We start from the raw sequence: 109,841 nt of genomic DNA on the forward strand, positions 1-109,841 counted from the left end.
GCTGAAGAGCGCGCGCTTCGCCGCGCTGCTGGATCGCTTCGCCCACGACGTCACGGTGGTCACCCAGCCCTGCCCGGGGCTGGTGGAGTGCGTCGAACAGGGCGCGCTGGCCGCGCCGGCGACCCGCGCGCTGCTGGCCTCCTACGTGCAGCCGCTGCTGGCGGCCGGCTGCGACACGCTGATCCTCGGCTGCACCCACTATCCGTTCCTCAAGCCGCTGCTGCGCGAGCTGGTGCCGGAAGGCGTCGAACTGATCGACACCGGCGCGGCGGTGGCGCGTCAGCTGGCGCGCCTGCTCGATGAGCGCGCGCTGCTGGCGGCAGGGCCGGCGCAGCCGGCGCGGTTCTGGTCCAGCGGCGACCCCGCCGCGCTGGCCCGGGTGTTGCCGGTGCTGTGGGGCGAGGCGGCCGGCGTGGCGGCGCTGCCCTGCTGAGCGGGTGCGTTTTTACCACCGCGACGGAGTTTCTATACTGACGGACAACCCCCGACCCCGACCGGGCCGGCCCATTCCCTTCAGTACAAGGAGTTCCGCGATGTCCAACGCACTGCGTACTGCCGCCCTGCTGGCCCTGACCCTGGGCGCCAGCGGCCCGGCCAGCGCCTGGGACGCCACCCTCGCCGCCGGGGTGACCCGCGAATCCACCGAAGTATTGCGCCTGGCGCTGCAGCAGGATTTCCAGCGCAGCTGGTGGCAGAGTTCCAGCGGCCGCCTGACCGGCTATTGGGACGCCGGCTACACCTACTGGTTCGGCGACAAGAGCGCCAGCAACCACAGCCTGTCGTTCGCCCCGGTGTTCGTCTACGAGTTCGCCGGCGAGCGGGTGAGGCCCTATGTCGAGGCGGGCATCGGCGTGGCGCTGTTCGAGAGCACCGAGCACGAGAGCCACGACCTGGGCTCGTCGTTCCAGTTCGAGGATCGCCTGGGCTTCGGCCTGCGCTTCGCCGGCCAGGAAATCGGCGTGCGCGCCATCCACTACTCCAACGCCGGAATCAAGCAGCCCAACGACGGCGCCGAGACCTACACCCTGCACTACCGCACGGCGTTCTGAGTCAGCCGCGCTGCCCTGCCTGCGCGCGGTACAGCGCGGCGAAGCCGTGCAGCACGGGGATCGCCAGCGCCCAGAGCGCCGCGAGCAGCAGCAGGGTCGGCAGTGTGCCCAGCGGCAGGCCGACTCCGGCCAGGCGCGCGCCGGCCCAGTAGGACAGCGGCCCGGCCACGGCGCCGAGCAGGCTGCCCAGCCACCAGGGCCGCGCGGTCCAGGCCAGGCAGTGGTTGAGGGTGGTGGCCAGCAGCGCCCACAGCAGCGCCAGCCAGGCCGGCACCAGCGGACTGTCGCCGGGGAAGTCGAACACCCCCATCTGCAGCAGGAAACTGTCCAGCGCGCTGCCGGCGATCAAGACGCTGGCCACCAGCTTGCCTTCCTCGGCCCAGCGCCCGATCCAGCGGAAATGCACCAGCAGCGCCAGTACCGGCACGGCCAGCAGCCAGGGCTGCTGCGCGGCGAACACGCAGGCGAACCAGCCGGTCTGGAACAGCAGGGCGTTGAGCAGCAGCTTGCGGTTCATGGTGTCGACCTTGCGAAGGGGCGCGGCATTGTCAGCGCCGCGCGGGTTCGGAGCCAGCCGTGCAGGGCGGCAAGGGGAATGCCTGCGGCATGCGGTGGGTCGCGCCGCAGGCGGCCGAGCCACCCTGCACAGGATCCAGGTTCAGGCGTTGCGTTGCAGCGGGCCGAGCAGCGGTGCCGGCCGCGCATCCGGGCGGGCCAGCAGCATCTGCACGGTGCCGATGGTCCGTTCGAGGAAGCCGCCCTCGCAGTAGCACAGGTAGAACTCCCAGAGCCGGAAGAAGGCGTCGTCGTAGCCGCGCTGCTCCAGCTCGACGCGGGCGTGGCGCAGGTTGTCGTGCCAGTGGCGCAGGGTGCGCGCGTAGTGGGCGCCGAAGTCCTCCAGGTGCAGCAGGTTCATGTCGGTGCCGGTGCTGAGGGTCTTGAGCATCGCCTCGATCGACGGTAGCGCGCCGCCGGGGAAGATGTAGCGCTGGATGAAATCGACGCTGTTGCAGGCCTGGCGGTAGCGCTGGTCGCGGATGGTGATGGCCTGCAGCAGCATCAGCCCCTCGGGCTTGAGCAGGCGCATGCACTGCTGGAAGTACTCGGGCAGGTAGCGGTGGCCGACCGCCTCGATCATCTCGATGGACACCAGCTTGTCGTACTGGCCCTTGAGGTCGCGGTAGTCCTGCAGCAGCAGGGTGACGCGGTTTTCCAGGCCCATCTCGACGATGCGCCGGGCGGTGTAGTCGTGCTGTTCGCGCGACAGGGTGGTGGTGGTCACCCGGCAGCCGTAGTGGCTGGCGGCGTACAGCGCCATGCTGCCCCAGCCGGTGCCGATCTCCAGCAGGTGGTCGGAGGGCTGCAGGTCGAGCTTCTGGCAGATGCGCTCCAGCTTGTTGAGCTGGGCGCGCTCCAGGGTGTCGTCCGGGGACAGGAACATCGCCGCCGAGTACATCATGGTCGGGTCGAGGAAGGCCTCGAACAGGTCGTTGCCCAGATCGTAGTGGGCGGCGATGTTGCGCCGCGAGCCCGCCCTGGAGTTGCGGTTGACCGCGTGCAGGGCGCGCAGGAAGGGGCGGCCGAGCAGCGCCAGGCCGCCCTCCAGGTCGTCGAGCACCTCGAGGTTGGCGACGAACACGCGGATCACCGCAGTCAGGTCCGGGCTGCTCCAGTGGCCGTGGATGTAGGCCTCGCCGGCGCCGACCGAGCCGTTGCTGGCGACCAGCCTCCAGGCGGCCGGATCGTGGATGTGGATCTCGCCGTGCAGCTCGGCGTGCGGGTCGCCGAAGCTCTGGCAGTCGTCGCCCTCGACCAGCAGCAGGCGGCCGCGGCGCAACTGGCCGAGCTGGCGCAGCACGGCGCGGCGCAGCAGGGTCGCGGCCAGGCCGAGCTTGCCGAGGCCGGCGAACAGGCGGGTACGGGAGGCGGTCAGGCTAGAGCTTTTCATCGCAGGACTCCTGGAGCCGGTGGGCGACGCGGGAGTGGCCGTCGGCCGCCCGGTGGGAGAAGAATGGCACGCGCTTGAGCGCCAGGCGCAGCGCCTGCCAGTAGATGCCCAGCACGGTCTTGGCGGTCATCCACGGGAAGGCGCGCAGGTGGCGATGCACGGCGGCGCGGTCGAGGGTCTGGCGCTGCAGCGTCAGGGTGGCGTCGAACAGCTTGCCCTCGACGTCGTGGTCTTCCATGTGCACGCCCAGGCGTTCGCCGGGGCGGCTGAAGTGCAGGTGGTATTCCAGATCGCGCGGCAGGAACGGCGAGACGTGGAACGACTTGGCCACGGCGAAGTGCTGGCTGCCGGCGCCGTCCGCCGGCAGCACATAGTGGTAGCGCTGGTGCCAGGGGGTGTTGCTGACTTCGCAGAGGATCGCCGCCAGGCGCTCCTCGGCATCGAAGCAGTAGAAGAAGCTCACCGGGTTGAAGCTCAGCCCCCAGCAGCGCGGCTGGGTGAGCAGGCAGATGCGCCCTTCGGGCGCGGCGCCCAGCGCCTCGGCAAGGCACCGGCGCACGGCCTCGGCGAGCGGCAGGCCCTGGCCGGTGAGGTGCGGCAGGTAGTCCTGCTCGCGGAACGACAGCGGCGCGAAGCGCCCGCGGCCGAGCAGCGGCGACAGCGCGAACAGCGCGTCCTGCTCGGCCAGGTCCAGGTACAGCAGGCCGATCCGGTAGCGGAACTCGTGGGCCTTCGGGCGCAGCCGGCGGTGGCGCACCCAGCCGCTGTAGAAGGCGCTGTTCACAGCGCCTCCCCGAACTCGGCGGCCACGCGCAGGGCGCTGACCACGCCGTCCTCGTGGAAGCCGTTGGCCCAGTAGGCGCCGCAGTAGTAGCTGTGCCGGGCGCCGAGCAGTTCGCGCCAGCGCGCCTGGGCGGCGATGCCGGTCAGGCTGTACTGCGGGTGGGCGTAGCGGAAGCGGCCGAGCACCTGCGCCGGGTCCACCGCGTCGTTCTGGTTGAGGCTGACGCAGAAGGTCCGCGAGGCGTCGATGCCCTGGAGGATGTTCATGTCGTAGGTGACCGCCGCCAGACGGTCGCCCGGCGCGCCGAGGCGGTAGTTCCAGCTCGCCCAGGCCAGCCGGCGCTGCGGCAGCAGGCGGGTGTCGGTGTGCAGCAGCACGTCGTTGTCGGCATAGGGCAGGGCACCGAGGATCTCGCGCTCGGCCGCACTCGGCTCGGCGAGCAGGGCCAGCGCCTGGTCGCTGTGGCAGGCGAAGACAATCTTGTCGAAGCGCTCGCGGCCCGCGGCGCTGTGCACCGTCACCCCGCCTTCGTCGCGCTCGACACGCTGTACCGGGCAGTTGAGGCGGATGGCCTCGGCGAAGGGCTCGGTGAGCGGCGCGATGTAGCTGCGCGAGCCGCCCTTGACCACCCGCCACTGCGGGCGGTCGTTGACCGACAGCAGGCCGTGGTTCTTGAAGAAGCGCACGAAGAATTCCAGCGGGAAGGCCAGCATGCCCTCCAGCGACATCGACCAGATCGCCGAGCCCATCGGCACGATGTAGTGGTCGATGAAGCGCCGGCCGTAGCCGCGGCTGGCGAGGTAGTCGCCGAGGGTCATGCCGGCCGGCAGGCGGCCGCTGGCCAGCTCGGCCAGCGCCTCGCGGTTGAAGCGCAGGATGTCGCGCAGCATGCCCCAGAAGGCCGGCGACAGCAGGTTGCGGCGCTGGGCGAACAGGCTGTTGAGGTTGTTGCCGTTGTACTCGATGCCGCTGGCCGGGTCGTGCACCGAGAAGCTCATCTCGGTGGGCTGCGAGGCGACGCCGAGACGCTCCAGCAGGCGGATGAAGTTCGGGTAGGTCCAGTCGTTGAACACGATGAACCCGGTGTCGATGGCGTGGTCGCGGCCGTCCACCGTCACGTCGACGGTGTGGGTGTGGCCGCCGATCCAGTCGCCGGCCTCGAACACGGTCAGTTGGTGCTGGCGAGCGAGCAGGTGGGCGGCGGTCAGGCCGGCGATGCCGGTGCCGACGATGGCGATTCTCATCGGGTGTCATCCTTGGAAGGGTTACGGCTCATGCGTTGGGTCACCGCCAGGCGCAGACGGCCGGGCAGGTGGGCGAGCAGCAGGAGCAGGGCGATGAACGGGCGCGGGAAGGCGATTTCCAGCGCGCGGCGGTCGAGGCCGTCGGCGATGCGGCGGGCGGCCTTGTCGGCCGGCCAGCGCATCGGCATGGCGAAGTCGTTGCGGCGGGTCAGCGGGGTGTCGACGAAGCCGGGGCTGATCACGCTGACCGCGATGCCCTCGGCGGCCAGATCGACGCGCAGCGATTCCAGCAGGTAGCGCAGCGCCGCCTTGGAGGCGCCGTAGGCCTCGGCGCGCGGCAGGGCGAGGAAGGTCGCCGCGCTGGCCACCCCGGCCAGCAGCGGCTGATCGCCCTTGCGCAGCAGCGGCAGCGCCGCCTCGACGCAGTGCGCGGCGGAGAACAGGTTGGCGCTGACCACCCGCTCGACCATCGCCGCCTCGAAGGCGCGCACCTCGACGTATTCGCAGGTGCCGGCGTTGAGGATCGCCACATCCAGCGCGCCCCATTCGGCGTCGATCCGCGCGGCGATGGCGGCCACCGCGTCCGGCTCGGTGAGATCGCCGGGGACCACCAGCACCTGCTGCGGCCAGCGCGCGGCCAGCGCGTCCAGCGGTTCGCGGCGCCGGGCGCTGAGGGCCAGGCGGTGGCCGCGAGCGAGCAGCTCCTCGGCCAGGGCGGCGCCGATGCCGCTGCTGGCGCCGGTGAGCCAGATGCGTTTGCCTGTATGGGTCGTGGTGTTCATGCCAGCCTCCTCTTCAGCCAGGCGATGACCCGGCCGAGTACCGGCAGGTGCTCGTAGAGCAGCGCGCCGGCGTCGAAATAGTCGCGGTGGCGATAGACCCGGCCGTCGCTCCACAACAGGTGCGAGCAGCCGGCCACCCGGATCGGCCGCCCGCCGGCCAGGCGCGGGTGGCGGTAGCTCATGGTCCAGCGCAGGTAGCCTTCGCCCTCCTTGTCGCCCTCGCGCACCGCGTCGAAGCCGTGGAAGTCGAAACGCAGCTCCTGCACGTTGGCGTACAGCTCGGCAAAGTAGCGCTGCATCGCCGCCAGGCCGCGGATCTCGTGCAGCGGGTCGACGAACAGCGCATCCGCGCTGTACAGCTCGCCGAGGCGGTCGAGGCTGTCCTTGTCGAGGGCGGCGAAGCGGCGGGCGAAGTCGCGGAGAAAGTCGCTCATGGCAGGCGCCTCAGGCCGGGGTCTGGTCCAGTGCCTTGAACGCCGCCAGCGCCCGCTCGCGCGAGCGGGCCAGGTCGACGATCGGGCGCGGGTAATCGGGGGCGCCGAACAGCCCGCCGAGGGCCGCCGGGTTGTGGATGTCGCGCTTGTTCAGGCCGGCCAGCTCGGGCACCCACTGGCGGATGAAGGCGCCGTCCGGATCGAACTTCTCCGACTGGGTCAGCGGGTTGAAGATGCGGAAGTAGGGCGCGGCGTCGGTGCCGGTGGAGGCGCTCCACTGCCAGCCGCCGTTGTTGGCGGCCAGATCGCCGTCGATCAGGTTCTGCATGAACCAGCGCTCGCCGTGGCGCCAGTCGATCAAGAGGTTCTTGGTCAGGAACATGGCGACGATCATGCGCAGGCGGTTGTGCATCCAGCCGGTGGCCGAGAGCTGGCGCATCGCCGCATCGACGATGGGAATGCCGGTGTTGCCCTGCTGCCAGGCGGCGAGGTCGGCCGGCGCCTCGCGCCAGGCCAGCGCCTCGGTCTCGGTGCGGAAGGCGCGGCCCATCGACACCCGCGGGTAACCGACCAGGATGTGCTTGTAGAACTCGCGCCAGAGCATCTCGTTGATCCAGCTGACCACCCCGGGATTGCCGCTGGCGAACTCGCCGGCGTTGATCGCCAGCGCCGCGTGCAGGCACTGGCGCGGCGACAGCACGCCGGCGACCAGATAGGCCGACAGCCGGCTGGTGCCGGGCTGGGCGGGGAAGTCGCGCTGGCCGTCGTACCACTCCAGGTGCTGGTCGGCGAAGGCGCTCAGGCGCCGGTGCGCCGCCGCCTCGCCGGCCGGCCACAGCTGGCGCAGCGCGTCGCCCGGCGCAGCGAAGCCGTCGACGGCCGCCGGCACGGGATCGCTGGCGATGGCGCACGGCGGCTGGATCGCCGGCAGCGGTTGAAGCGTCGGCAGATGCGCGGCCAGCTCGGCGTAGCAGCGCTTGCGGAACTGGCTGAACACCTGGAAGTAGCCGCCGCTCTTGGTCAGCAGGCTGCCGGGCTGGAACAGGATCTGGTCTAGGTGGCTGTGCCAGGCGATCCCGGCGCCCTGCAGGGCGGCCTGTACCGCCTGGTCGCGGCGCTGTTCGTGGACGCCGTATTCGGCGTTGACGTGGACGCTGCGCACGCCGTGCTCGCGGCACAGCTCCAGCAGCACGCCGGGGGCGTCGTCCCAGTGTTCGGCATGGCGCAGCAGCAGCGGGATGTTCAGCGCGGCGAGGGTCTTGCCCAGTTCGGCGAGGTTGCGCAGCCAGAAGTCCACCTTGGCCGGCGCATCGTCGTGCGCGCGCCACTGGCCGGGGGAGATCAGCCAGAGCGCCAGCAGCGAGCCGTCGCCTTGCGCGGCGGCGCGAGCCAGGGCGGTGTTGTCGTGGGCGCGCAGGTCGTTGCGCAGCCAGACCAGTCGGGTCATCGGGCAATCCTCAGGGAGCGGCGAGCAGCCCGCGCTGCTGCAGGAAGTGGTGGGCGTCGAGGGGCGAGTCGGCCAGCGTCAGGTGTTCGAAGGCGGCCAGTTCGTCGCGGTGGATCTGCACCGCCGGGCCGGCCAGCAGCAGCGGCACCGCGCAGGCGGCGTGCAGGCGCGGCAGCTGACGGCGCAACTGGGTGGCCTCCAGCGCCTGGCTGGAATACAGCAGCAGGGCGCGCGGCCGGACGCGCTCGACGGCGAGGTTCAGTTCGCCGGTCGGCAGGGTCCAGTCGAGCACCTCGACCGCGCACTGGCTGTCGCTGAGCAGCCAGGCGCACAGCCACAGGCCAGGCTCCATCGGCAGTTCGGAGAGGTTGGCGAGCAGCACCGGCGCGCCCTGTTGCTGGCGGTTGTTGTGGTAGACCCGCGCGCCGAGCTTGCTGCGCAGCCAGGAGCGGAAGAACACCCGCTCCAGGGCGGCGCCGAACTGGCCCTGCCAGCGCTGCTCCAGCTCGTCGAGCAGCGGCAGCAGCAGGTGGCGGCACAGGGTCTGCGGCGGGTAGAGGGCCAGGGCGCGGTTGTAGGCATCGTCCAGCGGCCGCTCGGCGAGGCCGGCGACGGCCTCCAGCAGTTCGCCGCGCAGCTGCTCCCAGGGGCCGTCGGCGCTACCGGCCGGCGGGCTGTCGTGGTCGAGCAGGGCGCGGATCTGGCCGACCGCTACGCCGCGGTTGAGCCAGGTGAGGATCGCCTGCACGCGCTCGACGTGGGCCTGGCCATAGAGGCGATGGCCCTTGGCGGTGCGCTGCGGGACGATCAGTCCGTAGCGGCGCTCCCAGGCGCGCAGGGTCACCGGGTTGACCCCGGTGCGGCGGGCCACCTCGCGGATCGGCAGCCAGCCTTCGGCGCGTTCCTCGGCGCTGAGCGGGGCGTCGTCGGCGGCGAGCAGTGGGGCGTCGTCGTGCATCGGCAGGTCTCCGCTCAGATGGCGTTGCGCAGGCTGAGGTCTTCGGGGTGCGGCTGCATATAGGCCTGCAGGGCGATGTAGTGGTGCGGGTGGCGGCGGAAGTGGTACTTGAGCAGGGTCAGCGGCACCACCAGCGGCACGGTGCCGCTGCGGTACTGCTCGATCAGCTGCTGGATCTCGCGGCGCTCCTCGCCGGGCAGGGCGCGGCGCAGGTAGCCGGACAGGTGCTGCAGCACGTTGGCGTGGGTGCCGCGGGTGGCGCAGCGCTTCAGCGCCGCCATCAGCGCGGCGAAGTAGCGCGGGCCGAACTCGGCCGGGTCGTGGTCGCCGATGCCGGCCAGCAGGCGGCCCAGCTCGCGGTACTTGAGCGGGTTGTGGGCCATCAGCAGGTACTTGTGCCGCGAGTGGAAGGCGATGATCGCCTTGCGGGTCAGGCCCTCGCGGCACAGGCGCTGCCAGTCGCCGTAGGCGTAGACGCGGCTGATGAAGTTCTCGCGCAGCACCGGGTCGTTGAGGCGGCCGTCTTCCTCGATCGGCAGCTCCGGGCGCAGGCGGGCGAAGGTGGCGGTGAAGATGCCGCTGCCGTGCTCGGCGGGGCGGCCGTTGTCCTGGTAGACCTTGACCCGCTCCATGCCGCAGGAGGGGGATTTCTGCATGACGATCAGGCCGCTGATGTCCCCCAGTTCGGCGGCCATCCGCGTGCCGTAGTCGGCCAGTGGCGCCGTGACGTCGCGCTCGCGGGTGACGGTGCCCACCGCGCGCGGCGCGGCGGGATCGCCGACCAGGCGGATCGGCTCGCGGGGAGTGCCCAGGCCGATGGCCACTTCCGGGCACAGCGGGCGGAAGTCGAAATGCCGGCCGAGCACCTGGCTGCACAGTTGCGACTGCTTGTGCCCGCCGTTGTAGCGCACCTCGTTGCCGAGCAGGCAGGCGCTGATGGCCAGGGTGAGGCGCGGAATCGGGGCGGTGGTCGGTGCGACGGTCATGGCGTGTACCCGAGGATAAAAGGTACAGGCTGCAGATCAGGCCTGCGGGGGAGGACACGCCTGAGGAGGTGGCTACTGCAGCCTGTACAGGAAACGGTTTCTGTACAACCCTGCTGCAATAGTAGACCTTGCGTTGTACAAGTCAAATACCTTGTACAAGATTTGTAGTATTTCGGCAGGGCCAGGGCGCCACCACGACGGCCGCTCTACTGCCAGCCCATCTTCCAGGTGGCCTCGTCGCGCAGCTCGCGCCAGTCGCAGCGCCGGCTGCGCCCGCTCAGCACCGCCTGCAGTTCGACTTCCAGCACCGTGCCTTCCTCGTCGCGGTACAGCTCGGTGACCAGGAAATGCTTCTCGCGGTTGCGCGGCTGGACGGCGGTCCATTTCGACAGGTGCAGCTTGGCGGGGTTGATGCGATGCATGGTGGCTGGTCGGCAGGGAGATGGGAGCGGACACCGGGCGGCTGTGCCGGGTGTCCGCCGGGTTCAGGCGGCGTGTTCGAGCAGGCGGCGGGCAGCTTCCTGGCCGCTCAGCCAGGCGCCCTCGACGCGACCGGACAGGCACCAGTCGCCGCAGACGTAGAGGCCCAGGTCGGCATCGGCCAGCGCGCCCCACTGGTGACCCTGCGCCGGACGGGCGTACAGCCAGCGGTGGGCGAGGGCGAAGTCGGCCTCCGGGACCGCGCAGCCGAGCAGTTCGGCGAAGGCGCAGCGCAGCTGCTCGATCACCGCCTCGCGGGGCAGGTCCAGGTGCTGGCGGCTCCAGGCGCTGCTGGCGTGCAGCACCCAGCTGTCCATGCCGACGGCGCGGCCGGGCTTGCTGCGGTTGCGCGCCAGCCAGTCGAGCGGGCTGTCCTGTACGAAACAGCCTTCCACCGGGGTGTCCAGTGCGCGGGCGAAGCTCAGCGCCACCGCCCACACCGGCTCCATGGTGGCGCTGGCCACGGCGCTGGCCAGCTTGGGCGCGGCGCTGAGCAGGGCGACGGCCTGGGGCGCCGGCACCGCGACCACCACCTTGCTGAACGGGCCGTGGCTCTGGCCGTCGGCGTCGACCAGGTGCCAGTGGCGCTCGCCGCGGAATACCTCGGTGATCCGGCAGGCGAAGGTCGCCGGCAGGTCGCCGAGCAGCTGGCGGGTCAGCGCGCTCATCCGCGGCACGCCGACGAAGCGCTGCTGGGTGTCCGGCGACAGGCTGAGCTGGCCGCCCTGGGACTGGTAGAGCGCCGGCTTCCATTCCGCCAGCCAGCCGTTTTCCTGCCATTGGCGCACCGCCTCGACGAAGTGGCGGTCGCGGGCGGTGAAATACTGGGCACCCAGATCGAGATCGCCGACGTCGCAGCGCTTGCTCGACATGCGCCCGCCACTGCCGCGGCTCTTGTCGAACAGCTGAACGTTGAGGCCCGCCGCCGCAAGGGCGTGGGCCGCCGACAGACCGGCCATGCCGCTGCCGATGATGGCGATGGGAGTGTTCATGACGTCACCTCGAATGCTGGGACTGCAGGCTAATCCTTGGACTCAAGTTGTACAAGTCTCTTGAGGTGTACAAATGTATCTGGTCCAATCCAGCCATGAACCCGGAATGCTCGCAGGCCTGCGGCCTGGCCGGTAATTCCAGTGTGGACCAGACTCAGGGCGGACGCCCATGGATCAATAAGGAGACACGGCGATGCGCATTTTGCTGACCGGCGGCACCGGCCTGATCGGCCGGGCCCTGTGCCGCCACTGGAAGTCGCAGGGGCACGAGCTGATCGTCTGGAGCCGGCGCCCCCAGGAAGTGCCCGGCCTGTGCAGCGGCGCGCGCGGCATCGACCGCCTGGAGGCGCTGAGCGGCGCCGAGCCGCCGGATGCGGTGGTCAACCTGGCCGGCGCGCCGATCGCCGACCGGCCGTGGACCAGCGCGCGGCGGCAGCTGCTGTGGAGCAGCCGCATCGAGCTGACCGAGCACCTGGTGGACTGGCTGGGCTCGCTGGCCCGCCCGCCGCGGGTGCTGCTGTCCGGCTCGGCGGTGGGCTGGTACGGCGACGGCGGCGAGCGCCTGCTCGACGAGGACAGCGCGGCCGGCAACGAGGACTTCGGCAGCCAGCTGTGCTTCGCCTGGGAAGAGGCCGCGCAGCGCGCCGAGGCGCTGGGCATCCGGGTGATCCGCCTGCGCACCGCGCCGGTGCTGGCTCCGGCCGGCGGCATGCTGGCGCGCCTGCGCCTGCCGTTCAGCCTGGGCCTGGGTGGCCGGCTGGGCAGCGGCCGGCAGTGGATGCCGTGGATCCATCTGGACGACGAGGTCGGGCTGATCGACTTCCTGCTGCAGCACGAGGACTGTGCCGGTCCTTATAATGCCTGCGCGCCGCAGACGGTGCGCAATGCCGAGTTCACCCGCGCGCTGGCCCGCGCCCTGCATCGCCCGGCCTGCCTGCCGGCGCCGGCCTGGGCGCTGCGCCTGGCGCTGGGCGAGATGTCCGGGCTGCTGCTCGGCGGCCAGCACCTGCAACCGCGCCGTGCCCTGGAGGCCGGCTACCGTTTTCGTTTCCCCGACCTGGATGCGGCGCTCGCCGATCTGCTGGGTCGCCCCGACTAAGGACACCGCATGACCGATCACGCTCTGCTGCTGGTCAACCTCGGCTCGCCGGCTTCCACCGAGGTGGCCGACGTGCGCCGCTACCTCAACCAGTTCCTCATGGACCCCTATGTGATCGATGTGCCCTGGCCGCTGCGCCGGCTGATCGTGTCGCTGATCCTGATCCGCCGCCCGGCGGCCTCGGCCGAGGCCTACCGTTCGATCTGGTGGGAGGAGGGCTCGCCGCTGGTGGTGCTCAGCCGGCGCCTGCAGGCGAAGGTCGCCGAGCAGTGGACGGACGGGCCGGTGGAGCTGGCGATGCGCTACGGCGAGCCGTCCATCGAGCGCAGCCTGCAGGGGCTGGCGCAGCGCGGCGTGCGTCGGGTCACCCTGGTGCCGCTGTACCCGCAGTTCGCCGACAGCACGGTGACCACGGTGATCGAGGAGGCCCGGCGGGTGATGCGCCAGCAGCGCCTGCCCTTCGCGCTGGACATCCTGCCGCCCTTCTACGAACAGCCCGAGTACCTGGCGGCGCTGGCGGAAAGCGCGCGGCCCTATCTGGAGCAGGGCTACGACCATCTGCTGCTCAGCTACCACGGCCTGCCCGAGCGCCACCTGCACAAGAGCGATCCGACCGGCAGCCACTGCCTGAAGGGCGCCGACTGCTGCCAGCGCGCCAGCGGGGCGATCCTCGACAGCTGCTACCGGGCGCAGTGCATGCGCACCAGCAGCGGCCTGGCGCACGCGCTGGAGCTGGATGCCGAACGCTGGTCGGTGTCCTTCCAGTCGCGGCTGGGGCGCGCCAAGTGGATCGAGCCCTACACCGACGCGACCATCGAGGCGCTGGCCGCGCGCGGAGTGAAGAAGCTCTTGGTGATGTGCCCGGCGTTCGTCGCCGACTGCATCGAGACCCTGGAGGAGATCGGCGACGAGGGCCGCGCGGCGTTCCGTGCCGCCGGCGGCGACGACCTGATCCTGGTGCCCTGCCTCAACGATCACCCGCAATGGGTGAGCGCGCTGATCAGTCTCTGTCGGCGACTGCCGCAGCCGGCCTGAGTGCTGCGGCCGGCGCACCGTGCGGCGCGGCCTCGCCGCGCCGTTCCAGCAGCGCGGCCATGTCCGGCGCGCTGAGCGGGCGGGAGAACAGGAAGCCCTGACCCACCGCGCAGCCGTGCCAGCGCAGGAAGTCGTGCTGGTCGGCGTTCTCGATGCCCTCGGCGATGCAGGTCATGCCCAGCGCCTCGGCCATGCCGATGATCGCCACCGCCAGGGCGGCGTGATCGTCGCAGCCGGGCAGGTCGCTGATGAAGGCGCGGTCGATCTTCAGGGTGTCGAGCTTGAAGTGCTTGAGGTAGCTGAGCGAGGAGTAGCCGGTGCCGAAGTCGTCCATCGCCAGGCGCACGCCCAGCTGCTTGAGGCGGTCGAGGGTGATGCGCACCTGCTCGCGGTTCTCCGCCAGCACGCTCTCGGTCAGCTCCAGCTCCAGGCGCTCGGCCGGCAGGCCGCTCTGCTCCAGCGCCGCCTGCACCTGGGCCGGCAGGTCGGCGTGGCGGAACTGCACGGCGGAGACGTTGACCGCCACGTTCAGCCCCGGCAGGCCCTGGTGTTCCCAGTCCATCACCTGGCGGCAGGACTCGAACAGCGCCCACTCGCCCAGGTGCAGGATCAGCCCGCTGTCCTCGGCGACGCCGATGAACTTGTCCGGCGACACCTGGCCGAGGATCGGGTTGTGCCAGCGCATCAGCGCCTCGCAGCCGACCAGCGCGCCGCTGGCTAGGTCGAACTGCGGCTGGTAATGCAGGGTCAGCTCGCTGCGCGACAGCGCCTGGCGCAGGCGGTTCTCCACCTCCAGGTGCTCGCGTACCCGGGCGTTCATCGCCGCGGTGAAGAACTGGTAGTTGTTTCGCCCCAGCGCCTTGGCGTGGTACATGGCGGCGTCGGCGTTCTTCAGCAGGGTCTCGGCGTCGCTGCCGTCGGAAGGGTAGAGGGCGATGCCGATGCTCAGGGTCACCGCCAGCTCGTGGCCGGCGATGTCGTACTGGCCGTTGGTGGCCTGCAGCAGCTTGTCGGCCACTTGGGCGGCCTGCTCGGCCTGCTGCAGGTGCTCGACCAGCACCACGAACTCGTCGCCGCCCAGGCGGCTGACCGTGTCGCTGGTGCGCACCGCACCGGCCAGCCGGCGCGAGACCTCGATCAGCAGGTTGTCGCCGATGGCGTGGCCGAGGGAGTCGTTGATGTTCTTGAAGCGGTCGAGGTCGATGAACAGCAGGGCCAGCTTGCTGTCCTCGCGCTGGGCGTTGAGGATCGCGCCGTCCAGGCGGCTGCGCAGCAGGGTGCGGTTGGGCAGCTGGGTCAGCGGGTCGGACTCGGCCCAGACCCGCAGGCGGTCGTTGCTGGCGGCGATGTCGGCGTGGTACTGGTCGAAGCGCCGGGTCAGCCAGCGCTTGATCAGCAGGGCGAAGGCCAGCGCCAGGGCGAGGGCCAGCACCAGTGCCGCGGCGGTGGTCAGCAGGCCGCTGCGCATGTTCTCCTCCAGGCGCTCCTGGCGCTTGGCCAGGCTGACATGCAGCTCGTCGAGGGACAGGCTGGTGACCAGCACCCAGTTCCAGTCCTCCTGATTGCTGACCATCGCCAGGCGCGGCTTGAGTTCGCTGTCGTTGCGCTCGTGCCAGTCGTAGCGGGTGAAGCCGCCGCCGGCGGCGCTGGCGTCGAGGATGGCGCGGATCACCGCCTGCTCGGCCGGCGGCAGCTCGCTGTAATGGCGGCCTTCGGCGGCGGGGTTGCTGGGCGAGAGCAGCACGCGGCCGTCGCGGTGGATCACCGCCACATAGCCGTCGAGGCCGATGCGCGTGGCGCGCAGCTGCTCCAGGGCCTGCTGCTGCAGTTCGCGCTCGATGGTGCTGAGGTATTCGCCGGTGCCGATCAGCCAGCCGAACGGCTCGAACAGGCGCACGTAGGCGATCTTGTCGGCCATCGCCTGCGGATTTTCCGGGGCGTACCAGCGGTAGCGGGAGAAGCCGCGGCCCTCGGGGTTGGCCACCGCGTCGAGCAGGCCGCGCATGATGTAGTGGCCGTTGTCGTCGCGGTTGTCGAGCAGCGAGCTGCCTTCGCGCTCGGGGGCGGTGGGCAGCAGCACGCAGTTGCCGGCCAGGTCGTCGATGAAGAAGTAGCCGCGGCCGTCGTAGAAGCGCAGCGGACGCAGGGTCTCGACGATCAACTGGCGGATTTCCTCCTCCGGACGCCGGCCCTGTTCGCGGGCGTGGATGGCGTGGGCGATCTGCAGGGCCTGGTCGACCTGCTGGCGGATGTCGCGCTTGAGCACCGCCTCGGTGCTGGCGCGGATCTGCTGCAGCTGGTCGTGGAGGGTGTCCAGCGACGACGCCAGGCGGGCCTGCTGCTCGCCGAGGATGGTCGCCTCCAGGGTGGCGCTTTCCTCGCGGTAGCTGTGGGTCTGGTGCAGGGTGAAGTAGGTGCCCAGCCCGAGGGTGAGGATCAGCACCAAGGCCAGCATGCCAAGGAACTGCAGGCGCAGCAGGGTCGTTTCGGTCATCGCCATCGGGTGTTCAGCCTTGTGCAGTGCTGCTGCATTCTGGAGAAGTCGAGTACAGGCCGGGGGTGGTGCTGGGGTGCGCGGCGGCTCTGGCGTCAGGGTCTTGACGGATCGCGGTGCCGCTGTCGGGGTCCTTGTAGCACATTTTGTTTTTCCCGACAGGGTTTCGTCAGAGCTTGCCGCCGATCAGCCGTAGCGCTTGTGGGCCTCGATGGCCAGACCGCTGCCGATGCTGCCGAAGCGGTTGCCTTCCACCGCGCGGGCGTTGGGCAGCAGGCCGGCCACGCACTGGCGCAGGGCGGGAATGCCGCTGGAGCCGCCGGTGAAGAACAGGCTGTCGACCTGTTCGGGACGCACGCCGGCATCCTCCAGCAATCGTCCGATGCTGGCATTGATGCGGGTCAGCGACGGGGCGATGGCGGCGTCGAACAGCGGGCGGTCGAGGTCGGCGCGCAGGCCCGGCTCGATCCGCGCGAAGTCGATGCTGTGCCGCTCGCCGTCGGTGAGGGCGATCTTGCTGTCCTCCACCTGGATCGCCAGCCAGTGGCCGGCGCGCTGCTCGATCAGGCGCAGCAGGCGGTCGATGCCGGTGGGGTCCTGGATGTCGTAGCGCATGCTCTGCAGGGCCAGTTTCGATTTCTGCGCATAGACCGCGTTGATGGTGTGCCAGGTGGCCAGGTTGATGTGGTGGCTGGTGGGCATCGGCGCCTCGCTCTTCATCAGGCTGCCGTGGCCGAACAGCGGCATCACTCCGGCCAGGCTGAGCAGGCGGTCGAAGTCGGTGCCGCCGATGTGGATGCCGCCAGTGGCGAGGATGTCGCTCTGGCGCTCGGCGCGCAGGCGGCGCTCAGGGGACAGGCGCACCAGCGAGAAGTCCGAGGTGCCGCCGCCGATGTCGACGATCAGCACCAGTTCCTCGCGGTCCAGGGTGGACTCGTAGTCGAAGGCCGCGGCGATCGGCTCGTACTGGAAGGAGATGTCCTTGAAGCCCAGCTCGCGGGCGACCTGGGCCAGGGTGTCGGCGGCCTCGCGGTCGGCGGCCGGGTCGTCGTCGACGAAGAACACCGGACGGCCCAGTACCGCCTGCTCGAAGTCGCGGCCGGCGGCGGCCTCGGCGCGCTGCTTCAGTTCGCCGAGGAACAGGCCGAGGATCTGGGTGAACGGTAGGGCGCTACCCAGCACGGTGGTGGCGCTGCCCAGCAGCGGCGAGCCGAGCAGGCTCTTCAGCGAGCGCATCAGGCGCCCCTCGTAGCCGTCGAGGTATTCGCCGAGGGCCTGGCGGCCGAAGGCCGGGCGCTGCTCCTCGAAGTTGAAGAACAGCACCGAGGGCAGGGTGTCCTTGCCGTCCTCCAGGGCGATCAGGTTGCCGGCTCCGGGGCGCAGCCAGCCGACGGTGGAGTTGGAGGTGCCGAAGTCGATGCCGCAGGCGCGGGCAGGCGAGGCGAGGGTCATGGGAGGCGGCTCCGGGAAAAACGGCCGCGCATTCTATGCGAGAGCGGCGCCGAATGGGCGCCGCTCGGTCGTTTTCAGCGGACAATCCCATGCACTGGGCCGGGTGCGCTGCGCGCCGCGGGCCGCCGCGGTTGTGCGGTGGCTGTGGCGCCTTCGTTTGGTCCGGACTCCGGCAGGCGCCGACAGCTAGGGAGGGGCCGCAGCCCCGCAGCAGGCGGGTCGATGGGGCGGAGTGCCCTACGGCTTGTCGCGGTGCTGCGCGGCCATGATCTCCTCCAGGCCCAGCCCGGTGAGGTCGTGGATGGTGCGCCACAGGTAGTAGAGGATGCCCAGCATCATCAGCATCGAGGGGATGGCGATCATCGGGTAGCTGAGCAGGTTCATCCGCGCCAGCTCGGCGTTGAACGCCTCGCTGCCGGCCGGGCTGGTGACCAGCCAGCGGGCGAGGACGTAGTTCATCGCCGCGGAGAAGAAGAAGGTGCCGCTCAGCCAGTAGGTGGCGCGCAGCAGGCGGCGCTCGAAGGCCGCGCGCTGGCCGCGGGCCTCCAGCTGCGCCTGGATGCGCGCCACGTCGAGCACCTTGTCGTTGTACAGCAGGCTGTGGATCAGCGGCTTGCGGGTGCGCGCGGAGAACAGCACGGCCAGGCCGATGATCCCCGGGATGGTCGCCTCCTTGATCGCCAGCCAGCGGCTGTCCAGCTGCAGCAGGCCGATGCCGCCGGTGAGCAGCACGCTGGCCAGGCCGAGCAGGGCGATGAAGTTGAACTTGCGGTAGCGCAGCAGCTCGAAGGCGCCCCAGCCCAGCGGGAAGGCCAGCGCCAGCAGCAGCGCGCCGTCGGCGCCGAGGCGCTCGGGGCTGCTCAGCTTCATCAGCACCGCCGAGGGCAGCAGGATGCTCACCGCCAGGTCGATCAGCGGGCGCGGCTTGTGGGTGGGGCGGGGCGAGTCGGTCATGCTCTGGGTCTTGTCCGTCGAGGGCCCGGCGATGGCGGGCGAGGTGGTCTGCGGGCCGGTCGATGATAAGGCATTCGCGCCGGCGCCCGCGCACGATGCCGGCGGCGCTCAGTCGCGGCGGGGCGGGGCGAGCGGCGCGGCGTCGGCGTCCAGGTCGCGCTTGCGGTGCCACTGGCACCACTCGAAGCCCAGCACCACCAGCAGCGACAGGGCGAACGGCAGCAGCAGGTAGAGGGCGCGGAACACGATCAGCGCGGCCAGCACGTCGACCGCCGGTACCCCCGGCAGCGCGGCCATGAAGGTCACTTCCAGCACGCCGAGCCCGCCGGGGGCGTGGGAGAGCAGGGCCAGGGAGAAGGAGGCGAGGAAGGCGCCGAGCACCACCACATAGCCCGGATTGTGTTCGGCCGGCAGGACGAAGTAGATGATCGCCGCGGCGCACAGCAGCTCCAGCGGGCCGGCCAGCAGCTGGCGGCCGACGATGCCCAGGCGCGGGTATTCCACATGCAGCTTGCCCAGCGTCCAGGGCTTGAAGCGGCGCCAGGAGCCGAGCACGTAGAGGCCGATCAGCAGTAGCAGCAGCGTGCCGCTGGCCACCGAAACCGCCGGCGGCAGCTTGAGCATCTGCTCGACCAGCGGCGGGTGGAGGATCAGCACGCAGCCGCTGGCCAGCAGGGTGCCGAGGCCGAAGGTGAAGGAGCAGAAGACGATCAGCAGGCCGATCTCGTGGGGCGTCAGGCCCTTGCTGCGGTAGGCGCGGTAGCGCACCACCGCGCCGGAGAACACCGAGGCGCCGATGTTGTGGGCCAGGGCGTAGGTGGTGAAGGAGCACAGGGTGATGAAGCGCCAGGGAATCCGCTTGCCCAGGTGGGCCAGGGCGATGTGGTCGTACCAGGCCAGGGCGCAGTAGGCGCCCAGGGTCGCCGCGCTGGCCAGCAGCCAGCTCTGTCCCGAGATGGCCCTCAGGCTGCCGGCCACCTCGTTGAGGGAGACGTTGTGCAGCTCGTGATAGAGCAGGAAGCAGGACAGCACCACGGCGCCAAGACCGATCAGCGTCCAGAGCAGATCGCTGAGTTTCAGCTTCGGTTTGGCGGCTTGGGTGGACAATGGCAATCCCTCACTGGCGGAGTGGTTCGGGCACGACAGCCGGTCCCGCGGCGGGGCTGGCGATGGGTCCGGTGGCAGAGTGCCGCCCGGGCAGGTTGCGCAGTATCCCGAAGGCGTCCCTGCGGCTCAACCCGCGCCGATGGCGTGCTGTGTTACCGGGGATGTAGCCGGCGGGGCGCGGCGGCGATCAACTAGCCTTTTGTCGGGTGCCGAAGATCTTGTCGCCGGCATCGCCCAGGCCGGGAACGATGTAGCCATGGGCATCGAGGCGCTCGTCGATGGCCGCGGTATAGATGCGCACGTCCGGGTGGGCCGCCTCGACCGCCCGGATGCCCTCGGGCGCGGCGACCAGCACCAGGGCGCGGATCTCCTTGCAGCCGGCCTGCTTGAGCAGGTCGATGGTGGCGATCAGCGAGCCGCCGGTGGCCAGCATCGGGTCGACGATCATCGCCAGGCGGCGGTCGATCTCCGGCACCAGCTTCTCCAGGTAGGTCTGCGCTTCGAGGGTTTCCTCGTTGCGCGCCAGGCCGATGACGCTGACCTTGGCGCTGGGGATCAGGCTGAGCACGCCGTCGAGCATGCCGATGCCGGCGCGCAGGATCGGCACCACGGTGATTTTCTTGCCGGCGATGCGCTCGACCGGCACCTTGCCGCACCAGCCCTCGATGCTCGTCTCCTCCAGCGGCAGGTCCTGGGTGGCCTCGTAGGTCAGCAGCGCACCCAGCTCCTGGGCCAGCTCGCGGAAATTCTTCGTGCTGATGTCGGCGCGGCGCATCAGGCCGAGCTTGTGGCGGATCAGCGGGTGGCGAATTTCATGCACGGGCATGGCGGCGGGTCTCCGGCGGGAATGGGGGAAGGTGGCATAGAGTAAAGCATCCGCCGGCCGCTGGCCGCACGCCCCGGCGGACGCCGCTGCGCTCGTCCCCCGGCTATGGCGGGATCGTCGGCCGCGCCCGTCCGCCGAGGCTTGCCGGACGGGCGGCGGATCAGTACCTTTGCGCCCCTTTGCCTGCCCGCACGGGCCCATCTTTCCGGAGACCTGCCATGTCCGTCGATCTCGCTCACATTCGCCAGGTGATGGCGGAAGCCGACTGCCTGTACACCGCCGAGGAACTGGACGCCGCCATCGCGCGGATGGCCGGGGAGATCAACCGCGACCTGGCCGAGCGCGATCCGCTGGTGTTCTGCGTGATGAACGGCGGGCTGATCTTCGCCGGCAAGCTGCTGCCGCTGCTCGACTTCCCGCTGGAGCAGTCCTACCTGCACGCCACCCGCTACCGCGGCGAGACCAGCGGCGGCGAGCTGTTCTGGAAGGCCAAGCCGGAGCTGTCGATGGTCGACCGCGACGTGCTGATCGTCGACGACATCTTCGACGAGGGCCACACCCTGGCGGCGATCGTCGACTACTGCAAGCACGCCGGCGCCCGCGCGGTGCACACCGCAGTGCTGATCGACAAGGAGCACGACCGCAAGGCGCGCCCGGACATGAACGCCGACTACGTCGGCCTGCCCTGCATCGACCGCTACATCTTCGGCTACGGCATGGACTACAAGGGCTACTGGCGCAACGCGCCGGGGATCTTTGCGGTCAAGGGCATGTAAACGCACTGCCGCGAATGCCCACTGCGCGGCGGGCAGGCTGATGGCGGGAGTCTCGGCGTCATGGATGACGCCGTGAAGCCCCCATGGATGGGTTCACGGCGCCTCCCGTCGTCAGTTTGCCCGTTGCGCTTGCAGCGGGGGGCGCGCAGCTTTCCTATACGGATTCGCTGGCGACCGTCGAGTCCGACTTCTCCTCAAGCCAGCGCATGGCCTTGCCGCGCGCCTGGTCGAGGTTCTGCACGTAGGCCAGCTGCTGGCTGTGCAGGTGGATGCCGGCGCGGCGCAGCTGCAGGCGCACCCGCGAGCTGGTGCCGCTGAGCACCAGGCCCACGCCGTGGCGGCGGAACTCGCGCAGCACGGTGTCCAGCGCCGCCAGCGCGGTCATGTCCAGCAGCGGCACCGCGCTCAGGTCGACGATCACCACCTTCAGCCCCGGGGTGAAGCGGCACAGGGTGTTCAGTGCCTTCTCCGCCGCGCCGAAGAACAGCGGGCCGCGGATCGCGTAGGCGGCGACCTGCTCGGGCAGGTCGTGCAGCGCCTGGTGGAAGTGCCGCGGCAGCGGCGCGGTATCGGTCAGCGCGCTCATCTGGCGGATGAACAGCCCGGCGGCCAGCAGCAGGCCGGCGCCGACCGCCAGCACCATGTCGAAGGCCACGGTCAGCACCAGGCAGGTGAGCAGCACCAGCACGTCGCTGCGCGGGGCGATGCGCAGGGTGTGCAGCACATGGGGCGCCTCGGCCATGTTCCACGCCACCATCAGCAGCAGCGCGGCCAGCGCGGCCATCGGCAGGTAGCTGAACAGCGGCGCGAGCAGCAGCATGGCGGCCAGCACCACGCCGGCGTGGATCACCGCTGCCAGCGGCGAGAAGGCCCCGGCGCGCACGCTGGCGGCGGTGCGGGCGATCGCCGCGGTGGCGGTGATGCCGCCGAACAGCGGGGCGATCAGGTTACCCAGGCCCTGGCCGATCAGCTCGCCGTTGGAGTCGTGCTTGCTGCCGCTCATGCCGTCGGCGACCACCGCGCAGAGCAGCGATTCGATGGCGCCGAGCATGGCGATGGCCATCGCCGGGGCGAGCAGCTCGCGGATCAGCGCCAGGCTCAGCGGCGCGGCGTCCGGCAGTTGCCAGGGCAGGGCGAAGCCCGGCAGGTACGGCGGGATGCCGGCGTGGACGACGCCGTCCACCGTATAACTGAAGCGCTCGCCGAGGGTCGCCACCGACAGGCCGCCGAATTCCAGCAGCAGGCCGAGCAGGGTGCCGACCGCCAGCGCCGCCAGGTGCCCCGGCACCTTGGGCACCAGGCGCGGCCAGGCGATCAGCACGCCGAGGGTGGCGGCGGCGACCAGCGCATCGCCGGCATGGGCGGTTGGCAGGGCCAGCGCCAGGTCGTACATCTGCTCGGGGAAGTGGGTGGCGCTGCTGGCGACGCTGAGGCCGAGGGCGTCCTTGAGCTGCAGGCCGGCGATGACGATGCCGATGCCGGCGGTGAAGCCGAGGGTCACCGGGTAGGGCACGAACTGGATCAGCCGCCCGGCGCGCAGCAGGCCGAGGGCGATCAGGATCAGCCCGGCGAGCATGCTGCACAGCAGCAGGCCGGACAGCCCGTGCTGCTGGACGATCGGCAGGAGGATCACCACGAAAGCTGCGGTGGGCCCGGAGACGTTGAAGCGCGAACCGCCGCTCAGGGCGATCAGCGGCGCGGCGACCAGCACGGTGTACAGGCCGTGCTGCGGTGGCGCGCCGACCGCGATGGCCAGCGCCATGGCCAGCGGGATGGCGATGATGCCGACGGTCAGGCCGGCGAGGATGTCGCCGCGCAGCGCCTGGCGCGTGTAGCCGGCCCGGCGCGTCTGGCGCCAGGCAGTGAACAGTGGAATGCGCGCGAGGCGGGACATGCTGGTACTCCGTTGGATTCCCCCAGAGACCGAGAGGGTAAGCCGTCGGTCGCCATTCGGCTATCGGACGGAGGTGGAACGGCCGCGTCGGGGATGGGCGGAGTGCCGCCCATCCCCGCGGCGCCTCAGCCCAGCCAGCCGCTCAGCGTCGCGGCGTTCCAGGCGGCGTAGCCGGCCAGGGCGAGGAAGCACAGCGCGGCGATGCGGTGGATCAGGGTCAGCGGCAGCTTGTCGGCGGAGAAGTGCCCGGCCAGCACCACCGGCACGTTGGCGATCAGCATGCCCAGGGTGGTACCGATCACCACCAGCCAGAAGTGCGGGTACTGGGCGGCCAGCATCACCGTGGCGATCTGCGTCTTGTCGCCCATCTCGGCGATGAAGAAGGCGATGGTGGTGGTGAGGAACGGCCCGTAGCGCTTGAAGTGCGAGGCCTCCTCGTCCTCGTCGATGTGGTCGGGGATCAGCGTCCAGGCGGCCACGGCGAGGAAGCAGGCGGCGAGGATCCAGCTCAGGGTGGCCTCGCTGAAGAACGAGGCGACCCACTTGCCGATGGCGCCGGCGGCGAAGTGGTTGGCGACGGTGGCGACCAGGATGCCCCAGATGATCGGCCAGGGCCGGCGGAAGCGGGCGGCGAGCAGCAGGGCGAGGAGTTGGGTCTTGTCGCCGATCTCGGCGAGGGCGACCAGGCCGGTGGGGACGAACAGGGATTGCAGGGCTTCCATCGAGGATTCCAGAGGGGCGGGACAATGACGGCATGACACGCACAGCCTGCCCGCCCCGGGTCGGCTTGTGAGTGTCATGAGTCTTGTCGAACCGCGGCGCCGGGCGGGCCGGTGCGGGTTGTGCGCGCCATGGTCTGCGGACCAAGTGTGTTGACGCGTACGCCACCGAATCGCTCGGCGGCAGACTACTCCCTCAGGACGGGGCGCATTGTGCCCAAGCAGGGCGGGGTGGGCAAGGCGTAGGGTGTGGAAGTCTGGCGTGTGGAAAACGACCGCAGGCCTTTTCCAGCGCTTGCACGATGGCTGGAAGTCGCGGAGCGGGTTTTCCAGCCTGTGGGCCGCGTTGCCGCAGGGTGGACAAGGCTGCGCCGCTGCCCACCCTGCAGCAGGTTAGGCGCGCCGCGCCGAGTACACCCGGAAGCCGTCGCGCTCGGCCAGCACCGTACAGGGGCCGAGGTGCTGCTCGATCAGCGGCGCGTAGCGCAGGAAGCTGTTGGCCACCAGGCGCAGCTCGCCGCCGGGGCGCAGGTGGCGGGCGGCATCGCGCAGCAGCTGCTCGGTGGCCTGGTAGTCGGTGTGCACGCCCTGGTGGAACGGCGGGTTGCTGACGATGGCGGCCAGATCGTGCGGCGCATCGGCGATGCCACGCCCGGCGATGACTTCGCCGGCCAGGCCGTTGGCCGCCAGGGTCAGGCGGCTGCTGGCCACCGCGAAGGCGTCGACGTCGAGCAGATGCAGCGCACTGTGCCGATAGTGGCGCTGCAGCGCGGCGCCGAGCACTCCGGCGCCGCAGCCGAAGTCGAGCACCGCGCCTTCGGGCAGACCGTCCAGATGCTCCAGCAGCAGGCGCGAGCCGACGTCCAGGCGGCCGTGGCTGAACACGCCGGGCAGGCTGACCACCTGCAGCTCGCCATCCGTCGTGGCCACCGGATAGCGGCGTGCGAGGGTTTCCAGCTCCGGCGCCGCCGGCACCTGCTCGACCGTCACCTGCCACAGCTGGCAGTGGCGCGCACTGTCCAGCTTGCGCGGGCGGCCGAAGGGCTGCAGCTGCTTGGCCGCGCGCTCGATGCCGGCGCGCTTCTCGCCGACCAGATACAGCGGCGCGCCGGGCAGGCGCGCGGCCAGGGCGGCGAGCAGGTAGTCGGTCAGCTCGCGCGACTTGGGCAGGAACAGCACGGCGGCGGCGAACGCCTGCGCCGGCACCTGGGTGCCGAACTGGCAGCGCCCCGGATGGCGCGCGGCGACGGCGCTGTGCTCGTCCCAGTGCCAGCTCCAGCCATGGGCCTCAGGCAGCTCGCCGAGCAGGCCATCGGCCGGCAGGCCGGCGAGCAGCACTTTGCCTGCGAACAGTTCGGCCTGACGCAACAGCACTTCGCTACGCGGATCCATGGGCAATCTCCGGAACAAAAGGCGGGCAGATTAGGCAAAGCACGGACGGCTGGCAAACCCATGGCGGCGTCGGGAGGGCAGCGGCCGCAGGCCCGCTCCATCCGTGGGGTGCTGCGCCGCACTTTCCCGCTGCCGGCGCGGCCGTGAAACGCCGGCGGCGTTCCGTCCTACGACACCACGCGCATCGGCTCGCCGTTGAAGAAGGCCGCGGCGTTCTCCGCCAGCTGGGCGACGATGCGCTGGCGCGCCTCGCGGCTGCCCCAGGCGCTGTGCGGGGTGACGATCAGGCGCGGCACGTCCGGGGCGAGTAGCGGATTACCGTCCCTGGGCGGCTCGACGCCGAGCACGTCGCAGGCCGCGCCGCCCAGATGCCCGGCGCGCAGGGCGTCGGCCAGCGCCTGTTCGTCGACCAGCCCGCCGCGCGCGGTGTTGACCAGGAAGGCGCCAGGCTTCATCAGGGCGATCTCGCGCGCGCCGATCAGGTGGCGGGTCTGCTCGGTCAGCGGGCAGTGCAGGGTCAGCGTATCGACCTGCGGCAGCAGCTGGTCCAGCGGCAGGCGGCCATCGTGAGCGGGGCGGCCGGGCAGCAGGCCGAGCAGCACGCGCATGCCGAAGGCGCGCGCCAGCTGCGCCACCGCGCTGCCCAGCTCGCCGTGGCCTAGCAGGCCGAGGGTCTTGCCCTCCAGCTCGACGATGGGGAAGTCGAGCAGGCAGAACTGGCTGGCCTGCTGCCAGCGCCCGGCGCGTACCGCGCGCTGGTAGTCGGGCAGCGAGGTGGCCAGGGCGAGCAGCAGCATCAGGGTGTGCTGGGCCACCGAGGGCGTGCCGTAGCCCTGGCAGTTGCACACGGTAACGCCGTGGGCGCGGGCGGCGGCCAGGTCGACGTTGTTGGTGCCGGTGGCGGAGATCAGCACCAGGCGCAGTTCGGGGCAGGCGGCGAAGGTGGCGGCGTCCAGCGTCACCTTGTTGCTGATCGCCACCTGCGCGCCGGCCAGCCGCTCGGCCACCTGCTCGGCGGCGGTGTGGGCGTGCAGCACCAGTTCGTCGAAGCTGGCGCGCAGCGGCGCCAGGTCGAGGTCGCCGAGGTCGAGGGAGGGATGGTCGAGGAAGACGGCGCGGATCATGGACGGCTCCAGCAGGCGTGGGGGAGGGCGCCGGAGCGCCGGCGCGTTATCATCGCGCAGGCTAGCGCAAAGCCCTGCGCCCGGTCAGCCCGCGGCCGGCGCGCCTCCTGCGGCCCGCTCGCGTCGCTGTCGTCGGTGCGCCGCGCGCCCGGCCCTTTCCCCTGCAAGGAGTCTGCATGTACTGGACGGAATTTCTCACCGTGGCGCTGATCCATCTGCTCGCCGTGGCCAGCCCCGGGCCGGATTTCGCCGTGGTGATCCGCGAGAGCGTCAGCCACGGCCGACGCGCGGGGATCTGCACCGCGCTCGGGGTGGGCTGCGGGATTTCCCTGCACGTCGCCTACTCGCTGCTGGGCATCGGCCTGATCGTCGCGCAGTCGCTGACCCTGTTCACCCTGCTCAAGTGGCTGGCGGCGGGCTACCTGCTGTACATCGGCGTGCGCGCCCTGCGTGCCCGGCCGGCCGATCCGGCGCTGCTCGAAGCGCTGGGCGACGGCGCGGCGCGCAGCGGCCGCGGCGCCTTCGCCAGCGGCTTCCTGACCAATGCGCTGAATCCCAAGGCCACGCTGTTCTTCCTCTCGCTGTTCTCGGTGGTGATCGACCCGCACACCCCGCGCGCGGTGCAGGCCGGCTACGGGCTCTACCTGGCCTGCGCCACCGCGGCGTTCTTCTGCCTGGTGGCGCTGCTGTTCAGCCAGGCGCGGGTGCGCGCCGGGTTCATGCGCATGGGCCACTGGTTCGACCGGGCGATGGGCGCGGTGCTGGTGGCGCTGGGGCTGCGTCTGGCGTTCGGCGAGCTGGCCTGAGGCGCGGCCTCGAACGTTTTGCCGCCGCCGCGTCGTGGAGTACAGTCGGGCGGCTCATTAAGGCACGGGCATCGCGGCGGCCTACTGCCAAGGTGCCATGGCGCACCCCCGTCAAAGACGGCCTAATGAGTGGGAAAAGCATAAGAACAAGCCGATGACGGCCACCGCTCCGGCGCTCAGCGCGGGCGGGCGCGGCGGCCGTGGCGAGCACCCAGCGAGGTTCCCCCATGTCGTTCGAGGTTTTGCGCTCCCTTCTGCCCCGCTTCCTGCAGGGCATCGTCGCCGCCCTGCTGGCCGGCGCGCTGGCGCAGGGCTGGCTGCCCCTGTGGCTGTGTCTGCCGCTGCTCCTGCTGCTGCCCTGGGCGCCCGCGCTGCTGCGCCGTGGCGAGCGCGGGGTGGATGTCCACCAGCTGGCCCGCGAGCTGTCCCATTCGGTCAGCCACAACGCGCTGTCGGCGGCCGGCGTGGCCTACTCGGTGCAGCACCTGGCACAGAAGCTGGAGTCGCAGGTCGACTCGGCGGCGCGCATCGTCAACAGCGCCGAGGTGATGATCGCCACCGAGGCGCAGACCTCGGCGCTCAGCCGCCAGGCGGTGGAAGCCGCGCTCGAGGCGCGGCAGAGCAGCGATGCCGGGCGCCGGGTGCTGGGCGACACCATCGGCCGCATGCACCAGCTGCGCCAGCGCGCCGGCGCCAGCCGCGAACTGATCGAGGCGCTGAGCCGGCGCAGCGAGGAAATCCAGCGGGTCACCGCGGTGATCGAGGAGATCGCCAGCCAGACCAACCTGCTGGCCCTCAACGCGGCCATCGAGGCGGCGCGCGCCGGCGAGCACGGCCGCGGCTTCGCGGTGGTCGCCGGCGAGGTGCGCAGCCTGGCCGGACGCACCACCGCGGCGACCGCCGAGGTCGGCCAGATGATCGGCGAGATCCAGCGCCAGACCGCCGAGGTGGTCGAGCAGATCCGCCAGCTGTCCGGCGAGCTGGTCACCGGGGTCGGCGAGGTGGAGCGCGCCGGCCAGCACCTGGACAGCATCGCCGCGCTGGCCGCCGGGGTCGAGGAGCAGATCAGCGAGATCGCCGCCGGCTCGGACAACAACCGCCGCCAGCTCGGCAGCCTGTTCGAGGCGGTCGAGCAGGTGCGCCACGACCTGACGGCCAGCGACGAGCAGACCCGGCGCCTGGAGAGCGAGGCGGTGAAGCTGGAGGAACTGACCGAGACGATCAGCGAACAGCTCGCCGGGGTGGCGCTGGACGACTACCACCAGCGCGTCTACGACCTCGCCCGCGAAGGCGCGCAGGCCATCGCCCGGCAGTTCGAGGCGGCGGTCAAGAGCGGGCGGCTCAGCCTCGACGATCTGTTCGACCGCAACTACCAGCCGATCCCCGGCACCTATCCGCAGAAGTACCGCACGCGCTTCGACAGCTTCACCGACGAGGTCCTGCCGCGCATCCAGGAGCCGCTGCTGACGCGCCACGAGGGGGTGGTGTTCGCCATCGCCTGCACCCCGGAAGGCTATGTGCCGACCCACAACCAGGCCTTCGCAAAGGCGCCCACCGGCGACCGCCAGCTGGACATGGTGCACAGCCGCAGCAAGCGGCTGTTCACCGACCGTACCGGCATCCGCTGCGGCAGCCACCAGCAGCCGCTGCTGATGCAGACCTACACCCGCGATACCGGCGAGCTGATGCACGACCTGTCGGTGCCGATCTACATCCACGGCCGCCACTGGGGCGGGCTGCGCCTGGGCTATCGCCCGGAGGGCAGCGTGGCGGCGCCGGCCGCGGTGGCCTGAGCCGGCGGGGCGCTACGCTCAGGCCTCGGCGGCCTGCTGCAGCGCCTGCAGGCGGGCGTCCTTGGCGGCCCAGAGCTGGTTGAGCCACTGCTGGAACTGCAGCCGGTAGGCCTCGTCGCCGGCGTAGTCGCGGCCGAGGAATTCCTCGGGAATCGTCCGCGCCTCGATCCGTACCTCGACCCGGCGCACCCGCCCGGCCAGCAGGTCGACGAAGCGCGGGCGACCGTCGGGGTAGTGCAGGGTGACGTCGACCAGCCCCCGCAGCTGCTCGCCCATGGCGTCGAGGGCGAAGGCCAGGCCGCCGGCGCGCGGGCGCAGCAGGTGGCGGTAGGGCGACTGCTGGTCGCGCTGCTTAGCGGCGCTGAAGCGGGTGCCCTCGACGAAGTTGAAGATCGCCACCGGCACGCCGCGCAGCCGAGCGCAGGCGCGCCGCGTGGTGGCCAGGTCTTCGCCGCGCTTCTCCGGGTGGCGCTCCAGGTAGGCGCGCGAGTGGCGCTGCATGAACGGGAAGTCCAGCGCCCAGCAGCACAGGCCGATCACCGGCAGCCAGATCAGCTCGCGCTTGAGGAAGAAGCGCAGCATCGGCAGGCGGCGGTTGAACACCCCCTGCAGGACGAGGATGTCCACCCAGCTCTGGTGGTTGCTGATCACCAGGCAGCTGTCGTCCGGGCCGCTGGCCAGCGGGCCCTCGACGCGGACCCGGCAGCGGCCCAGGTGACGCATCCACAGGCCGTTGCCGGCGATCCAGGCCGCGGCGATGCCGCCCATGGCCCGGCGCAGGCGGCGTTGCAGGGGCGCCGTGCGCAACAACGGCTTGAGCAGGGCGAGGGCCAGCAGCGGCCAGCACCACAGCAGGGTATTGAGCACCAGCAGCAGACCGGCCGGCAGGGCGCGCAGGAACAGCATCGTCGGACCTCTCGCAGGCGCCGCGGCGCAGGGCCGCGGCAGGCAGGGGCGGCGATGATACTGCAGGCCCCGCGGCGCGGGCAGTCGGCGGCGGCGAACCGTCGGATGGCGGGACGCCGCGCCCGGCGGGCGGAGCGTCGACGGCCATCCGTCCAGCTCCGGGTCGCTTTCGCCTCGGTGGCAACGTAAAATCAGCCTTCATTCCACGCACAAGGTGCAACACCATGCAGATTGCGGCCAACACGGCGGTATCCATCGACTACACCCTGACCAACGAGAACGGTGAGGTCATCGACAGCTCCGCCGGCGGCGCGCCGCTGGTCTACCTGCATGGCGCCGGCAACATCATCGTGGGTCTGGAGAAGGCGCTCGAAGGCAAGCAGGCCGGCGACGAGCTGGACGTGACCATCGAGCCGGAAGACGCCTACGGCGACTACAACGTCGAGCTGGTCGCGGTGCTCAACCGCGCCATGTTCGAGGGCGTCGACCAGCTCGAAGTAGGCATGCAGTTCCACGCCTCGGCGCCGGACGGCGGCATGCAGATCGTCACCATCCGCGACCTGGAAGGCGACGACGTGACCGTCGACGGCAACCACCCGCTGGCCGGCCAGCGCCTGAACTTCAAGGTCAAGGTGGTCAACGTGCGCGAGGCCCAGGCCGAAGAAATCGCCCATGGCCACATTCACGGCGAAGGCGGTCACCACCACTGATCCGGCGGCGTGCGTGCCCCGCGCGGGCCGGCACGCCTGCTAAGCTGGTGAGCGAGGGGTGCCCCGGCCACAGGCGGGGGCACCCCTCGGTACGTTCATTTTCCGAGTTGCATGGAGCCATGCGTCGATGAGTCTGTTTCACGAGCTGACCCTGAAGTCCCTGGATGGACAGGATCTGCCGCTTGCGCCGCTCAAGGGCAAGGTGGTGCTGGTGGTCAACGTCGCCTCCAAGTGCGGCCTGACCCCCCAGTACGCGGGGCTGGAGCATCTCTACCAGCAGTACCGCGAGCGCGGTTTCAGCGTGCTGGCCCTGCCCTGCAACCAGTTCGCCGCCCAGGAGCCGGGCAGCGAGGCGGAGATCCGCGAGTTCTGCAGCCTCAACTATGGCGTGAGCTTCCCGATCAGCGCCAAGGTCGAGGTCAACGGCCCCGGCCGTCATCCGCTGTATCTGCTGCTGGCCGGCGAGGGCGCCGAGTTTCCCGGCGAGATCACCTGGAACTTCGAGAAGTTCCTCGTCGGCCCCGACGGCCGCGTGCTGGAGCGCTTCTCGCCGCGTATCGCGCCGGAGGATGCGCCGCTGGTGCAGGCCATCGAGAAGGCCCTGGCCGCCCTGGCCTGAGCCTCCCCCTGCCGGGTCCGCCCGGCTTGCCTTCGCGGGCCGGGCCTCAGCGCCGCTCCTGCGCCAGCCGCGCCTGGCCTTCCTCGCGTACCCAGAACACCGTCGCTCCGGCCACCGCGGCCGGCATCAGCAGCACGTTGAGCCCCGGCACCAGCAGCGCGGCGTAGGTCGCGCCGCCGAAGCCCAGGCTCTGCCAGCGCTTCTCGCGCAGCCAGGCGAGCATGCCGTCCCAGCTCATCTTGTGGTTGTCGGCCGGGTAGTCGATGTACTGCACCGCCATCATCCAGGCGCCGAACAGCAGCCACAGCGGCGCGGCCAGCAGGTTCAGGCCGGGAATCAGCGACAGCGCCAGCAGGCCCAGCGCCCGCGGCAGGAAGTAGGCCAGCTTGCGCAGCTCGCGGCCCAGGGTGCGCGGAATCATCGCCAGCAGCTCGCTCCAGTGGAACGGCGGCGCGCTGTCGTGGCCGCGCACCACCGACTCGACTTTCTCGGCGAGAAAGCCGTTGAACGGCGCGGCGATCAGATTGGCCAGCAGGGTGAAGCTGAAGAACATGATCAGCAGCACCAGGGCGACGAACAGCGGCCACAGCAGGTATTCGAGAAAGCTCAGCCAGGCCGGCAGGCTGGGCATCAGGCTTTCGACCCAGCCGCCGAACTGCCGGGTGGCGAGGGCGATCAGGGCGACGAACAGCAGCAGGTTGATGAGCAGCGGCAGCAGCACGAACAGGCGCAGGCCGGGCCGCAGGATCAGGCGCAGGCCCTCGCCGAGGTGACCGGGGCCGGACAGCAGTGGGATAGGCATGGGGATCTCCATCGATGCGACGCCGCGCACCTTAGCATGGCGCGGCGCGGCTCACCGATGGCGGCGGATGGCCAGACCCGTCGCGGCACGCGCGACAGGTCCGCTCCGCGCGGAGGTGGTCTCAGGCCTTGCGCTGCAGCGGCGGCGCGGCGAAGCGCACGCCGGCCAGACCGCTCCGTTGCAGGGCGCGTATGTTGGCGTGGTCGCTGCCCTCGGGGCTGGCCAGCACGCTGCGGTAGTGCTCGCCGAAGCCCAGCAGGGTTTCCTCCAGGCTCAGGCCTTCGAGCAGGGCCAGGCCGAGCAGCTTGCAGGAGCCTTCGTTCTGCCCGGCGGCGCTCGCCACGCCGCCGTTGTCGAAGGGCTGCGGCTGGTAGTCGTAGTGGGCGGCGATGAACGCCAGGGTGTCGGCGAAGGGATGGTCGGGGCGGCGCAGGGCGGCGCGGAAGTCGTTCAGGGCGGTCATGACGGCTCGCAGGGCAGGGGCGGAAAGGAGGGCGCGATCATAAGAGTCGCGGCCGGGCGGAGCAACGCGCGCCGGCCGGGCCTGACAAACCGATCAGAGCGGTGCACCCCGGCGGGAGGCCCGCCCCTTGCTGTTCCCGGCGCCGACGCGCTCCCGCCGGCTGCGCGGTGTGCCCGGCCGCGGACGCGGCGGGCAGGAGAGGTCAGCGATGGCTGGCGAGGGTGATCGACACCGACTCGGCGAAACGCAGGGCGTGCGGCTTGTCCACTTCCACCTCGGCGTACTGCACGCTGGGGTGGGCCATGACCAGGTCGAGGATCTCCTGGGTCAGGCGTTCGAGCAGGGCGAAGCGGTTTTCCTCGACATGGCGGATGATCGCCTTGGTGATGGTGCGATAGTTCAGCGCCTGGTCGATATCGTTGCCCTGCACCGCTTCCTGCGCCGGGTAGAGGATGGTCAGGTTGATCAGCACGTCCTGCTTGTTGAGGATTTCCTCCTCCTTGATGCCGATGAAGGTGCGCAGGCGCAGGTCCTTGACGCGGATGCGCGCCATGCCGGGTTCCAGTCTGGGCATTTACTTGCTCCGTCCGATCAGCTGGAGGAATTCCTGGCGGGTGTTCACCGACTCGCGGAACGCGCCGAGCATCACCGAGGTGTTCATCACCGAGTTCTGCTTCTCCACCCCGCGCATCATCATGCACATGTGCTTGGCCTCGATCACCACGGCCACGCCGGCGGCGTCGGTGACGCTCTGGATCGCCTCGGCGATCTGCCGGGTGAGGTTCTCCTGGATCTGCAGGCGGCGGGCGAACATGTCGACGATGCGCGCCACCTTGGATAGGCCGAGCACCTTGCCGGTGGGGATGTAGGCGACGTGGGCCTTGCCGATGAACGGCAGCAGGTGGTGCTCGCACAGCGAGTACAGCTCGATGTTGCGGACGATCACCATCTCGTCGTTGTCGGAGGCGAACAGCGCGCCGTTGACGATCTCGTCCAGCGACTGCTCATAGCCGCGGCACAGGTACTGCATGGCCTTGGCGGCGCGCTTGGGCGTGTCGAGCAGGCCTTCGCGCTCGGGGTTCTCGCCGAGGCCGACCAGGATCTCGCGGTAGTTGTGGGTGATTTGCGACAGTTGATCGCTCATGTTCGATTCCTCAGGGCCGTTCACCGGACGTGACGGCCGCCGTTGACGCACAGGCTGGTGCCGGTGACGTAGGGGTTGTCCAGCAGGTAGCGCAGGCTCTGGTAGACGACGTCCGGGCCCGGCTCGATACCCAGGACCGACTTGGCCAGGGTCTTCTCGCGGTAGGCGACGTCGTCGTGGTCGTGGAACATCACCAGCGCCGGGGCGATGGCGTTGACCTTGATATGCGGCGCGAACTGCGCGGCGAACGACAGGGTCATGTTCTCCAGTCCGGCCTTGCTCGCGCAATAGGCGACGCGGTTGGCGCTGCCGCGGCGCACCACATCGTCGGTGATGTGCACGATGTCGGCCGGCGCCGAGCGCTCCAGCAGTTCGCGGCAGTGCAGGTTGATCAGGTAGGGGGCCAGCATGTGCACGCTGACCATCCGGGTGAAGGCCTCGGCCTCGCGGCCCGGCTCCTCGCGCAGCCAGTCCGAGGCGTTGTGGACGATGGCGCGCAGGCGCTCGGTGTGCTGCTTGAGGCGTCCGACGAAGTCGAGGATGCCCGCCTCGCCGGAGAAGTCGGCGGCCAGGGTCAGCGCGCCGCGCTCGCGCAGCTCGTCGAGCGCCGGGCGCTCGGTGCGGTAGCTGACGATCAGCGGCTGGCCGTCGTCGAGCAAGCGCCGGGCGCAGTGCAACCCGACCCGCTGGCTGGCGCCGGTAATCAGGATGGGGGCGGGGGACTGGCTCATGGGGCGCCTCGCTGGAAAGGGTGGGTTCAGCGGCAGTGCCGCCGGGTACCTGACAAGTGTTTGAACGGCACGCCGACTGAACCGTGGATAAAGTTATACCAGAGATAACTTTTGTACAACCATGCGTGTCGTGTGGTTAAGTGCGCGCCGCCAGTAAAATCGCTGCATGGCCCGCAGGGTAAGGGTTTCAGGCGGCGCGGCAGCGTCGGTCGGCAGGCTTGTGAAGCTGTACGATGCGAATTTTTTTGTACAGGAATGGCGGCAGGGACGCTTCAGGGTTTCTCGTCGCGGCGTGGCGGCAGGGCGCAGCCGTCCTGCCGGCAGCGCGCCGCGCCGTCCGGGTGCGGCAGCCAGTCCAGGTGCGGGCGCAGGCGGCAGAACAGCCGGTAGACCGGCTCCAGCGCGCGGCGCAGCCCGCACCAGCGCAGCAGCAGGGCCAGGCGTTCGAGGCCGGCGGCGCGCCAGCTCCAGTAGGTGGCGTCCAGGCCGCTGACCCAGCGTCCGTCGGCGAAGCGCGCATGCAGGCGCGCCTGCAGCGTGGCCCGGTCCGGCTCGCCGGCGGCGCTGGCGAAGTCGGGGGCGGCGATATCGACCAGCTGCAGACGCTGCGGCGAAGCGCGGCGGCGCAGCGCGACGATCTCGCGGGCGCACAGCGGGCAGTCGCCGTCGTAGTAGAGGGTCAGGGGCCAGGCAGGATGCTCGGACATGGCGGATTTCCTTGTACAGGGTTTGTACGATTTAAGCGCTCCGGGGCCTGGGTTACAATCGGCGCATCGATTTCGCCGCCAATGGCCCACCATGTCCGAATTTCCCCTTGCTGCGCCCGGTGCGCCCCAGCCCTCCCGGCAGGACGAGCTGTATCCGATTCGTGAGGTTTCCCGCCTGACCGGCGTCAATCCGGTCACCCTGCGAGCCTGGGAGCGACGCTACGGGCTGATCCAGCCGACCCGCACCGACAGCGGCCACCGGCTCTACTCGCTGGCCGACATCGAGGCGGTGCGCAGCATCCTGGCCTGGATCGAGCGCGGCGTGGCGGTCAGCAAGGTCGGCAAGATACTCGCGCGCAGCGCCGCCCCGGAGCCGCCCCGCGAGGCGCGCGAGACGCCGGCCTACGCCGATATCGCCGCCGGCGAATGGGGCGAGTGGCAGGCGCGCCTGCGCGCGGCGGTGGCGGCCTTCGACGACGGGCAGCTGGAGCGCCTGTACGGCCAAGTGTTCTCCACCTATCCGCTGGCGGTGGCCTTCCAGGATGTGCTGCTGCCGGTCTGGCAGGCCCTGCTGCTGCGCCAGGACGGTTTCGGCCAGACCAGCGAGTGGCTGTTCCTCGACAGCTTCCTGCGCGCGCGGGTGCTGCAGCGCCTGCTGCTGTGCCGCGGCCAGGGCGAGGCGCGGGTGCTGCTGGCGCCGCTGCCCGGTCACCGCCACGAGTTGGAGCTGCTGGTCTGTGGCCTGTTGCTGGCCGGCAGCGACCTGGCGGTCACCCCGCTGGGCCTCGGGCAGCCGTTCGACGAGCTGCCACTGATCTGCGAGAAGCGCCAGCCGCAGGCGCTGGTGCTGTTCTCCCACTGCCCGCCCGACGCCGAGTTGGGCCGCCAGCTCGGCCGGCTGAGTCTGGCGGTGGACTGCCCGCTGGCGCTGGCCGGCGAAGTCGCCGAGCTGGCCGGCGAAGGGCTGAGCGGCACGCCGGTGGCGAGCCTGGGCAGCGACGGGCAGCTGATGCCGCGCCGCCTGCGCCAGCTGCTGGCCGGACGTCTGGATACCTGAGTCGAGACGCAGGTTTTGCCGTCATGCTGTGGCGGCAGGGCTTGTCAGGGGTGGGATTATCTTGTACAAAAGCTGTACATGATTGCTGCGGCGTATAGCGAACCCTCTCCTCGCATCCGCCGAACCACCCCCTGCGCACTCCGGCAGCCGCCTCCCCTGAACCTTTGGCTGCCGGATTTTTTTGTCCGGCGTTTGCCCGGGCGGTCTGCGGCCATGCGCCGGTTCTGCGCTGCCGACCGCGACGACATATTCATGTCGGATGCTCTATGTATCCTGCAAACGTCTTAGGGATCGTTCTGTCCCTATCGCTATAATGCCCGCGTCATTTTCCGGTCATGCCCTGCTCGGCATTCTTCTGCGCTCCAGGCAATCTTCTGCAGGGGGCGTCGATATGTCTGCGCAGACTATATTCGGCAGCGAGGAATCTGGCGGCGCCGGCTTGGCATGTTTCCCGTTGTGTAATTCTCGGTATTTCATCCGCTGGAATATGCTGTGCTGGCGTCATATATGTATTGATGATGAATAAGGAGTTCACGTGGAATGGTTTAAACGACAGAAAATCGGCACCAAGCTGATCTGCGGTTTTATGCTGGTCGCGCTGATCGGTGCATTCATCGGCCTGCAGGGCATCCTCAAGGCGGCGCAGATGAACGAGCTGGCCACGCGGATGTATGAGCGCGAAGCCACCGGCATCCGCCACTCGGCGGAGTCGAACATCCAGTTCATGGCCGCCAACCGGGCGATCCGTAACGCCATCCTGGCCACCTCCAGCGCGGATCGGCAGCGTTTCCTCGCCGATCTGGACGAACGCCTGGCGCGGATGCAGCGCGAAATGGACCTGGCCGATGAAACCTTCTACTCCGACGCCGGCAAGGCGCTGGTGGCCGAGACCTACAAGGCGCAGGAAGAATATCGGCGTGTCGTCGCCGAGATCGTCCAGCGCCTGCAGCAGGAAGAGGTCAGTGCCCAGCGCGACTCGGTCGACTACCTGTTCCGCGTGGCGCGGCCCATCGCCGAGGAAGCCGACAACCTGATGAGCCAGCTGGTCGAGTTCAAGGCCAATAACGCGGCTCGCGCGGCCGAGCAGACCCAGTCCATCTATTCCGGCATCCGCCTGCTGCTGATCAGCCTGACCCTGGCCGGCGTGCTGGTCGGCGTGCTGATCGGCGTGCTCCTCACCCGCAGCCTGACCCGCCAGCTCGGCGGCGAGCCGGCCGAGGTGGCCGACCTGGCCAGCCGCATCGCCGCCGGCGACCTGACCGGCCGCCTCGACGCCGCGCAGGCCCGGCCGGGCAGCGTGATGTATGCGATGAACCAGATGCAGGCCGCGCTGAGCCGGGTGGTCGGTTCGGTGCGCGCCAGCAGCGACAGCATCGCCACAGGTTCCGCGCAGATCGCCTCCGGCAACGCCGACCTGTCCTCGCGCACCGAGCAGCAGGCCGCCTCCCTGGAGGAGACCGCGGCGAGCATGGAGGAGCTGACCTCCACGGTGAAGCAGAACGCCGACAACGCCCGCCAGGCCAGCGCGCTGGCCAACGACGCCTCGGCGACCGCCGACCATGGCCGCGAGGTGGTGCACCAGGTGGTCGACACCATGCAGGGCATCAACGACAGCTCGCAGCGCATCGCCAACATCATCAACGTGATCGACTCGATCGCCTTCCAGACCAACATCCTCGCCCTCAACGCCTCGGTGGAGGCGGCGCGCGCCGGCGAGCAGGGCCGCGGCTTCACCGTGGTGGCCAGCGAGGTGCGCAACCTGGCCAGCCGCAGCGCCGAGGCGGCGCGCGAGATCAAGACCCTGATCGAGGAGTCCGGGCGCCGCGTGCAGGACGGCACCAAGCTGGTCGAGCAGGCCGGCAAGACCATGGGCGATGTGGTCGGTGCGGTACGCCGGGTCACCGACATCATCGACGAGATCTCCGCCGCTTCCCAGGAGCAGAGCGAGGGCATCGGCCAGGTCAACACCGCCGTAGCGCAGATGGACCAGGTGACCCAGCAGAACGCCAGCCTGGTGCAGGAAGCCTCGGCCGCCTCGGCCTCGCTGGCCGAGCAGGCGCAGAAGCTGCAGGAAGCGGTGGCAGTGTTCCGTCTCAGCGACAGCCAGCCGACGCGTCCCGCGAGCGCGCCGCGCACTGTCGCCAGTCGCCCGCAGGCAGCGGCGGCCGCTGCCGCTCCAGCCCCGCGCCCGGCTCCTGCCCGCACAGCCAGCGTCGACGAGGGGGAGTGGGAAACCTTCTGAGTCGCCAAGTAGCAGTTGCCCCCCTCTCGCCCGGCGAGAGGGGGCCTGCTCCCGCCCGCCCGCGGCTGTCCGGTCGCAGGCACCCTGCTGCGTAGTTCGCGCGAACAGCCCTGATCCGTGGCTACGGCACGCCTCATACCTTTGATATCGGCAAGCACGAACAGCGGATTGCGTCCGTTAACTGGCGCTATTTATCGATTCGATTAACTTGTTAATCCATATGATGCCGGGCTTTCCGTGCCCGGAAATATGCAGTCGCTATTTCCGCAGTGCCGGGCATCGTCGTGCAGCGATTATTCCGTCGTGGATATATGCGGAATCCTGTGCGGCGAGACGTTGTGTCATTGATGTGTCTTTGTGCGGGAGTGCGCGTAGTGAAATGGTTTGAGCGACAAAAAATCGGCATCAAGCTTATTTGCAGTTTTCTGCTGGTTTCTTTTGTCGGTGCGGTGATCGGTATTCTCGGTATCGCCAAGACGGCGCAGATGAACGATCTGGCGACCCGGATGTACGAGGACGAGGCCGTGGGTCTGCGGCATGTCGCCGAGGTCAAGATCCAGTTCATGGCGGCGAACCAGGCGATCCGCAACGCCCTGCTGGCCGGCAGCGATGGCGAGCGGGAGCTGGCGCTGGTCGACCTGCGCGAGCGCAGCGACAAGGCCAAGGCGGCGCTGATGCAGGCCCGGCGGGTCTTCGTGACTGAGCGGGGGCGCGCCGATGCCGACGAGGCCCAACAGGCGCTGCAGGCTTTCGACGTGGTCGCGAACGAGGTGGTGCGCCGTCTGCGCGAGGACGATCCCGAGCGCGTGCAGAACGCCACCTACTATCTGGTCAGCGAAGGACGCCCGGCGGCCGATCATGCCGACACGCTGCTCGGCGGCATGATCGAGGCGAAGATGGCCAACACCGTGCGCATCGCCGAGCAGACCGAGAGCATCTATCTGGCCAACCGCCTGCTGCTGATCGTCCTGACCCTGGCCGGCGTGCTGGCCGGCGCGCTGATCGGCGTGCTCCTCACCCGCAACCTGACCCGCCAGCTCGGCGGCGAGCCGGTCGAGGTGGCCGACCTGGCCAGCCGCATCGCCGCCGGTGACCTGACCGGGCGCCTCGACGCCGCGCAGGCCCGGCCGGGCAGCGTGATGTATGCGATGAGCCAGATGCAGGCCGCGCTGAGCCGGGTGGTCGGTTCGGTGCGCGCCAGCAGCGACAGCATCGCCACCGGTTCCGCGCAGATCGCTTCCGGCAACGCCGACCTGTCCTCGCGCACCGAGCAGCAGGCCGCCTCCCTGGAGGAGACCGCGGCGAGCATGGAGGAGCTGACCTCCACGGTGAAGCAGAACGCCGACAACGCCCGCCAGGCCAGCGCGCTGGCCAACGACGCCTCCAGCACCGCCGACCATGGCCGCGAGGTGGTGCACCAGGTGGTCGACACCATGCAGGGCATCAACGACAGCTCGCAGCGCATCGCCAGCATCATCAACGTGATCGACTCGATCGCCTTCCAGACCAACATCCTCGCCCTGAACGCCTCGGTGGAAGCGGCGCGCGCCGGCGAGCAGGGCCGCGGCTTCACCGTGGTGGCCAGCGAGGTGCGCAACCTGGCCAGCCGCAGCGCCGAGGCGGCGCGCGAGATCAAGACCCTGATCGAGGAGTCCGGGCGCCGCGTGCAGGACGGCACCAAGCTGGTCGAGCAGGCCGGCAAGACCATGGGCGATGTGGTCGGCGCGGTACGCCGGGTCACCGACATCATCGACGAGATCTCCGCCGCTTCCCAGGAGCAGAGCGAGGGCATCGGCCAGGTCAACACCGCCGTGGCACAGATGGACCAGGTGACCCAGCAGAACGCCAGCCTGGTGCAGGAAGCCTCCGCCGCCTCGGCCTCGCTGGCCGAGCAGGCGCAGAAGCTGCAGGAAGCGGTGGCGGTGTTCCGCCTCAGCGACAATCAGCCGACGCGTACCGCGAGCGCGCCGCGCCGTGTGCAGACTGCAGCCGCTGTCGCCGCGCAGCCGGTGCGTCCCGCCGCGGCGCATGTCGCGGAGCAGGAGTGGGAAACCTTCTGAGTGCTGCCCTGCGCCGGCGTCTCCGGCGCATATGGCAAAACGCCCCGCAGTGTCGGGGCGTTTTGCGTTCGGCGCGGTGCGAGGCGGCCTTCAGCCCTGAGGCTTGGCCTTGAGCGCCGCCAGTTCGGCCTTGAGCGCGGCCAGCTCGGCTTCCAGCTCGACGACGCGCTGCTGCGCCTCGACCTGCTCGGTGACGTCCTTCTGGATGCCGATGTAGTAGGTCAGCTGGTCGGCCTCGTTGAACACCGGGGTGATCGACAGCTCGTTCCAGAACAGCGAACCGTCCTTGCGGTAGTTGCGGATCACCTGGCGGCACGGGCGATGCTCGTGGACCGCCTGACGGATCAGCTCCAGGCCGATCTGTTCGCGGTCGCCGGCCTGCAGGAAGCGGCAGTCCTGGTAGAGGATGTCGTCGGCGCCGTAGCCGGTCAGGCGCTCGAAGGCCGGATTGGCGTAGATGAGGATGTTGTCGTCGCCTTCCTGTTCGGCGACGACTATGCCGTCGTTGGAGGCGTCGACCACCAGTTGCAGCAGCTTGGCGTTGATCATCGGGACTGTCCTTGGGGTAATGTCGCGATTCTAATCCATTGCCGCAGGCTGTCCATGCCAGCGCCCGCCGTGCGGCGATGGGGCATAATGCGCGGCCCTGTCTGAGTGCCCGGGAGGGCCGCCATGCTCGAACTCGCCATTGTTTCCGGTACCGCCTTCGGCACCGCCGAGGAGGTCGCCCGCCATGCCGAGCAGTTCCTGCGCGATGCCGGCATCGAGGCCCGCCATCTGCCGCGAATCCACCTCGACGAGCTGCTGGCCCTCGATCCCCAGGCGCTGCTGGTGGTGACCTCGACCACCGGGATGGGCGAGGTGCCTGACAGCCTGCAGGAGCTGCTCGACGAGATCGAGGGTGCGCAGCCCGACTGGCGCGGCCGTCCGCTGGCGGTGATCGGCCTCGGCGACAGCGCCTACGGCGAGCAGTTCTGCGCCGCCGCCCTGCAGGCGCACATGCTGCTGCTGAGCCTGGGCATGCGCGATCTGCAGTCGCAGCTGCAGCTCGACGCCAGCGAGACGGTGACTCCGGCCGAGGACGCCGAACCCTGGCTGGCGCGCCTGGCGGGCAACTTGCTGCGCTGATCGGCGCGCAGGGCCGGGCGCGGCTTCTATACTCAAGGCACTAGAAGCGCCGCGCGGCCCGAGGTCGCGGGCGGCTCGTGCGCGGCGTCGCGGTGGGGCGCCGCCGCCGGCGAGCCGGCACAGGCGCCATGTCCCGACCAGCCAGGAGTCCGTCCATGTTCGCCATCATGGAAAACGCGCGTCTCGAAGAGCTGCATCTGGCCTGCGATCCGCACAGCGGACTGCGCGCCATCGTCGCCATCCACAACACCCGGCTGGGGCCCGCCCTCGGCGGCTGCCGCTACCTGGCCTATGCCGACGAGGACAGCGCGGTGCGCGACGCCGTGCGCCTGGCCCGCGGCATGAGCTACAAGGCGGCGCTGGCCGGCCTGGCCCTGGGCGGCGGCAAGGCGGTGATCATGCGCCCGCCGCACCTGGATAGCCGCGCCGCGCTGTTCGAGGCCTTCGGCCGCGCGGTGGAGAACCTCGGCGGGCGCTACATCACCGCCGTGGACAGCGGCACCTCCGGCCTCGACATGGACTGCATCGCCCGCCACACCCGCCACGTCACCAGCACCAGCGCCGGTGGCGACCCCTCGCCGCACACCGCCCTCGGCGTGCTGGCCGGGATTCGCGCCACGGCGCTGGCGCGGCTGGGCAGCGACTCCCTGGTCGGCCTGCGAGTCGCCATCCAGGGCCTCGGCCACGTCGGCTACGCCTTGGCCGAGCACCTCCGCGCGGCCGGCGCCGAGCTGCTGGTCAGCGACGTCGACGCCGGCCGCCTGCAACTGGCGGTCGAGCAGCTCGGCGCCCGTGCGGTCGAGCCCGAAGCCCTGCTCGGCAGCCCCTGCGACATCCTCACGCCCTGCGGGCTGGGCGGGGCGATCAACCCGCAGACGGTCGACCGGCTACGCTGCGCGGCGGTGGCCGGCGCCGCCAACAACCAGCTGGACAGCCCGGAGATGGGCGACGCGCTGGCCGAGCGCGGCATCCTCTACGCCCCCGACTATGTGATCAACTCCGGCGGGCTGATCTTCGTCGCCCTGCAGCACCAGGGCCACAGCGGCGCGGAAATCGCCGCCCATCTCGGGCGGATCGGCGCGCGACTGACGGAAATCTATGCCGAAGCCGAGGCCGAGCGACGCTCGCCGGCGCGGGTCGCCGACGATCTGGCCGAGCGGCTGATCTACGGCGGCTGAACAGCCATTCCAGACCTGCGCCGGCCCGTCCGGCGCCCACGCACCCCATGGTGCCAGGGAGGAAGCCATGCCCCATACCCGCATCGAAGTGCCCTACACCCGCTACCTCGACCCGGAGGGCCGTCCGCTCGGGCCGCTGCCGGACTGGGTCGAGGACGGCGAGCGGGTGGTCGGCCTGTACCGCGCCATGCTGCGCACCCGGTTGTTCGACCAGAAGGTGATCGCCCTGCAGCGCACCGGGCGGATCGGCACCTACGCTTCCAGCCTCGGCCAGGAAGCGGTGGGCACCGCCATCGGCAGCCTGCTGCGCGCCGAGGACGTGCTGCTGCCCTACTACCGCGACACCGCCTGCCAGCTGCTGCGCGGGGTGAGCATGGCGGAAATGCTCTTCTACTGGGGCGGCGACGAGCGCGGCAGCCAGTTCCGTGACCCGCGCGTGGCCGAGGACTTCCCGCTCTGCGTGCCGATCGCCACCCAGGCGCTGCATGCCTGCGGGGTGGCCAGCGCGTTCAAGATCCGCGGCGAGCACCGGGTAGCGCTGACCACCTGCGGCGACGGCGCGACCAGCAAGGGCGACTTCCTCGAAGCCCTCAACGTCGCCGGCGCCTGGCAGCTGCCGGTGGTCTTCGTGGTCAACAACAACCAGTGGGCCATCTCGGTGCCGCGGCGCATCCAGTGCGGTGCGCCGACCCTGGCGCAGAAGGCCTTCGGCGCCGGCTTCCCCGGCGAGCAGGTGGACGGCAACGACGTCATCGCGGTGGTCGAGCGCCTGCGCCACGCCCTCGACCAGGCCCGCCACGGCAAGGGGCCGACCCTGCTGGAGTGCATCACCTACCGATTGTGCGACCACACCACCGCCGACGACGCGACCCGCTACCGCAGCGCCGAGGAGGTCAACCAGGCCTGGCACGAGGAGCCGGTCAAGCGTCTGCAGAGCTATCTGGTTGGCCGCGGGCTGTGGGACGAGGCGCGCGAGCAGGCGCTGGTCGCCGAAAGCCAGGCCGAGCTGCAGGCGGCCATCGCCGCCTACGAGTCGAGCGCACCGCGCGAGCCGGCCAGCCTGTTCGAGCATGTCTACGCACGCTGGCCGCAGGCGCTGGCCGAGCAGCGCGAGCAGCTCGCCGAGCGCGCCGCGCGCCGGCAGGGAGGAAAGGACCATGAGTGAGCGCAAATACACCCTGGTCGAGGCGGTCAACCTGGCCCTGCACCGGGCCATGGCCGAGGACGACAACGTGCTGGTGCTCGGCGAGGACATCGGCGTCAATGGTGGCGTGTTCCGCGCCACCCTGGGGCTGCGCGAGCGCTTCGGCCTCAAGCGGGTGATCGACACGCCGCTGGCCGAGAACATGATCGCCGGGCTGGGCATCGGCATGGCCGCCCAGGGCCTGAAGCCGGTGCTGGAGATCCAGTTCCTCGGCTTCATCTACGCGGCCATGGAGCAACTGGTGTCCCACGCCGCGCGGCTGCGCAACCGCACCCAGGGCCGGCTGAGCTGCCCGCTGGTGCTGCGCTCGCCGATGGGCGCGGGAATTCGCGCCCCCGAGCACCACAGCGAGGCCACCGAGGCGCTGTTCGCGCACATTCCGGGCTTGCGGGTGGTGGTGCCCTCGTCGCCGGCGCGCGCCTACGGGCTGCTGCTGGCGGCCATCGACGATCCCGATCCGGTGATCTTCCTCGAACCGACCCGCCTGTACCGGATGAACCCGCAGCCGCTGGCCGACGACGGCCACCGCCTGCCGCTGGACAGCTGCTTCACCCTGCGCGAGGGCAGCGACCTGACCCTGGTCAGCTGGGGCGCCAGCGTCCACGAAACCCTGCAGGCGGCGAGCGCGCTGGCCGAGCGCGGGATCAGCGCCGAGGTGATCGACGTCGCCTGCCTCAAACCGCTGGACCTGGACACCCTGGAAGCCTCGGTGCGCAAGACCGGGCGCTGCGTGATCGTCCACGAGGCGCCGAAGAGCTGCGGGATCGGCGCGGAGATCGCCGCCAGCCTCTACGAGCGCGCCCTGCTCGACCTGCATGCGCCGATCCAGCGGGTCGCCGCGCCGGACATCCCGCCGCCGCTGTATCGCCTGGAGCCGTATTACCTGGCCGACGTCGGCGACATCCTCGCCGCCTGCGACGCGGTGCTGGAGTACGCCTGAGGGCGGCAATCGGTGGACAACGGCGCCGCCTTGTCCGCCACTGCACGATGGGGTGGAAAAGACCCGCGGTCGTTTTCCACCCCGGGCTTGAGTCCCCCGGACCGTTCGGCCCGGGGAGCAACGGGGGAACGGAATCATGAAACACTTCAAGCTGCCGGATCTCGGCGAAGGCCTGCAGGAAGCGGAAATCGTCCAGTGGCACGTCAAGGCCGGCGACAGCGTCAAGGCCGATCAGCTGCTGGTCTCGGTGGAAACTGCCAAGGCCATCGTCGACATTCCCGCACCCTACGATGGCGTGGTGGTGAAAACCTTCGGCGCCGAGGGCGACCTGCTCCACGTCGGCGAGCCGCTGCTGGCCTACGAGGGCGAGGGCGAGGACACCGGCACCGTGGTCGGCAAGCTGGAGGCCGGCGACAGCGCCGGTGGCGACAGCTTCTTCGTCGGCGCCGCGCCCTCGACCCGCGAACACCTGGCGCCGCGCGCCACCCCGGCGGTACGCCAGCTGGCGCAGCGTCTGGGCGTCGAGCTGGGCGCCCTGAGCGGCAGCGGCCCGGACGGGCTGATCACCCGCGCCGACATCGAGGCGGCGGCCGACAGCGCGCGCGACAGCTTCGGCGGCGAACGCCTGCGCGGCGTGCGCCGCAGCATGGCGCTGAACATGGCCCGCGCCCATGCCGAGGTGGTGCCGGTGGTGCTGGTCGAGGACGCCGACCTCAGCCGCTGGCCGCCGGCGCGCGAGCCGCTGGTGCGTCTGGCCCAGGCCATCGCCGCCGCCTGCGCCGCCGAGCCCGGCCTCAACGCCTGGTTCGACGGCAAGGCGCTGGCGGTCCGCCGCCACGCCCAGGTCGATCTCGGCATTGCCGTCGACACCCCGGACGGCCTGTTCGTGCCGGTGCTGCGCAACGTCGGCGGGCGCGATGCCGACGACCTGCGCGAAGGCATGCGCAACCTGCGCACGGCGGTCAAGGCGCGCTCGATCCCGCCCCAGGAGATGATGGGCGCGACCCTCACCCTGTCCAACTTCGGCACCCTGTTCGGCCGCTACGCCAACCCCATCGTGGTGCCGCCGCAGGTGGCGATCATCGGCGCCGGGGTGATCCGCGACCAGCCGGTGGCGGTGGACGGGCGGGTCGAGGTGCATCCGGTGATGCCGCTGTCGCTGACCTTCGACCACCGCGCGGTGACCGGCGGCGAGGCGGCGCGCTTCCTCAAGGCGCTGATCGGCGCGCTGGAGCAGGCCGAGGGCTGAGCGCCGCCGCATCGCGCGGCGACGGACGGCGGGCGCCTGGACGCTTTCGGCGTGGACGTGTCCGGGCAACCCGCGCCATTCTGGACGGCGTGAGTGGGGTGGCGCAGGCGGTGGGGAGGCCTGCGCGGGAGGGTGCCAGCATGCAGACGATTCGCGAGGACCACCCGGCCGGCGCCGCGCCCCGGCTGCGCCCGGAATACCCGGCGGCGCTGTTCGACTGGCTGGCCGAGGTCTGCCCGGGGCACGACATGGCCTGGGACTGCGGCACCGGCAACGGCCAGGCGGCGCTGCAGCTGGTGCGCCACTTCCGCCGGGTGGTGGCCTGCGATGCCAGCCCCGCGCAACTGACGTTCGCCGAGCCGCACCCGCACATCGACTATCGCCTGGCGCCGGCCGAGGACTGCGGCCTGCGCGAGCACAGCGTCGACCTGATCACCGTGGCCCAGGCGCTGCACTGGTTCGACTGCGCGGCCTTCCATGCCGAGGCGCAGCGGGTGCTCAGGCCCGGCGGGCTGATCGCCGAGTGGTGCCACGGGGCGCCGCGCCTGGGCGATGCGCGCGCCGATGCGCTGCTGCAGCACTTCTGCCAGACGGTGGTCGGCCCCTACTGGCCGGCCGAGCGCCGGCATGTCGACAGCGGCTACCGCGAGCTGGCGTTTCCCTTTGCCGCGTTGCCGGCGCCGGCCTTCAGCATGCAGGTGGAGTGGCCGCTGGCGCGGCTGCTCGGCCACCTGCGCAGCTGGTCGGCGACCGCCGCCTGCCAGCGCGCCGGCGCGGGCGAGGCGGACCCGGTCGCCGTGCTGGGCGAGCAACTGGCGCCGTTGTGGGGCGCGGCGCAGGCGCTGCAGACGGTCGACTGGCCACTGAGCCTGCGCGTCGGCCATCTGGGCTAGGACGAGCGGCAATCGGCGCTGCCGGTTTTCTGCACAAGACCTAGAGCTGCGCGCGCGCTCGGGCGATACTGTGCGGCCGTCGAACCGCTCAGCCCAGGATCCGCCGTGCCATGACCGAAGCCTCCACCGACCTCGATATGCAGACGATGCGCGACGCCGCCAGCGCCACGGCGAGCCTGTTGCGCACCCTCGGCAACCCGGATCGCCTGCTGCTGCTCTGTCAGTTGAGCCAGGGCGAGCGGGCGGTCGGCGAGCTGGAGGAGCTGGTCGGCCTGCGCCAGCCGAGCCTGTCCCAGCAACTGGCGGTGCTGCGCAACGAGGGGCTGGTGCAGACCCGTCGCGACGGCAAGCGGATCTTCTACCGGATCGCCGAGCCGCGCCTGCTGGTGCTGCTCGGCACCCTCTACCAGCTGTACTGCCCGCAGGACGAGGCGCCGCCGGCCGCCGGCTGAGCGCGGGGCTGTCGCCGCGCCCGCCAAGCCCCTACACTCTGCGCCCGTCACGGGGCCGGCCGCCGGCCGCTCCGCCAGGTCACAGCAGAGCACGCGAGGATTCCATGCAGGACAACGCTTCCCCGGTCGCCGGTCAGGTCGGTTACGTCGCCATCGAACAGCCGTTCGGCGTGCAGCCGCCCCAGGTGCATTGCCCGATCTGCGGCCAGCGCCAGTTCGTCGAGGCGGGCGACGAGTATCTGGAGACCCCCTGCGAGCACCTGGCTTTCGTCTTCGGTGGCGAGGAGGACGAGTTCGTCTACGCCTCCGACGACTTCGCCGCGCGCTTCGAGCGCTTCGACGCCGAGCTGGACGCGCGCTTCCCCGACGAGGACGCCCGCGTCGGCGAGGCCTACGAGGAAGCCAGCAGCTTCTACCGCGACCTGTTCGCCCGCCGCCTGGCCGATCTGGGCTACGGCGCCAACCTGCTGGCCCTGCGCATCACCTACGGCGGCATGGCCGACGGCGCGCCGGTCTGGTTCAGCGACGTCTACGGCTTCGACTACGCGACCATCCGCGACGACGAGTGAGCGGATGGCCGCGGCCCTTGCGATGCTGAGTGCCGGGCGTGCTTGAGCTGGGCTACCTCGGGCTGTTCCTCGCCGCCTTCGGCGCGGCCAGCCTGCTGCCGCTGCAGTCCGAGGCCGTGCTGGTCGGCCTGCTGCTGGCCGAGTCCCACCCGGTCGCCGCGCTGCTCGTCGTGGCCACCGCCGGCAACCTGCTTGGCTCGCTGCTCAACTGGTGGCTGGGTCGCTCCCTCGACCGTTTCCGCCACCGGCGCTGGTTCCCGGTCGGCGCCGCGCAGCTCGACCGCGCCCAGCACTGGTATCGCCGCTACGGCCGCTGGTCGCTGCTGCTGAGCTGGCTGCCGGTGGTCGGCGACCCGCTGACCCTGGTGGCCGGGATGCTGCGCGAATCGCTGTGGGTGTTCCTGCTGCTGGTCGGTCTGGCCAAGGGCCTGCGCTACCTGGCGCTGGCCGCGCTGACCCTCGGCTGGGGTTGAGCGGGCAGGGCGCGGCGAACGGGTCAATACTCTGTACGGTCAGCCACCTGCCGCCGGAGCCCGCCATGGACCAGCCGATCCACCGTTTCCACGACCTGTTCGCCCAGCTCGGCCTGCCCAACGATGCCGCAGCCATCGCCCACTTCATCGAGCGCCACGCGCCGCTGGCGGATGACCTGGCGCTGGCCGACGCGCCGTTCTGGAGCCCGGCCCAGGCGGCCTTCCTGCGCGAGGAAATCCTCGGCGACGCCGACTGGGCCGAGCTGATCGACCAGCTCGGCGCTGCCTTGCGCGCGCGGCGCTGAGCCGGCGTCAGCGCGGCAGGGCGCGCTCGTACCAGCCGCGACTGTCGTTGATCAGGCGCACCAAGGCGAGCATCACCGGCACCTCGATCAGCACGCCGACCACCGTGGCCAGCGCCGCGCCCGAGTCGAAACCATAGAGCACGATGGCCACCGCCACGGCCAGCTCGAAGAAGTTGGAGGCGCCGATCATGGTCGCCGGGCCGGCCACGTCGTGGCGCACCTTGAGGCGTCGGCACAGCCCGTAACCGAGGGCGGCGATGAACAGGGTCTGCAGCAGGATCGGCACGGCGAGCAGGCCGATCACCAGCGGTTGCGCGACGATGGCCTCGCCCTGGAAGGAGAACAGCAGCACCAGGGTGGCCAGCAGGGCGAGGATGGAGAACGGCGAGATCCGCGCCAGCGCGGCCCGGAAGGCCGCCTCGCCGCGCTTGAGCAGCCGGGCGCGGAGGAACTGGGCGATGGCCAGCGGAATGACGATGTACATCACCACCGAGAGCAGCAGGGTGTCCCAGGGCACCGGGATCGACGACACGCCGAGCAGCAGCGCGACGATGGGCGCGAAGGCGAACACCATCACCAGGTCGTTGAGCGCCACCTGGGTCAGGGTGAAGTTGGCGTTGCCGTTGCACAGGTTGCTCCACACGAAGACCATCGCCGTGCAGGGCGCGGCGCCGAGCAGGATCAGCCCGGCCATGTAGCTGTCCAGCTCGGCGGCCGGCAGCCAGGGGGCGAACAGCACCTTGACGAACAGCCAGCCGATCAGCGCCATGGAGAACGGCTTGACCGCCCAGTTGACCAGCAGGGTGACGCCCATTCCGGCTTTCTGCTGGCGCACCTCGTGCAGGGCGGCGAAGTCGATCTTCATCAGCATGGGGACGATCATCGCCCAGATCAGCACGCCGACCGGCAGATTGACCTGCGCCACCTCCAGCGCGCCGACCGTCTGTGCGGCGCCCGGCAGGTACAGGCCGAGCAGGGTGCCGGCGACGATGCACAGCAGCACCCAGAGGCTCAGGTAGCGCTCGAAGACGCCGAGCGGGGCGCCGGCGGCCTGTTTGGCCGCCACTTCACAGGGACTGGACATCGGGGATTACCTTCCTTGTCTCGCGGATGCGGCGCTGCCGAGGGGCGGCGCCAGGGAAATCAGTGCCCGCCGAGGGCGGCGACTATCTCGCTGACCGTGCTGCGCGCGGTGCGGGTCACGCCGATCAGGGTGGCCGAGGCGGCGCCGGTCCACTCGCCATAGCCGACCAGCCACAGGTTGGGCTGCCGCAGCGCGCGGGTGCCTTCGACCGCCACCTTGCCGTCGGCCTCGACCACGCCCAGCGGCTGCAGGTGATCCAGCGCCGGGCGGAAGCCGGTACACCAGATCACCGCATCGACCTCGGCGTGGCGGCCGTCGGCCCATTCCACGCCATGCTCGGTGAAGCGCGCGAACGGCCGCTCGCTGACCAGCACGCCGCGACTGCGCGCCTCGCGCACCGGCTCGACCATGACGATATCGCCCAGCCCGCCCACCGGCTGCTCGATGCGGCGGCCCTCCTGCTGCGCCTTCCAGCGTTCGGTGGCGCGCTCGAACAGCACACGGCCGTCGACCTCGTCAGCGAGGAACAGCGGCGGCTCGGGAGTGATCCACAGGGTCTCGGCGACCTGCGACACCTCGGCGAGGATCTGCGCCCCCGAGTTGCCGCCGCCGACGATCATCACCCGCTGGCCGGCGAAGGGTGTCGGGGCGACGTAGTGCGCCGAGTGCAGCTGCATCCCGGCGAACTCGCTGCGGCCGGGGTAGTCGGGGATGTACGGGTGGCTCCAGGTGCCGGTGGCGCTGACCACCGCGCGCGCCCGCCACTGGCGCTCGCCGGCGCGCACCCGCAGGTGGTCGCCGTCGCGCTCGACGGCGTCGACATGCACCGGGCGCAGCACCGGCAGCTGGTAGCGCGCCTCGTAGCGGCTCAGGTAGTCGATGACCTCGGCGCGGGTCGGATAGGTGCCCGCACTGGCCGGCATCGGCCAGCCGGGGATCGAACTCCAGGTGGCCGGGGAGAACAGGCGCAGCGAGTCCCAGCCGTGCAGCCAGGCGCCGCCCGGCGTGGCCTGCTCGTCGAGCAGCAGAAACGACAGGCCGCTGCGTTTCAGGCACCAGGCGGTGGCCAGGGCGGACTGGCCGCCGCCGATGACCAGGACATCGACGGCGCTGGGGGATGCGGACATGGGCGACTCCGGGTGGCGTGTCATCGAGCGGTCATCGATGGCGGGTTGAATGTCGTGGCACCATAACATATGAAAAAGTGCATGTTCAGTGCGGCGAGGCAATCTTCCGCTGGATTTGATCTTCTTGAAGCGAAGGGTGTGGCGGCTTTACCGAATATTCGATTTGGCATATGTTCTGTTTCCCATACCTGCCGGGAGCGCCGTCGATGGCCGAACACCTGACCCCGCCGCTGCTCTGCAAGAGCCTGGCCGACGAGACCCGCGCACGTCTCGTCCTGCTGATCGCCCGCGAGGGCGAGCTGTGCGTCTGCGAGCTGGTCTGCGCCCTGGGCGAGAGCCAGCCGAAGATTTCCCGCCATCTGGCCCAGCTCAGGGCCTGCGGCCTGCTCGCCGACCGCCGCCAGGGCCAGTGGGTGTATTACCGCCTGCATCCCGACCTGCCGGACTGGGTGCACGAGCTGCTGCGCCTGATGCTCGACTCCAACCGTCACTGGCTGTCCCCGCAGACCCGCCGCCTGGCCGAGATGGGCGAGCGCCCCGCGCGCAGTGCCGCCTGCTGCTGAACTGTCCGAAACGAGGCTTCCCATGCACGACGACCTGCCCAACATCGCTCCCGAACTGCTCGAGCTGCCCGATCCGGACAGGCTCGGCCTGCCGGCCCAGCCGGAACACCCGCCGCGCATCCTGCTGCTCTACGGCTCCAACCGCGAACGCTCCTACAGCCGCCTGCTGGTGCAGGAGGCCGCGCGTTTGCTCCGGCGCTTCGGCGCCGAGACGCGGATCTTCGACCCGTCCGGCCTGCCGCTGCCGGACGACGCGCCGGAGGAGCATCCCAAGGTGCAGGAGCTGCGCGAACTGGTGCTCTGGTCGGAAGGCCAAGTGTGGTGCTCGCCGGAGCGCCACGGCGCGATGAGCGCGGTGTTCAAGGCGCAGATCGACTGGATCCCGCTGACCATGGGTGCGATCCGCCCGACCCAGGGCAAGACCCTGGCGCTGATGCAGGTCTGCGGTGGCTCGCAGTCGTTCAACGCGGTCAACCAGATGCGCGTCCTCGGCCGCTGGATGCGCATGTTCACCATCCCTAACCAGTCCTCGGTGGCCAAGGCCTTCCTCGAATTCGACGAGGCCGGGCGCATGAAGCCCTCCGCCTACTACGACCGGGTGGTCGACGTGATGGAGGAACTGGTCAAGTTCACCCTGCTGCTGCGCGGGCGCACCGACTACCTGGTCGACCGCTACTCCGAACGCAAGGAGTCGGCCGAAGAGCTGTCCCGCCGCGTCAACCTGCGCACCATCTGACCCTCGAAGAATATTCACCGGAAGAGAGAGCAAGAGCATGACCCTCAAGGTAGGCATCAACGGCTTCGGCCGCATCGGACGTCTGGCCCTACGCGCGGCCTGGGGCTGGCCGGAGCTGGAGTTCGTGCAGATCAACGACCCGGCCGGCGACGCGGCGACCCACGCCCATCTGCTCAACTTCGACTCGGTGCATGGCCGCTGGTCCCATGAGGCGGGTAGCGACGGCGACTGCGTGGTGATCGACGGCCGGCGCATTCGGGTCACCGCCAACAAGGCCATCGCCGACACCGACTGGTCGGGCTGCGACCTGGTGATCGAGGCCAGCGGCAAGATGAAGACCGTCGCCGTGCTGCAGGGCTATCTGGATCAGGGCGTCAAGCGCGTGGTGGTCAGCGCGCCGGTCAAGGAGGCGGGCGCGCTGAACGTGGTGATGGGCGTCAACGACGGGCTGTTCGACCCGGCGCAGCACCGCATCGTCACCGCCGCTTCCTGCACCACCAACTGCCTGGCCCCGGTGGTCAAGGTGATCCACGAGGCCCTCGGCATCCGTCACGGCTCGATCACCACCATCCACGACCTGACCAATACCCAGAGCATTCTCGACCAGCCGCACAAGGACCTGCGTCGCGCCCGCGCCTCGGGGATGAGCCTGATCCCCACCACCACCGGCTCGGCCACCGCCATCGCCGAGATCTTCCCCGAGCTGCGCGGCAAGCTGAACGGCCATGCGGTGCGCGTGCCGCTGGCCAACGCCTCGCTGACCGACTGCGTGTTCGAGGTCGAGCGCGCCACCAGCGCCGAGGAGGTCAACGCGCTGCTCAAGGCCGCCGCCGCCGGCCCGCTCGCGGGCATCCTCGGCTATGAAGAGCGTCCGCTGGTGTCGATCGACTATCGCACCGACCCGCGCTCGTCGATCGTCGATGCGCTGTCGACCCTGGTGGTCAACGGCACCCAGGTGAAGGTCTACGCCTGGTACGACAACGAGTGGGGCTACGCCAACCGCACCGTCGAGCTGGCGCGCAAGGTCGGTCTGGCCGGTTGATCGACAGGCTTGTGTAGGGTGGGTTAGGCCGCAGGCCGTAACCCACCAATCGGCCGGAGGCCACAAGGATGCCTGCGGCATACCTGGCGGGTTACGCCGCTGCGCGGCTGACCCACCCTACGACTTCTTCGCATCAGGCTCCCCTCATGCACGCCCTGTCCCGTCTCTCTCCCGAAATCCGCCAGTACCTGCTGGTCACCGGCAACTACTGGGCCTTCACCCTCACCGACGGCGCGCTGCGCATGCTGGTGGTGCTGCACTTCCACGGCCTCGGTTACAGCCCGCTCTCGATCGCCGCGCTGTTCCTGTTCTACGAGATCTTCGGCGTGGTCACCAACCTGGTCGGCGGCTGGCTGGGTGCGCGGCTGGGGTTGAACCGCACCATGAACATCGGCCTCGGCCTGCAGGTGGCGGCGCTGCTGATGCTCACGGTGCCGGCGGCCCTGCTCACGGTCCCCTGGGTGATGGCGGCGCAGGCGCTGTCCGGCATCGCCAAGGACCTCAACAAGATGAGCGCCAAGAGCTCGATCAAGCTGCTGGTCGCCGACGGCCAGCAGGGCACCCTGTACCGCTGGGTGGCGCTGCTGACCGGCTCGAAGAACGCGCTCAAAGGCGTCGGTTTCTTCCTCGGCGGCGCGCTGCTGACCACGCTGGGCTTCGCCGGCGCGGTACTGGCGATGGCCGGCGTGCTGGCAGTGGTCTGGCTGGCCAGCGTGTGTCTGCTGAAGCAGGATCTGGGCAAGGCGAAGAGCAAGCCGAAGTTCCGCGACCTGCTGTCGAAGAGCCGGGCGATCAACCTGCTGTCCGCCGCCCGGCTGTTCCTGTTCGGCGCCCGCGACGTGTGGTTCGTGGTGGCGCTGCCGGTGTACCTGTCGGCCAGTTTCGGCTGGGACTTCTGGCAGGTCGGCGGCTTTCTCGCTGCCTGGGTGATCGGCTACGGCATCGTCCAGTCGCTCGCCCCGTACCTCACCGGCAAGCGCCGCGGCCAGGTGCCGGACGGTCGCGCCGCGTTCGTCTGGGCCACGCTGCTGGCCGGGCTGCCGGCCGCCATCGCCCTGGGCCTGGGCAGCGAGCTGCCGGCGCAGACGGTGCTGATCGGCGGCCTGCTGCTGTTCGGTGCGCTGTTCGCGATCAACTCCTCGCTGCACAGCTATCTGATCGTCAGCTATGCCAAGGAGGACGGCGTGTCGCTGGACGTGGGCTTCTACTACATGTCCAACGCCCTCGGCCGGCTGCTCGGCACCCTGCTGTCGGGCTGGGTGTTCCAGGTCTGGGGGCTGGAGGCCTGTCTGTGGGTGTCCAGCCTGTTCGTGCTGCTCGCCGCGCTGATCTCCATCGGCCTGCCGCGCCACGCCTCCTGAGCGGCGCGCGGCGTTTGCAGGCGGGAGCGGATGCGGCACACTGGGGCGCTCTATCTCCGGAGGTTGCCCCATGTCCGCATTCGCCCGTCTGTCCCTAATCCTCGGCGGCCTGCTGCTCGCCGCCGGCTGCGCCAGCCACAGTGCCCCACCTGCGGCCGTCGCCCTGGCCGGCGAGTGGCAGGTCGAGAGCCTGGCCGGCGCCGCGCCGCTGGCCGACGCCCCGATCACCCTGAACTTCATGGCCGACGGCCGCGTCGCCGGCCAGGCCTCCTGCAACCGCTACTTCGCCGCCTACCATCAGGACGGCGCCGCGTTGCACATCCAGTCCCCGGCCTCGACCATGATGGCCTGCCCGCCGGCGCTGATGGAGCAGGAACAGCGTTTCCTGCGCCAGCTCGAAGGCGTGCGCGCGCACCGTCTGGACGCCGCCGGCCGCCTGGTGCTGGAGAGCGCCGACGGCGCCAAGATCGTCGCCCGCCGCCGCTGAACCGACCGACCCAGAGGAGTTTCGTCATGAAGAAATGGTTGCTGGCACTGAGCCTGGCCGTGCTGGCCGGCTGCGGCGCACCGGGCGTGCAGGACTATCGCGACGCCCAGCCGGCCCTCGACCTGCCGCAGTACTTCCTCGGCACCACCGATGCCTGGGGCATGTTCCAGAAGCGCAACGGCGAGGTGGTCAAGCGCTTCAAGGTGGTCATCGAGGGGCGCATGGAGGGCGAGCAGCTGGTGCTCGACGAGCGCTTCGCCTACAGCGACGGCAGCACCGACCGCCGGGTCTGGCGTCTGCAGCGCCAGGCCGACGGCCAGTGGCGCGGCAGCGCCGCCGACGTGATCGGCAGCGCCCGCGGCGAGCTGGCCGGCAATGCGCTGAACTGGCGCTACAGCCTGCTGCTGCCGGTCGACGGCACCACCTACGAGGTGGATTTCGACGACTGGATGTTCCTGATCGACGAGCAGGTGATGGTCAACCGCGCGCGGATGAGCAAGTTCGGCTTCGAGCTGGGCCAGGTCACCCTGTTCTTCCGCAAGCGCGACTGAGCCGCGCGCCGAAAGGACTCGGAGCCCGTGGTGCGGGCGGCTACACTGCGCGCCCCTCCACGGCCTGCGAGCGCTGCGATGACCCTCAAACGCCTTTCCGCCGGCGGCGTCGGCTCCAGCACCGTCCACCTGCCGGTCGGCGACTGGACGACGGTGCTCGACTGCCTGTGTGCGCGCTTTCCGGCCATCGACCGCGACACCTGGCTGGCGCGCATGGCGCGCGGGCGGGTGCTGGATGCCGCCGGGCTGCCCATCGGCCCCGCGCATCCCTACCGCGCCGGCCTGCGCGTGCACTACTTCCGCGAGGTGCCGGCCGAACCGCGGATTCCCTTCGTCGAGCGCATCCTCCATTGCGACGAGCACCTGCTGGTGGCCGACAAGCCGCACTTCCTGCCGGTGATGCCGTCCGGCGAGTACGTCGAGGAAACCCTGCTCAGCCGCCTGGCGCGCCAGCTGGACAATCCGCACCTGGTGCCGCTGCACCGCATCGACCGCCTGACCGCCGGGCTGGTGCTGTTCTCCACCGCGCCGGCCAGCCGCGCCCGCTACCAGGCGCTGTTCCGCAGCCGGGAGATCCACAAGCGCTACGAGGCCATCGCCCCGGCGCTGCCGGCGCTGGAATTCCCGCTGCGCCGCGCCACCCGGCTGGTGCCGGGCGAGCCGTTCTTTCGCATGTGCGAGGCGCCCGGCGAGGCCAACAGCGAGACGCGCATCGAGGTGCTGGAGCGCCGTGACGCCCTGTGGCGCTACGGCCTGGAGCCGGTCAGCGGCAAGAAGCACCAGCTGCGGGTGCACATGGCGGCGCTCGGCGCACCGCTGTGCAACGACCCTTTCTACCCCGAGCTGGACGGCCGTCACCGCCGCGAAGCCGACGACTACGCCAGGCCGCTCAAGCTGCTGGCCCGGGCGCTGGCCTTCCGCGATCCGCTCAGCGGCACCGAGCGGCAGTTTCGCAGCGCGCTGACGCTGACCTTCTGATCAGCGCATGTCGAACAGTTCCTGATGGAAGCGCGTGGCCGGCAGCCCCCGGGCTTCCAGGCCGCTGCGCAGCGCCGCGCCGAACGCCGCCGGGCCGCAGAACCAGAAGTCGCGGGTCTGCCAGTCGGGCAGCAGGGCGCACAGCCCGGCGCAGTCCAGGCGCGGGTCGCGCCCGCTGACGCGCAGGTGCAGGCGCACCTGGGCCGTCTCGGCGAGGGCTTCGAGGCGGGCGATGAAGCCGGCGTCCGGGGCGTTGGTGCAGTAGATCAGGTCGATGGGCCGCCCGGCGGGACGCCCGGCGAGATCCTGCAGGCGGGCAATGAACGGGGTGATGCCGATGCCGCCGGCGATCCAGGCCTGGGCGCGCTCCTGCGGGGCGAAGTCGAAGCGCCCGTAGGGGCCTTCGACGCATACCGCATCGCCGACCTGCAGGCTGTGCGGCAGGCGTGCGGTGTAGTCGCCCAGGCCCTTGATGTTGAAGCGCAGGCGGCCGTCGCCCTGCCAGGCCGAGGAGATGGTGAAGGGGTGCGGACCTTCGGCGCGGTCGAAGGTGACGAAGGCGAACTGCCCGGCGGCATGGCCCGGCCAGCGGTCGTGCAGGCGCACGTCGACGCCCAGCACGTGGTTGTCCGGGTGCAGCTCGATGGCCTCGACCGTGCCGATGGCCTTGCGCCGCGCGCCGATCCGCCCGCCCAGCGAGAGCAGCGCGGCGCCGCTGCCGGCGGCGATCAGCAGGGCGACCAGCGGGCCGACCGCTGCGCTCCAGTAGTCGTGCTTCATCAGGATCAGCGAGTGGTAGGCAAGCACCAGGTAGACCGGCGCGAGCAGGCGGTGGGTCTTGAAGAAGTGGCGGTAGGGGAAGCGCCGGTACAGCGCCAGGGCGATCAGCAGCAGGGCCGCGTAGAAGGCCCACTCGCCGAGGCTTTCGGCCAGCCCGCGCTGGCCGTTGAAGAAGGCGGCCAGCGCCGAGGGCTCGCTGCCGGCAGCCTTGCGCGCCGGCTTCTCCAGCCAGCCCCAGCCGACCATCCATTTGGGCACCTGGACCCAGGCCCAGTGCAGCACCGACAGCAGCAGCGCGGCGATGCCCAGCCACTTGTGCAGGCGGTAGCCCTTGTCCAGGCCGCCGAGGCGCGCGTCGACCCAGGCCGGCCGGGCGGCCAGCAGCAGCCCCAGGCTCATCGCGCCGATGGCGAGGATGCCGGTGCCGTTGACCACCGCGCGGCGCAGGTCGAAGAAGGCGTAGCCGGCAGCGAACAGGTTGTCGGCCAGCAGCCAGAGCAGGGTGAGGAGGCCGAGGTAGGCGGCGAGAAACAGGCGCAGAGCATTCATGAATTAACATCCCGATGGCAGTGGAACTGGCCGCGGCGGGCGACCCGTTCCATGAAAGAGCGCCCATCCCGAGGCGCCCTTGAGGCAGGTCAGTGGCTGGCGTCGGCGCCCGCGGGTGTGGCTCCGGCGCCGCCGTGGGCGTGCCGGCAGACCTGCACGATGCGCTGCGCCGGCACGCGCAGCTGGGTCAGCAGGTAGCCGGCGAACGCCGGGGCGAAGTCCTGGCGGACGATGGCGCGCTCCATGCAGGTCAGCCAGGCGGCGCTGTCCTGCTCGTCGATCGGCCAGGGCGCGTGGGCATGGGGCAGCATGATGCTGCCGTATTTTTCGCGGAACAGTTTCGGCCCGCCCAGCCAGCCGCTGAGGAAGCAGGCCAGCTTGTCGGCGGAGGTGCTCAGGTCGGCCGGGTGCATGGCGCGGATGCGTGCCGCGCCCGGCCACTCGTCCATGATCCGGTAGAAGTCGTCGACCAGCCGGCGCAGGCCGTCGATGCCGCCGGCCGCCTGGTAGGAGGCGTCGCCGACGCCGTAGGTGGGGGTATCGCTCATGGTGCTGCGCTCCTCGGCAAGGGGGACGCACATTTTAGCGGAGCGCCCGCGTCCGGCGTGTGCGCAATCGCCGCACCGGCCGGGGCGGCGGCTCAGAACAGGTCGACCGGATCGACGTCCAGTGACCAGCGCACCTGGCGAGCGCCGGGCAGCGCTTCCAGTTCGGCGACCCAGGGGCCGAGCAGGCGGTGCAGCGCGGCGCGGCTGCCCGACTGCAGCAGCAGCTGGGCGCGGTGGCGGCCGGCGCGGCGTTCCATCGGCGCCGGTACCGGGCCGAGGACCATCACCGCCGTGTTGGCGCCGTCGTCCAGGCGCTGCTCGGCCAGCTGCGCGGCCTGGTCGAGGAAGGCCTCGGCCTGCTCCGGGCGGTGCGCGTCGGCGCGCAGCAGGGCCAGGTGGGCGAAGGGCGGCAGGCCGGCGGCGCGGCGCTCGGCCAGGGCCTGGGCGGCGAAGGCGGCATAGCCCTGCTCGCTGAGCTGGACCAGCAGCGGGTGGTCGGCCAGGTGGGTCTGGATGATCACCCGGCCCGGCTCCTCGGCGCGTCCGGCGCGTCCGGCGACCTGGACGATCAGCTGGGCCATGCGTTCGCTGGCGCGGAAGTCGGCGCTGAACAGCCCGCCGTCGGCGTCGAGGATCGCCACCAGGGTCACGCGCGGGAAGTGGTGGCCCTTGGCGAGCATCTGGGTGCCGACCAGGATGCACGGCTCGCCGCGATTGATGGTGGCGAACAGCTGCTCCATGGCGCCCTTGCGCGCGGTGCTGTCGCGGTCGACGCGCAGGATCGGGACCTCGGGGAAGAGGATGCGCAGGCGCTCCTCGCTGCGCTCGGTGCCGACCCCGACCGGGCGCAGGTCGACGTGCTGGCACTGCGGGCAGGCGCCGGGCGGGCGCTGGCGGTGGTCGCAGTGGTGGCAGCGCAGCTCGCCGCTGCGCTGGTGTAGGGTCAGGCGCGCGTCGCAACGCGGGCACAGCGCCATCCAGCCGCAGTCGTGGCACAGCAGGGTCGGCGCGAAGCCGCGGCGGTTGAGGAACACCAGCACCTGCTGGCCGGCGGCGAGGGTCTCGCCGATCAGTCGCTGCAGCGGCGGCGAAAGGCCGCTGTCCAACGGCCGGCTGCGCACGTCGAGGCGCTCGAAGCGCGGCGGCTGGGCGCCGCCGGCGCGGCGGGTCAGGCGCAGCAGGGCGTAGCGGCCCTGGTGGGCGTTGTGCAGGCTTTCCAGCGAGGGGGTGGCCGAGCCGAGCAGCAGCGGCACGCGCTCCAGGCGCGCGCGCATCACCGCCAGGTCGCGGGCGTGGTAGCGCAGGCCTTCCTGCTGCTTGTAGGACGCGTCGTGTTCCTCGTCGACGATGATCAGCCCCGGATTCTTCAGCGGGGTGAACAGCGCCGAGCGGGTGCCGATGACGATCTGCGCGCTGCCCTCGCGGGCCGCCTGCCAGGCGTCCAGGCGTTCGCGGTCGGTCAGCCCCGAGTGCAGCAGGGCGATGCGCGCGTTGAAGCGCCGGGCGAAGCGCTCCAGGGTCTGCGGGCCGAGGTTGATCTCCGGAATCAGCACCAGCGCCTGGCGGCCGGCTTCCAGGGTCTCGCGGATCAGCTGCAGGTAGACCTCGGTCTTGCCGCTGCCGGTGACGCCTTCCAGCAGGCAGGGGTGGAAGCGCCCGAAGCCTGCGCGCACCGCCTCGAAGGCGCTGCGCTGCTCGTCGTTGAGCGCCAGTTCCGGCTGCAGCAGCCAGGCGCCCTGGTGCACGGCGAGGCTCGGCCGCTGGCGCCGCACCTGCACCAGGCCCTTGTCGTGCAGGGCCTTGAGGCTGTCGCGCGACAGCTGGAACTGCTCCAGGCGGTTCTGGTCGATGCCGTGGGGGTGCTGGGCGAGGGTGGCCAGCGCCTGGCGCTGGCGCGGCGCGCGCGCCAGGCGCGGATCGTCGGCGCGCGCGCCGGGGGCGGCCTGCCAGAAACGCTCCTCGCCGCGCTCGGCCGACTCGCCCTGGCGCAGCAGCGCCGGCAGCGCCCAGGCGAAGGTGTCGCCGAGGCTGTGCTGGTAGTAGCTGGCGCTCCACAGGCACAGCTCCAGCAGCGCCGGCGGCAGCACCGGGGCGCGATCGAGCAGGGCCAGCGCTTCGCGCAGGCGCGTCTCGTCGATCTCGCTGTGCGCGGCCCGCGCCACCAGCACGCCGACCACCTCGCGGCGACCGAAGGGCACGCGCAGGCGCACGCCGGGCAGCAGCAGGGCCGGATCGATGTCGCGCGGGGCGCGGTAGTCGAACAGCCGGCGCAGCGGCGAGGGCAGGGCAAGGCGCAGGATGGGCAGGCTCACGCAGGGGCTCCGCAGGCGGGGCGGGCGATCTTAGCATGGCCGGCGATCCGCTCTGCGCTTGCATCGGGACGGTGCTCTGTTATCATGCCGCCCTATTTTTCCGGGTGGCCAGACTGCCCCGGTGCGTTACCTCGTGCGGTGCTCGGCATGGTGCCGGGTGGCGGCACATCATCCCTGAGGATCCATAGATGAAACCGGAAATCCATCCCGCGTACGCAGAAATCAGCGCAACCTGCAGCTGCGGCAACGTGATCAAGACCCGCTCCACCCTGTGCAAGGACCTGAGCCTCGACGTCTGCTCCGAGTGCCACCCGTTCTACACCGGCAAGCAGAAGGTGCTGGACACCGGCGGCCGTATCGATCGCTTCAAGCAGCGTTTCGCTGGCTTCGGCGCGACCAAGTAAGATTGCGTACCCGGGATGCATTCGCTGTTTCCCGGCACGAGCGAAAAGGCGCCCCTATGGGGCGCCTTTTTCGTTGCTGCGCTGCTGTGGCTGCTGCCCGCGCAAGCGGCGACCGCCGAGGCCTGCGCGATGCCCGCCGGACTGCGCGAGGCGCGGGTGGAGCGGGTGGTGGATGGCGACACCCTGCGCCTGGCCGATGGCCGCAGCGTGCGGCTGATCGGCCTCAACACGCCGGAAATGGCCCGCGGCGGGCGTCCCGCCGAGCCCTTCGCGGTGGAGGCGATGCGCCACCTCGAAAGGCTGGTCGCCGCCAGCGCCGGGCGCGTCTACCTGCAGCCGGGCGCGCAGCCACGCGATCGCTACGGCCGCAGCCTGGCGCATGCCTTCGGTCGCGACGGGCGCAGCTGGGCGTCGGCGCAACTGGCCGCCGGGTTGGGCCTGGCGGTGGCGCTGGCGCCGAACACCGCGCGGCTCGACTGCCTGCTGGCCGCCGAGGCCCAGGCGCGCGCCGCGCGCCGCGGACTGTGGCGGCGCAATCCGCAGCGCGCGGTCGGCCAGCTGCAGGCCGGCGGCTTCGCCCTGTTGAGCGGACGCATCGAGAGCTTCGAGCGCAATCGCGGCGGCCTGTGGCTGCGGATGGATGGCGCGCTGGTGCTGCGCGTCGCGCCGCAGCGGATCGCCCGCTTCGATCCGGATGCGCTGCGCGCGCTGGTCGGCCGGCGGGTCGAGGTGCGCGGCTGGGTGGTCGAGCGCAGCCGTCGCGGCGCGCTCCGGCCGGGGCAGGCGCGCTGGCAACTGAGCCTGGATCATCCGGCGCTGCTGCGCCGGCTCTGAGGCTCCGCTCGCGGTCGAAAGCGGCCGCCAACAGGGGGCTTGACAGGGGCGGGCGAGGCCCTGCGGCGGTGCTCTTGTGAGCCGCGAGGCTCTTGCCGTATGCTCGGGATCCCTGTCTGTCCTACCTATAATAAGCGGAAGCACCAACATGTCTGACCTGAAAACCGCCGCGCTCGAATACCACGCCCAGCCCCGTCCCGGTAAGCTGAGCGTCGAGTTGACCAAGCCGACGGCCACCGCGCACGACCTGGCCCTGGCCTACAGCCCGGGCGTGGCCGAGCCGGTCCGCGAGATCGCCCGCGACCCCGAACTGGCGTTCAAGTACACCGGCAAGGGCAATCTGGTCGCGGTCATTTCCGACGGCACGGCGATCCTCGGCCTCGGCAACCTCGGCCCGCTGGCCTCCAAGCCGGTGATGGAAGGCAAGGGCGTGCTGTTCAAGCGTTTCGCCGGCGTCGACGTGTTCGACATCGAGGTGGACGCGGAAAGCCCGCAGGCCTTCATCGACACCGTCAAACGCATCTCCATCACCTTCGGCGGCATCAACCTGGAAGACATCAAGGCGCCCGAGTGCTTCGAGATCGAGCGTGCGCTGATCGAGCAGTGCGACATCCCGGTGTTCCACGACGACCAGCACGGCACGGCCATCGTCACCGCCGCCGGCATGCTCAATGCCCTGGAAATCGCCGGCAAGACCCTGGAGGAGGCGAAGATCGTCTGCCTCGGCGCCGGTGCCGCGGCCATCGCCTGCATGAAGCTGCTGGTCAGCCTCGGCGCGAAGATCGAGAACATCTACATGATCGACCGCAAGGGCGTGATCCACGCCGGCCGCGACGATCTCAACCAGTACAAGTCGGTGTTCGCCCACGAGACCGACAAGCGCACCCTGTCCGAGGCGATGGAAGGTGCCGACGTGTTCGTCGGCCTGTCCGGCGCCAACCTGCTGTCGGCCGAGGACCTGGCGCGCATGGCCGCCAACCCGATCGTGTTCGCCTGCTCCAACCCGGATCCGGAAATCTCCCCCGCGCTGGCCCATGCGACCCGTTCCGACGTGATCATGGCCACCGGCCGCTCCGACTATCCGAACCAGGTCAACAACGTGCTGGGCTTCCCGTTCATCTTCCGCGGTGCCCTGGACGTGCGCGCCACCCGCATCAACGAGGAGATGAAGATCGCCGCGGTCAACGCGATCCGCGAGCTGGCCAAGCTGCCGGTGCCCAAGGAAGTCTGCGACGCCTACCGCGTCGAGCACCTGGAGTTCGGTCGCGAGTACATCATTCCCAAGCCGATGGACCAGCGTCTGATCCAGCTGGTGCCGGACGCGGTGGCCAAGGCCGCCATCGAGACCGGCGTGGCACGTCTCGGCTACCCGGCGCACTATCCGCTGAAGTCGGTGGACGGCGTGTTCGGCAACTGAGCCGCGTCGTGAGCCGATGAAAAAACCCGCCTTCAGGCGGGTTTTTTCGTTTCCGTGCCCGGCTTGCCGGGCTCAGAACAGGTCGATGGGCACCGGGGCCGCCTCGTTGCTGAAGTGGTCCTGGGTGAAGCCGCGCGGCTCGAACGTGGCCGGTTGCGGCGGCATGTCGCTGCGGAACAGCTCGAAGAAGGCATCCCCGGCGCCGGCAGCGGCGGCCCGTCCGCTGGCCGGATCGACGCGCAGGCGCAGCAGGCCGTCCGGCTCGGGCGGCAGGTGCGGCGGCAGATCCTTGAGCGCCACGCTCATGTAGCGCATCCAGATCGGCAGTGCCAGGGTGCCGCCGTACTCGCCGCGGCCGAGGCTCTGCGGCTGGTCGAAACCGGCCCAGGCGGTGGTGACGAAGTCGCCGTTGTAGCCGGCGAACCAGGAGTCCTTCTGTTCGTTGGTGGTGCCGGTCTTGCCGGCGATGTCGCTGCGCTGCAGGGCCAGCGCGCGGCGGGCGGTGCCGCGCTTGATCACGTCCTGCAGCATGCTGGTCATGATGTAGGCGGTGCGCGCATCCATCACCCGCTCGGCCTGTGCCGGCGACTCGCCCGGGACTTCGGCTGTCGTCTGGACGGCGGCCGGGCGTGCCTCCGGCACGCGGGGCGGGTTGGCGCGGAACAGGGTGTTGCCGTCGCGGTCGTCGATGCGGGTGATCAGGTAGGGCTGCACGCGGTAGCCGCCGTTGGCGAACACCGTGTAGCCGCTGGCCACCTCTAGCGGGGTCAGGTTGGCGGTACCTAGCGCCAGCGAGAAGTTGCGCGGCAGGTCGTCGCGCGGCAGGCCGAAGGTGCGCGTGCCGTAGTCGACGGCGTAGTCGATGCCGATCTCCTGCAGCAGGCGGATCGATACCAGGTTGCGTGAGCGATACAGGGCTTCGCGCATGCGGATCGGGCCGAGGAAGGTGTTGTTGTCGTTCTTCGGTCGCCAGACCTTGCCGGTGTAGGGATCGACGAACTCGATAGGCGCATCGTCGATCAGGCTGGCGGCGGTGAAGCCCTTGTCCAGCGCCGCGCTGTAGACGAACGGCTTGAAGCTGGAGCCGGGCTGGCGTTTGGCCTGGGCGGCGCGGTTGTAGTTGCTCTGCTCAAAGGAGAAGCCGCCGATCAGCGCGCGGATCGCGCCGTCGCGCGGGTCGAGGGAAACCAGCGCGCCCTGCACCTGGGGCAACTGGACGAAGCGCAGGCTGCCGTCGGCCTGGCGCTGCACGCGGATCAGGTCGCCGCTCTGCACCACATCGGCAGGTTTCTGCGGCGCGCGGCCGAGGCTGTTGGTGGCCAGGTGCGGGCGTGCCCACTTCATGCTCTGCCAGGCCACCGCCTCCTCGGCGCCGCCGCGGGTCAGCACCCGGATGCCGTCGCGTTCGACGCGACTGACGATCGCCGGCTCCAGCCCGCCGAGCGTGCGCTGCTCGGCCAGCTTGGCCAGCCAGGCGGCATTGTCGAGGCCGGGGAAGCGCGCTTCCGGGCCGCGCCAGCCATGGCGCTGGTCGTAGTCGATCAGGCCGCTGCGCAGGGCCTGGTTGGCGGCCTCCTGCAGGTCGCCGCGCACGCTGGTATAGACCCGGTAGCCCTCGGTGTAGGCGTCGCCGCCGTACTGGCCGACCAGTTCGGCGCGGGCCATCTCGGCGACGTAGGGCGCCTCGATCTGCGGCGGGGCGATGGCCTGGGCGCGCACCTCGACGGTTTCGGCCAGGGCCTGTTCGTAGCGCAGGCGGTCGATGCGGCCCAGCTCGAACATGCGCAGGAGAATCCAGTCGCGGCGGATCTTGGCGCGCTCGGGATTAACCACCGGGTTGTAGCGCGACGGCGCCTTGGGCAGGCCGGCAATCATCGCCAGCTGGGCCAGCGACAGCTGGTCGATCGACTTGCCGTAGTAGACCTGGGCGGCGGCCTCGATGCCGTAGGCGCGGTTGCCCAGGTAGATCTTGTTGACGTACAGCTCGAGGATCTCGTTCTTGCTCAGCGCCCGCTCGATCTGCAGGGCCAGCAGGATCTCGTTGGCCTTGCGCGAGAAGCTGCGCTCGCTGGACAGGAAGAAGTTCTTCGCCACCTGCATGGTGATGGTGCTGCCGCCGGTCTGGATCTGTCCGCTCTTCACTAATTGCGCAGCAGCACGCATCAGGCTTTTGACGTCGACGCCATAATGGTTCGCGAAGTTGTCGTCCTCGGCGGCCAGCAGCGCGCTGATGAAGTCGGGCGGAATGTCCTCGAAGCGGATCGGCGTGCGGCGCATCTCGCCGAACTCGGCGATCAGCAGGTCGTCGGCGCTGTAGATCCGCAGCGGTACCTGCATGCGCACGTTGCGCAGGGTTTCCGCCGCCGGCAGGTTCGGACTCAGGTAGAGGTAGGTGCCGCTGAGGCCGAGCAGCACGGCGCTGAACAGGGCGACACAGGTCCACAACAGGAATTTCAGTACGCGCATCGGCAATCTGGCTGATTCGGAAAGGGAGGAGGGCGCAAATGTTCGCAGGTGAGGCAGGAACTGGTCACATTATACCCACTTTCGCCCGCCCCCGGCGGACCTGTCGCGCATCCCGGGCCGCGGTGCGCGGCGCCCGCGAGTGATCCGCCGATGCCGATAGGGAAGTTGGCGATGCCGACATTGTTCAGGAAGAAGAGCGATACCCTGCTGGGCATCGACATCAGTTCGTCGGCGGTCAAGCTGGTCGAGTTGTCGCGCTCGGCCGGGCGCTACCAGATCGAGGCCTACGCCATCGAGCCGCTGCCGGCCAACGCGATGGTCGACCGCAACCTCGCCGAGGTTGAAGGCGTCGCCCAGGCGCTGACCCGCGCGCTGGCACGCTCGCGCAGCAAGGTGCGCCAGGCGGCGGTGGCCCTGCCGGGTTCGGCGGTGATCGGCAAGTTGCTGGAGATGGAGGCCGGCCTCTCCGAGGAGGAGCTGGAGAACCTGCTGCGCCTGGAGGCAGACCAGTACATCCCCTACCCGCTGGACGAGGTCGCCCTGGATTTCGAGGTGCTTGGCCCGGCGCCGCGCAATCCCGAGCGCGCCGAGGTGCTGCTGGCGGCCTGTCGCAAGGAGAACGTCGAGGCGCGCGAGGCGGCGCTGGCGCTGGCCGGCGTCGAGGCGCGGGTGGTCGAGGTCGAGGCGCACGCGCTGGAGCGGGCCTGCGCGCTGTTGCAGCCGTGCGAGGACAAGCCGGCCGCGCTGGTGGCGCTACTGGACGTCGGTGCGACGCTGACCACCTTCAGCGTCCTGCAGGGCGAGCGCACCCTCTATAGCCGCGAACAGCTGTTCGGCGGCCGGCAACTGGTCGAGGAGCTGCAGAGCCGCTATGCGATGAGTGCGGCGGAGGCCGAGCAGGCGCTGCGTCAGGGTGGACTGCCGCCCGGCTGTGCCGACGAGGTGCTGCTGCCGTTCCAGGACTCGGTGCTCCAGCAGGCCGCCCGCTGCCTGCAGTTCTTCTTCGCCGCCGGCCAGTTCGCCGCGGTCGACCATGTGCTGCTGGCCGGCGGCACGGCAGCCCTGCCGGGGCTGGCCGAGCGCCTGGCCGAGCACCTGGGAACGCCCTGCTCGGTGGCCAACCCGTTCCTGGCGATGGGCGTCGGCAGCCGGGTCGGCGCGCAGGCGCTGGCGGCCGATGCGCCGGCATTACTGACGGCCTGTGGCCTGGCCCTGCGGAGTTTCGACTGATGGCGCGGATCAACCTGCTGCCCTGGCGCGAGCAGCGCCGCGAGGAGCGCAAGAAGCGCTTCCAGCTGGCGCTGCTGGGCGTGTTGCTGAGCGCGGTGGCGCTGGTCGTCGGGGCCGACCGTTACCTGAACGCGGCCCTGTCCGCGCAACAGGCGCGCAACGCCTTCGTGCGCGAGCAGATCGTCCTGCTGGACACGCGGATCGCCGAGATCCGCGACCTGCGCGAGCGGCGCACGCAACTACTGGAGCGGATGAAGATCATCCAGGACCTGCAGGGCAACCGGCCGATCATCGCGCGGATCTTCGACCAGCTGGTGCGGACCCTGCCCGAGGGTGTGTATTTCACTGAGCTGAAGATGAGCGCCCAGCAGATCGCCATCGGCGGCGTCGCCGAATCCAACCACCAGGTGTCGAGCCTGATGCGCAGCCTGGCGGCCTCCGACTGGCTGATGGCGCCGAACCTCACCGAAGTGCGCGCGCTCAGCGCCACGGCGCCCGAGCAGGGCAACGTATTCCAGTTGACGGTGCAGCAGACCCAGCCGTCTGCCGAGCAGCCGAGCGAGAAGGGGGCGACGCCATGAGCCTGCGCGACAGCCTGGACAGCCTGCGCAAGGTCGATCTCGGCGAGCTCGACCTCAACAACCTCGGCGCCTGGCCGGCGCCGGTCAAGGCGATCAGCGCCGTGCTGCTGTTCGTCGTGCTGCTCGGCCTGGGCTGGCAGCTGCACCTCAGCGACCTGCAGGCCGGCCTGGAGCAGCAGCGTCAGGAGGAGCAGGCGCTCAAGGAACAGTTCGCCAGCAAGGCTTTCCAGGCCGCCAATCTGGAGGTGTTCCGCGCCCAGCTGGCGGAGATGGAGCAGTCGTTCGGCTCGCTGCTGCGCCAGTTGCCCAGCGATACCGAAGTGCCCGGCCTGCTCGAGGACATCACCCGCACCGGCCTGGACAGCGGCCTGGAGTTCGAGGAAATCAAGCTGCTGCCCGAGGTGGTGCAGCCCTTCTATATCGAACTGCCGATCCGCATCCGCGTGCTCGGCGGCTACCACGACCTGGCAGCATTCGTCAGCGGCGCGGCCAGCCTGCCGCGGATCGTCACCCTGCACGATTTCGAGATCAAGCCGGTGGCCGGCAGCAATGGCGTGCGCCTGGGCATGGACATACTGGCCAGGACTTATCGCTACAACGACAAGGGATTGCAGCCATGAGGAGTCTGCGCATGCTGCTCGGCGCCTGCCTGGTGCCGCTGCTGAGCGCCTGCGGCGATGGCGATGTCGCCGACCTGCAGGCCTACATGGACGAGGTGCGCGCCCGGCCGTCCGGGCGCGTCGAGGCGGTGCCGCAGTTCGCCCCCTACGAGGCCTTCACCTATAACGCCGGCGCGCTGCGCAGCCCATTCCTGCCGCTGCAGCGCTTCGCGACCCAGCAGAAGGCACAGGACGGCAGCCTGGTGCGTCCCGACGAGACGCGCCAGAAGCAGCCGCTCGAAGCCTTCGACATCGACACCCTGCAGATGGTCGGCCTGCTGGCCAACCGGCAGCGGACCTTCGCCCTGGTCGCCAGCGCCGCCGGCGTCCAGCGGGTCGCCGTCGGCGACTACCTGGGGCGCAGCCATGGCCGGGTGGTGGCGATCCATGCCGACCGCATCGAGCTGCGCGAGATCGTGCCCGACGGCAACGACGGCTGGCTCGAGCGTCCGCGCATCCTGCCGCTCAAGGACGGTGCCCCGGCGGCGGGTGACGCATGAACCCCTTTCTCAGGTCTGCACAACGGATTCAGACAATGCACAGTCCTCTTTCGCGTTCAAGCCTGTCACTGCTGGCGCTGCTGCTGGCCCCGGCGCTCCAGGCCGCCGACCTGCAGGCCCTCGACGTCGCGGCCCTGCCCGGCGATCGCATCGAGCTGAAGCTGACCTTCGACGAGCCGGTGGAGGCGCCGCGCGGTTACACCATCGAGCAGCCGGCACGCATCGCCCTCGACCTGCCCGGCGTGCGCAATCGGCTCGGCAGCCGGGTGCGCGAGCTGGGGGTCGGCAACGCGCGCAGCGTGACCCTGGTGGAGACTCCCGAGCGCACGCGGATGATCGTCAACCTGCTGAACCTGACGCCCTACAGCACCCGCAGCGAGGGGCGCCAGCTGTTCGTCACCCTCGGCGCCGGGGCGACCGGGGACGCGGTGGCGCCGGTGGCCGTTGCGCCGCTCGCCGCCGCGCCGGCTCTGGCGCCGAGTGTGCCGGCTCCGGCCCTGCCGGCCGGCAAGGCGATCCGCAACATCGACTTCCGTCGTGGCGAGCAGGGCGAGGGCAATGTGGTCATCGAGCTGTCCGACCGCGGCATCAGCCCGGAAATCCGCGACGATGGCGGCAAGATCCGTCTGGTGTTCGCCCGTACCGAACTGCCCGACGCGCTGCGCACGCGACTGGACGTCAAGGACTTCGCCACCCCGGTGAGCGTCGTCGAGGCGCGCAGCGAAGGCGAGCAGACCAGCATCGTCATCGAGCCGAGCGGCCTCTACGACTATCTGGCCTACCAGACCGACGAGCGGCTGATCGTCAGCGTCAAGCCGCTGAGCAAGGCCGATGTCGAGCAGAACAAGCGCGAGCGCTTCGCCTACAGCGGCGACAAGTTGTCGCTGAACTTCCAGGACATCGACGTGCGCGCGGTGCTGCAGCTGATCGCCGAATTCACCGAGCTCAATCTGGTGGCCAGCGACAGCGTGCAGGGCAACATCACCCTGCGCCTGCAGAACGTGCCCTGGGACCAGGCGCTGGATCTGGTGCTCAAGAGCAAGGGGCTGGACAAGCGCATGCTCGGCAACGTGCTGCTGGTGGCGCCGGCGGCGGAGATCGCCGAACGCGAGCGCCTGGAGCTGGAGAGCAAGCGGCAGATCGCCGAGCTGGCGCCGCTGCGCCGCGAGGTGGTGCAGCTCAACTACGCCAAGGCCTCGGACATCGCCAAGCTGTTCGAGGAGTTCTCCGAGGGCGGCGAGCAGAAGGACATGCGCGGTTCGGTGATCTACGACGACCGCACCAACAGCCTGATCGCCTACCTGACCGGCGAGCGTCTGGACGAGCTGCGGCGCATCGTCACCCAGCTCGACGTGCCGGTGCGCCAGGTGATGATCGAGGCGCGCATCGTCGAGGCCAACGTCGGCTACGACAAGAGCCTCGGCGTGCGCTGGGGCGGCAACCTGTGGAAGGCCAACGACAACAAGTGGCGCGCCTGGGGCAAGGACGGCCAGCTGGACGTGGTCGACGACCCCAACGCCCAGGGAAAGCCGGGCGACGACGACTACATCCCCTCGCGCAGCACCGGGCGCTTCGCCGGGATTCCCGAGATTCCGCTGAACACCCCGTTCATCGACCTGGGCGCGGCCAACAGCACGGCCGGCATCGGTCTGGGCTTCATCACCGACAACACCATCCTCGACCTGCAGCTGTCGGCGATGGAGAAGACCGGCAACGGCGAGGTGGTCTCGCAGCCCAAGGTGGTCACCTCGGACAAGGAAACCGCCAAGATCCTCAAGGGCTCGGAAGTGCCCTACCAGGAGGCCAGCTCCAGCGGCGCCACCAGCACCTCGTTCAAGGAGGCGGCGCTGGCCTTGGAGGTGACGCCGCAGATCACCCCGGACAACCGCATCGTCATGGAGGTGCGGGTCACCAAGGACGAGCCGGACTTCGCCAAGGCGCTCAACGGCGTGCCGCCGATCAACAAGAACGAGGTCAACGCCAAGGTGCTGGTCACCGACGGCGAGACCATCGTCATCGGCGGGGTGTTCTCCAACACCCAGACCAAGTCGGTGGAGAAGGTACCGTTCCTCGGCGATCTCCCGTTCATTGGCCGGCTGTTCCGCCGCGACATCGTCAGCGACCAGAAATCCGAGCTGCTGGTCTTCCTCACACCGCGTATCATGGACACCCAGGCGTTTTCTGTGAGTCGTTGATCCGTGCGCAATCTGATACTCGTGGGCCCGATGGGGGCTGGCAAGAGCACCATCGGGCGTCTTCTGGCCAAGGAGCTGCACCTGCCGTTCAAGGATTCCGACAAGGAGATCGAGGTGCGCACTGGCGCCGACATCCCGTGGATCTTCGATGTCGAGGGCGAGGCCGGCTTTCGCGAGCGCGAGCAGGCGGTGCTGGCCGACCTGTGCCGCGAGGACGGCCTGGTGCTGGCCACCGGCGGCGGCGCGGTGCTGCGTGCCGAGAACCGCGCGGCGCTGCATGCCGGCGGCCGGGTCATCTACCTGCACACCTCGGTGGAGCAGCAGCTGGAGCGTACCGCGCGCGACCGCAACCGGCCGCTGCTGCGCACCGCCAACCCCGGCCAGGTGCTGCGCGAGCTGCTGGCAACCCGCGATCCGCTGTACCGGGAGATCGCCGATGTGGTGATCGAGACCGACCAGCGTCCGCCGCGGATGGTGGTACAGGAAATCCTCAGCCGTCTGGAGCAGTTGCCGCCGCGTTGAGGCGCCCGGCAACTGCGTTATCCTAGCAGCCAATTTTTTTCACGGGCGGGGCCTTATGCGGACTCTTCACGTCGATCTCGGCGAGCGCAGCTATCCCATCTTCATCGGCGGCGGCCTGCTCGACCGTGCCGAGTGTTTCACCCCCTATATCGCCGGCCGTCAGGTGGCGGTGGTCACCAACGAGACGGTGGCGCCGCTGTACCTGCAGCGCCTGCTCGACACCCTGGCCGGCTATCGGGTCACGCCGATCGTGCTGCCCGACGGCGAGGCGTTCAAGAACTGGGAAACCCTGCAGCGGATCTTCGACGGCCTGCTCGAGGCGCGCCACGACCGGCGCACCACCCTGATCGCCCTCGGCGGCGGGGTGATCGGCGACATGACCGGTTTCGCCGCCGCCTGCTACCAGCGCGGCGTGGACTTCATCCAGGTGCCGACCACCCTGCTGTCGCAGGTGGATTCCTCGGTGGGCGGCAAGACCGGCATCAACCACTCGCTGGGCAAGAACATGATCGGCGCCTTCTACCAGCCCAAGGCGGTGGTGATCGACACCGCGACCCTGGCGACGTTGCCGGCGCGCGAGTTGTCGGCAGGTCTGGCCGAGGTGATTAAGTACGGGCTGATCTGCGACGAGCCGTTCCTCGCCTGGCTGGAGCAGCACATCGACGCGCTGCGCGGCCTCGACGCCGAGGCGATCAGCGAGGCGGTGGAACGCTCCTGCGCCGCCAAGGCGCGGGTGGTGAATGCCGACGAGCGCGAGTCCGGGGTGCGCGCCACCCTCAACCTCGGCCACACCTTCGGCCACGCCATCGAGACCGAAATGGGCTATGGCGCCTGGCTGCACGGCGAGGCGGTGGGCGCCGGCACCGCGATGGCCCTGGAAATGTCGCAGCGCCTGGGCTGGATCGACGCCCCGGCGCGCGATCGCGGCATCCGTCTGCTGGCCCGCGCCGGCCTGCCGCTGGTGCCGCCGGCGCAAATGGGGCCGGAGGAATTCCTGCGCCACATGGCGGTCGACAAGAAGGTGCTCGACGGCCAGTTGCGACTGGTCCTGCTGCGCCGCCTGGGCGAGGCGGTGGTGACCGCCGAGTATCCGCGCGAGGTGCTCGATGCGACGCTGCGCGCAGACTACGCGGCCCTGGCCCGTCAGGCCTGAAGTGAATCCGTCGCCCCGGCGCTCGCCGGGGCCTCCCGCGCAAATTGGATGAGGCACCCATGACCAGCCTGCATGCCGACGAGGCATTCGTTGAACACTACCAGCTCAGCCACAACCCCTTCGCGCCGCGGGTGCCGGGCTTCAAGTTCTTCCCGGCGCAGCGCAAGCCGGTGCTGGCCCAGCTGCACCAGCTGGCGCGCTACAGCTCGCTGATGCTGGTGGTCAGCGGCCCTCTGGGCAGCGGCAAGACCCTGCTGCGCCAGGCGCTGGTGGCCAGCAGCAACAAGCAGAGCGTGATCTGCGTGGCTGCCAGCGGCCGCCAGGCCGCCGGCAGCCTGTCTCTGCTACAGCATTTCAGCCAGGGGCTGGGCGGTAACAGCCAGGATGTCGACGGCCTGCTCGGCCAGGTGGCGCGCCTCAATCAGGGCGGCCAGGAAGTCTACCTGCTGGTCGACGATGCTGAGCGCCTGCAGGACGAGGCGCTGGACACCCTGGCGGCGCTGGCGACCGGCGACCGCGACGGACGCGCCCATGTGTTCCTGTTCAGCGAGCCGGAGCTGCTGACGCGCCTGGAGTCGCTCGGCAAGGCCGACAGCTGCCATGTGCTGGAGCTGCAGCCCTACAGCTTGGCCGAGACCCGCGCCTACCTGGCCCAGCGCCTGCAGGGCGCCGGCCAGGACATCGATCTGCTCGACGATGCGCAGATCGAGGAGATCCATCTCGACTCGGGCGGCTGGCCCGGCGGCATCAACCGCGCCGCCCGCGATGCGCTGGTCGAGGCGATGCTGGCCGACCGCGAGCCGGAAACCGCCGGCGAGCGCGGCAGCAGCCTGCCGAAGAAGCACCTGCTGGCGGTGGCGGTGGTGCTGGGCGGTCTGGCGCTGGCCTTCGTGCTCAAGAACGGCGACGAGCCGGCCCCGACGGCGCAGTCGCCCGTCGCCTCCGGCGAGCCGCTGGCGGCATCCGGCGACGCGCCGCCGAGTACCGGCCCGACCATCGAGTTCGCCGGCGGTCAGCCGGTGCCGCTGCCGCTGGTCGGTCAGGGGCAGCCGGTGCTGCGCGAGCCGCTGGCCCGCGAGGCCGGGCAGGCGGCGGTAGAGGAACTGGATGCCGCCAATGCCGCCATGCCGATCGCGGCGCCGCGTCCGGCCCCGGCCCAGCCGAGCCCTGCGCCTGCCCCGGCGGCACCTGCGCCCGCACCTGCCCAGGCTGCCGCGCCCATCGCTGCCCCGGTGGTCGCTCCGGCCCCGGCCCCCGCTCCGGCCGTCGCTCCCGCACCGAGCGTGGCCAGTCAGCCGCGTCCTGCTCCGGCGCCTGCTCCGGCCCCGACACCTGCCCCGGCGCCCGCCGCCAGTGCGCCGGCCGCCGGGGGCGTGCACAACGGCTGGTATCTGGGCCAGCCGGTCGGGCAGTACACCCTGCAGCTGTTCGGCACCAGCTCGGAGGCCGCCGCGCAGAGTCAGGTGCGCGAGGGCGGCGGCGAGTACCGCTACTTCCGCAAGCTGCACCAGGGCCAGCCGCTGTATGTGGTGACCTATGGGCGCTTCTCCTCCCCGGAGGCCGCCAAGTCGGCGGTGAGCGCGTTGCCGGCCCGCCTGCAGGCGGGCAAGCCGTGGCCGCGCACCTTCGCCAGCATCCAGCAGGAAATCCGCCAGGCCGGCCGCTAGACTGCCAGTAGCCGCGGGGCTGTGAAGAACCGGTGATGCGCCCTGCGCCTCACCGGTTTTCTTTTATAAACGCGACATTAAATTTTCGTTTTTGCGTCATTCTGTCTTTTTTCGGACACCCCGGCCGCGCTACAATGGCGCATCGCTTGTCGTGTCCCTGTGCGAAGAATCGCTGAATTTGCGGGGTTATTGCGGCATTTAGCCTGAATTAAGTAGAAGTTAGCCGGTGAGAGCGCCTATGAAAGCAGGTCTGTACCAACCCGAGCAATTCAAGGACAACTGCGGCTTCGGTCTGATCGCCCACATGCAGGGCCAGCCCAGCCACCATTTGCTGCAGACGGCCATCGAGGCCCTGACCTGCATGACCCACCGTGGCGGCATCAACGCCGACGGCAAGACCGGCGACGGCTGCGGCCTGCTGCTGCAGAAGCCCGACCGCTTCCTGCGTGTGCTGGCCGCTGAGCAGTTCGGCGTGCACCTGCCCGAGCAGTACGCGGTCGGCATGGTGTTCCTCAGCCGGGACGAGGCGCGTGCCGCCCGCGCGCGCGAGGCGCTGAACGCCGAGATCGCCGCCGCAGGCCTGACCCTGGTCGGCTGGCGCAGCGTGCCGGTGGACACTTCCGTGCTCGGCCGCCTGGCGCTGGAGTGCCTGCCGCGCATCGAGCAGGTGTTCGTCAGCGGCGAAGGCCTCGACGACGCGCAGATGGGCATCAAGCTGTTCTTCGCCCGCCGCCGCGCCGAGGTGGCGCTCAAGGACGACGCCGACTTCTACGTCTGCAGCCTGTCGGCCAAGGACATCATCTACAAGGGCCTGATGATGCCGGCGGATCTCGCCCGCTTCTATCCGGACCTCGGCGATCCGCGGCTGGAAACCGCCATCTGCGTGTTCCACCAGCGCTTCTCCACCAACACCCTGCCGCGCTGGCCGCTGGCCCAGCCGTTCCGCTTCCTGGCGCATAACGGCGAGATCAATACCATCACCGGCAACCGCAACTGGGCGGTGGCGCGGCGCAACAAGTTCGCCAACGAACTGCTGCCCGACCTGGAAAGCATCGCCCCGCTGGTCAACCGCACCGGTTCCGACTCCTCGAGCATGGATAACATGCTCGAACTGCTGGTTACCGGCGGCATGGACTTGTTCCGCGGCCTGCGCATGATCATTCCGCCGGCCTGGCAGAACGTCGAGACCATGGACGTCGAGCTGCGCAGCTTCTACGAATACAACTCCATGCACATGGAACCGTGGGACGGCCCGGCCGGCGTGGTGCTCACCGACGGTCGCCACGCGGTGTGCCTGCTCGACCGCAACGGTCTGCGCCCGGCACGCTGGGTCACCACCAAGAACGGCTACATCACCCTGGCCTCGGAAGTCGGCGTGTGGAACTACGCGCCGGAGGACGTGCTGGCCAAGGGCCGCGTCGGTCCGGGGCAGATCCTCGCCGTGGACACCGAGACCGGCCAGGTGCTGCACACCGCCGACATCGACAACCGCCTCAAGTCGCGTCACCCGTACCGCCAGTGGCTGCGCCAGAACGCCCTGCGCATCCAGGCCAACATGGACGAGGAGCACGGCGCCGCGGCCTACGACGCCGAGCAGCTCAAGCAGTACATGAAGATGTTCCAGGTCACCTTCGAGGAGCGTGATCAGGTGCTGCGTCCGCTCGCCGAGCAGGGCCAGGAAGCAGTCGGCTCGATGGGCGACGACACCCCCATGGCGGTGCTCAGCCAGCGCGTGCGCTCGCCCTTCGACTACTTCCGCCAGCAGTTCGCCCAGGTCACCAACCCGCCGATCGACCCGCTGCGCGAAGCGGTGGTGATGTCCCTGGAAACCTGCCTGGGCGCCGAGCGCAACGTCTTCGAGGAGTCCGCCGACCACGCCAACCGCGCGATCCTCAACACCCCGGTGATCTCGCCGGCCAAGTGGCACACTCTGATGACCCTCGACCGCCCGGGCTTCGAGCGCGAGATCATCGACCTCAACTACGAGGAAGCCGTCGGCCTCGAGGCCGCGGTGCGCGCCATCGCCGACCAGGCCGAGACCGCGGTGCGCGCCGGCAAGGTGCTGCTGGTGTTGTCCGACCGCCACATCGCCCCCGGCAAGCTGCCGGCCCACGCCGCGCTGGCGGTCGGCGCGGTGCACCACCGCCTGACCGAGAAGGGCTTGCGCTGCGACTGCAACATCCTGGTCGAGACCGCCACCGCGCGCGATCCGCACCACTTCGCCGTGCTGATCGGCTTCGGCGCCACCGCGGTCTATCCGTTCCTCGCCTACGAGGTGCTGGCCGACCTGATCCGCAGCGGCGAGGTGCTCGGCGACCTGCACGAGTCGTTCAAGCACTACCGCAAGGGCATCTCCAAGGGCCTGTTGAAGATCCTGTCGAAGATGGGCATCTCCACCGTCGCCTCCTACCGCGGCGCCCAGCTGTTCGAGGCCATCGGCCTGGCCGACGAGGTGGTCGGGCTGTGCTTCCGTGGCGTCGCCAGCCGCATCCAGGGCGCGCGCTTCACCGATCTGCAGGCCGAGCAGCAGCTGCTGGCCCGCGAAGCCTGGAACGCCCGCAAGCCGATCCAGCAGGGCGGTCTGCTCAAGTTCGTCCACGGCGGCGAATACCATGCCTACAACCCGGACGTGGTGCGCCTGCTGCAGGAGTCCGTGCAGCAGGGTGACTACGCGCGCTTCCGCGACTACAGCGCGCTGGTCGACCAGCGTCCGGTGTCGATGATCCGCGACCTGCTCAAGGTCAAGGTCGCCGAGCAGCCGCTGGCGCTGGAGGAGGTCGAGCCGCTGAGCGCCATCTTCAAGCGCTTCGACGCCGCCGGCATCTCCCTCGGCGCGCTGTCGCCGGAGGCCCACGAGGCGCTGGCCGAGGCGATGAACCGCCTGGGCGCGCGCTCCAACTCTGGCGAGGGCGGCGAGGACCCGGCGCGCTACGGCACCCTGAAAAGCTCGAAGATCAAGCAGGTGGCCACCGGCCGCTTCGGCGTCACCCCCGAGTACCTGGTCAACGCTGAAGTGCTGCAGATCAAGGTCGCCCAGGGCGCCAAGCCCGGCGAGGGCGGCCAGCTGCCCGGCGGCAAGGTCAACGGCCTGATCGCCCGCCTGCGCTACGCGGTGCCCGGCGTGACCCTGATCTCGCCGCCGCCGCACCACGACATCTACTCCATCGAAGACCTGGCGCAGCTGATCTTCGACCTAAAGCAGGTCAACCCGCAGGCGCTGGTCTCGGTCAAGCTGGTCGCCGAGCCGGGCGTCGGCACCATCGCCGCCGGCGTGGCCAAGGCCTACGCCGACCTGATCACCATCTCCGGCTACGACGGCGGCACCGGCGCCTCGCCCTTGACCTCGATCAAGTACGCCGGCAGCCCGTGGGAGCTGGGCCTGGCCGAGGCGCACCAGACCCTGCGCGGCAACGACCTGCGCGGCAAGATCCGCGTGCAGACCGACGGCGGCCTGAAGACCGGCCTCGACGTGATCAAGGCCGCCATCCTCGGCGCCGAGAGCTTCGGCTTTGGCACCGCGCCGATGATCGCCCTGGGCTGCAAGTACCTGCGCATCTGCCACCTGAACAACTGCGCCACCGGCGTCGCCACCCAGAACGACCAGCTGCGCAAGGACCACTTCATCGGCACCGTCGAGATGGTGATGAACTTCTTCACCTTCATCGCCGAGGAAACCCGCGAGTGGCTGGCGCGCCTCGGCGTGCGCAGCCTGGGCGAGCTGATCGGCCGTACCGACCTGCTCGAAGTGCTGCCGGGCGACACCGCCAAGCAGGGCAACCTCGACCTGACCCCGCTGCTCGGCAGCGACCACATCCCGGCCGACAAGCCGCAGTTCTGCGAGGTGGAGAAGAACCCGCCGTTCGACCAGGGCCTGCTGGCCGAGAAGATGGTCGAGATGGCCCTGCCGGCCATCCAGGCCAAGCGCGGCGGCGAGTTCGAACTGGACATCTGCAACTGCGACCGTTCCATCGGCGCGCGGATTTCCGGCGAGATCGCCCGCCGTCACGGCAACCAGGGCATGAGCGATGCGCCGATCCGCTTCCGCTTCAAGGGCACCGCGGGGCAGAGCTTCGGCGTGTGGAACGCCGGCGGCCTGCACCTGCACCTGGAAGGCGACGCCAACGACTACGTCGGCAAGGGCATGACCGGCGGCAAGATCGTCATCACCCCGCCGGCCGGCAGCGCGCTGCAGAGCCAGGAGTCGGCCATCGTCGGCAACACCTGCCTGTACGGCGCCACCGGCGGCAAGCTGTTTGCCGCGGGCACCGCCGGCGAGCGCTTCGCGGTGCGCAACTCCGGCGCCCACGCGGTGGTGGAAGGTACCGGCGATCACTGCTGCGAGTACATGACCGGCGGCTTCGTCTGCGTGCTGGGCAAGACCGGCTACAACTTCGGCTCGGGCATGACCGGCGGCTTCGCCTACGTGCTGGACCAGGACAACGGCTTCTTCGACCGCGTCAACCACGAGCTGGTCGACCTGCAGCGCATCAGCGGCGAGCCGATGGAGGCCTACCGCAGCCACCTGCAGCGCGTGCTGCGCGAATACGTGGCGGAAACCGGCAGCGCCTGGGGCGCCGAGGTGCTCGACAACCTCGACGACTACGTGCGCCGCTTCTGGCTGGTCAAGCCCAAGGCCGCGAGCCTCAAGTCGCTGCTGTCCAGCACCCGGGCCAACCCGCAGTAAGGCCGAGCCAGGCCGCCGGTCCCGCGCGAGGCGCGAGAACCGGCGGTCACCCTGATGAGTTTCGCAGCCGCGGGCGCCAGGCCCGGGGCTGCTGCAAAGAGGTTCTGATATGACTGAGCGTCTGCATAACGACTTCCAGTTCATCGAGGTCGGCCGCAAGGATCCGAAGAAGAAGCTGCTGCGCCAGCGCAAGAAGGAATTCGTCGAGATCTACGACCTGTTCAAGCCGGCGCAGGCCACCGAACAGGCGCACCGCTGCCTGGAGTGCGGCAACCCGTACTGCGAGTGGAAGTGCCCGGTGCACAACTTCATCCCCAACTGGCTGAAGCTGGTCTCCGAAGGCAACATCCTCGCCGCCGCCGAACTCAGCCACCAGACCAACACCCTGCCGGAAGTCTGCGGCCGCGTGTGCCCGCAGGACCGCCTGTGCGAGGGCGCCTGTACCCTGGCCGACGGCTTCGGCGCGGTGACCATCGGCTCGGTGGAGAAGTACATCACCGACACTGCCTTCGCCATGGGCTGGCGCCCGGACATGTCGAAAGTCGTGCCGACCGGCAAGCGCGTCGCGGTGATCGGCGCAGGGCCGGCTGGCCTCGGCTGCGCCGACGTGCTGGTGCGCAACGGCGTGACCCCGGTGGTGTTCGACAAGAACCCGGAAATCGGCGGCCTGCTGACCTTCGGTATCCCCGAGTTCAAGCTGGAGAAGAGCGTGCTGAGCCGCCGCCGCGAGGTGTTCAGCGGCATGGGCATCGAGTTCCGCCTCAACACCGAGGTGGGCAAGGACGTGACCATGGAGCAGCTGCTCGCCGAGTACGATGCGGTGTTCATGGGCATGGGCACCTACAACTACATGAAGGGCGGTTTCCCCGGCGAGGATCTGCCGGGCGTCTACGACGCGCTGGACTTCCTGATCGCCAACGTCAACCGCAACCTCGGTTTCGAGAAGTCGCCCGCCGACTTCATCGACATGGCCGGCAAGAAGGTGGTGGTGCTCGGCGGCGGCGACACGGCGATGGACTGCAACCGCACCTCGATCCGCCAGGGCGCCAAGAGCGTCACCTGCGCCTACCGCCGCGACGAGGAAAACATGCCCGGTTCGCGCCGCGAGGTGAAGAACGCCAAGGAAGAGGGGGTGAAGTTCCTGTTCAACCGCCAGCCCATCGCCATCGTCGGCGAAGGCCGGGTCGAGGGCGTCAAGGTCATCGAGACCCGTCTCGGCGAGCCGGACGCCCGCGGCCGCCGCAGCCCCGAGCCGATCCCAGGTTCCGAGGAGATCCTGCCGGCCGATGCCGTGGTGATCGCCTTCGGCTTCCGCCCGAGCCCGGCGCCGTGGTTCGAGCAGCACGGCATCCGGGTCGACGGCTCCGGCCGGGTGATCGCCCCGGAAGCCGGCCAGTTCAAGTTCCAGACCGGTAACCCAAAGATCTTCGCTGGCGGCGACATGGTGCGCGGCTCGGATCTGGTGGTCACCGCGATCTTCGAGGGCCGCCAGGCCGCCGAGGGCATCCTCGACTACCTGGGCGTCTGAGCGGCGGGCGCCCGGCGGCGCCTGACTCCGATCAATGCCCCACGCAAAGGCACGGCACCCGCCGTGCCTTTTGCTGTCCGCTTTGCGACAATGCCGCCCTGACTTTTGCCCGGAGGCCGTGATGACCGCCCTGAAGAACGACCGTTTCCTGCGCGCCCTGCTCAAGCAGCCCGTCGACGTCACCCCGGTGTGGATGATGCGCCAGGCCGGTCGCTACCTCCCCGAGTATCGCGCCACGCGGGCCAAGGCCGGCGACTTCGTCAGCCTGATGAAGAACCCCGAGCTGGCCTGCGAGGTCACCATCCAGCCGCTGGATCGCTATCCGCAGCTGGACGCCGCCATCCTGTTCTCCGACATCCTGACCATTCCGGATGCCATGGGGCAGGGCCTGTACTTCGAGACCGGCGAAGGTCCGCGCTTCCGCAAGGTGATCGGCAGCATGGCCGACATCGAGGCGCTGCCGATTCCCGATGCCGAACAGGATCTGGGCTATGTGATGGAAGCGGTGCGCACCATCCGCCGCGAGCTGAACGGTCGGGTGCCGCTGATCGGCTTCTCCGGCAGCCCTTGGACGCTGGCCACCTACATGGTCGAGGGCGGCTCCAGCAAGGACTTCCGCAAGTCCAAGGCGATGCTCTACGACAATCCGCAGGCCATGCATGCCCTGCTCGACAAGCTGGCCGCCTCGATCACCGTCTATCTCAACGGGCAGATCAAGGCCGGCGCCCAGGCCGTGCAGATCTTCGACTCCTGGGGCGGCGCGCTGTCGGCGGCGGCCTACCAGGAATTCTCCCTGGCCTACATGAAGAAGATCGTTGACGGTCTGATCCGCGAGCACGACGGTCGCCGCGTGCCGGTGATCCTGTTCACCAAGGGCGGCGGCCTGTGGCTGGAGTCGCTGGCCGACAGCGGCGCCGAGGCCCTGGGTCTGGACTGGACCTGCGACATCGGCAGCGCCCGCGCCCGCGTCGGCGCCAAGGTGGCCCTGCAGGGCAACATGGACCCCGCGGTGCTGTACGCCAAGCCGGCGGCGATCCGCGCCGAAGTGGCGCGGATCCTCGCCGCCTACGGTGCGGGCTCGGGGCATGTGTTCAACCTCGGTCACGGCATCACCCCGGAAGTCGACCCGGCCCACGCCGGCGCCTTCTTCGAGGCGGTACACGAGCTGTCGGCGCAGTACCACCGCTGAGTCCCGCGTCAAGCCACGAAGCCCGATCCGCTGATCGGGCTTCGTCGTTTCCGGGGTAAGGCCGCAGGTCAGCCCGGCGCCGCTTTGGGCGGCAGCCGCGACAGGTGCAGCGCCACCAGCAGCGCCACGCCGAGCAGCGCGGCAATGAAGCCGGCGACGCCGTTCCAGCCGGCGTGGGCCCAGAAGAAGCCGCCGGCGGTGCCGGCCACGCTGGAGCCCAGGTAGTAGCTGAACAGGTACAACGACGAAGCCTGGCCGCGGGCGCGCAGGGCGCGGCGGCCGACCCAGCTGCTGGCCAGCGAGTGCGCGGCGAAGAAGCCGAAGGCGAACAGCAGCATGCCGCCGAGCACCAGCAGCAGCGGCCCGGTCAGGGTCAGCAGGGCGCCGGCCAGCATCAGCAGGATCGCCGGCCAGAACACCCGGTGGCGACCGAGGCGGTCGGCCAGCACGCCGGCCTGGGTCGAGCTGTAGGTGCCCGACAGGTAGACCACCGAGAGCAGGCCGACGAACGCCTGGCTCATCCCGTAGGGCGCCTCCAGCAGGCGGTAGCCGATGTAGTTGAACAGGGTGACGAAGCCGCCCATCAGCAGGAAGGCTTCGAGAAACAGCCAGGGCAGGCCGCGGTCGGAAAAGTGCAGGCGCAGCCCCTCGACCAGATTGGCCAGGCTCAGCGGTGTCGGCCGGAAGTGCCGCGAGTCCGGCAGCAGGCGCCAGAACAGCAGCGCGGCGCCGAGGCCGAGCAGCCCGAGGCTGGCGACCGCCGCCTGCCAGGAGACGAAGTCCACCAGCACGCCGCTGAGCAGCCGCCCGCTCATCCCGCCCAGGGCGTTGCCGGAGATGTACAGGCCCATGGCCAGGCCCAGGTGCGGTGGATGGATCTCCTCGCTGAGGTAGGACATCGCCACCGCCACCAGGCCGCTGAGCGCCAGGCCGACCAGCGCGCGCATCAGCAGCAGGGTTTCCCAGCTGGGCATCAGCGGCGCCAGCAGGGTGCACAGCGCGGCGGCAAGCAGCGCGGCGACCATCACTGGCTTGCGCCCGACGGCATCCGACAGCGGGCCGGTGAACAGCAGGCCGACGGCCAGGGTCACGGTAGAGATCGACAGCGCCAGGCTGCTCTGCGCCGCACTCAGGGCGAAGGCGGCGGAGAACACCGGAAGCATCGGCTGCACGCAGTAGAGCAGGGCGAAGGTGGCGAAGCCGCCGGCGAACAGCGCCCAGTTGGTGCGGCGGAACAGGCGCGTGCCCTTCTCGATGTAGGCCGGGGGCGGGGAGTCGTGTCGGTCTGCCGGAGCGGCCAGGGTGTGCATCGGGAGCCTCGCGAAGCGTGCGGCCGGCGGCGGGGGCGCCGGATGCCGGCAAGCATAGGGGAGGCGATATTCTTCGCTCCAATATATTATTCGACTCGTCTGATAGGTATGGCGAATCAATCATGGAGCTTAGGCACTTGCGCTACTTCGTCGCCGTCGCCGAGGAACTGCACTTCGGTCGCGCGGCACTGCAACTGGGCATCTCCCAGCCGCCGCTGAGCCAGCAGATCCAGGCCCTGGAGGACGAGCTGGGCGTGCGCCTGCTGGAGCGCACCAATCGCCGGGTGGCGCTCAGCGAAGCCGGCCGGCTGTTTCTGGTCGAGGCCCGTGCAGCGCTGGCCCAGGTCGACAAGGCGGTGGCCGTGGCGCGCCGTGCCCAGCGCGGCGAGCTGGGCGAGCTGAAGGTCGGCTTCACCTCCTCGGCGCCCTTCACCTCGACCATTCCGCGCGCCATCCAGGCGTTCCGCCAGGCCTGCCCGGAGGTGCATCTCGACCTGCACGAGCTGAGCAGCCGCGGGGTGGCCGAGGCGGTGTACGAGCGGCGCCTGGCGGTGGGGATGATCCGCCCGCTGGCGCTGCCCGAGGGCATGACGGCGCTGGAACTGTTCGCCGAACCGCTGGTGGCGGTGCTGCCGGCCGGCCACCGGCTGGCGGCGGCGGACGCGGCGCTGACCCTGTGCGAACTGGCCGAGGAGCCGTTCGTGTTCTTCCCGCGCACCTTCGGCACCGGCCTCTACGGCCAGCTGCAGCAACTGGCGCGGGCCGCCGGCTTCTCGCCGCGCATCGTCCAGGAAGCCAGCGAGGCGATGACGCTGATCGGTCTGGTCGCCACCGGCCTGGGCGTCACCGTGCTGCCGGCCTCGTTCAGCCGCATGCGCATCGACGGCGTGGTCTGGCGCACCCTCGCCGACCCCGGCGCCAGCACCGCGGTGTGGCTGGTGCGCCGCGAGGACGAGGCATCGCCGCTGGTGGGGCGATTTGTCGAGTTGCTGGAGGCCGAGGCGCAGCGCAGTCGACTGCAGGCAGGTGCAGTTGGTGGGCGTTCCGCCTGATTTCCCGGTAGCACCTTTTATTACTCGCTGACTGTCGGTGCCGTGGCCGGTAGCGCCGGAGCTGCGCTAGCAGGGACACGGCGTGGCGTGTTGCCGATCTGCGCCAGCAGCCGGTCGATGACCGGATCCACCTTGGTACCCTGCCAATTCAGCAGCGAGTACCGTGCAGGTGGTAGTCGGCGCGTGCTACCTCGCGTCGTTCCGGGCCTAGGATCCGCGTCAGGTAGGGCACCACGTACCAAGAGCGTCTGGTGCTGTAGCTCAGGATGTAGTTGCATCCCACGCGCTGCGGCTTGGTATGCACGCAGGTCTCGATACCGTGACGGGCGAAGCCGGCGCGCAGCACCGGAACGAAATTGCCTTGGGGTTCTCCTCGATGCAGACATGGTTTGGCGCAACCTGCAGAGGGGAAGTCTGCACCGCTCTGTACAGCCTGTCAGTACTGCGGCAGCCGGCAGGGTGGTAGAAAGAAGCGAGTGTGATCTTTTTGTCGACATGTCCTTTGTCGGGTGGAGCGGTTGCATGGAGCCGGGGTAGCCGTGCCGGAATCTCCGGCACGGCTTGCGCTCAGGGGTGTACCAGTGCGCGAACCACCTGAACCAGGGTGGCGCGTTGCTCCTCAGTGAGAGATTCGCGATAGGCCGGCATGGCGCCGGGGCCTTTGTCGATCGCGTGCAGGATCTCGGCATCGCTGCGCTTGTCCTGCCAAGTGCGGTCGCTCAGGTTCTCGGCGCGGAACAGCCAGCCGCGCCAGGTTTTGCCACGGCCTTCGTCGCCGTGGCACTTGGCGCAGTACTGGCGATACAGCGCCCGGCCGTCGTCGGCGAGCGCCGTCTGGCCGGCGAGCAGGGCGGCAGCGAGCAGCGCAGCTACCGGAAGGCGCTTAGCGGACATTGGCTAGGTCTGCCTTGAGTGCGACGCCGGCCATGATGGCGCCGGCATGGCATTCGTACTTCTGGCGATCCTTGTACTCGACGTGCTGGTAGTTGCTGGTGATGTTCACCACGGCATTGGCGCCTGCCGCCTTGGCGGCATTCTGCATGGCGATCAGCGCCGACTGCAGGGCCCAGCTGCAGGCCGCCTCGTCGGTCTTGTTGAAGGCGTTGGTCTTCTTGCTGGTCGACACGCCGCTGCGTACGATCTTGGCGCCGGCCGGAGCGCTGGCCAGGTAGAACTTCACGCTGCCGTCGAGGCGGCCGGCATTGGTGGCTTCCTGAACCACGCTGGCGAAGTCGAGGTGGTGGGTGGTGTCACGCGCCTGGCTGATACCCGGCAGGGCGGCGAGGAGCAGGGCGGCAGCGGTCAAGCCTTTAAGTTGCATGGTCGTCTCCTTGACGAAGTGGCGGCCGGGCCGGCATGGCCGCGGCCAGCAGGGTATTCCGTCGGTTCAGCGCCAGCGGCGGAAGATCAACGAGGTGTTGACCCCGCCGAAGGCGAAGTTGTTGTTCATCACGTATTCGTGGCTCATCCGCCGCGGCTCGCCTTGCAGATAGTCGAGTTCGCCGCAGCGCGGGTCGATGTTGTCGAGGTTGAGGGTGTGGATGTACTGGTCGCGGTTGAGCATCTCGATGCTGAACCAGGACTCCAGCGCCCCGCAGGCGCCGAGGGTATGGCCGAGGTAGCTTTTCTGCGAGCTGATCGGCATGCGCGGGCCGAACAGGCTGCTGGTGGCCTGGGTTTCGGCGATATCGCCTTGCTCGGTTGCCGTGCCGTGGCCGTTGACGTAGCCGATGGCGTCGGCCGGCAGCTCGGCATCTTCGAGTGCCAGTTCCATGGCGCGGCGCATGGTCGCCTGCTCGGGCTTGGTGACGTGCTGGCCGTCGGCGTTGCTGCCGAAGCCGACGATCTCTGCGTGGATGCGTGCGCCGCGGGCCAGGGCGTGCTCCAGCTCCTCGAGCACCAGCATGCCGGCGCCCTCGCCGATCACCAGGCCATCGCGGCCGACGTCGTAGGGGCGTGGCGAGCTGTGCGGTGCGTCGTTCTTCAGGCTGGTCGCGTACAGCGCGTCGAACACCATGGCCTCGGTCGGGCACAGCTCCTCGGCACCGCCAGCGAGCATCAGCGGCAGGCGGCCGTATTTGATCGCCTCGTAGGCGTAGCCGATGCCCTGGCTGCCGCTGGTGCAGGCGCTGGAAGTGGGGATCATCCGCCCGGTGAGGCCGAAGAAGATGCTGATGTTGGCCGCGGTGGTATGCGGCATCATGCGCACGTAGGAGTTGGCGTTGAGGCCATCGGCTACCGAGTTGAGCAGCATGTTGCCGAACGCCTTGATATCCTCGGTACTGCCGGTGGACGAGCCGCAGGCCACACCCATGCGTCCGTCGCGGATGCTCGTATCGTCATGCAGGCCGGCGTCGGTCAGCGCCCGCTCGGCGGCCAGCACCACCATGCGCGACACTCGGCCCATGCTGCGCAGCTGCTTGCGGGTCCAGTGTGCCGGTACCTGGAAATCGTCGATCGGCCCGCCCAGACGGGTGTTCAGTTCGCTGAAACGCTCCCACTCGGGCATATGGCGGATGCCGCTGCGGTTGGCGCAGAAGTTGCCGTGCAGGGTCGCCCAGTCGTTGCCCAGGGCGGTGATGCCGGCCATGCCGGTGACCACCACGCGTCTTGGCTTGGCCATCAGCACAGCCCTCCGTTGACCGCGATGACCTGGCGGGTGATGTAGGCCGCCTCCTCTGACATCAGGAAGTTGACCAGTCCGGCGACTTCCTCGGGGGTGCCCATGCGCTGCGCCGGGATCATCTTGAGCATCTCCTCGACCGGCACGTGCTCGTCGAGCATGGCGGTGTCGATCAGCCCGGGCGCCACGCAGTTGACCGTGATGCGGCGTTTGCCCAGCTCGATCGCCAGGGCCTTGGCGGCGCCGATCACCCCTGCCTTGGAGGCGCTGTAGTTGACCTGGCCGCGGTTGCCGATCAGCCCGGATACCGAGGTGATGCAGACGATGCGCCCGGGCGCGCGGCGGCGCACCATCGGCATGGTCAGCGGGTGCAGCACGTTGTAGAAGCCGTCGAGGTTGGTGCGCAGCACGCGGTCCCAGTCCTCGCCTTCCAGCGCCGGGAAGGCGCCGTCGCGGGTCAGGCCGGCGTTGCAGACCACTCCGTACCAGGCGCCATGGCGTTCGATGGCGGCCTCCAGTTGGGTGCGGGCGGCCTCGCGGTCTGCCACGTCGAACTGCAGGATGTCGGCGTCGCGGCCCAGCGCGGCGATTTCGGCGGCGACCGCCTCGGCTTCGCTGCGACCGCTGCGGCAGTGCAGGGTGAGGTCGTAGCCGGCGCGCGCCAGGCGCAGGGCGATGGCGCGGCCGATGCCGCGGCTGGAGCCGGTGACCAGAATGCGTTCAGTCATGGACGGGGTCCTGGAGATAGCGGGCCGCCTGCGGCGGCCGGAATACGTTAAGGCGGGCTTCGACATGGATGCCCGGGCCGAGCAGCCGGCACTCGAACACGCCCATGCCGCTGTCGTCTTCCAGCGAGCGGCTGGCCTGGATGCGCAGTTCGCTGCCGGCGGGGAAGTGGTCGACGTTGCACTGGTAGCTGCGTGTGCCGAGTAAAAAGCCCAGCTCCACCGGCAGCCCGGCGCGGCGTGCGCGGCAGCCGGCGTAAGCGGCGACGCTCTGCGCCATCAGCTCAATGCCGACCCAGGCCGGCAGGCTGCCGTCGGCGCGGTTGAACAGGCCGCCGTTCCGCACGGTAAGGCGGGTCTCGATGCGCTCCTCGTCGCAGTGCTCGATGGCGTCGAGCAGGATCATGTTGCCGGCGTGCGGCAGCAGCTCGGCGAGGGACCAGGGGATCATCAGGGTTCTCCGAGAATCAGGCTGACATTGCTGCCGCCGAAGGCGAACGAATTGCTCATCAGCCGGAGCGGCGCGCCGGCCGGCAGCCGCGTGGCGCAATCGGCGAGGCGCAGGCGCGGCAGTTGCGGATCGGCATAGCCGTCCCATACCTGCGGGATCAGCCGGCGCTGGGGATTGTATGTGGCGTCCAGGCTCAGCCAGCAGAAGGCCGCCTCGAGGGCGCCGGCAGCGCCGAGGGTGTGTCCGGTCAGCGGCTTGCTCGACGAACAGGGTACACCCTCGGGGAACACCGCGGCGGTGGCCAGGCTCTCCATCGCGTCGTTGTGCGCGGTGGCGGTGCCGTGCAGGTTCAGATAGGCGATCTCGTCGGGCTGCAGGCCGGCGTCGGCCAGCGCCGCACGCATCGCGGCGATGGCGCCGAGGCCCTCGGGCTGCGGCGCGGAGATGTGGTAGGCGTCGGAACTGGCGCCGGCGCCGAGCAGCGCCAGCGGTGCCGGCTCGCGGCTCATCAGAAACAGCGCGCTGGCCTCGCCGATGTTGATGCCGCGGCGGTTGGCGGAGAACGGGTTGCAGCGCTCGCTGGAGACTGCCTCGAGGGCGCCGAAGCCATTGAGGGTCAGTGCGCACAGCGAGTCGACGCCGCCGCACAGCACCGCGTCGCAGATGCCCAGGCGCAGCAGGCGGCGCGCGGCGAGCAGCGCGCGGGCGCTGGAGGTGCAGGCGGTGGAGATTGCGTAGGCCGGGCCGCCGAGGCCCAGGTGGGCGGCGAGGAAGGCCGCCGGCGCCGCCAGCTCCTGCTGGCCGTAGTGGTAGTCGGGCGGGAACTGACCATCCTGCAGCTGCGCAGCGATGCCGAGTCCCGCCTCGTGGATGCCGCTGGTACTGGTGCCCAGCACTACGCCGATGCGCGCTGCGCCGTGGCGGGCGATGGCGGCGGCGATCTCCGCGCCGATCTCTTCGGCGGCGGCCAGCAGCAGGCGGTTGTTGCGCGTGCGCCAGGCCGGCGGACAGTCGGTCGGCAGGTCCGGCAGCGCGGCGTCGACCGCGCCGACCGGCAGCGCAGCGTCCAGCCAGTCGGCGCGCGGGCGGACGCCGCCGGCATCGCCGGCGAACAGCCGGGCGGCGACTGCCGCCTTGCCGCTGCCGAGTGCGCAGGTCAGGCCCAGGGCGTTGAGATAGGCGGTCATGGCGCGGTTCCTTGCAACGGGCGCACCCGGTAGGCGCGGCCTGCGCCGAGCTCCAGGGTGAATTCTTGTGGGGTGCGGTAGTTCACCTGCCAGCGGTGCCTGCCGTCAACCGCCATGCATCGATGGTCGGAGTCGGCCTGCCACGCCTCGGCCGGCCATAGTGCCGGCAACTGTGCGCGCGGCGCCAGGGCGAACAGCAGTGCGGCGAACAGCTCGCGGGCCTCGGGGTTGGGCGGCAACAGGCCGTCATTGTGCCACTGGCCATCCTCCAGCAACTGGCGGGCCAGCGGCAGGCCGAGCGGGTCGAGCAGGCTCCAGCGCAGGCCGCGGCCCTCGTCCTGCAGCACCAGCAGCCAGTCCTGCACCTGCCCGGCGTCCTGCCGCTGTACGTGCAGGGTCAGCGGCAGCGCCAGCTGTGGTGCCTGCGCGGGCAGCGGCGCCCGGCTGGCGCAGCCGCCGAGCAGGAGCAGCAGCGCCAGCAGCAGGACGCTGCTGCGCATGCGGGCGGGGTCAGGCCGGCGCACAGATCTGCGCCAGCACGCCGAGGCGGCGGCGGGATTCGGCAACGTAGGGATTGTTCTGGTCCCAGGCGTAGCCGGCGAGGATCGAGCAGACCATCCGGCGGATCTCTGGCTGGGCCTTCTCGTAGTAGATGACGTCCTGGAAGCTGCCGTCGTACCAGCCCTCGACATAGGTGCGGAAGGTGTCCACGCCGCGCTTGAGCAGCACGGCGAACTCGGCTTCCCAGTCCACCGTCTCGCCGCCGAGCTGACGGTGCAGCAGGGCGGCGGCCATGCTCGACGAGCGCATGGCGATGGTCACCCCGGAGGAGAACACCGGGTCGAGGAACTCGGCGGCGTTGCCGAGCAGGGCGAAGCCCGGACCGTGCAGGGCCTTGACGTTGGCCGAGTAGCCGTCGATCAGCCGCGCCGGGGTGTCCCACACGGCGTTCTTGAGGATGCGCCGGAGGTTTGGCGCCTCGCCGACGAACTCCTTGAGGCAGGCGTCGAGATCCACCGGGCGGCCCTCGTAGCGCTCGGCGGCGGCGACTACGCCCAGCGAGCAGCGGCCGTTGCTGAACGGGATGGTCCAGTACCAGACGTCGCGTAGCTCGGGGTGGGTGGTGATGAGGATCTTCTCGCGGTCGAAGCGCGGATCGTCGATGCGGTCCTCGATGTGGGTGAACACCGCCCGGCGCACCGGGAAGCAAGACGGCGCCTCCAGATCGAGCAGGCGCGGCAGCACCCGGCCGTAGCCGCTGGCGTCGAGGACGAAGGCGCAGTCGATGGCGTACTCGCTGCCGTCGGCGCGGCGCACCTGCAGCTGCGGGCGGGCGCCGGCGAAGTCGGCGGCGATCAGCTCCTCCTCGTAGCGGATCTCCACGCCCTGCAGTTCGGCCTGGTCGGCCAGCAGCTTGTCGAAGGTGGCGCGCTGCACCTGGAAGGTGCTGCCGTGGCCGGCGGTGAACTTGTCGCGGAAGTCGAACTCGGTGTAGCGCTCGTCGCAGCCGAAGGCCGCGCCGTGCTTGACCTGGAAGCCGGCGGCCTGCACCGCCTCGAGCATCCCGGCCTCCTCGATGAAGTCCAGGCAATGCGACAGCAGGCTCTCGCCGATGGAGAAGCGCGGGAAGCGCTGGCGCTCCAGGATCAGCACGTCGTGGCCCTTACGCTTGAGCAGCGCGCCGGCGATGGCGCCGGAGGGGCCGGCACCGATGATCACGACTTGACGTTGTTGCAGTTCATGCAGCGCCATAGGGGCTCCTTGCCTGAGGTTGTCTTATGCAGCGGGGGGCGATGCCGGGAATGGCCGGCAGCAGGGTGGAAACCAGGCTCATCAGCAGCAGGGCGAAATACACCGCCGGCGAGATGACCTGCTGTGCCAGCAGCAGGTTGAGAAAGACGATTTCGGTCAGCCCGCGGATGTTCAGCAGCAGGCTCTCGCGCCACTTGCCGGCGACGTCGCCCGGGCCGCCGGCCCAGCGCAGGCCCAGCCAGTTGCCGGCCAGCTTGCTGACGATCGGCAGCAGCACCAGCGCCAGCAGATGGCTGGCCGAGTAGCCGGCGACGGCCTGCTGGAAATCGACCTGGAGGATGCCGTAGCTGAGCAGCAGCGGGATCGCCAGGTACTGCTGCAGCCACTGCCAGTGCGCCGGACGTAGCGGCAGCTGCAGCGGCAGGCCCAGCCGGGCCAGGCACAGCAGGTAGCCGATGCCGAACAGCAGGGCGTTGCCGCCCAGTTGCTGGAACGCCAGCATCAGGGCGAAGAACGGCAGGCTGTAGCCCAGCGGGCGGCGCAGGCCGCAGCGGTGCAGCGCCAGCGGCAGCAGGGCGGCGAGCAGGGTGAGCAGCAGCATCAGCGGGCGGCCGCCGCCCTGGGCCAGGGCGAACAGTCCCCAGCAGGCCAGGTCGATGAGGATCGCGCTCTGCAGCAGGCGCCGGCTGGCGTCCGCGGCATAGCCGATGCTGCGCAGGTAGAGGTGCAGGATCGGGATGGCGCTGAGGGCGAACAGCAGGCCGAGGGCGAGGCGCGCCAGCCAGCCGTCCAGCGCCAGCAGCCAGATGGCGCTGGCCAGGCCGCAGAGGAACGGCACCAGGAAGCTCGGCAGAGCGATCTTCAGGCTCGGCAGGCTGACCTCGAGCTCGATCACGTCGCCGAGGATGTGGCCGAGCAGCAGCGCGAAGCACAGGCCGTAGAGCAGCTCCAGCCAGGCCGGAGCGACCAGCGCGGCCTGGCTCAGCGCGCCGTCGGCGGGCAGTCCGTAGAGCGTCAGCAGCGGCAGGCCGAGGCAGGCCAGCAGTAGCTGGCTGACGATCGGCAGCAGACCGAGCGCGCGGCCGAGGCGCGCGGCGCCGGCGTACAGCAGCGGCAGCGCCAGCCAGCAGAGCAGGACGGTCATGCCTGGGTCTCCGTGGCGGTCGGCGCGGCCCAGGGCGCCAGCAGGAAGCTGAACACCAGGCCGAGACTGACGGTGAGGCCGAAGCTGGCGATCGCCGGCGTAGCGGACAGCGCCAGCAGGCCGAACGACAGCCAGGTGGTGACGGCGGCCAGCAGGGTGCCGAGCAGGCTGGTGGCGGCGCCGCCGACCCGCTCGCGCATGATGATCGCGTAGTCGACGCCGATGGCGGTGACCAGCAGCAGGCCGAACAGCGCGAACAGGGTCAGCGGCTGGCCGAGCCAGCCCAGGCAGGCCAGCGCCGCCAGCGCGGCGAGCAGCGAGATGGCGAGCACCCGCGCCGCGCCGCGCCAGCCGAACGGCAGGCACAGCAGCAGGAAGATCAGCAGGCTGGCCAGCAGCTTGAGCTGCACCGCGCTGCGCTGGGTGGCGGCGAACTGGCGGTTCAGCTCGGCGGGGCGGTCGACCAGCTGCACGCCGGGCAGGCCCGCGGCCTGCGTCGCCAGCGCCGCGCTGTCGCCCAGCCCGCGCAGGCTGACCAGCGCCGCCACGCCGTCCGCCGTGGCGCCCAGCCACAGTGGTCGCCACGGCTCGCCCAGCGGGCCGGCCAGCGCCTGTTCGATGTCCGCTGCGGGCAGCGCCTGCAGTTGCGCCAGCTCGGCCTGCAGCGCCTCCGGCGGCACGCCCAGCGCCTGTAGCGGCGCGCCGGCCGCCGCCAGGGCCGGCAGCGCCTGGCGCAGGCGCTGCTGCTCGGCGGCCGGGGCGAGCAGCTGGCTGAGCGCCAGATAGCCGTGCAGCTTGCCGGCGGCGACCAGCCGGTCGAGGCGTTCGGCCAGCGCGGCCTGGCGCTGCAGCAGCTGCTCCTGGTCGGCGGCGCGCACCAGGAAGAACTGGCTGGTGGGCTGCAGGCCGGTGATCGCGGCGATGGCGCGGGCCTCGCCGAGCAGTTGCGGCGAGCTGCTGACCCACTGGCGCAGGTCGTCCTTGAGCGACAGCTGGGTCAGCCCGCCGAGGCAGAACAGCCCCAGCGCGGCGAGCAGCCAGGGCGTGGCCAGGCGTTGCAGCAGCGCGGCGCGCAGGGTGAGCAGGCGCTCGGCCAGGCGCAGCGGCGGCGTCCACGGCTGCAGCGGCTGGCTGCCGAGCAGCGCCGGCATCAGGCACACCGTGCACAGCCAGGCGCCGAGCAGGCCGACGCTGGAGAACAGCGCCACCTGGCTGAGCGCCGGGAAGGGCGTGAGCGCCAGCGCCAGGTAGCCGATGGCGTTGGTCAGCAGGCCGAGGGTCAGCCCCGGCAGGGTGGCGCGCAGCGCCTGCCAGGGCCGCCAGGGCTGCAGGCTCCAGCTCTTCGACAGGTAGTGCAGCGGGAAGTCGATGGTCACCCCGATCAGGCTGGCGCCGAGCACCAGGGTCAGCACGTGGATCTGGCCGAACAGGGCGACGCAGGCGCTCAGCCCGGCGAGGCTGCCGACCAGCGCCGGCAGCAGCGCCAGCAGCACGCGCGGGCGGCGGAACAGCAGCAGGGTCAGCAGCAGCGCGCCGCCGGCGGCCAGGCCGCCGAGCCAGGCGCTTTCCCGGCGCGCCTGCTGCTGGCCGTGGGCGGCGTGCAGCAGGCCGCCGGCGGCCAGCAGTTCGCCGCCGGCGGCCGCGACCTGCGCGCGCGCGGCGTCGACCCGGGCGGCCACGTTCAGCGGCAGGTCGAGGTCGAAGGCGTCGCTGCGGGTCTGCGCGCGCAGCAGGCGCCAGCGCTTGCCGTCCCGCTCGGCGAGCAGCCCGCCGTCCGCCGCCGGCTGGACCCGCCCGGCGCCGGGCAGGCCCTGCTGGATGCGCGCGGCGAGGCCGAACCAGTCCTGCTCGACGGCGAGCAGGCCGCTCGCCTGGAAGGGATCGAACAGCGCCTGCACGCGCTGCGCGACGAACGCCTCGGGCTGTTCGAGCAGCAGGCGGCGGTCGGCGGCCGGCAGCAGCGCCAGGCGGCCGTCGAGCAGTTGCCGGCGCAGCGCCGGCAGGTCGGCGTCGAGTTGCCACTGCACCTGGCGGAACAGCCCGCTGGCCTGCCAGGCCGCGCCCAGCTCGGCGACCAGCGCCTGGGCGCGGGCCTCGTCGGGATGCTGCAGCAGCACGATCAGCTCGCGGTTGAGCGGCTCCTGCACGCGCTGCTCGGCCTGTTGCAGCAGCGCGTCGCCGCTGCCGGCCGGCAGCAGCTCGAGCAGGCTGGCGCTGAGCGGCGCGCCGTGCCGCCACTGCCAGGCGGCCAGCGCCAGCAGCAGCGCCAGCAGCGCGGCGAACAGCCAGGGCAGGCGCTGTTCGAGGCGTCCGGGCAGGGCGGGCGTGTCAGTCGGCGAAGGCATGGCGCTCGGCATCGCTCAGCTCGGCGGCGGTCTGGCTGTCGCTCAGGCGCAGACGGGTGTGGTCGCCCTGGGTCTCGTACAGGGCGATCTCCTCGACCAGCGCGCCGCCGCGGATCTCGATGCGGCTGAAGATCTGCTGCAGCAGGGCGCTGCGCGGGGTCAGGCGCAGCTGCCAGGCGTCGGCCCGGCCCTGCAGGTCGAGGGCGAAGTCGCGCTGCAGGGCCTCGCTGTCGCCCTGCAGCACGGCGAGGAACAGGCGCTGCTGCTGGCTGCCGTGGGCCTGGCTGCCCTGCGCCTGCCAGCCCTGCGGCGTGCGCCGGGCGATGCCGGCGGCGCCGATGCGGTAGTCCTGGGCCAGCGGCCGCTCGAGCAGCCAGAGCAGGCCCTGCTCGCGGGCGAGGACGAAGCGGCCGCTGCTGCTCAGCGGCTGGGGCAGGGCGCGCAGGTGCTTGTCCTGAACGAACTGGCCGCGCACCACCGCGGGGGCGCCGAGCTGCTGCTGCAGCGCGGCCAGGTCGAAGGCGCAGGCCAGCGCCGGCAGCAGCGCCAGGCCGGCGAGCAGCGCGCGCAGCAGTCGCCTCATGCCTCGAGCGCCCGCTGCACGCAGGCGACCAGCGCCGGCGGCGAGACCAGCTGCATCTCGCCCGTGGCGATCTCCACCGCCACCTGCACCGAGCTGCCGCGGGTCAGCCGCTCGCCGCTTTCGGCGTCGCTGATCAGGTAGTGGATCTTCAGGCGGTTCTCCCACTCGACCAGCTCGGCGCGCACGCGGATGGTCTGGCCGAAGCGCGCGCTGCGGATGTAGCGCAGCTGCAGGTCGATCACCGGCCAGCCGTAGCCGGCCTCGCGCATCTGCACATAGTTGTGCCCGAGGCGGTCGAGCAGGGCGCAGCGTGCGACCTCGAAGTACTTGACGTAATGGCCGTGCCAGACGATCTCCATGCTGTCGACGTCGAAGAACGGTACCTGCAGTTCGATCTCGGTGTGCAGCACGCCGCGACTACGCATACAGCCTCCAGTGGCGGGCGCGGATGCGGCTCAGGCACAGGCGCAGTTCGCCGTCGAGGGCGCGGTCTTCGATCACCGGCGGGAAGTCGGCGGCCAGCTGCGCGTGCATCTGCAGCAGCGGCGCCGGCAGTGCGCGCGCGCCCTGTTGCAGGCGCAGCCAGACGCCCTGGTTGGCGGCCAGCAGGGTGGCGGCGGCGACCTGTTCGGCCAGCTCCAGGCTGCGCAGCGCGTCGCGCGCGGCGATGGTGCCCATGCTCACCTTGTCCTGGTTGTGGCACTCGGTGGAGCGCGAGAACACGCTGGCCGGCATCGTGTTCTTCAGCGCCTCGGCGGTCCAGGCGCTGGCACCGATCTGCACCGCCTTGAAGCCGTGGTTGATCATCGCGGTGGCCGCCGGCGCGCCGGACAGGTTGCTCGGCAGGCCGTGGTTGTAGCGGCTGTCGACCAGCAGGGCGAGCTGGCGGTCGAGCAGGTCGGCGACGTTGCCGACCAGGTTCTTCAGGCTGTCCATGGCGAAGGCGATGTGCCCGCCGTAGAAGTGCCCGCCGTGCAGCACGCGCTCGGCCTCGGCGTCGATGATCGGGTTGTCGTTGGCGCTGTTCAGCTCGGTCTCGATGAACTGGCGCAGCAGGCCCAGGCTGTCGGCCAGCACGCCGAGCACGTGCGGCGCGCAGCGCAGCGAGTAGCGGTCCTGCAGGCGGTGCAGCGGCGCGGTCGGCGCGTCGATGGCGAGGTCTTCGCGGATCCGCGCGGCCACCTGCATCTGCCCCGGATGCGGCTTGACCTGGAACAGGCGCTCGTCGAAGTGCTCCGGGTTGCCCTCCAGCGCCACCACGTTGAGCGCGGTGATGCGCGTGGCCAGCCTGAGCAGGTACTCGGCGCGGGTCCAGGCCAGGCAGGCCAGGCCGGTCATCACCGCGGTGCCGTTCATCAGCGCCAGCGCCTCCTTGGGACGCAGGGTCAGCGGCTGCCAGCCCAGCTCGGCGTGCACCTCGGCGGCGCTGCGCTGCTCGCCGCGGTAGAGCACCTCGCGCTCGCCGGCCAGCGCGGCGGCGACGTAGGACAGCGGGGTGAGGTCGCCGCTGGCGCCGACCGAGCCTTCCTCGGGGATCAGCGGCAGCACGTCGTGGTCGAGGAACTGCTGCAGGCGCTCGAGCAGCTCGACGCGCACCCCGGAGACGCCGTGGCACAGCGACTGCAGGCGGGTGGCCAGCACCGCGCGGGTGGCCGGCGCGTCGAGCAGGCGGCCGAGGCCGCAGCCGTGGAAGGTGAACAGGTGGTGCGGCAGCGCCTCGACCTGCTCCAGCGGCACGCCGCGCTCGCAGGAGTCGCCGTAGCCGGTGGTGACGCCGTAGATCCCGCCTTCCCGGTCCAGCAGGGTGTCGAGGAACTGCGCGCCGCGGGCGATGCGCGCGCGGAAGGCAGCGTCGTCCTGCAGGTGGGCGCGCGCCTGGCGCTGCGCCAGGGCCACGACATGCTCGATGGTCAGCGGACGTTCGCCGAAGATAACCGGCTCAGGCTGGTAGGTCGTCATGGGTATTCCAGAAGGGGTAGAAGTTGAACCATTGCTCCGGCGCCTGCAGGCAGTAGTGCTGCAGGCGTTCGGCGTAGCGCTGCGCGCAGTCCTGGAGCACCGCCTCGCGGTTGCTGCGCTGCCAGCGGATGCTCTGCGCGAAGGGCTCGAAGCTGACCCGGTAGCGCCCGCCGCGCTTGATGCAGAACAGCAGGTTGACCGGACACTGCAGCAGCCCGGCGAGCAGCCAGGGGCCCTGCGGCAGCAGGGCGCGGGCACCGAGGAAGTCGACCGCGACGCTGCGCCCGCCGTGCAGGGGGATGCGGTCGCCGGCGATCGCCAGCCATTCGCCGCGCTCCAGGCGCTCGGCCAGTTGCAGCATGATCGCGGTGTCCAGCTCGCTGACCTGGATCAGCCGCAGCTGGCTGGCGCCGGCAGCACCAAGCAGGCGGTTGAAGCGTTCGGCGTGGCGGGTGTGCACCAGCACGTTCATCTGCACCCGGCCGCCGAGCTCGGCCAGCGCCCGGCACACCTCGAGGTTGCCCAGATGCGCGCCGACCAGCAGCTGGCCGCGCGGCGCCTGCAGCTGCTCGTGCAGGTTGGTGGGGTCGTCGATGTCGATGTCGGCCAGGCCGAGGCGCCCGCCCCAGACGTCGAGCTTGTCGAGCAGGGCGTCGGCGAAGGCCATGAACTGGCGGAACTGCGCGCGCAGCGTCGACGCCAGCTCGGCGCGGCCGCTGCAGCGCGCCAGATGGTCCTGGTAGTCGCGGATGCTGTGGCGGGCGCGGCGACCGAAGACGAAGAAGTAGCCGACGATCAGGTACAGCAGCGGCGTCAGCGCGCGGCGGCCGAGGGTGCGCGCCGCCCAGGCGGTCAGGCGCATCAGCAGGAAGCTGCCGCGCTCCTGCTCGGCGGCCCAGTGCTGGCGGGTCATCCGCGCCACCGGCGGGCGAGGATCAGCGGCGCGCGCAGCAGCATGCCGAAGAACAGCTTGGCGTGCATCTTCGAGATCAGCGCGTTGTCGTGCCACAGGCGGAAGTGCGACAGGCCGTCCAGCGGGTAGTGCACGCGGGTCGGCAGCCAGCGCATCGGCTGGTTGCGCCAGGCCAGGCGCACAAGGATCTCCGGGTCGAAGTCCATGCGCCGGCCCAGACGCACCGAGTCGATCAGCGCCAGGGTGGCCGGCAGCGGGTAGACGCGAAAGCCGCACATGCTGTCGCGGATCTGCAGCGACAGGCTGTTGATCCACACCCAGACGTGGGTCAGGTAGCGGGCGTACAGGCGGCCCTTGGGCACGCTGGCGTCGTACTGCGGGTAGCCGCAGACCAGCGCCTGCGGCTCGCGGCGCGACAGTTCGAGGAACGCCGCGACGGCGGCGAGGTCGTGCTGGCCGTCGGCGTCGACCTGCAGGGCATGGCTGTAGCCCAGGCGCGCCGCCTCGCGCAACCCGGCCATCACCGCGCCGCCCTTGCCCTGGTTGACCGGAAGGCGCAGCAGATGCACGTCGGGCTGCATGGCCAGGGCGTCCATCACCGCGGCGCAGGCGGCGCTGGAGGCGTCGTCGACCAGCACGCAGGGCAGGCCGGCATCCCGCAGGGCGGCCAGCACCTGGGGCAGGGCGTGCTCGTGGTTGTACACCGGGATCACCGCGCAGGGCTTATGCATCGGTCGCTCCGGCGAGCAGGATGCGGCCCGACGAGCAGGCCAGCTCGCCGTTGCGGAAGGCGAAGTGCAGCTTGCCGCGCTCGGCGTCGAAGCGCAGGGTCAGCTGCAGGCGATCGCCGGGGCGGATCAGCTGCTGGAACTTGAGCACCTCCATGCCGGCGAACAGCGGCGGCAGTTCGAGCACCTGGCGGGCCAGCTGCTGCGCCCAGTCGACCTGCACCACGCCGGGCAGCACCGGGGTCTGCGGGAAGTGGCCGCTGAAGTGCGCCAGATCGACCGGCACCTCCAGCTCCAGGCTCCACTGGCCGGCGTCCTCGCGCTGGCCGAGCAGCTCGGGCAGCAGCGGGCGCGGGCCTTCGAGCAGGGCCTGCAGCTCGGCCTGCGGCAGCTTGCCCTGGCTGTTCAGCGGCAGCCGGCGCACCAGCCGCCAGCGGCGCGGCAGGGCGACCGCCTCGCAGTAGCCGGCCAGATGCTGGCGCAGCGTCTCGGTCAGGCTGCGCCGCCCCTGGTTGCGCAGTGCGTGCAGGCCCTCGGCGCTCAGCGCGAGCAGCGCGCCGAGGTAGGCGCGGTTGTCCTCGATCAGCCCGAGGCGCGCCTCGGCGACCCACGGGTGCTCGGCCAGCGCCTGCTCGAGCATCGGCAGGGAGATGCGCTTTTCCTCCAGCTTGACGATGCGGTCGAGGCGGCCGAGCAGCTCGAAGCGGCCGTCTTCGTGCAGCTGCACGCGGTCGGCGGTCTGCTCGCAGTGGCCGGCCGGCAGCAGCGGCGAACGGATGTTCAGCGCGCCCTGGTCGTCCTGGCCCAGCTCGGTGCCGGCGAACGGCTGCCACAGGCGGCCGCCCTGGCGCCAGGCGATGCCGCCGGTTTCCGAGCTGCCGTAGATTTCCGTCGGATACTGGCCGAGCCGCTCGGCCAGCCACTGGCCGGCCTCGGCCGGCAGCGGGCCGCCGGAGGAGAACACCCGACGCACCCGGCGCAGCGCCGGCCAGTCGAGGTTGTCGGCCATGCGCTTGAGCAGCGCCGGGCTGGCCGCCCAGGCGAAACTGTCCTCGGCCAGGCTGGCCTGCTGCAGGTCCTCGGGGAACGCCAGCTGGCGGCGCAGGAACGGCCGCCCGGCGCACAGCGGCCAGAGCGCGCGGAACAGCAGGCCGTAGATGTGCTGGGTCGACACGCTGCCGACCATGCAGGCGCCGCCCAGTTCGGCGCCCCACTGCTGCTCGAGGCCGCGCACCTCGTTGGCCAGCTGCGCCAGCTGCTTGTCGATCAGCTTGGGCGCGCCGCTGGAGCCGGAGGTGCAGAGGGTCAGGCAGGGCGCGGCGGGGTCGAGCGCGGCGGGCGCCAGCGGCGTGCCGCACAGGTCGGCGACGCGCAGGTCGCCGGGCCGGTCGCTCAGCCACAGCTCGGCCTGGCCTTCCAGGCGCTGGCGGCTGTGCGTCTGCAGGTCGGCCGGCAGCAGCACGGCGACCCCGGCGCGCCAGGCGCCGAGCAGGGTGACGGCCAGCTCGGCGGCGTCCTCCAGATGCACGGCGATGCGCCGCACGCCGCGCGCCTGCAGGCCACCGGCGACGGCCAGGGCCTGGCGGCACAACGCGGCACGGCCCAGCTCCGGAGCGCGGGTGACCAGGCAGTCGGGGCCTGCCGGGCCATCCAGCAGCAGGCGTTGAAGATCGATCCAGCTCATGCAGGTTCTCGCATTTTTCGTTGCCGCAGCAGCCATTCGCCGCCCAGCAGCAGGCCCATCAGCAGGTAGGCGATCAGGCCGTTGTACAGCGTCCACCAGGCCAGCGGCGCCCACAGGGTCAGCAGCGCGGCGACCAGCCCGTTGCCGAGGAAGAAGGCGCACCACACCTGGGTCACCCGGCGGGTGTAGGGAATCGCCGCCGCCGGCAGCTCGGGGCTGCGCAGGCGCGCCAGGCGTTCGATCAGCGGCGGACCGTAGCGCAGGCTGAGGCCGAACACGGCGAGCAGCAGCGCGTTCATCAGTACCGGATACCAGCGCAGCAGCAGCGCGCTGTCGGCCAGCGCCAGCGTGGCGCAGAACAACAGGGCGGCGAGCGCCTGCCAGCGGCTGCCGGGCGCCGCAGGGCGCAGCAGCAGGCGCGCCAGCCACAGCGCGCCGAGCAGCAGGGCGAAGACGCGCGGCGACAGGTGTTCGATGCCGTAGTAGACGGCGAACGGGTAGCCCAGGCCGGCCAGCGCCAGGCACAGGCCGATCAGTCGACTCATGCCTCGACCAGGCGCGCCACCACCTCGACCACATCGCCGACGGTGCGCACCGCGCGGAACTCCTCGGCGGCGATCTTCTTGCCGGTCTGGCGCTTGATGTGGTCGATCAGGTCGACCGCGTCGATGCTGTCGATCTCCAGGTCCTCGTACAGGTTGGCGTCGAGGCTGATGCGCTCGGGCTCGATCTCGAACAGCTCGACCAGCGCCTCGCGCAGGGTGTTGAAGACGTCTTCGCGGCTCTGCATCACGGTCTCTCCTCAGGCGGCGCGGTGGGCGCTGACGTAGCTGGCCAGGTTGGCGACGCTGGCGAAGTGGCTGCGCACGTCCTTGGATTCGGCGTCGATCTTGATGCCGAAGCGCTTCTGGATGGCCAGGCCCAGCTCCAGGGCGTCCACCGAGTCGAGGCCGAGGCCGTCGCCGAACAGGCGCTGATCGTCGGCGATGTCCTCGGGCGTGATGTCCTCCAGGCCCAGGGCGTCGATGATCAGGTTTTTCAGTTCAAGTTCCAGGGTGCTCATCGAGGGCGAGTTCCTTTGTGAAGTGCTGGTGCAGATGGTCGTTGAGTTTGCGCGAGGCCAGCGGCGCCGGGCCGAGGGCGGCGAAGGCCTGCGGGTCGATATCGGCGCCGACGCGCAGCTGGAAATGGAAGCGCCGGTGCGGAATGCGGTACCAGGGCTCGGCCTTGGTCAGGGTCGTGGGGCTGACGCTGATGGTCACCGGGGTCAGCACCCGTGCGCCGCGCAGGGCGATGGCCGCGGCGCCGCGGTGAAACTGCGGCGGCTGGCCGGGCGTGGTGCGGGTGCCCTCGGGGAACACGATCAGCGTCTGCCCCTCCTGCAGCACCCGCGCCGCCTCCTCGAGCATGTCCAGGCTGCCGCTGTTGCCGATGTAGCGCGCCGCCTGCATCGGCTTGCGGGTGAAGGGATTGGCCAAGAGGCTCTGCTTGACCACGCAGTTGCTGTCGCGGATGAAGGCGAGCATCACCACCACGTCGATCAGCGAGGGGTGGTTGGCGATGATCATCTGCCCGGGGCGGCCGAGTCGCTCGGCGCCCTCGACGCTGAAGGTGAACACGCCGACGCCGCGCATGAAGCCGATGAACAGGCGGAACAGCCGGTTGATCGCCAGGCGCGCACGGCGCTGGTGGTGTGCCGCATCGCCGGGCAGCGCGGCGAGCAGTGGGAACACGGTCAGGCGCACCAGCAGGCTGGCCACGCCGAAGAAGGCGAAGCACAGACCGGTGGCCAGCAGGCGCCACCAGTAGGCGTCCTGACGCGGCTTCAGGGCTTGCGCTGCCAGGTCCATGCACGGTTCTTCCATGAATGACGGAATCCTGCGCCCTGGCCATGCAGGCAGTGCAGCAGTTCGAGGGCCGGCGGCCACCGCGGGTGCGGTTCGGCGCCGCTGGCGGCCTCCAGGCTCAGTCGCCAGGCGTCGCCGGGTTCGAGCAGCAGGGCCAGGGCGTGGGAGAAGGGCACGTCGTCGATCCACGGCCCGTAGGCCGGCGCCGGGCTTTCCTCGGCGACCACCAGCAGCACCGCGGGCGCGCCTTCGGCGAGCAGCGCGGCGGCTTCGAGGGCGGCGTGCTCGAGGCCGTCGCCCTCGCCGGCCAGCGCGCTCATCTCGCTGGTGTCGCCGCGCAGGATCGACCACAGGCCGATGATCGCGTTGTGCACCGAGAGGCTGAACTGGGTCGGCGACAGCGGCTCGCCGCGCGCCAGGTCGGCGAGGATGGCGTAGGTGCGCGGCGTCTCGCCGTGGCGCGAGACGAACAGCAGCGGCAGCGGCGCGCGCGCCCCGGCCAGCGGCCAGGCGACGCTGAACACCATGCGCGCCAGCGGGCTGAGACGGCGGCGCTGCATGGCCGGCAGGAAGGAGACGTCCGGCTGGGCCTCTGCGGCGCTTGGCAGGTACGGGGCGGCTGCCCAGTCGGCCCAGGCGCTGTCGTCGGCGAGTCCCGGCGCCCAGGCGCGCCACTGGGTGATGTTGAAGTGGATCAAGGCAACTCTGTCCAGCCCGAGGGCTTCCATTGACGGGGGATGGCATCCTTGCACGGCAGCCAGCGGCTACCAGAGAGGCCTGAGAAAAAGTGTTGGCATTATGCCGAGCGCTGTCGGAGCCGGCAAATGCCGGCTGTCATGGAGCTGCGGGCCGGGTGGGAGGCTTATCGGAAAGAAGGGGCGTGTCTCGCCTGGCGCAGCTCGATGTTTAGTTGGGTATCGGTTACGCCATGTACGAAGCTGCAGTGGCGCGGCGCCGGTTTACCACGCAGCAGGGGCGGATTACCGGAAAAGCCCACAGGTTCCTGAGGGATGCCGCGCCTGCTGAAGTCTGGCTGGCCATTGCCATTGTGATCGGCGAACAGCTGGAGGGCATACTGGCCTGGCGGCACATCGACCAGTCGCAGCGTTACGCCGGTACCGCTGGCCACGCGAAGTGCTGGCTCCCAGGTCGGCGCATCTGCTGCCTGCAGTGCCACGTGTAGGGTGGCGCCGGGGGCAAGCTCGGCGATCTGCACCAGGATATCTGCTGCCTCGACATGGTGTTCGGCGAGCAGGCTCAGGGTCAGGCCTGTGAGCAAGGCGGCCCACGTTCTTTTTGTACGATAGCGCTGTGGCATAATCGCTCCCCTTTTGGCAGTCACATTGTCCCTATGCGTCAGGTTCTCGTTATCCACTTCTCGCAAACCGGCCAGTTGCAGCGCCTGGTGCAGTCTGTGTGTGCGCCGCTGCTGCAGCGCGGCGATGTACAAGTGGACTTCCTGGCCGTGCGCCCGGCGCAACCTTATCCCTTTCCCTGGCCGTTCCTCACCTTTTTCAGCGTCTTCCCGGAAACCGTGCTGATGCACCCGGAGCCGCTCGAGCCGCTGGCGGTGGATGCCGAGAAGCGCTACGACCTGGTCATCCTTGCCTATCAGGTGTGGTTCCTCTCGCCGTCGCGGCCGATCACCAGTTTCCTCGCCACGCCCGAGGCGGCGCGGCTGCTGCAGGGCACTCCGGTGGTGACGCTGATCGGCTGCCGCAACATGTGGCTGATGGCCCAGGAGAAAGTCAAGGCGCGCCTGGCGGCGCTCGGCGCGCGGCTGGTCGACAACGTGGTGCTGACCGACGCCTGCGGCACCGCGGCGAGCTTTCTGGCCACCCCGCTATGGATGTTCACCGGCCGCCAGAAGCCCTATGCCTGGGTGCCGCGCGCGGGCATCGACGAGGTCGAGATCGTCGCCGCGCAGCGCTTCGGTGAGGCCATCGGCGAGCGCCTGGCGCGCCCCGGTGCCATCGATGCACCGATGCTGCGCGGCCTCGGCGCGGTGCGCGTCGACGAGAAGCTGATCGCCAGCGAGAAGGTCGGTGCGCGCAGCTTCAAGGCCTGGGGCACCCTGCTGGCGGCGCTCGGTCCTCAGCACAGCAAGCGTCGGCGCGTCGGTCTGATCGTCTACATCGTCTTTCTGCTCGGCCTGATCGTCAGCGTGGTGCCGGTCACCGCACTGCTGAAGAAGCTGCTCGCGCCGCTGACGCGCGCGCGGATCAGGCGCGAAAAGGCCTACTTCGCCGAACCTTCCGGCGAGTGACCCCCATCTAAGAGGAAGGATCCCGTGCCCAATCCCGTCTACATCAACCGCATCAGCGCCTGTCTGCCCCACGAGCCGGTGGGCAACGAGGAGATGGAAGCGCGTCTCGGCCTGGTCGGCGGCAAGCCGTCGCGGGCGCGCAAGCTGGTGCTGCGCAGCAACGGCATCCGCAGCCGCCATTACGCCATCGATCCGCACAGCGGCCGGCCGAGCATGAGCAATGCGCAGATGACCGCCGCGGCAGTACGCGGCCTGCTCGGCGACGGTTTCGCCCTCGACGACATCCAGTGCCTGGCGACCGGCACCTCGACGCCCGACCAACTGATGCCCAACCATGCGGTGATGGTGCACGGCGAGCTGGGCCACCCGCCCGCCGAGGTGGTGGCCACAGCTGGCATCTGTCTGTGCGGCGTCAGCGCGCTGAAGTACGCCTGGCTCAGCGTGCGCAGCGGCGAGACCGGCAACGCGGTGGCTTGCGGTTCGGAACTGGCCTCCGGGCTGATGCACGCTGGCAACTTCGAGGCCGAGCTGGAGGGCCGGGTGGCCGAGCTGGAGCGCCGCCCGGAAATCGCCTTCGAGAAGGACTTCCTGCGCTGGATGCTCTCCGACGGCGCCGGCGCGGTGCTGCTCGAGGGCCGGCCCAATCCGCAGGGGCCGAGTCTGCGCCTGGACTGGATCGACATCCTGTCGTTCGCCGACCGCATGCCGCCGTGCATGTACGCCGGCGCGGAGAAGGACGGCGACGAACTGGTCGGCTGGACCCGCTTCGACGCCGCCGGCCGCGCGCGGCGCTCGGTCATGGCGATCAAGCAGGACGTCAAGCTGCTCAACGACAACATCGTGCGGCTGACCGTCGAGGAGGCGCTGCAGCGGATCATGCCGCGCCGCGGCCTGAGCGCCGCGGCGATCGACCATTTCCTGCCGCACTACTCCTCGGGGTTCTTCCGCGAGCGCCTGGCTACCGGTCTGCAGCGGGCCGGCCTGGCGATTCCCGAGGAGCGCTGGTTCACCAACCTGGCCGACAAGGGCAACACCGGCGCGGCGTCGTTCTTCATCATGCTCGACGAGCTGTTCCACAGCGGGCGCCTGCAGAAGGGCCAGCGCATCCTTGGCTATGTGCCGGAAAGCGGGCGCTTCTCCAGCGCCTTCCTGCACATGACCGTGGTCTGAGGCCGGCGATGAAGCTCGACGAGGTTCCCCAAGACGACGGCGGCACCCATGCCGGCCACCACAAGCTGCTCTACGCGGTGGACGAGCAGGGACGCTACTGCGGTGCGCCGAGCCAGGGCTGGGAGGCCGAGGCGTTCTGTACCCGCCTGGCGGTGCAGGAGCTGGAGGAGCAGGCCGCCGCCGCGCTGGCCGACTGGCGCGCCGGGCGGCGGTCGCCGCTACCCTGGCTGATGTATCGCAGCCGCCTCGACGAGGCGGCGCTGGCACAGATCGTCGGCCTGTGGCGCTGGCGCCTGCGCCGGCATTTCCGCCCCGCGGTGTATCGCCGCCTACCGGCGAAGCTGCTGGCGCGCTACGCCGAAGCCTTCGGCGTCGAGCTGGACGCACTGATTCGCTACCAGCAGGAGCTGCCCGCATGAAGGATTTCCAGCATCGCCACGGCGCCCACTGCGAAAGCGGTGTGATGGCCAGCCTGGTCAGTCATGCCGGCCTGCCGCTCAGCGAGCCGATGGCCTTCGGCCTGTCCTCGGCGCTGGCCTTCGCCTACCTGCCGATCGTCAAGCTCGGCGGCATGCCGCTGATCGCCTACCGCATGCCGCCCAAGCACATCATCCGCACCCTCAGCAAACGCCTCGGCGCGCACCTGCACATCGAGCGTTTCCGCTCCGAGGACAAGGGGCGCCGGGCACTGGATGCGGCGCTGGACGCCGGCCGGCTGGTCGGCCTGCAGAGCTCGGTGTTCTGGCTGCCGTACTTCCCGCCGGAGATGCGCTTCCACTTCAACGCCCACAACCTGCTGGCCTACGGCCGCGAGGGTGACGACTACCTGCTCAGCGATCCGGTGTTCGAGGCACCGGTGCGCTGCGCCGCCGCCGACCTGCACAAGGCGCGCTTCGCCAAGGGCGCGCTGGCCGCCCGTGGACTGCTGTACTGGCTCGAAGATGTGCCGGTCGAGCAGGACTGGAGCCGGCTGGTCCGCCAGAGCGTGCTGTCCACCACGCGGATACTCGACGGCATGCCGCTGCCGTGGATCGGCATCCGTGGCATCCGCCACCTTGCCGGCCAGGTGCGCCGGCTGGATCCGGCGCAGATGAAGTACAACCGCCTGTACCTCACCCATATCGTGCGAATGCAGGAAGAGATCGGCACCGGCGGTGCCGGTTTCCGCTTCATGTACGCGAGCTTCTTGCAGGAGTCCGGCGCGCTGCTCGGCGATGCCCGGCTCGGTGAACTGGCCGTGCATCTGACCGCCATCGGCGACGACTGGCGGCGTTTCGCCTCGGCCAGCGTGCGCCTGTGCCGCGACCGGCAGGCGCGCCCCGAGTTCGCGCCGCTGGCCGAGCAGCTCGAGGGCATCGCCGCGCAGGAGCGCGAGCTGGTGCGCCGGCTCGGCGCCTGGGCCCGGGGGCGCTGAGCGCCGGGGTCAGTCGAGGGTCAGCTGCTCGACGGCCAGGCCGGCGCTCAGGCCGGCGAAGTCGCCACCTTCCGGGGCCGCGCCGTTGCTGTCGAGCAGCAGCGCCTCGGCGTGGAAGGCGCCGCCGTCCTCGCGGCACAGCAGCAGCAGCGCCTGGGACACCCGGCCGCCCGCCAGGTCGAGTTCGGCCAGTTCGAGCAGGTGCCGCCAGACCTGCTGGCCGGCGCCGATGAACAGGTTGGGGCCGTCCAGGCCGAGCTGCTGGGCGACGTGGAAGCCGGCGGCGTTGCTCACGCTGTTGACGAACTCGAAGGGCTTGGGCAGGCGCTGCTGCAGGCAGACGCTGTCGAGCAGGGCGAACATGTTGCTGCGCGCCGGGTAGTCGGCGGCCAGGTACAGGCCGCAGTCGGCCTGCACCCGGCCGCGCAGCGGCGCGGCGGCGAGCAGCGCCTGCAGGCTGAGGCGGTCGAGGCGCCGCGGCGGATGGGCCAGGCGCTGCGCCAGCGCGCTCTTCAGTTCCCGTTCGCTGGCGTCCTGGCGGCCGCTGACCCGGCTGGCGGCGATCACGCGCATGCGTCGACTCCCTGCAGCACCAGGCTGGCGTTGTTGCCGCCGAAGCCGAAGTAGTTGGCCAGCAGCAGGCTGCCGGCGGCCAGTGCCTGCGGCTGCGCCGGCAGCGGCAGCAGCGCCGCGTCGGCGTAGGGGCAGGCCGGCAGCGCACCCCGGCGCAGGGCGGCGGCGAGCAGCAGGGTCTCGCTCAGCCCGCAGGCGCCGAGGGTGTGGCCGAGGTAGGGCTTGAGCGCCTGCAGCGGCGGCATGGCTGCGCCGAAGGTCAGGCGCATGCCGTTGGCCTCGGCGCGGTCGTTGGCCGCGGTGGCGGTGCCGTGCAGCTTGACCAGGTCGAGGTCTTCGGCAGCGCAGCCGGCATCCGCCAGCGCGGCGCGCATCACCCGCTCGATATGGCTGCCGTCCTCGCGGGTGGTGGTCAGGTTGCTGGTGTCGCAGGCGCTGTAGCCGCCGAGCAGGCGGGCCAGCGGCCGCTCGCCCGGCTCGCGGTCGAGCAGCACGCTGGCGTAGGCCTCGCCGAGCAGCAGGCCGTCGCGCTCGGGATGGAACGGCCGGTAGGCGGCGCTGGGACTGGTCAGGTCGAGCACGCCGAAGCCCTGCAGGGCGACCTGGCTGGGGGTCTCGAAAGCCAGCAGCAGGGCGCGCCGGTAGCGGCCTCGTTCGAGCAGCCGGGCGGCATACAGCAGGGCGTTGGCGGCGCTGGTGCAGGCGGTGTTGAGGGTGCAGGCGGCGGCGAAACCGCGCTCCTCGCGCAGGCGCTGCGCCAGCCAGTCGAGCGGGGTGGCCAGGTCGGGCTGCAGCGCGGCGCCCTCTCGTACCTGGCCTTCGAGGCTGGCGATGTCCAGGGTGGTCGAGGCGATCAGCAGCAGACAGTCGTGGGCCGGGCCGTCGAGACTGGCGTCGAGCAGCCGCTGCAGGCGCGGCAGCAGTTCGAGCGCCGGCCCGCAGGCCGGCAGCCAGGGGCGGCGCTGGCCGAACTCGTGCAGTTCGAACCATTCCGGTTGCGGCCGGCGGCCGGCGATCAGGCTGGCGCAGGCGCTGTCGAGGTCTTCGCCCAGCGCGCTGCACAGCTGGGCGCGGCGCAGGTACACCGCGGTCACCCGCGCTGCCTGACGAAGGCGGCGATGCTGTCGATCGAGTTGAGGATGCGCCGGCCCTGCCTGGAGTCCTCGATGCGCACGCCGTAGTGCTGCTGCAGGGCCAGCGACACCTGCAGGGCGTCCAGGCTGTCCATCTGGATGCGGCTGTCCTGGCCGAACAGCGGCTCGTCGTCGGCGATGCTCTGCCAGTCGATGTCGTCTTCCTTGTCGCACTCGCGGATCAGCAACTGCTTGAGCTGTTGCTTCAGTAGTGTGTCGTCCATTGGGTATCGTTCAGTCGGCGGTGGAAGAGAAGCAGGCCGGCAGCGCCGACCAGCGCGGCGAACAGCAGCAGGCGGACGCACCAGGCGGCGATGTCGGCGAGCGAGCCGTGGCCGACCAGCAGGGCGAGGAAGGCATCCAGCGCCCAGCTCATCGGCGACAGCTCGGCGATCAGGCCCATGGCGGCGGGCATCACGCTCTTGGGCACCATGATGCCGCCGAGGGCGGCGAGGATAATGTTGATGCCGCCGCTGAGCAACACGGCCTGCTCGGTGCTGCGCACCAGGCTGGCGATGGCCAGGCCGAGGCTGCAGGCGGCCAGCGCCAGGCTGAGCGCCAGCGCCAGGTAGGCGAGGGCGCTGCCCGGCAGGTTCAGCCCCGGCAGGCCGAGCAGCGGCAGGCCCCAGACGCCGAGGGCGAGCAGCAGGGCGAACTGCAGCAGATTGATGCCGAGGTAGGGCAGCAGCTTGCTCAGCGCCAGGGTGCCGATGCCCAGCTGCAGGCAGCGCAGGCGCAGCAGGGTGCCGCTCTGCCGTTCGCGCTGGAAGCTGTTGGCCATCGGCAGCATGACGAAGAAGCTGCCGAAGATCAGCCAGGCCGGCACGCTGTGCTGGCTGGCGTTGGCCCGCGCGCTCAGCTCGCCGTCGCTGAGCCGGTCCTGCTCGGCGATGTTGCTCTGGGTGCGCTCGCGCACCAGCGCCAGGCGCTCGGCCAGCGGCAGGGTCGGGTCGAGTTCGCCGCTGTCCTCGAGGAACACCAGCAGGCGGGTCTGCGCCAGGGCGATCTGGCTGGCGCTGCGCAGCCGCTGGCGGGTCAGCGCATCGCTGCTGGCGGGGAACACCAGGGTCAGGCTGCTGCGCTGGCTGTCGAGCAGTTCGCCGGCGAAGTCGCCGCTCAGGCGCACCTGCGGCCACTGCGGCGGGCCGCCGGCGCGGAGCTCGCCGTCGCCCAGCTGGGCGCGCAGGGCGGCGGCGAAGAACTCCGCTTCGGCGCCGGGGCTGGGGACTTCCAGGCTCAGCTGCAGCGGCGGCAGGCGTTCGCGGTTGACTTCGGAGAGGGCGGCGGCCATCAGCAGGACGAACAGCGCCGGCATCAGGAGCAGCACTGCCAGGGCGTGGCGGTCGCGGCCCAGTAGCAGGACTTCCTTGCGCATCAGAGAGAGTAGTCTCACAGCCGGCCTCCGCTCAGGTGCAGGTAGAGCTGCTC

The 109,841-nt window shown here is 70.3% G+C and carries 110 protein-coding genes (2 of these 110 only partly in view); 48 read left to right on the forward strand and 62 right to left on the reverse strand.

Annotated features, from left to right (window positions below):
• Both murI and BLU22_RS07575 read left to right on the forward strand, forming a co-directional pair.
• On the forward strand, positions 1-433 hold the 3' portion of the coding sequence (murI, locus tag BLU22_RS07570; RefSeq protein WP_090213344.1) for a glutamate racemase. The gene continues 362 nt to the left of window position 1, outside the view; the window shows 433 of its 795 coding nt (coding positions 363-795); its start codon lies beyond the left edge, outside the window; its stop codon occupies positions 431-433.
• A 100-nt stretch (positions 434-533) separates the two neighbouring features.
• Complete coding sequence (locus BLU22_RS07575) at positions 534-1,049, forward strand: acyloxyacyl hydrolase (RefSeq protein WP_090213345.1); 516 nt, start codon at positions 534-536, stop codon at positions 1,047-1,049.
• A 1-nt stretch (position 1,050) separates the two neighbouring features.
• Here BLU22_RS07575 and BLU22_RS07580 read toward each other — a convergent pair whose 3' ends face one another.
• From BLU22_RS07580 to BLU22_RS07630, 11 genes are all read right to left on the reverse strand, one after another.
• Positions 1,051-1,566 carry a DUF2878 domain-containing protein gene (locus BLU22_RS07580; protein ID WP_090213347.1) on the reverse strand — a complete coding sequence of 172 codons (516 nt, stop codon included), beginning with the start codon at positions 1,564-1,566 and terminating at the stop codon, positions 1,051-1,053.
• Between the two features lie 141 nt (positions 1,567-1,707).
• Entirely contained in the window at positions 1,708-2,997 is a 1,290-nt protein-coding gene (locus BLU22_RS07585) for an SAM-dependent methyltransferase (protein ID WP_090213348.1), read from the reverse strand.
• On the reverse strand, positions 2,984-3,781 hold the full coding sequence (locus tag BLU22_RS07590) for a DUF1365 domain-containing protein (RefSeq protein WP_090213350.1): 798 nt from the start codon (positions 3,779-3,781) through the stop codon (positions 2,984-2,986). Before BLU22_RS07590 ends, BLU22_RS07585 begins: the two co-directional genes overlap by 14 nt.
• Entirely contained in the window at positions 3,778-5,025 is a 1,248-nt protein-coding gene (locus tag BLU22_RS07595; protein ID WP_090213352.1) for an NAD(P)/FAD-dependent oxidoreductase, read from the reverse strand. Before BLU22_RS07595 ends, BLU22_RS07590 begins: the two co-directional genes overlap by 4 nt.
• Complete coding sequence (locus tag BLU22_RS07600; protein WP_090213353.1) at positions 5,022-5,807, reverse strand: SDR family NAD(P)-dependent oxidoreductase; 786 nt, start codon at positions 5,805-5,807, stop codon at positions 5,022-5,024. The genes BLU22_RS07595 and BLU22_RS07600 overlap by 4 nt, the downstream gene beginning before the upstream one ends.
• Positions 5,804-6,241: a nuclear transport factor 2 family protein gene (locus BLU22_RS07605; protein WP_090213355.1), complete on the reverse strand. Its 438-nt coding sequence runs from the start codon at positions 6,239-6,241 to the stop codon at positions 5,804-5,806. Before BLU22_RS07605 ends, BLU22_RS07600 begins: the two co-directional genes overlap by 4 nt.
• A gap of 10 nt (positions 6,242-6,251) precedes the next feature.
• Positions 6,252-7,688 carry a deoxyribodipyrimidine photo-lyase gene (phrB, locus tag BLU22_RS07610; protein WP_090213356.1) on the reverse strand — a complete coding sequence of 479 codons (1,437 nt, stop codon included), beginning with the start codon at positions 7,686-7,688 and terminating at the stop codon, positions 6,252-6,254.
• Positions 7,689-7,698: 10 nt separating this feature from the next.
• Positions 7,699-8,646, reverse strand: coding sequence for a MerR family transcriptional regulator (locus BLU22_RS07615; RefSeq protein WP_090213358.1), 948 nt, complete (start codon positions 8,644-8,646; stop codon positions 7,699-7,701).
• 14 nt (positions 8,647-8,660) lie between these two features.
• On the reverse strand, positions 8,661-9,632 hold the full coding sequence (locus BLU22_RS07620) for a YbgA family protein (RefSeq protein WP_090213360.1): 972 nt from the start codon (positions 9,630-9,632) through the stop codon (positions 8,661-8,663).
• Positions 9,633-9,838: 206 nt separating this feature from the next.
• Complete coding sequence (locus BLU22_RS07625; protein ID WP_090213362.1) at positions 9,839-10,054, reverse strand: TIGR02450 family Trp-rich protein; 216 nt, start codon at positions 10,052-10,054, stop codon at positions 9,839-9,841.
• Positions 10,055-10,117: 63 nt separating this feature from the next.
• Positions 10,118-11,104 (reverse strand): NAD(P)/FAD-dependent oxidoreductase, encoded by a 987-nt coding sequence (locus BLU22_RS07630; protein ID WP_090213363.1) that lies wholly within the window; start codon positions 11,102-11,104, stop codon positions 10,118-10,120.
• A 193-nt stretch (positions 11,105-11,297) separates the two neighbouring features.
• Here BLU22_RS07630 and BLU22_RS07635 point away from each other — a divergent pair, with 193 nt between their 5' ends.
• Positions 11,298-12,203 carry a TIGR01777 family oxidoreductase gene (locus BLU22_RS07635; RefSeq protein WP_090213365.1) on the forward strand — a complete coding sequence of 302 codons (906 nt, stop codon included), beginning with the start codon at positions 11,298-11,300 and terminating at the stop codon, positions 12,201-12,203.
• Between the two features lie 9 nt (positions 12,204-12,212).
• Positions 12,213-13,238 carry a ferrochelatase gene (gene hemH / locus BLU22_RS07640; protein ID WP_090213367.1) on the forward strand — a complete coding sequence of 342 codons (1,026 nt, stop codon included), beginning with the start codon at positions 12,213-12,215 and terminating at the stop codon, positions 13,236-13,238.
• On the opposite strand, the gene BLU22_RS07645 is transcribed toward hemH, so the two are convergent.
• The 5 genes from BLU22_RS07645 to upp all read right to left on the reverse strand — a co-directional run bounded on the left by BLU22_RS07645 (position 13,204) and on the right by upp (position 20,071).
• Positions 13,204-15,738 (reverse strand): cache domain-containing protein, encoded by a 2,535-nt coding sequence (locus tag BLU22_RS07645; protein ID WP_090213369.1) that lies wholly within the window; start codon positions 15,736-15,738, stop codon positions 13,204-13,206. The genes hemH and BLU22_RS07645 overlap by 35 nt on opposite strands.
• A 180-nt stretch (positions 15,739-15,918) precedes the next feature.
• Positions 15,919-17,184: an Hsp70 family protein gene (locus tag BLU22_RS07650; RefSeq protein ID WP_090213371.1), complete on the reverse strand. Its 1,266-nt coding sequence runs from the start codon at positions 17,182-17,184 to the stop codon at positions 15,919-15,921.
• A gap of 237 nt (positions 17,185-17,421) precedes the next feature.
• Positions 17,422-18,138 carry a VC0807 family protein gene (locus BLU22_RS07655; RefSeq protein ID WP_090213373.1) on the reverse strand — a complete coding sequence of 239 codons (717 nt, stop codon included), beginning with the start codon at positions 18,136-18,138 and terminating at the stop codon, positions 17,422-17,424.
• A 108-nt stretch (positions 18,139-18,246) separates the two neighbouring features.
• Positions 18,247-19,245 (reverse strand): lysylphosphatidylglycerol synthase transmembrane domain-containing protein, encoded by a 999-nt coding sequence (locus tag BLU22_RS07660; RefSeq protein WP_090213374.1) that lies wholly within the window; start codon positions 19,243-19,245, stop codon positions 18,247-18,249.
• 187 nt (positions 19,246-19,432) lie between these two features.
• Positions 19,433-20,071 (reverse strand): uracil phosphoribosyltransferase, encoded by a 639-nt coding sequence (upp, locus tag BLU22_RS07665; protein ID WP_090213376.1) that lies wholly within the window; start codon positions 20,069-20,071, stop codon positions 19,433-19,435.
• A gap of 218 nt (positions 20,072-20,289) precedes the next feature.
• Here upp and BLU22_RS07670 point away from each other — a divergent pair, with 218 nt between their 5' ends.
• Positions 20,290-20,847: a hypoxanthine-guanine phosphoribosyltransferase gene (locus BLU22_RS07670; RefSeq protein WP_090213377.1), complete on the forward strand. Its 558-nt coding sequence runs from the start codon at positions 20,290-20,292 to the stop codon at positions 20,845-20,847.
• Between the two features lie 154 nt (positions 20,848-21,001).
• On the opposite strand, the gene dauA is transcribed toward BLU22_RS07670, so the two are convergent.
• The 4 genes from dauA to BLU22_RS07690 all read right to left on the reverse strand — a co-directional run bounded on the left by dauA (position 21,002) and on the right by BLU22_RS07690 (position 25,976).
• Positions 21,002-22,741 (reverse strand): C4-dicarboxylic acid transporter DauA, encoded by a 1,740-nt coding sequence (dauA, locus tag BLU22_RS07675; protein WP_090213379.1) that lies wholly within the window; start codon positions 22,739-22,741, stop codon positions 21,002-21,004.
• A 125-nt stretch (positions 22,742-22,866) separates the two neighbouring features.
• Positions 22,867-23,454 carry a TMEM165/GDT1 family protein gene (locus tag BLU22_RS07680; RefSeq protein ID WP_090216322.1) on the reverse strand — a complete coding sequence of 196 codons (588 nt, stop codon included), beginning with the start codon at positions 23,452-23,454 and terminating at the stop codon, positions 22,867-22,869.
• A gap of 399 nt (positions 23,455-23,853) precedes the next feature.
• Entirely contained in the window at positions 23,854-24,852 is a 999-nt protein-coding gene (locus BLU22_RS07685; protein WP_090213381.1) for a class I SAM-dependent methyltransferase, read from the reverse strand.
• Positions 24,853-25,019: 167 nt separating this feature from the next.
• The gene (locus BLU22_RS07690; protein WP_090213383.1) at positions 25,020-25,976 is read right to left on the reverse strand and encodes a 2-hydroxyacid dehydrogenase; all 957 of its coding nucleotides are present in this window, start codon (positions 25,974-25,976) and stop codon (positions 25,020-25,022) included.
• 176 nt (positions 25,977-26,152) lie between these two features.
• Here BLU22_RS07690 and BLU22_RS07695 point away from each other — a divergent pair, with 176 nt between their 5' ends.
• Both BLU22_RS07695 and BLU22_RS07700 read left to right on the forward strand, forming a co-directional pair.
• Positions 26,153-26,782, forward strand: coding sequence for a LysE family transporter (locus BLU22_RS07695; protein WP_090213384.1), 630 nt, complete (start codon positions 26,153-26,155; stop codon positions 26,780-26,782).
• A 227-nt stretch (positions 26,783-27,009) separates the two neighbouring features.
• Positions 27,010-28,575 (forward strand): methyl-accepting chemotaxis protein, encoded by a 1,566-nt coding sequence (locus tag BLU22_RS07700; protein ID WP_090213386.1) that lies wholly within the window; start codon positions 27,010-27,012, stop codon positions 28,573-28,575.
• An 18-nt stretch (positions 28,576-28,593) separates the two neighbouring features.
• Here the strand turns inward: BLU22_RS07700 and BLU22_RS07705 are convergent, their stop codons facing one another.
• A complete protein-coding gene (locus BLU22_RS07705) occupies positions 28,594-29,481 on the reverse strand; it encodes an acyltransferase (protein ID WP_090213387.1) in 888 nt (295 codons plus the stop codon).
• 224 nt (positions 29,482-29,705) lie between these two features.
• Between BLU22_RS07705 and BLU22_RS07710 the strand changes: the two genes are divergently transcribed.
• Both BLU22_RS07710 and BLU22_RS07715 read left to right on the forward strand, forming a co-directional pair.
• A complete protein-coding gene (locus BLU22_RS07710; protein ID WP_090213388.1) occupies positions 29,706-30,191 on the forward strand; it encodes an FKBP-type peptidyl-prolyl cis-trans isomerase in 486 nt (161 codons plus the stop codon).
• A 127-nt stretch (positions 30,192-30,318) separates the two neighbouring features.
• Positions 30,319-30,810: a glutathione peroxidase gene (locus tag BLU22_RS07715; protein ID WP_090213389.1), complete on the forward strand. Its 492-nt coding sequence runs from the start codon at positions 30,319-30,321 to the stop codon at positions 30,808-30,810.
• Positions 30,811-30,856: 46 nt separating this feature from the next.
• Here the strand turns inward: BLU22_RS07715 and cysZ are convergent, their stop codons facing one another.
• The 6 genes from cysZ to BLU22_RS07745 all read right to left on the reverse strand — a co-directional run bounded on the left by cysZ (position 30,857) and on the right by BLU22_RS07745 (position 34,657).
• Positions 30,857-31,612, reverse strand: a complete 756-nt coding sequence (gene cysZ / locus BLU22_RS07720) for a sulfate transporter CysZ (RefSeq protein ID WP_090213390.1) — start codon at positions 31,610-31,612, stop codon at positions 30,857-30,859.
• A gap of 121 nt (positions 31,613-31,733) precedes the next feature.
• Entirely contained in the window at positions 31,734-32,075 is a 342-nt protein-coding gene (locus tag BLU22_RS07725; RefSeq protein ID WP_090213391.1) for a HopJ type III effector protein, read from the reverse strand.
• A gap of 202 nt (positions 32,076-32,277) precedes the next feature.
• Positions 32,278-32,649: a dihydroneopterin triphosphate 2'-epimerase gene (gene folX / locus BLU22_RS07730; RefSeq protein WP_090213393.1), complete on the reverse strand. Its 372-nt coding sequence runs from the start codon at positions 32,647-32,649 to the stop codon at positions 32,278-32,280.
• The gene (gene folE, locus BLU22_RS07735; protein ID WP_090213395.1) at positions 32,650-33,219 is read right to left on the reverse strand and encodes a GTP cyclohydrolase I FolE; all 570 of its coding nucleotides are present in this window, start codon (positions 33,217-33,219) and stop codon (positions 32,650-32,652) included.
• 20 nt (positions 33,220-33,239) lie between these two features.
• The gene (folM, locus tag BLU22_RS07740) at positions 33,240-33,950 is read right to left on the reverse strand and encodes a dihydromonapterin reductase (protein ID WP_090213396.1); all 711 of its coding nucleotides are present in this window, start codon (positions 33,948-33,950) and stop codon (positions 33,240-33,242) included.
• Positions 33,951-34,222: 272 nt separating this feature from the next.
• Complete coding sequence (locus BLU22_RS07745) at positions 34,223-34,657, reverse strand: thiol-disulfide oxidoreductase DCC family protein (protein WP_090213398.1); 435 nt, start codon at positions 34,655-34,657, stop codon at positions 34,223-34,225.
• Between the two features lie 91 nt (positions 34,658-34,748).
• On the opposite strand from BLU22_RS07745, the gene BLU22_RS07750 reads away from it, so the two are divergent.
• The 3 genes from BLU22_RS07750 (at position 34,749) to BLU22_RS15390 (ending at position 40,016) form a co-directional block, all read left to right on the forward strand.
• Positions 34,749-35,714 carry a MerR family transcriptional regulator gene (locus tag BLU22_RS07750; RefSeq protein ID WP_090213400.1) on the forward strand — a complete coding sequence of 322 codons (966 nt, stop codon included), beginning with the start codon at positions 34,749-34,751 and terminating at the stop codon, positions 35,712-35,714.
• A gap of 535 nt (positions 35,715-36,249) precedes the next feature.
• Positions 36,250-37,956 carry a methyl-accepting chemotaxis protein gene (locus tag BLU22_RS15385; RefSeq protein WP_269457595.1) on the forward strand — a complete coding sequence of 569 codons (1,707 nt, stop codon included), beginning with the start codon at positions 36,250-36,252 and terminating at the stop codon, positions 37,954-37,956.
• A 374-nt stretch (positions 37,957-38,330) separates the two neighbouring features.
• Positions 38,331-40,016, forward strand: a complete 1,686-nt coding sequence (locus BLU22_RS15390; RefSeq protein ID WP_269457596.1) for a methyl-accepting chemotaxis protein — start codon at positions 38,331-38,333, stop codon at positions 40,014-40,016.
• A 90-nt stretch (positions 40,017-40,106) separates the two neighbouring features.
• Here the strand turns inward: BLU22_RS15390 and BLU22_RS07765 are convergent, their stop codons facing one another.
• A complete protein-coding gene (locus tag BLU22_RS07765) occupies positions 40,107-40,565 on the reverse strand; it encodes a PAS domain-containing protein (RefSeq protein ID WP_090213402.1) in 459 nt (152 codons plus the stop codon).
• A gap of 123 nt (positions 40,566-40,688) precedes the next feature.
• Here BLU22_RS07765 and BLU22_RS07770 point away from each other — a divergent pair, with 123 nt between their 5' ends.
• The 10 genes from BLU22_RS07770 to BLU22_RS07815 all read left to right on the forward strand — a co-directional run bounded on the left by BLU22_RS07770 (position 40,689) and on the right by BLU22_RS07815 (position 48,407).
• The gene (locus tag BLU22_RS07770) at positions 40,689-41,144 is read left to right on the forward strand and encodes a flavodoxin domain-containing protein (protein ID WP_090213404.1); all 456 of its coding nucleotides are present in this window, start codon (positions 40,689-40,691) and stop codon (positions 41,142-41,144) included.
• Positions 41,145-41,299: 155 nt separating this feature from the next.
• Positions 41,300-42,322 carry a Glu/Leu/Phe/Val dehydrogenase family protein gene (locus tag BLU22_RS07775; RefSeq protein ID WP_090213405.1) on the forward strand — a complete coding sequence of 341 codons (1,023 nt, stop codon included), beginning with the start codon at positions 41,300-41,302 and terminating at the stop codon, positions 42,320-42,322.
• A 67-nt stretch (positions 42,323-42,389) separates the two neighbouring features.
• Positions 42,390-43,487 carry a pyruvate dehydrogenase (acetyl-transferring) E1 component subunit alpha gene (pdhA, locus tag BLU22_RS07780; RefSeq protein ID WP_090213407.1) on the forward strand — a complete coding sequence of 366 codons (1,098 nt, stop codon included), beginning with the start codon at positions 42,390-42,392 and terminating at the stop codon, positions 43,485-43,487.
• On the forward strand, positions 43,480-44,466 hold the full coding sequence (locus tag BLU22_RS07785; RefSeq protein ID WP_090213408.1) for an alpha-ketoacid dehydrogenase subunit beta: 987 nt from the start codon (positions 43,480-43,482) through the stop codon (positions 44,464-44,466). The genes pdhA and BLU22_RS07785 overlap by 8 nt, the downstream gene beginning before the upstream one ends.
• 136 nt (positions 44,467-44,602) lie before the next feature.
• Entirely contained in the window at positions 44,603-45,715 is a 1,113-nt protein-coding gene (locus tag BLU22_RS07790) for a dihydrolipoamide acetyltransferase family protein (RefSeq protein WP_090213410.1), read from the forward strand.
• 140 nt (positions 45,716-45,855) lie between these two features.
• Positions 45,856-46,608, forward strand: coding sequence for a class I SAM-dependent methyltransferase (locus BLU22_RS07795; RefSeq protein WP_090213412.1), 753 nt, complete (start codon positions 45,856-45,858; stop codon positions 46,606-46,608).
• Between the two features lie 110 nt (positions 46,609-46,718).
• Positions 46,719-47,060 carry an ArsR/SmtB family transcription factor gene (locus BLU22_RS07800; RefSeq protein WP_090213413.1) on the forward strand — a complete coding sequence of 114 codons (342 nt, stop codon included), beginning with the start codon at positions 46,719-46,721 and terminating at the stop codon, positions 47,058-47,060.
• A 104-nt stretch (positions 47,061-47,164) separates the two neighbouring features.
• Positions 47,165-47,629, forward strand: coding sequence for a hypothetical protein (locus BLU22_RS07805; protein WP_090213415.1), 465 nt, complete (start codon positions 47,165-47,167; stop codon positions 47,627-47,629).
• A gap of 38 nt (positions 47,630-47,667) precedes the next feature.
• On the forward strand, positions 47,668-48,102 hold the full coding sequence (locus BLU22_RS07810; RefSeq protein WP_090213416.1) for a YqaA family protein: 435 nt from the start codon (positions 47,668-47,670) through the stop codon (positions 48,100-48,102).
• Between the two features lie 65 nt (positions 48,103-48,167).
• Positions 48,168-48,407 carry a DUF2789 family protein gene (locus BLU22_RS07815; protein WP_090213418.1) on the forward strand — a complete coding sequence of 80 codons (240 nt, stop codon included), beginning with the start codon at positions 48,168-48,170 and terminating at the stop codon, positions 48,405-48,407.
• A 7-nt stretch (positions 48,408-48,414) separates the two neighbouring features.
• Here BLU22_RS07815 and arsB read toward each other — a convergent pair whose 3' ends face one another.
• Positions 48,415-49,491, reverse strand: coding sequence for an ACR3 family arsenite efflux transporter (gene arsB / locus BLU22_RS07820; protein WP_090213419.1), 1,077 nt, complete (start codon positions 49,489-49,491; stop codon positions 48,415-48,417).
• Between the two features lie 59 nt (positions 49,492-49,550).
• Positions 49,551-50,618: an ArsO family NAD(P)H-dependent flavin-containing monooxygenase gene (locus tag BLU22_RS07825; RefSeq protein WP_090213421.1), complete on the reverse strand. Its 1,068-nt coding sequence runs from the start codon at positions 50,616-50,618 to the stop codon at positions 49,551-49,553.
• A 206-nt stretch (positions 50,619-50,824) separates the two neighbouring features.
• Between BLU22_RS07825 and BLU22_RS07830 the strand changes: the two genes are divergently transcribed.
• From BLU22_RS07830 to BLU22_RS07860, 7 genes are all read left to right on the forward strand, one after another.
• The gene (locus tag BLU22_RS07830) at positions 50,825-51,181 is read left to right on the forward strand and encodes a metalloregulator ArsR/SmtB family transcription factor (protein WP_090213423.1); all 357 of its coding nucleotides are present in this window, start codon (positions 50,825-50,827) and stop codon (positions 51,179-51,181) included.
• A 22-nt stretch (positions 51,182-51,203) separates the two neighbouring features.
• Positions 51,204-51,917 (forward strand): arsenical resistance protein ArsH, encoded by a 714-nt coding sequence (gene arsH, locus BLU22_RS07835; protein ID WP_090213425.1) that lies wholly within the window; start codon positions 51,204-51,206, stop codon positions 51,915-51,917.
• Positions 51,918-51,954: 37 nt separating this feature from the next.
• Entirely contained in the window at positions 51,955-52,959 is a 1,005-nt protein-coding gene (locus tag BLU22_RS07840) for an ArsJ-associated glyceraldehyde-3-phosphate dehydrogenase (protein WP_090213426.1), read from the forward strand.
• 146 nt (positions 52,960-53,105) lie between these two features.
• Complete coding sequence (arsJ, locus tag BLU22_RS07845; protein WP_090213428.1) at positions 53,106-54,320, forward strand: organoarsenical effux MFS transporter ArsJ; 1,215 nt, start codon at positions 53,106-53,108, stop codon at positions 54,318-54,320.
• A 70-nt stretch (positions 54,321-54,390) separates the two neighbouring features.
• A complete protein-coding gene (locus tag BLU22_RS07850; RefSeq protein ID WP_090213429.1) occupies positions 54,391-54,807 on the forward strand; it encodes an META domain-containing protein in 417 nt (138 codons plus the stop codon).
• Between the two features lie 26 nt (positions 54,808-54,833).
• On the forward strand, positions 54,834-55,358 hold the full coding sequence (locus BLU22_RS07855) for a DUF3833 domain-containing protein (protein WP_090213430.1): 525 nt from the start codon (positions 54,834-54,836) through the stop codon (positions 55,356-55,358).
• Between the two features lie 78 nt (positions 55,359-55,436).
• Entirely contained in the window at positions 55,437-56,336 is a 900-nt protein-coding gene (locus BLU22_RS07860; protein ID WP_090213432.1) for a pseudouridine synthase, read from the forward strand.
• Here the strand turns inward: BLU22_RS07860 and BLU22_RS07865 are convergent, their stop codons facing one another.
• The 3 genes from BLU22_RS07865 to BLU22_RS07875 all read right to left on the reverse strand — a co-directional run bounded on the left by BLU22_RS07865 (position 56,337) and on the right by BLU22_RS07875 (position 60,525).
• Positions 56,337-57,665, reverse strand: coding sequence for a ferredoxin reductase family protein (locus BLU22_RS07865; RefSeq protein WP_090213434.1), 1,329 nt, complete (start codon positions 57,663-57,665; stop codon positions 56,337-56,339).
• 89 nt (positions 57,666-57,754) lie between these two features.
• Positions 57,755-58,213: a group II truncated hemoglobin gene (locus BLU22_RS07870; protein WP_090213436.1), complete on the reverse strand. Its 459-nt coding sequence runs from the start codon at positions 58,211-58,213 to the stop codon at positions 57,755-57,757.
• A 92-nt stretch (positions 58,214-58,305) separates the two neighbouring features.
• On the reverse strand, positions 58,306-60,525 hold the full coding sequence (locus tag BLU22_RS07875; RefSeq protein ID WP_090213437.1) for a primosomal protein N': 2,220 nt from the start codon (positions 60,523-60,525) through the stop codon (positions 58,306-58,308).
• A gap of 188 nt (positions 60,526-60,713) precedes the next feature.
• Between BLU22_RS07875 and rpmE the strand changes: the two genes are divergently transcribed.
• From rpmE to BLU22_RS07890, 3 genes are all read left to right on the forward strand, one after another.
• Entirely contained in the window at positions 60,714-60,929 is a 216-nt protein-coding gene (rpmE, locus tag BLU22_RS07880) for a 50S ribosomal protein L31 (protein WP_090213439.1), read from the forward strand.
• A gap of 15 nt (positions 60,930-60,944) precedes the next feature.
• Positions 60,945-61,763, forward strand: coding sequence for a thermonuclease family protein (locus BLU22_RS07885; RefSeq protein WP_090213441.1), 819 nt, complete (start codon positions 60,945-60,947; stop codon positions 61,761-61,763).
• A gap of 148 nt (positions 61,764-61,911) precedes the next feature.
• Entirely contained in the window at positions 61,912-63,180 is a 1,269-nt protein-coding gene (locus BLU22_RS07890; protein ID WP_090213442.1) for a malic enzyme-like NAD(P)-binding protein, read from the forward strand.
• Between the two features lie 72 nt (positions 63,181-63,252).
• On the opposite strand, the gene BLU22_RS07895 is transcribed toward BLU22_RS07890, so the two are convergent.
• A complete protein-coding gene (locus BLU22_RS07895) occupies positions 63,253-65,646 on the reverse strand; it encodes a penicillin-binding protein 1A (RefSeq protein WP_090213444.1) in 2,394 nt (797 codons plus the stop codon).
• A 171-nt stretch (positions 65,647-65,817) separates the two neighbouring features.
• Between BLU22_RS07895 and pilM the strand changes: the two genes are divergently transcribed.
• The 11 genes from pilM (at position 65,818) to hemE (ending at position 81,554) form a co-directional block, all read left to right on the forward strand.
• Positions 65,818-66,876: a type IV pilus assembly protein PilM gene (gene pilM / locus BLU22_RS07900; protein ID WP_090213445.1), complete on the forward strand. Its 1,059-nt coding sequence runs from the start codon at positions 65,818-65,820 to the stop codon at positions 66,874-66,876.
• Complete coding sequence (locus BLU22_RS07905; protein ID WP_090213447.1) at positions 66,876-67,457, forward strand: PilN domain-containing protein; 582 nt, start codon at positions 66,876-66,878, stop codon at positions 67,455-67,457. Before pilM ends, BLU22_RS07905 begins: the two co-directional genes overlap by 1 nt.
• Positions 67,454-68,077, forward strand: a complete 624-nt coding sequence (gene pilO, locus BLU22_RS07910; protein ID WP_090213448.1) for a type 4a pilus biogenesis protein PilO — start codon at positions 67,454-67,456, stop codon at positions 68,075-68,077. The genes BLU22_RS07905 and pilO overlap by 4 nt, the downstream gene beginning before the upstream one ends.
• Entirely contained in the window at positions 68,074-68,616 is a 543-nt protein-coding gene (locus BLU22_RS07915) for a pilus assembly protein PilP (protein ID WP_090213450.1), read from the forward strand. Before pilO ends, BLU22_RS07915 begins: the two co-directional genes overlap by 4 nt.
• Before the next feature lie 35 nt (positions 68,617-68,651).
• The gene (gene pilQ / locus BLU22_RS07920; protein WP_090213451.1) at positions 68,652-70,811 is read left to right on the forward strand and encodes a type IV pilus secretin PilQ; all 2,160 of its coding nucleotides are present in this window, start codon (positions 68,652-68,654) and stop codon (positions 70,809-70,811) included.
• 3 nt (positions 70,812-70,814) lie between these two features.
• Entirely contained in the window at positions 70,815-71,333 is a 519-nt protein-coding gene (gene aroK, locus BLU22_RS07925; protein WP_090213453.1) for a shikimate kinase AroK, read from the forward strand.
• Between the two features lie 55 nt (positions 71,334-71,388).
• Positions 71,389-72,486 carry a 3-dehydroquinate synthase gene (gene aroB / locus BLU22_RS07930; RefSeq protein WP_090213454.1) on the forward strand — a complete coding sequence of 366 codons (1,098 nt, stop codon included), beginning with the start codon at positions 71,389-71,391 and terminating at the stop codon, positions 72,484-72,486.
• A 59-nt stretch (positions 72,487-72,545) separates the two neighbouring features.
• Positions 72,546-74,153, forward strand: coding sequence for an AAA family ATPase (locus tag BLU22_RS07935; protein WP_090213456.1), 1,608 nt, complete (start codon positions 72,546-72,548; stop codon positions 74,151-74,153).
• A 238-nt stretch (positions 74,154-74,391) separates the two neighbouring features.
• Complete coding sequence (gene gltB, locus BLU22_RS07940) at positions 74,392-78,837, forward strand: glutamate synthase large subunit (RefSeq protein ID WP_090213457.1); 4,446 nt, start codon at positions 74,392-74,394, stop codon at positions 78,835-78,837.
• Between the two features lie 109 nt (positions 78,838-78,946).
• Positions 78,947-80,365 carry an FAD-dependent oxidoreductase gene (locus BLU22_RS07945; protein WP_090213459.1) on the forward strand — a complete coding sequence of 473 codons (1,419 nt, stop codon included), beginning with the start codon at positions 78,947-78,949 and terminating at the stop codon, positions 80,363-80,365.
• A gap of 121 nt (positions 80,366-80,486) precedes the next feature.
• The gene (gene hemE, locus BLU22_RS07950; protein WP_090213461.1) at positions 80,487-81,554 is read left to right on the forward strand and encodes a uroporphyrinogen decarboxylase; all 1,068 of its coding nucleotides are present in this window, start codon (positions 80,487-80,489) and stop codon (positions 81,552-81,554) included.
• Between the two features lie 68 nt (positions 81,555-81,622).
• On the opposite strand, the gene BLU22_RS07955 is transcribed toward hemE, so the two are convergent.
• Complete coding sequence (locus BLU22_RS07955; protein WP_090213463.1) at positions 81,623-82,864, reverse strand: MFS transporter; 1,242 nt, start codon at positions 82,862-82,864, stop codon at positions 81,623-81,625.
• Positions 82,865-82,986: 122 nt separating this feature from the next.
• Between BLU22_RS07955 and BLU22_RS07960 the strand changes: the two genes are divergently transcribed.
• Positions 82,987-83,916 carry a LysR substrate-binding domain-containing protein gene (locus tag BLU22_RS07960; protein ID WP_090213464.1) on the forward strand — a complete coding sequence of 310 codons (930 nt, stop codon included), beginning with the start codon at positions 82,987-82,989 and terminating at the stop codon, positions 83,914-83,916.
• Between the two features lie 567 nt (positions 83,917-84,483).
• Here BLU22_RS07960 and BLU22_RS07965 read toward each other — a convergent pair.
• The 22 genes from BLU22_RS07965 to BLU22_RS08070 all read right to left on the reverse strand — a co-directional run bounded on the left by BLU22_RS07965 (position 84,484) and on the right by BLU22_RS08070 (position 103,307).
• The gene (locus BLU22_RS07965) at positions 84,484-84,810 is read right to left on the reverse strand and encodes a c-type cytochrome (RefSeq protein WP_090213466.1); all 327 of its coding nucleotides are present in this window, start codon (positions 84,808-84,810) and stop codon (positions 84,484-84,486) included.
• The gene (locus tag BLU22_RS07970) at positions 84,800-85,237 is read right to left on the reverse strand and encodes an excinuclease (protein ID WP_090213467.1); all 438 of its coding nucleotides are present in this window, start codon (positions 85,235-85,237) and stop codon (positions 84,800-84,802) included. The genes BLU22_RS07965 and BLU22_RS07970 overlap by 11 nt, the downstream gene beginning before the upstream one ends.
• A gap of 66 nt (positions 85,238-85,303) precedes the next feature.
• Complete coding sequence (locus BLU22_RS07975) at positions 85,304-86,539, reverse strand: beta-ketoacyl-ACP synthase (protein WP_090213468.1); 1,236 nt, start codon at positions 86,537-86,539, stop codon at positions 85,304-85,306.
• Entirely contained in the window at positions 86,539-87,267 is a 729-nt protein-coding gene (fabG, locus tag BLU22_RS07980; RefSeq protein ID WP_090213470.1) for a 3-oxoacyl-ACP reductase FabG, read from the reverse strand. The genes BLU22_RS07975 and fabG overlap by 1 nt, the downstream gene beginning before the upstream one ends.
• Positions 87,260-87,715 carry an ApeP family dehydratase gene (locus BLU22_RS07985; RefSeq protein ID WP_090213471.1) on the reverse strand — a complete coding sequence of 152 codons (456 nt, stop codon included), beginning with the start codon at positions 87,713-87,715 and terminating at the stop codon, positions 87,260-87,262. Before BLU22_RS07985 ends, fabG begins: the two co-directional genes overlap by 8 nt.
• Positions 87,715-88,902: a beta-ketoacyl-ACP synthase gene (locus tag BLU22_RS07990; protein WP_090213473.1), complete on the reverse strand. Its 1,188-nt coding sequence runs from the start codon at positions 88,900-88,902 to the stop codon at positions 87,715-87,717. The genes BLU22_RS07985 and BLU22_RS07990 overlap by 1 nt, the downstream gene beginning before the upstream one ends.
• The gene (locus tag BLU22_RS07995) at positions 88,899-89,402 is read right to left on the reverse strand and encodes a DUF3261 domain-containing protein (protein WP_090213474.1); all 504 of its coding nucleotides are present in this window, start codon (positions 89,400-89,402) and stop codon (positions 88,899-88,901) included. Before BLU22_RS07995 ends, BLU22_RS07990 begins: the two co-directional genes overlap by 4 nt.
• 10 nt (positions 89,403-89,412) lie before the next feature.
• On the reverse strand, positions 89,413-90,654 hold the full coding sequence (locus BLU22_RS08000; RefSeq protein ID WP_090213476.1) for an NAD(P)/FAD-dependent oxidoreductase: 1,242 nt from the start codon (positions 90,652-90,654) through the stop codon (positions 89,413-89,415).
• The gene (locus tag BLU22_RS08005) at positions 90,641-91,798 is read right to left on the reverse strand and encodes a cation:proton antiporter (RefSeq protein WP_090213478.1); all 1,158 of its coding nucleotides are present in this window, start codon (positions 91,796-91,798) and stop codon (positions 90,641-90,643) included. The genes BLU22_RS08000 and BLU22_RS08005 overlap by 14 nt, the downstream gene beginning before the upstream one ends.
• On the reverse strand, positions 91,795-94,143 hold the full coding sequence (locus tag BLU22_RS08010; RefSeq protein ID WP_090216328.1) for an MMPL family transporter: 2,349 nt from the start codon (positions 94,141-94,143) through the stop codon (positions 91,795-91,797). Before BLU22_RS08010 ends, BLU22_RS08005 begins: the two co-directional genes overlap by 4 nt.
• The gene (locus tag BLU22_RS08015; protein ID WP_090213479.1) at positions 94,127-94,726 is read right to left on the reverse strand and encodes an outer membrane lipoprotein carrier protein LolA; all 600 of its coding nucleotides are present in this window, start codon (positions 94,724-94,726) and stop codon (positions 94,127-94,129) included. Before BLU22_RS08015 ends, BLU22_RS08010 begins: the two co-directional genes overlap by 17 nt.
• Positions 94,723-95,151, reverse strand: coding sequence for an acyl-CoA thioesterase (locus BLU22_RS08020; protein WP_090213481.1), 429 nt, complete (start codon positions 95,149-95,151; stop codon positions 94,723-94,725). The genes BLU22_RS08015 and BLU22_RS08020 overlap by 4 nt, the downstream gene beginning before the upstream one ends.
• The gene (locus tag BLU22_RS08025) at positions 95,144-96,685 is read right to left on the reverse strand and encodes an HAL/PAL/TAL family ammonia-lyase (protein WP_090213482.1); all 1,542 of its coding nucleotides are present in this window, start codon (positions 96,683-96,685) and stop codon (positions 95,144-95,146) included. The genes BLU22_RS08020 and BLU22_RS08025 overlap by 8 nt, the downstream gene beginning before the upstream one ends.
• On the reverse strand, positions 96,666-97,598 hold the full coding sequence (locus BLU22_RS08030) for an LpxL/LpxP family acyltransferase (protein WP_090213484.1): 933 nt from the start codon (positions 97,596-97,598) through the stop codon (positions 96,666-96,668). Before BLU22_RS08030 ends, BLU22_RS08025 begins: the two co-directional genes overlap by 20 nt.
• Positions 97,595-98,329 (reverse strand): glycosyltransferase family 2 protein, encoded by a 735-nt coding sequence (locus tag BLU22_RS08035; RefSeq protein WP_090213486.1) that lies wholly within the window; start codon positions 98,327-98,329, stop codon positions 97,595-97,597. The genes BLU22_RS08030 and BLU22_RS08035 overlap by 4 nt, the downstream gene beginning before the upstream one ends.
• Complete coding sequence (locus BLU22_RS08040) at positions 98,322-100,010, reverse strand: acyl-CoA synthetase family protein (RefSeq protein WP_090213487.1); 1,689 nt, start codon at positions 100,008-100,010, stop codon at positions 98,322-98,324. Before BLU22_RS08040 ends, BLU22_RS08035 begins: the two co-directional genes overlap by 8 nt.
• Positions 100,007-100,555: a COG4648 family protein gene (locus tag BLU22_RS08045; RefSeq protein WP_090213489.1), complete on the reverse strand. Its 549-nt coding sequence runs from the start codon at positions 100,553-100,555 to the stop codon at positions 100,007-100,009. The genes BLU22_RS08040 and BLU22_RS08045 overlap by 4 nt, the downstream gene beginning before the upstream one ends.
• Positions 100,552-100,800, reverse strand: coding sequence for an acyl carrier protein (locus BLU22_RS08050; protein ID WP_090213490.1), 249 nt, complete (start codon positions 100,798-100,800; stop codon positions 100,552-100,554). The genes BLU22_RS08045 and BLU22_RS08050 overlap by 4 nt, the downstream gene beginning before the upstream one ends.
• Positions 100,801-100,812: 12 nt before the next feature.
• Positions 100,813-101,073, reverse strand: coding sequence for a phosphopantetheine-binding protein (locus BLU22_RS08055; RefSeq protein WP_090213491.1), 261 nt, complete (start codon positions 101,071-101,073; stop codon positions 100,813-100,815).
• Positions 101,054-101,860, reverse strand: a complete 807-nt coding sequence (locus BLU22_RS08060; RefSeq protein WP_090213492.1) for a lysophospholipid acyltransferase family protein — start codon at positions 101,858-101,860, stop codon at positions 101,054-101,056. The genes BLU22_RS08055 and BLU22_RS08060 overlap by 20 nt, the downstream gene beginning before the upstream one ends.
• The gene (locus tag BLU22_RS08065) at positions 101,836-102,585 is read right to left on the reverse strand and encodes a beta-ketoacyl synthase chain length factor (protein ID WP_090213494.1); all 750 of its coding nucleotides are present in this window, start codon (positions 102,583-102,585) and stop codon (positions 101,836-101,838) included. The genes BLU22_RS08060 and BLU22_RS08065 overlap by 25 nt, the downstream gene beginning before the upstream one ends.
• 134 nt (positions 102,586-102,719) lie before the next feature.
• Positions 102,720-103,307 (reverse strand): DUF2141 domain-containing protein, encoded by a 588-nt coding sequence (locus BLU22_RS08070; protein ID WP_231975222.1) that lies wholly within the window; start codon positions 103,305-103,307, stop codon positions 102,720-102,722.
• Between BLU22_RS08070 and BLU22_RS08075 the strand changes: the two genes are divergently transcribed.
• Genes BLU22_RS08075 through BLU22_RS08090 form a run of 4 tightly spaced genes read left to right on the forward strand, consistent with a single transcriptional unit; the run spans position 103,308 to position 106,707 of the window.
• The gene (locus tag BLU22_RS08075) at positions 103,308-104,123 is read left to right on the forward strand and encodes a dialkylrecorsinol condensing enzyme (protein ID WP_231975223.1); all 816 of its coding nucleotides are present in this window, start codon (positions 103,308-103,310) and stop codon (positions 104,121-104,123) included.
• Between the two features lie 24 nt (positions 104,124-104,147).
• On the forward strand, positions 104,148-105,293 hold the full coding sequence (locus BLU22_RS08080; RefSeq protein ID WP_090213499.1) for a beta-ketoacyl-ACP synthase III: 1,146 nt from the start codon (positions 104,148-104,150) through the stop codon (positions 105,291-105,293).
• Positions 105,294-105,301: 8 nt separating this feature from the next.
• Entirely contained in the window at positions 105,302-105,712 is a 411-nt protein-coding gene (locus tag BLU22_RS08085) for a hypothetical protein (RefSeq protein ID WP_090213500.1), read from the forward strand.
• The gene (locus tag BLU22_RS08090) at positions 105,709-106,707 is read left to right on the forward strand and encodes a BtrH N-terminal domain-containing protein (RefSeq protein ID WP_090213502.1); all 999 of its coding nucleotides are present in this window, start codon (positions 105,709-105,711) and stop codon (positions 106,705-106,707) included. Before BLU22_RS08085 ends, BLU22_RS08090 begins: the two co-directional genes overlap by 4 nt.
• Positions 106,708-106,716: 9 nt before the next feature.
• Here the strand turns inward: BLU22_RS08090 and BLU22_RS08095 are convergent, their stop codons facing one another.
• The 5 genes in view from BLU22_RS08095 to BLU22_RS08115 are tightly spaced (each overlapping or abutting the next) and all read right to left on the reverse strand, a layout consistent with a single transcriptional unit that may run on beyond the window.
• Complete coding sequence (locus BLU22_RS08095) at positions 106,717-107,280, reverse strand: hypothetical protein (RefSeq protein WP_090213503.1); 564 nt, start codon at positions 107,278-107,280, stop codon at positions 106,717-106,719.
• On the reverse strand, positions 107,271-108,374 hold the full coding sequence (locus tag BLU22_RS08100; RefSeq protein WP_090213505.1) for a beta-ketoacyl synthase N-terminal-like domain-containing protein: 1,104 nt from the start codon (positions 108,372-108,374) through the stop codon (positions 107,271-107,273). The genes BLU22_RS08095 and BLU22_RS08100 overlap by 10 nt, the downstream gene beginning before the upstream one ends.
• Positions 108,371-108,637, reverse strand: coding sequence for an acyl carrier protein (locus tag BLU22_RS08105; RefSeq protein WP_090213507.1), 267 nt, complete (start codon positions 108,635-108,637; stop codon positions 108,371-108,373). Before BLU22_RS08105 ends, BLU22_RS08100 begins: the two co-directional genes overlap by 4 nt.
• Positions 108,619-109,806 carry an ABC transporter permease gene (locus BLU22_RS08110; RefSeq protein ID WP_231975224.1) on the reverse strand — a complete coding sequence of 396 codons (1,188 nt, stop codon included), beginning with the start codon at positions 109,804-109,806 and terminating at the stop codon, positions 108,619-108,621. The genes BLU22_RS08105 and BLU22_RS08110 overlap by 19 nt, the downstream gene beginning before the upstream one ends.
• Positions 109,803-109,841, reverse strand: partial view of an ABC transporter ATP-binding protein gene (locus BLU22_RS08115; protein WP_090213509.1) — the end only. 846 nt of this gene lie beyond the right edge of the window; the window shows 39 of its 885 coding nt (coding positions 847-885); its start codon lies off the right edge, out of view; it ends in the stop codon at positions 109,803-109,805. The genes BLU22_RS08110 and BLU22_RS08115 overlap by 4 nt, the downstream gene beginning before the upstream one ends.

The organism is Pseudomonas guangdongensis (genome assembly GCF_900105885.1).
Classification (GTDB): Bacteria; Pseudomonadota; Gammaproteobacteria; order Pseudomonadales; family Pseudomonadaceae; genus Geopseudomonas; species Geopseudomonas guangdongensis.

Bases quoted from the DNA above. Each gene is read 5' to 3' on its own strand.
- BLU22_RS08020 (WP_090213481.1), bottom strand. From the start codon at position 95,151: ATGCGTAGTCGCGGCGTGCTGCACACCGAGATCGAACTGCAGGTACCG.
- BLU22_RS07620 (WP_090213360.1), bottom strand. From the start codon at position 9,632: ATGACCGTCGCACCGACCACCGCCCCGATTCCGCGCCTCACCCTGGCC.
- hemH (WP_090213367.1), top strand. From the start codon at position 12,213: ATGACCGATCACGCTCTGCTGCTGGTCAACCTCGGCTCGCCGGCTTCC.
- BLU22_RS07975 (WP_090213468.1), bottom strand. From the start codon at position 86,539: ATGGCCAAGCCAAGACGCGTGGTGGTCACCGGCATGGCCGGCATCACC.
- BLU22_RS08105 (WP_090213507.1), bottom strand. From the start codon at position 108,637: ATGGACGACACACTACTGAAGCAACAGCTCAAGCAGTTGCTGATCCGC.
- BLU22_RS07650 (WP_090213371.1), bottom strand. From the start codon at position 17,184: ATGACCCTCGCCTCGCCTGCCCGCGCCTGCGGCATCGACTTCGGCACC.
- BLU22_RS07715 (WP_090213389.1), top strand. From the start codon at position 30,319: ATGAGTCTGTTTCACGAGCTGACCCTGAAGTCCCTGGATGGACAGGAT.
- BLU22_RS07970 (WP_090213467.1), bottom strand. From the start codon at position 85,237: ATGCAACTTAAAGGCTTGACCGCTGCCGCCCTGCTCCTCGCCGCCCTG.
- BLU22_RS07865 (WP_090213434.1), bottom strand. From the start codon at position 57,665: ATGAATGCTCTGCGCCTGTTTCTCGCCGCCTACCTCGGCCTCCTCACC.
- gltB (WP_090213457.1), top strand. From the start codon at position 74,392: ATGAAAGCAGGTCTGTACCAACCCGAGCAATTCAAGGACAACTGCGGC.
- BLU22_RS07585 (WP_090213348.1), bottom strand. From the start codon at position 2,997: ATGAAAAGCTCTAGCCTGACCGCCTCCCGTACCCGCCTGTTCGCCGGC.
- cysZ (WP_090213390.1), bottom strand. From the start codon at position 31,612: ATGCCTATCCCACTGCTGTCCGGCCCCGGTCACCTCGGCGAGGGCCTG.
- BLU22_RS07775 (WP_090213405.1), top strand. From the start codon at position 41,300: ATGTTCGCCATCATGGAAAACGCGCGTCTCGAAGAGCTGCATCTGGCC.
- BLU22_RS08095 (WP_090213503.1), bottom strand. From the start codon at position 107,280: ATGCGCGTGATCGCCGCCAGCCGGGTCAGCGGCCGCCAGGACGCCAGC.
- BLU22_RS07685 (WP_090213381.1), bottom strand. From the start codon at position 24,852: ATGGATCCGCGTAGCGAAGTGCTGTTGCGTCAGGCCGAACTGTTCGCA.
- BLU22_RS07945 (WP_090213459.1), top strand. From the start codon at position 78,947: ATGACTGAGCGTCTGCATAACGACTTCCAGTTCATCGAGGTCGGCCGC.
- BLU22_RS07635 (WP_090213365.1), top strand. From the start codon at position 11,298: ATGCGCATTTTGCTGACCGGCGGCACCGGCCTGATCGGCCGGGCCCTG.
- BLU22_RS07710 (WP_090213388.1), top strand. From the start codon at position 29,706: ATGCAGATTGCGGCCAACACGGCGGTATCCATCGACTACACCCTGACC.
- BLU22_RS07595 (WP_090213352.1), bottom strand. From the start codon at position 5,025: ATGAGAATCGCCATCGTCGGCACCGGCATCGCCGGCCTGACCGCCGCC.
- BLU22_RS07990 (WP_090213473.1), bottom strand. From the start codon at position 88,902: ATGACCGCCTATCTCAACGCCCTGGGCCTGACCTGCGCACTCGGCAGC.
- folM (WP_090213396.1), bottom strand. From the start codon at position 33,950: ATGAGCCAGTCCCCCGCCCCCATCCTGATTACCGGCGCCAGCCAGCGG.
- BLU22_RS07805 (WP_090213415.1), top strand. From the start codon at position 47,165: ATGCAGGACAACGCTTCCCCGGTCGCCGGTCAGGTCGGTTACGTCGCC.
- BLU22_RS07915 (WP_090213450.1), top strand. From the start codon at position 68,074: ATGAGGAGTCTGCGCATGCTGCTCGGCGCCTGCCTGGTGCCGCTGCTG.
- folX (WP_090213393.1), bottom strand. From the start codon at position 32,649: ATGCCCAGACTGGAACCCGGCATGGCGCGCATCCGCGTCAAGGACCTG.
- pilM (WP_090213445.1), top strand. From the start codon at position 65,818: ATGCCGACATTGTTCAGGAAGAAGAGCGATACCCTGCTGGGCATCGAC.
- BLU22_RS07615 (WP_090213358.1), bottom strand. From the start codon at position 8,646: ATGCACGACGACGCCCCACTGCTCGCCGCCGACGACGCCCCGCTCAGC.
- BLU22_RS07785 (WP_090213408.1), top strand. From the start codon at position 43,480: ATGAGTGAGCGCAAATACACCCTGGTCGAGGCGGTCAACCTGGCCCTG.
- upp (WP_090213376.1), bottom strand. From the start codon at position 20,071: ATGCCCGTGCATGAAATTCGCCACCCGCTGATCCGCCACAAGCTCGGC.
- folE (WP_090213395.1), bottom strand. From the start codon at position 33,219: ATGAGCGATCAACTGTCGCAAATCACCCACAACTACCGCGAGATCCTG.
- BLU22_RS07850 (WP_090213429.1), top strand. From the start codon at position 54,391: ATGTCCGCATTCGCCCGTCTGTCCCTAATCCTCGGCGGCCTGCTGCTC.
- BLU22_RS08025 (WP_090213482.1), bottom strand. From the start codon at position 96,685: ATGACGACCTACCAGCCTGAGCCGGTTATCTTCGGCGAACGTCCGCTG.
- rpmE (WP_090213439.1), top strand. From the start codon at position 60,714: ATGAAACCGGAAATCCATCCCGCGTACGCAGAAATCAGCGCAACCTGC.
- BLU22_RS08005 (WP_090213478.1), bottom strand. From the start codon at position 91,798: ATGACCGTCCTGCTCTGCTGGCTGGCGCTGCCGCTGCTGTACGCCGGC.
- BLU22_RS07705 (WP_090213387.1), bottom strand. From the start codon at position 29,481: ATGCTGTTCCTGCGCGCCCTGCCGGCCGGTCTGCTGCTGGTGCTCAAT.
- BLU22_RS07770 (WP_090213404.1), top strand. From the start codon at position 40,689: ATGCTCGAACTCGCCATTGTTTCCGGTACCGCCTTCGGCACCGCCGAG.
- BLU22_RS07790 (WP_090213410.1), top strand. From the start codon at position 44,603: ATGAAACACTTCAAGCTGCCGGATCTCGGCGAAGGCCTGCAGGAAGCG.
- BLU22_RS07890 (WP_090213442.1), top strand. From the start codon at position 61,912: ATGTCTGACCTGAAAACCGCCGCGCTCGAATACCACGCCCAGCCCCGT.
- BLU22_RS08085 (WP_090213500.1), top strand. From the start codon at position 105,302: ATGAAGCTCGACGAGGTTCCCCAAGACGACGGCGGCACCCATGCCGGC.
- pilQ (WP_090213451.1), top strand. From the start codon at position 68,652: ATGCACAGTCCTCTTTCGCGTTCAAGCCTGTCACTGCTGGCGCTGCTG.
- BLU22_RS08035 (WP_090213486.1), bottom strand. From the start codon at position 98,329: ATGCATAAGCCCTGCGCGGTGATCCCGGTGTACAACCACGAGCACGCC.
- BLU22_RS07605 (WP_090213355.1), bottom strand. From the start codon at position 6,241: ATGAGCGACTTTCTCCGCGACTTCGCCCGCCGCTTCGCCGCCCTCGAC.
- hemE (WP_090213461.1), top strand. From the start codon at position 80,487: ATGACCGCCCTGAAGAACGACCGTTTCCTGCGCGCCCTGCTCAAGCAG.
- aroB (WP_090213454.1), top strand. From the start codon at position 71,389: ATGCGGACTCTTCACGTCGATCTCGGCGAGCGCAGCTATCCCATCTTC.
- arsH (WP_090213425.1), top strand. From the start codon at position 51,204: ATGCACGACGACCTGCCCAACATCGCTCCCGAACTGCTCGAGCTGCCC.
- BLU22_RS08000 (WP_090213476.1), bottom strand. From the start codon at position 90,654: ATGGCGCTGCATGAACTGCAACAACGTCAAGTCGTGATCATCGGTGCC.
- BLU22_RS08055 (WP_090213491.1), bottom strand. From the start codon at position 101,073: ATGAGCACCCTGGAACTTGAACTGAAAAACCTGATCATCGACGCCCTG.
- BLU22_RS07580 (WP_090213347.1), bottom strand. From the start codon at position 1,566: ATGAACCGCAAGCTGCTGCTCAACGCCCTGCTGTTCCAGACCGGCTGG.
- BLU22_RS07885 (WP_090213441.1), top strand. From the start codon at position 60,945: ATGCATTCGCTGTTTCCCGGCACGAGCGAAAAGGCGCCCCTATGGGGC.
- BLU22_RS08065 (WP_090213494.1), bottom strand. From the start codon at position 102,585: ATGGAAGCCCTCGGGCTGGACAGAGTTGCCTTGATCCACTTCAACATC.
- BLU22_RS07655 (WP_090213373.1), bottom strand. From the start codon at position 18,138: ATGACCGACTCGCCCCGCCCCACCCACAAGCCGCGCCCGCTGATCGAC.
- BLU22_RS08010 (WP_090216328.1), bottom strand. From the start codon at position 94,143: ATGCCTTCGCCGACTGACACGCCCGCCCTGCCCGGACGCCTCGAACAG.
- BLU22_RS08090 (WP_090213502.1), top strand. From the start codon at position 105,709: ATGAAGGATTTCCAGCATCGCCACGGCGCCCACTGCGAAAGCGGTGTG.
- pilO (WP_090213448.1), top strand. From the start codon at position 67,454: ATGAGCCTGCGCGACAGCCTGGACAGCCTGCGCAAGGTCGATCTCGGC.
- BLU22_RS07830 (WP_090213423.1), top strand. From the start codon at position 50,825: ATGGCCGAACACCTGACCCCGCCGCTGCTCTGCAAGAGCCTGGCCGAC.
- BLU22_RS07745 (WP_090213398.1), bottom strand. From the start codon at position 34,657: ATGTCCGAGCATCCTGCCTGGCCCCTGACCCTCTACTACGACGGCGAC.
- BLU22_RS07825 (WP_090213421.1), bottom strand. From the start codon at position 50,618: ATGTCCGCATCCCCCAGCGCCGTCGATGTCCTGGTCATCGGCGGCGGC.
- BLU22_RS07670 (WP_090213377.1), top strand. From the start codon at position 20,290: ATGTCCGTCGATCTCGCTCACATTCGCCAGGTGATGGCGGAAGCCGAC.
- BLU22_RS07725 (WP_090213391.1), bottom strand. From the start codon at position 32,075: ATGACCGCCCTGAACGACTTCCGCGCCGCCCTGCGCCGCCCCGACCAT.
- BLU22_RS07815 (WP_090213418.1), top strand. From the start codon at position 48,168: ATGGACCAGCCGATCCACCGTTTCCACGACCTGTTCGCCCAGCTCGGC.
- BLU22_RS08015 (WP_090213479.1), bottom strand. From the start codon at position 94,726: ATGAGGCGACTGCTGCGCGCGCTGCTCGCCGGCCTGGCGCTGCTGCCG.
- BLU22_RS07905 (WP_090213447.1), top strand. From the start codon at position 66,876: ATGGCGCGGATCAACCTGCTGCCCTGGCGCGAGCAGCGCCGCGAGGAG.
- BLU22_RS07840 (WP_090213426.1), top strand. From the start codon at position 51,955: ATGACCCTCAAGGTAGGCATCAACGGCTTCGGCCGCATCGGACGTCTG.
- BLU22_RS07935 (WP_090213456.1), top strand. From the start codon at position 72,546: ATGACCAGCCTGCATGCCGACGAGGCATTCGTTGAACACTACCAGCTC.
- BLU22_RS07765 (WP_090213402.1), bottom strand. From the start codon at position 40,565: ATGATCAACGCCAAGCTGCTGCAACTGGTGGTCGACGCCTCCAACGAC.
- BLU22_RS08045 (WP_090213489.1), bottom strand. From the start codon at position 100,555: ATGAGTCGACTGATCGGCCTGTGCCTGGCGCTGGCCGGCCTGGGCTAC.
- BLU22_RS07800 (WP_090213413.1), top strand. From the start codon at position 46,719: ATGACCGAAGCCTCCACCGACCTCGATATGCAGACGATGCGCGACGCC.
- BLU22_RS07600 (WP_090213353.1), bottom strand. From the start codon at position 5,807: ATGAACACCACGACCCATACAGGCAAACGCATCTGGCTCACCGGCGCC.
- BLU22_RS07985 (WP_090213471.1), bottom strand. From the start codon at position 87,715: ATGATCCCCTGGTCCCTCGCCGAGCTGCTGCCGCACGCCGGCAACATG.
- fabG (WP_090213470.1), bottom strand. From the start codon at position 87,267: ATGACTGAACGCATTCTGGTCACCGGCTCCAGCCGCGGCATCGGCCGC.
- BLU22_RS08060 (WP_090213492.1), bottom strand. From the start codon at position 101,860: ATGGACCTGGCAGCGCAAGCCCTGAAGCCGCGTCAGGACGCCTACTGG.
- BLU22_RS07575 (WP_090213345.1), top strand. From the start codon at position 534: ATGTCCAACGCACTGCGTACTGCCGCCCTGCTGGCCCTGACCCTGGGC.
- BLU22_RS07630 (WP_090213363.1), bottom strand. From the start codon at position 11,104: ATGAACACTCCCATCGCCATCATCGGCAGCGGCATGGCCGGTCTGTCG.
- BLU22_RS07960 (WP_090213464.1), top strand. From the start codon at position 82,987: ATGGAGCTTAGGCACTTGCGCTACTTCGTCGCCGTCGCCGAGGAACTG.
- BLU22_RS07695 (WP_090213384.1), top strand. From the start codon at position 26,153: ATGTACTGGACGGAATTTCTCACCGTGGCGCTGATCCATCTGCTCGCC.
- BLU22_RS07955 (WP_090213463.1), bottom strand. From the start codon at position 82,864: ATGCACACCCTGGCCGCTCCGGCAGACCGACACGACTCCCCGCCCCCG.
- dauA (WP_090213379.1), bottom strand. From the start codon at position 22,741: ATGTCCCGCCTCGCGCGCATTCCACTGTTCACTGCCTGGCGCCAGACG.
- BLU22_RS07860 (WP_090213432.1), top strand. From the start codon at position 55,437: ATGACCCTCAAACGCCTTTCCGCCGGCGGCGTCGGCTCCAGCACCGTC.
- BLU22_RS07965 (WP_090213466.1), bottom strand. From the start codon at position 84,810: ATGTCCGCTAAGCGCCTTCCGGTAGCTGCGCTGCTCGCTGCCGCCCTG.
- arsB (WP_090213419.1), bottom strand. From the start codon at position 49,491: ATGTCCAGTCCCTGTGAAGTGGCGGCCAAACAGGCCGCCGGCGCCCCG.
- arsJ (WP_090213428.1), top strand. From the start codon at position 53,106: ATGCACGCCCTGTCCCGTCTCTCTCCCGAAATCCGCCAGTACCTGCTG.
- BLU22_RS07645 (WP_090213369.1), bottom strand. From the start codon at position 15,738: ATGGCGATGACCGAAACGACCCTGCTGCGCCTGCAGTTCCTTGGCATG.
- pdhA (WP_090213407.1), top strand. From the start codon at position 42,390: ATGCCCCATACCCGCATCGAAGTGCCCTACACCCGCTACCTCGACCCG.
- BLU22_RS07625 (WP_090213362.1), bottom strand. From the start codon at position 10,054: ATGCATCGCATCAACCCCGCCAAGCTGCACCTGTCGAAATGGACCGCC.
- BLU22_RS07870 (WP_090213436.1), bottom strand. From the start codon at position 58,213: ATGAGCGATACCCCCACCTACGGCGTCGGCGACGCCTCCTACCAGGCG.
- BLU22_RS07895 (WP_090213444.1), bottom strand. From the start codon at position 65,646: ATGCGCGTACTGAAATTCCTGTTGTGGACCTGTGTCGCCCTGTTCAGC.
- BLU22_RS07700 (WP_090213386.1), top strand. From the start codon at position 27,010: ATGTCGTTCGAGGTTTTGCGCTCCCTTCTGCCCCGCTTCCTGCAGGGC.
- BLU22_RS08030 (WP_090213484.1), bottom strand. From the start codon at position 97,598: ATGACCCGCCAGCACTGGGCCGCCGAGCAGGAGCGCGGCAGCTTCCTG.
- phrB (WP_090213356.1), bottom strand. From the start codon at position 7,688: ATGACCCGACTGGTCTGGCTGCGCAACGACCTGCGCGCCCACGACAAC.
- BLU22_RS07750 (WP_090213400.1), top strand. From the start codon at position 34,749: ATGTCCGAATTTCCCCTTGCTGCGCCCGGTGCGCCCCAGCCCTCCCGG.
- BLU22_RS08050 (WP_090213490.1), bottom strand. From the start codon at position 100,800: ATGCAGAGCCGCGAAGACGTCTTCAACACCCTGCGCGAGGCGCTGGTC.
- BLU22_RS07995 (WP_090213474.1), bottom strand. From the start codon at position 89,402: ATGCGCAGCAGCGTCCTGCTGCTGGCGCTGCTGCTCCTGCTCGGCGGC.
- BLU22_RS07855 (WP_090213430.1), top strand. From the start codon at position 54,834: ATGAAGAAATGGTTGCTGGCACTGAGCCTGGCCGTGCTGGCCGGCTGC.
- BLU22_RS07795 (WP_090213412.1), top strand. From the start codon at position 45,856: ATGCAGACGATTCGCGAGGACCACCCGGCCGGCGCCGCGCCCCGGCTG.
- BLU22_RS07690 (WP_090213383.1), bottom strand. From the start codon at position 25,976: ATGATCCGCGCCGTCTTCCTCGACCATCCCTCCCTCGACCTCGGCGAC.
- BLU22_RS08040 (WP_090213487.1), bottom strand. From the start codon at position 100,010: ATGAGCTGGATCGATCTTCAACGCCTGCTGCTGGATGGCCCGGCAGGC.